Genomic DNA, 115,343 nt, shown 5'->3' on the forward strand with positions numbered 1-115,343 from the left:
GGCCGGGATAGCTTTTTTCGCGATTGGACTCAGTTGCTTTATGCGCGCTGACTTCACCAGTCAGGTGGATTTCTATCACATCGCCATGGTGCAGCTGTTCATGGGGGCGGGCATTGCGCTGTTCTTCATGCCGACCTTGACCATTCTGCTGTCTGACCTGCCGCCCAACCAGATTGCCGACGGCTCTGGGCTGGCGACCTTCCTGCGCAACCTAGGCGGTAGTTTTGCGGCTTCCCTGACGACATGGATCTGGATTCGTCGGGCTAACCAGCACCATGCGTACCTGAGCGAAAGCATCAACGCCTACGAACCGGCAACTCGCGATGCAATCACCACGCTGGGCGGGGCGGGGAGTAAGGCCTATGCGCAACTTGAATCAGTGGTCAATGCTCAGGCCTACATGATGTCCACCGTGGACTACTTCTACATGCTGGGTTGGTGCTTCTTTGCGTTGATCATCTTGGTGTGGATGGCCAAACCACCGTTCACCGCGAAAGCCGGGCCTCCGGCAGGGCATTGATGCAGGACCTCCTACAGAAAATTTTCGCTGTGAAAATGAGGACAACGGTGGGAGTTGGCTTGCCAACGAAGGCGGTGGGTCAGGCGCTACCGAGTCAATCCGTTCGCAGGCAAGCCTGTCTCGCACAGACTCTCGCCGTGGCGCAGAGCGCGTTGGGCCCCAACAGAGCTAATGCCGCCGGTTACGGCGAAAGCTGGGGGGTCGGGTTATCTGGCACAAAATCAAACGCCGCTAACTGAAAGCCCTGTTCATCCACCTGCAATGCCCAGCCCTGACGATCCCAATCCCCTAACACAATCCGCTTAGCCGCCTCATCACCGAGCTGCAGTTTATGAATCGCGGGGCGGTGAGTGTGGCCATGAATCAACGTGTGCACGCCATATAGCGCCATGATGCGAGGCACTTCTTCCGGGGTGACGTCGACGATGTCGTTGGCTTTCATTCGGGTCTGCGCCTGGCTTTCATTGCGCAGTTTGCGCGCCAGCGTGTGCCGGGTGCTTAGCGGGAGATGACGCAGCACAAACAGCGTCAGTGGGTTGCGCAAGTAACGGCGCATGCGCATGTAGGCTTCGTCTCGGGTACACAGGCTGTCGCCGTGCATCAACAGCACCGGTTCGCCGTTAATTTGCACCACGCTGGGGTCATTCAATAACGTGCAGCCCGCGGCTTTACAGAAGGCGCGCCCGAGCATGAAGTCGCGATTACCGTGCATCAGGAAGATTTTAGTGCCGCTGTCGCTGAGTCGGCTCAGGGCTTGGCAGATCGAAAGCTGAAACGGCGACATCGCGTCGTCGCCGATCCAGGCCTCGAAGAAGTCTCCGAGGATGTACAGCGCTTGGGCTGCCTTTGCTCGCCCTTCAAGCAGACCAAGAAACGTCCGGGTAATGTCCGGGCGTTGTTCTTCCAGGTGCAAATCAGAAATCAGTAAGATCACTCAACGATCTCGGCGTTAGTGATGATCACATCTTCAGCCGGCACGTCTTGATGACCGGCTTTCATCGTGGTGGCGACGCCTTTGATCTTGTCCACCACGTCGGTGCCTTCGACCACGTGACCGAACACGGTGTAGCCCCAACCTTGAACGGTGGGTGCCGTGTGATTAAGGAATTCGTTGTCACCCACGTTAATGAAAAACTGGGAAGAGGCTGAGTGCGGCTCCATGGTGCGGGCCATGGCAACCGTGTATTTCTCGTTGGAAAGGCCATTGCTGGCTTCGTTCTTGATGGTGGCGCGGGTTTTCTTTTGCGCCATGCCGGGCTCAAAACCACCGCCCTGGATCATGAAGTTGCTGATGACCCGATGGAAAACAGTGTTGGCGTAATGGCCTTCTTTGACGTACTGCACAAAGTTGGCAACCGTTTCTGGCGCTTTCTCGGCGTTCAGTTCCAGGACGATGTCGCCGTGGTTAGTGCTCAATTTGACTTTGGACATTGAAAAATCGCTCGTTTTGATTTTTTGGAAGCGGCGCGCCGGTCGCAACACCTTGACAGCTTCGGCTATGATAAGCGCTTTGATTTAGTCGGCCTACCCAGGCCGCGCACTTGTACGCCCAAGGATCCTATGAGCAAGCCCACTGACTCCGCTGCGAATTCCAAGGCAGGACCTGCCGTTCCGACCAATTTCCTGCGCACAATCGTGCAGGCGGACCTGGATTCGGGCAAGCACACCAAGATCGTGACTCGCTTTCCGCCTGAGCCCAACGGTTACCTGCACATCGGCCACGCCAAGGCGATTTGTGTGAACTTCGGTCTGGCCCAGGAGTTCGGCGGTGAAACGCACTTGCGCTTCGATGACACCAACCCGGCCAAGGAAGACCAGGAATACATCGACGCCATCGAAAGCGACGTCAAGTGGCTGGGTTTCCAATGGTCCGGCGCAGTGCGCTATGCCTCGCAGTATTTCGACCAATTGCACGATTGGGCGGTCGAGCTGATCAAGGCCGGCAAAGCCTACGTCGATGACCTGACCCCAGAGCAAGCGCGCGAATACCGTGGCAGTTTGACCGAGCCGGGCAAGAACAGCCCCTTCCGTGAGCGCAGTGTCGAGGAAAACCTGGACCTGTTCGCCCGCATGAAGGCCGGCGAGTTCATCGACGGCGCTCGCGTGCTGCGGGCCAAGATCGACATGGCTTCACCGAACATGAACCTGCGCGACCCGATCCTGTATCGCATTCGTCATGCACATCACCATCAGACCGGTGATAAATGGTGCATTTACCCGATCTACGACTTCACTCACGGTCAGTCGGACGCCATTGAAGGCATCACCCATTCGATTTGCACCTTGGAATTCGAAAGCCACCGTCCGCTGTACGACTGGTTTCTCGACAACCTGCCGGTGCCGAGCAAGCCGCGCCAGTACGAGTTCTCGCGCCTGAACCTGAACTACACCATCACCAGCAAGCGCAAGCTCAAGCAGTTGGTCGATGAAAAACACGTGTTCGGTTGGGATGACCCACGGATGTCGACCTTGTCCGGCTTCCGTCGTCGCGGTTACACCCCGGCCTCGATTCGCAACTTCTGCGAAATGATCGGCACCAACCGTTCCGACGGCGTAGTGGATTTCGGCATGCTGGAATTCAGCATTCGTGACGACCTCGATCACAGTGCACCACGTGCCATGTGCGTGCTGCGTCCGCTGAAAGTCGTGATCACCAATTACCCGGAAGGTCAGGTCGAGAATCTGCAATTGGCCCGTCACCCGAAAGAAGACATGGGCGTGCGTGAACTGCCGTTTGCCCGTGAAATCTACATCGACCGTGATGACTTCATGGAAGAGCCGCCCAAGGGCTACAAGCGCCTGGAGCCAAACGGCGAAGTGCGGCTGCGTGGCAGCTACGTGATCCGCGCTGACGAGGCAATCAAGGATGCCGATGGCAACATCGTCGAGTTGCGTTGCTCGTACGACCCGCAAACCCTGGGCAAAAACCCAGAAGGCCGCAAGGTCAAAGGCGTTGTGCATTGGGTGCCGGCAGCGGCCAGCGTTGAATGTGAAGTGCGTTTGTACGATCGCCTGTTCCGTTCGCCAAATCCGGAAAAAGCCGACGACAGCGACAGTTTCCTGGACAACATCAACCCTGATTCCCTGCAAGTGCTGACGGGCTGTCGTGCAGAACCTTCACTGGCTCACGCGCAGCCGGAAGACCGTTTCCAGTTTGAACGCGAAGGTTATTTCTGCGCGGACATCAAGGACTCGAAACCCGGTCAGCCGGTCTTCAACCGTACGGTAACTCTGCGAGATTCGTGGAGTTAAGCCACGGCACTTGTGGTGGGAGCAGGCTTGCCTGCGAATGCTTGACGCGGTGTGGCTGAACAACTGCATCCGCTTTTCGCAGGCAAGCCGGCTCCCACAGGTATCAGCAAAACCGGGTTAGGGATTCAACGTGCTATCGATTTACAACACGCTCAGCAAGAGCAAAGAAGTGTTCACGCCGCTGGACGGCAACAAGGTGCGGATGTACGTGTGCGGGATGACCGTGTACGACTTCTGCCACATTGGTCACGGCCGCAGCATGGTGGCGTTCGACCTGGTCACCCGCTGGCTACGCTTTAGCGGCTATGACCTGACGTATGTTCGCAACGTCACGGACATCGACGACAAGATCATCAACCGTGCCCGTGACAACGGCGAGTCGTTCGACGCCCTCACCGCGCGCATGATTGAAGCGATGCACGAGGATGAGGCGCGCCTGAACATCTTGCCGCCTGACCTGGAGCCGCATGCCACCGATCATATCCCCGGCATGCACGCTATGATCCAGACCTTGATCGACAAGGGTTACGCCTACGCGCCGGGGAATGGCGACGTGTACTACCGCGTCGGAAAATTCCTAGGTTACGGCAAGCTCTCGCGCAAGAAAATCGAAGACCTGCGCATCGGCGCACGGATCGAGGTGGACGAATCGAAAGACGATCCGCTGGACTTCGTGCTCTGGAAAGCCGTTAAACCGGGTGAGCCAAGTTGGGAGTCGCCTTGGGGGGCAGGGCGTCCGGGCTGGCATATAGAGTGCTCGGTGATGTCGACCTGCTGCCTGGGCGAAACCTTCGATATTCATGGCGGCGGTAACGATCTTGAGTTCCCGCACCACGAAAACGAAATCGCCCAGAGCGAGGCCGCTACGGGTAAGCCGTATGCCACTACCTGGATGCATTGCGGAATGATTCGCATCAATGGCGAGAAGATGTCCAAGTCGTTGAACAACTTTTTCACCATCCGCGACGTGCTGGAAAAGTATCAGCCGGAAGTGGTGCGCTACCTGTTAGTGTCCAGCCATTACCGCAGCTCCATCAACTACTCCGAAGATAGCCTGAAAGAATCCAAAGGCGCGCTGGAGCGGTTTTATCACGCGCTTAAAGGTTTGCCAGCTGTGGCGCCCGCTGGCGGCGAAGCGTTTGTTGAACGTTTCTCTGCGGCCATGAACGACGACTTCGGGACGCCGGAAGCCTGTGCGGTCTTGTTCGAGATGGTGCGTGAGATTAACCGCTTGCGTGACACCGACCTAAACGCCGCCGCCGGTTTGGCCGCACGGTTGAAAGAATTGGCCAGTGTGCTGGGTGTCTTGCAGCTCGAAGCCGATGATTTCCTGCGTGCTGGGGCGCAAGGTCGGGTTGATGCGGCAGAAATCGAAGCGCTGATTCAGGCCCGACTAACGGCCCGTGCCGACAAAGACTGGGCCGCTTCCGACCGCATCCGCGACCAACTCACCGCCATGGGCGTGGTGCTGGAAGACGGAAAGGGCGGGACGACCTGGCGTTTGGCTGATTGATAAAAGTCTTTGTAGCAGCCTACGGGTTGGCGAGGCGATCGATGGAGTGTGTCTGCCAAATCGCCAACACGTAGGCTCTACAGGGAGTGTGGGTGTTACGTGATTCGTTGCTCGCGCAATCGCTTGTACAGCGTGTTGCGGCTCAGCCCCAGTTGCTTGGCCAGTTGCGAGATATTGCCGCCGGCGGCGCGCAATAACTGCTGCAAGTCATCCGAGGTTTCCGCTTCGGTCGGGGCCGTGGCATCCTCCAGATCGGCAAAAAAATCGTCCGGCAAATACTCGGTGGTGATGAGTTTTTCATCTGCTAACGCCAGGGCGACCTGAATCACGCTACTGAGCTGGCGTAAGTTGCCCGGCCACGGGTGCCGATGAAACAGCCGTTGCACCTCGAGCGCAAAACCCGCGTGCTGATGGGGTTCACGGTGTTGTTCCCATAACTGCTGAAACAGCGCGCCTTTGTCGGTGCGGTGACGCAGGGGTGGAAGTTCCAGCGTCAAGCCACTAATGCGGTAATACAGGTCCTGACGAAACTCCCCACCCTGAACCCTTTCGCGCAGGGGCGAATGGGTCGCGGATATCAACCGAATATCCACCGGGTGCAACTCGCTACTGCCCAGTGGCTGAACCACCCGTTCCTGCAGCACCCTTAACAAGCGGGCCTGCACCGCCAGCGGCATGTCGCCGATCTCATCCAGAAACAGCGTGCCCCTATCCGCTTTGCGAATCAGACCAACGCTGCCCCGCGAGTTGGCGCCGGTGAATGCACCCTTTTCATAACCGAACAGCTCTGCCTCGACCAATTCCGACGGAATCGCCGCGCAGTTGATGGCAATCAACGGCTGATGCGCTCTGGAGCTGGCGTGATGCAGCGCCTTAACGAACACCTCTTTGCCTACCCCGGTTTCGCCGTGGATCAACAAGGGGATATTTTTTTCCAGCAGGCGCTCTGCCTGACGTACGGCCTTCTCGACATAGGGATCACCCAAGGCGATGGCTGACAGGGTCAGCGGCTCATCAGGTCGTCGAATGACCGCAGCTGGTGCTACTCGTATCGGCGTCGATAAAGCCCTTGGGTGGCGCATCAAACAATGGAACCGGTTGTTTCGTGCGTCCAACAACGAAAATGACTGCCCCTCTTTTTGCTCCAGCAGTTGCCGCAACGAGTTCTTGAACAGGTATTCGATGTCGAGCTGCGGTGGGTTGACCCCTAGCAAACTTTCGGCGCGGCGATTGGCGCATACAACCCGACCACGCTCGTTAAAAATCAACAACCCGGCCCATTGGCTGTCGAGGTTGTTGACGCCGGTATTGAACGTCAGTTGGAAATGAACGTCTTGGAACTGGTTAAGAATCAGCCGGTTTTCCACCGTCTGACTCATCATTTTCACCATTCCCAAGGTGTGAGAGGGTGGCAGAAAGCTGTCACTGGACACATCGAGGACGGCGATCATCTGCCTGGCGGGATCAAAGATCGGCGCTGCCGAGCCGGTCATGAATCGGTTAGCGGTGAGGAAGTGTTCATCGTGTTCAATATGAACCGCTTGTTCACAGGCCAAGGCAGTGCCGATGGCGTTGGTGCCGGTGCCGCTTTCAATCCAGCAGGCCCCGGCCATAAAACCCTGGTTTTCGTTTGATTCTACGAAACGCTGCTTACCCCATGACTTCAATAATCGGCCTTGATTGTCGGCAAGCAGAATCAGGCAATTTGAGTTGCTGAGGATGTTTTCATAAAACGGTAGCACTTCCTGATGCGTCGTTTGCGCCAGTGCGTGGTGACGCTCCAGTAACTGGGAGATCTGGTCGGCAGGCAGTTGGCCAAACGTAGGCTTGGACTGATGATTCAGGCCAAATTCGCGGCAGCGCGTCCATGAGTCCCTAATGATTGTCTCGTGCGCAAGCGATCGGCTAGAACGGGTCATAAAGGAAGTCCCTGTGGGTTCTTATTGTTCTTGTGGTCAGTGCTTGCGGCAAATTTCTTAGCGTAGTCGCCATGCGTGTCACGCCCATCAGTGTTGTTCAAGGTTGTTCAAAGTCAATGTTGATTCTGTTCAATTGTTCAATCTTAGATGAGCGGTGCTGAAGTAGTTAGTTTCCTATGTTAGTTAAAAATGACTACTAATCAGCACGATACATAAATTGATATGGTGACTAATCGAGTTGGCATGATTGTCGCTATGCAACAACGTCACACCGCTGTCCGGGACCTCCAATAATAAAATAGGGCACGCCATGTCGTTAACGTTAGAGCGCGTTAGTCGCTCCGTCGAAGGCCAGATTTGGATCGACGACGCCAACCTGAACTTCGAGGCTGGGTCGTTCAATGTGCTGCTGGGCCGCACCTTGTCTGGCAAAACCAGCTTGATGCGCCTGATGGCCGGGTTGGACAAACCGGACAGTGGAAGGGTCTTGATGAACGGCGTCGATGTCACCCAGACTTCGGTGCGCCATCGCAACGTCTCGATGGTCTATCAGCAATTCATCAACTACCCGACCATGACGGTCTTTGACAATATTGCGTCGCCGCTACGTCAAGCCGGGGTGTCGAAAGAACTGATTCAGAGCAAAGTCCTGGAAACAGCACGCATGTTGCGGATCGAGAAGTTTCTGCCGCGTTATCCTTTAGAGTTGTCAGGCGGCCAACAGCAACGTACCGCCATGGCCCGAGCCTTAGTTAAAGATGCCCAACTGATTCTGTTCGATGAGCCTTTGGTGAATCTTGACTATAAGTTGCGTGAAGAGCTGCGCCAAGAGATGCGCGAGCTGTTTGAAGCGCGCCACACCATCGCGATTTATGCCACCACCGAACCCAACGAAGCGCTGGCATTGGGCGGTACCACCACGGTGTTGCACGAGGGGCGAGTGATACAAAGCGGCAGGACGCCGGAGGTGTACCACCAACCGAAAACGGTATTGGCCGCTGAGTTGTTTTCCGAACCGCCGATCAACTTGATGCCGGGACGAATTGAGGGCAACGAAGTCAGTTTTGCCAATTTCGTGCATTTTCCACTGAACGTTGATCTGCGCTCGATTGGCGAGGGTGAATACCGATTCGGCGTACGTCCCAGCCACCTCAGCCTGGTGCCGTCCAACGACGATGACTTGGAGTTGGCGGTGACGGTGGAAGTCGCGGAAATCAGCGGCTCAGAGACCTTTCTGCATGTGCGTAACGAACACTTCCTACTGGTTCTGCACTTGCCGGGGGTGCACGAGTACGACGTCGATGCGCCGATCAGTATTTACATCCCGACGCATAAATTATTCGTCTTCGATCAGCAAGGTCAGTTGATCCAGGCGCCCAGCCGCCGAATTGCGAGGGTTGCCTGATGGCCGAAATTCGCTTGCAGAAACTGGCCCACAGCTACAGCCGCCAGCCCAGCAGCCCTGACGATTACGCGATTCGTGAGATGAATCACATTTGGGAGCAGGGCGGTGCCTACGCCTTGCTCGGGCCGTCTGGCTGCGGCAAATCGACGTTGTTGAATATTATTTCCGGGTTGCTGAGTCCGTCAGAGGGGCAGGTGTTGTTTGACTCGAAGGTGGTTAATGACCTGACGCCCGAGAAGCGCAACATTGCTCAGGTTTTTCAGTTCCCGGTGGTCTACGACACCATGACGGTGTACGACAACTTGGCATTTCCCCTGCGTAATCAAGGCATGGCGGAGAATAAAATTCGGATCAAAGTCCAGGAAATCGCCGACATTCTGGACCTGCAAGCGCTGCTAAAAAAGAAGGCCCGCAACCTCACTGCTGACGAGAAACAGAAAGTCTCCATGGGCCGTGGGCTGGTGCGGGACGACGTCTCAGCGATTCTGTTTGATGAGCCGCTGACGGTCATCGACCCGCACTTAAAGTGGAAGCTGCGGCGCAAGCTCAAGCAGATTCATGAGCAGTTCAACATCACCATGGTCTACGTCACCCATGACCAATTGGAGGCGTCGACCTTTGCCGACAAGATTGCGGTGATGTACGGCGGGCAGATCGTTCAGTTCGGAACACCTCGCGAGCTGTTCGAGCGACCTCGCCACACCTTCGTGGGCTACTTCATTGGCAGTCCGGGCATGAACCTGATCGAGGTTCAGCCTCAGGCCGGTGGCGTCGGCTTCGGTGATGTTCATCTGCCGCTGCCCGAGGCGTTGCTGCGGCAGATTGCCGACACCCAATGGACCCACTTGAAAGTCGGGATTCGGCCGGAGTTCGTACATGTCTGGGAAGGCCCCTTCGATGATGCATTGCGCGCGGATGTCTCCCATATCGAGGACCTCGGGACCTACAAAATCCTGACGCTGACCTTGGCCGGGCAAATGCTCAAGGTGCGGATTCAGGAAGACAAGCCGATACCTGAGAGCCACGCCTGGATCAGCTTCCCGGCCCAATGGTTGATGGTCTATGCCGACGACTACCTGCTGGAGGTCAGCCCGTGAACAAGGTCCAGAACAACAAGGCTTGGTGGCTGGTCCTCCCGGTGTTCCTGTTGGTGGCCTTCAGCGCGATTATTCCGATGATGACCGTGGTCAATTATTCGGTGCAGGACATTTTTGACTTGTCGAGTCGGTATTTCGTCGGGGCCGACTGGTTCAGGCAGGTGCTACAAGACCCGCGACTGCATGACTCGTTGCTGCGCCAGTTCATCTACTCGTTCTGCGTCCTGCTGATCGAAATCCCGCTGGGCATCGGCATCGCCCTGACCATGCCAACCAAGGGGCGCTGGTCATCGGTGTGCCTGATTGTGATGACCATTCCTTTGCTGATTCCGTGGAACGTGGTGGGGACGATCTGGCAGATTTTCGGCCGTAGCGATATCGGCCTGCTGGGCTGGGCCCTGAACAAGATCGGCATGAATTACAACTACGCGGCCAACGCCTCGGACGCCTGGGCGACGGTGCTGCTCATCGACGTCTGGCATTGGACCTCGCTGGTGGCGCTGTTGTGCTACTCCGGTCTGCGCGCCATTCCGGACGTGTACTACCAGGCCGCGCGTATCGATCGTGCGTCGAGTTGGGCGGTTTTCCGACATATCCAGTTGCCAAAGATGAAGAGCGTGCTGTTGATCGCCGTGATGCTGCGTTTCATGGACAGCTTCATGATCTACACCGAGCCGTTCGTGCTCACGGGCGGCGGTCCGGGCAACTCCACGACGTTCCTCAGCCAGACCCTGACTACCATGGCGCTGGGGCAGTTCGACCTGGGCCCGGCGGCTGCGTTCTCGCTGGTGTATTTCCTGATCATCCTGTTGGTGTCGTGGGTGTTTTATACCGCCATGACCCACGGCGAAATGAACTGAGGTTCGGCCATGAGACTGGGGAAAATGAAGCTGCAAAAAGTCGTGCCGTTGTGGATCTACATCCTGTTCTTGCTGGTACCGATCTATTGGCTGGTGAATATGTCATTCAAGACCAACACCGAGATTCTCGGTGGTCTGACCTTGTGGCCGCAGGACTTCACGATGGCCAACTACCACATGATTTTTACCGATCCCGTTTGGTACAACGGCTATCTCAACTCGTTGTATTACGTGTGCCTCAATACTGTCATTTCCCTTAGCGTGGCACTGCCGGCAGCCTATGCCTTTTCCCGCTATCGCTTCCTCGGTGACAAACATTTGTTTTTCTGGCTGCTGACCAATCGCATGGCACCACCGGCGGTGTTCCTGCTGCCGTTCTTCCAGTTGTATTCATCCATCGGCCTGTTCGACACCACTCTGGCGGTCGCCTTGGCCCACTGCCTGTTCAACGTGCCGTTGGCGGTCTGGATTCTGGAAGGCTTCATGTCCGGCGTGCCCAAGGAAATCGATGAAACGGCATACATCGACGGCTACAGCTTTCCCAAATTCTTCGTGAAGATATTCATCCCCTTGATTGGCTCCGGTATCGGCGTAACAGCGTTCTTTTGCTTCATGTTTTCTTGGGTCGAGCTGCTGCTGGCGAGAACCCTGACCTCGGTCAACGCCAAGCCGATTGCGGCGGTCATGACGCGCACGGTATCGGCGTCGGGGATCGATTGGGGGGTGCTGGCAGCGGCGGGGGTGTTGACCATTCTGCCCGGCATGCTGGTGATCTGGTTTGTTCGTAATCATGTGGCCAAGGGCTTTGCCTTGGGTCGGGTTTGAGGAGCTGAGACATGGGGTGGATGGCCTGGACGTCCCTGACCGCTACGTTTTTCTGCTGCATCGGTGTGCTGCTAGCCAGCATGACGGTGTGGGAGTTGCGCTCGCCGAGTATTGCGCGCCGTGGGTTTTTGCCGATTGCCACCAGTCGTGGTGATCGTTTGTTTATCGGTCTTCTCGGAAGCGCCTTCCTGCATTTGCTGGTCATTGGCGCAACCGACTGGAGCATCTGGGTCGCGTCGCTGATGTCCCTGGTGTGGTTGTTAGTGTTGATGCGTTGGGGTTGAAAGATGGATGTTCGCGGGCAGTGGAGGCGACGTGATCAGTAGGTCCCGTAAGAATCTGGCGACGTTGGAATCAAACATTTGGAGGTGTCTATGTTCAACAAAAACAACAAACTTCGACATAGCGTGGCGCTCGCTTCGCTGCTGGCCCTCAGCGGATTGAGCGTGTCGGCCTGGGCGGATGCTTATGAAGATGCGGCCAAGAAATGGATCGGTGATGAATTCAAGCCATCGACCCTGACCCCGGAGCAACAGTTTGCCGAAATGCAGTGGTTCATCAAGACCGCCGAACCCTTTCGCGGCATGAGCATCAAGGTGGTGTCGGAATCGTTGACGACTCACAAATATGAGTCTGAGACGCTGGCGAAAGCATTCACCGAAATCACCGGGATCAAGGTTACGCATGACGTGATGCAAGAGGGCGATGTGATTGAGAAACTGCAAACCTCCCTGCAATCGGAGGGCAGGAGTATCTACGATGGCTGGGTAAACGATTCCGATTTGATTGGTACCCATTTTCGTTACAACAAGACGGAATCTCTGACTGATCTGATGGCCAACGAGGGCAAGAATTACACGTCGCCCACCTTGGACGTCAAAGACTTCATCGGAACGTCGTTCACCACTGCGCCGGATGGCAAGCTGTATCAACTGCCCGACCAACAATTTGCCAATCTGTACTGGTTCCGTGCTGACTGGTTTGAGCGCCCGGACCTGAAAGCCAAGTTCAAGGCTAAATACGGTTACGAACTGGGAGTGCCCGTTAACTGGTCAGCCTATGAAGACATCGCCGAGTTCTTCAGCAACGACGTCAAGGAAATCGACGGCAAGAAGGTCTATGGGCACATGGACTACGGCAAAAAAGACCCGTCTCTGGGTTGGCGCTTCACCGACGCCTGGTTCTCCATGGCAGGGGGTGGCGACAAAGGCCTGCCTAACGGCAAGCCGGTGGATGAGTGGGGGATTCGGGTTGAGGGTTGCCACCCGGCGGGTTCAAGCATTACCCGTGGTGGCGACACCAATGGTCCGGCGGCGGTGTATGCCACGCAGAAATACATCGACTGGCTCAAGGCCTATGCACCACCGGCTGCAGCGGGCATGACCTTTTCCGAAGCAGGGCCGGTACCGGCGCAGGGCAACATTGCGCAACAGATCTTTTGGTACTCGGCCTTTACCGCTGACATGACCAAACCAGGGCCGGTGATGAACGCCGACGGCACGCCGAAATGGCGCATGGCGCCGTCGCCTAAAGGCCCATATTGGAAAGACGGCATGAAGCTCGGTTACCAGGACGTAGGGTCTTGGACCTTTCTGAAGACCACGCCCGAGAAGGAAAAACTCGCAGCCTGGTTGTACGCGCAGTTCGTGACCTCGAAAACCGTGTCTCTGAAGAAAACTATCGTCGGCCTGACGCCGATTCGTGAGTCTGACATCAACTCCCAAGCCATGACCGATCTGGCGCCAAAGCTTGGCGGACTGGTGGAGTTCTACCGCAGCCCGGCCCGAGTGCAGTGGACGCCGACCGGTACCAACGTGCCGGATTATCCGAAGCTGGCACAACTCTGGTGGCCGCATGTGGCTGAAGCAGTGACCGGTGAAAAAACCGCGCAGCAGGCATTGGATGGTCTGGCCAAGGATCAGGATGACCTGATGACTCGTATCGAGCGTTCCAAGGTGCAGGATGCCAGCGGTTGTGGGCCGAAGATGAACCCAATCACGACAGCGGAGGAGTGGTACAAAAAAGGCGAGGAAGCTGGCGGCACAGCTCCGCAACGCAAGCTGGCCAACGAGAAGCCAAAAGGCGAAACCATCGGCTACAACGAGTTGCTGAAGTCTTGGAAAGACGCCAGTACCTTGAAATCTGCCGCTAAATAGGCAGTGTTGAAACTAAAAAACGGCACCCCGGAGGTGCCGTTTTTTTCTACCTACAGTCGCAATTTCCTGTAGGAGCCAACGTGTTGGCGAACGGTTGGCTGCGTTGCCTGTAGGACCGAATTTATTCGGGAAGCGTGCGACACGGTGTGTCTGATCAAACGCTTCGCCAACACGTTGGCTCTACAGAGTTTCATTTCAGACGTGAAGTGTTTCTGCCGCGTACAGGGTGTTTTCCAGTAAGCAAGCACGGGTCATCGGGCCGACGCCGCCAGGAACGGGAGTGATCCATCCTGCGCGGGGAAAAGCAGTTTCGTACACCACGTCGCCCACCAGCTTGCCGTCTTCCTGGCGGTTGATACCGACGTCAATGACGATTGCGCCTTCTTTGATCCACTCGCCCTTGACCAGACCCGGTTTGCCAGCAGCAACCACCACCAAATCGGCACGGCCCACATGGCCCGCTAAATCGCGAGTGAAGCGGTGGGTGACGGTGACGGTGCAACCGGCCAGCAACAGCTCCATTGCCATCGGGCGGCCAACGATGTTCGATGCGCCGACAACTACGGCGTCCAACCCATAAAGGTCAACACCGGTGCTTTCCAGCAGGATGATGATGCCTTTGGGGGTACAAGGGCGTAGCAGGGGAATGCGCTGGGCCAATCGACCGACGTTATACGGATGGAAACCATCGACGTCTTTGTCCGGGCGAATGCGCTCCAACAGTTTGGAGGCATCAAGATGTTCCGGCAGGGGTAACTGCAAGAGCACGCCATCAATATTGTCGTCGTTGTTGAGCCGATCAATCAGATTGGTCAGTTCATCCTGGGTGGTATAGGTGGGCAGGTCGTAGGCTTGCGAGAGAAAACCCACCTCTTCGCAGTCTTTGCGTTTGTGTGAGACATAAACCTGAGAGGCGGGATCGTTGCCCACCAGAATCACCGCCAAACCCGGCGTGCGCAGGCCCTGCTGGTGACGCTCGGCGACCCGTTTGGCGATCTGCTGGCGCAGGTTGGCTGCGATCGCTTTGCCGTCTATTAGTTTTGCAGTCATTACGCGTGATTAACCATCGAAAGGGATTGAAAAAGAGCGCGCATTCTCGCATGCCGTGACGCAAGGGCAAAGGCGCTTGGTTTGCATATTCTGCTAACCCCTTTATCTAGCTGAATTTTTTTCGAAAAAGAGTTGACGACTATCGGGGCCGTCTATAAGATTCGTCGCACTTGTCGGGCAGAGCCTAGCACTGGTCAAGAAAGTCAGGCAGAGTAGTTGGTTCGCTTGACGTGACTGAAAGCTCTTAATTTGTAGTCGTTAAAGATGCAGATTAAATAAGTGCCCGTAGCTCAGTTGGATAGAGCATCCGCCTTCTAAGCGGATGGTCGCAGGTTCGAGTCCTGCCGGGTGCGCCATTCAGGCAACTTTGGCACAAGTAACGTTGCATGTAGGCACCAGTCACACGCTATTTGGTGGGCGTAGCTCAGTTGGTAGAGCACGGGATTGTGACTCCCGTTGTCGAGGGTTCGATCCCCTTCGTCCACCCCATATTAGAAAAGGCGCCAGATCTAAACGTCTGGCGTCGTTGCTTCAAAAGCTTGACGCGCGGATGTGGTGGAATTGGTAGACACACTGGATTTAGGTTCCAGCGCCGCAAGGTGTGAGAGTTCGAGTCTCTCCGTCCGCACCAAATACAACTTTGCGAATGATGTATTCGCAGAGAGAAAAGAAGCCGCCTAGTGCGGCTTTTTTTTGTTTCTATATATTGGGTTTTTAGGTTTGGCGTCGACGGCTCATGCCGGTTTTTTCGACGTCAGGCGTGTTTTTGATAGGCGGTTTTTGGTTGGAAGGTTGGCTGTTGTAAGCCGGTGCGTCCTGCTTCCTTATATAGGGTAGGACTGCGCCAGACACTTCGCCTGCCCACTGGCATCAACTGTTCACAAGGATCGTCGTCGATCCCTCGCGCCGGTTGGATTCCACGCCGTTTATTTACCCTTTTTCAGTAGGGTGACTTCTTGAGTTTGACCCACTAGAATGCATGCCCTTGATTCTGGGGTCGGAAACGGCCGGCTAACGTTTGTGCAACGAGGAATATCCATGCAAGTTTCTGTTGAAAATACTACTGCTCTTGAGCGCCGCATGACCATTGGCGTGCCTTCCGAGCGCATCGAGACTGAAGTCAACAAGCGTCTGCAGCAAGCTGCCCGTAGTGCCAAAATCCCAGGCTTCCGTCCGGGTAAAGTGCCTATGAGCGTTATCCGTCAGCGTTATGAAGACGGTGCCCGTCAGGAAGCCTTGAGCGAACTGATCCAGGCAACTTTTTACGAAGCAGTGGTTGAGCAGAAGCTGAACCCGGCTGGCGCTCCGTCCGTAGAGCCAAAAACCTTTGAAAAAGGTAAAGACCTGGAATACATCGCTACGTTTGAAGTATTCCCGGAATTTACCGTTGCAGGCTTTGAGTCCATCGCTGTAGAACGTCTGAGTGCAGACGTGGCTGATACTGATCTGGACAAAATGCTCGAAATCCTGCGCAAGCAGAACGTTCGTTATGAAGCCGCCGAGCGCGTTGCTCAGAACGACGATCAATTGAATATTGATTTCGTTGGCAAGGTTGACGGCGAAGTATTCGCTGGCGGTTCGGCCACTGGCACTCAATTGGTATTGGGCTCCGGTCGCATGATTCCTGGTTTCGAAGAAGCCCTGGTCGGTGCTAAAGCTGGCGAAGAGCGGGTTCTGAACCTGACCTTCCCGGAAAACTACCAGAACCTTGACCTGGCTAACAAAGCCGTCGAGTTCACCGTGACCGTCAACACCGTCTCCGAGCCTAAATTGCCTGAGCTGAACGAAGAGTTCTTCACTCAGTTCGGTATCAAGGAATCGGGTGTTGAAGGTTTCCGCGTCGAAGTTCGCAAGAACATGGAGCGTGAGCTGCGTCAGGCGATCAAATCCAAGGTCAAAAATCAGGTAATGGACGGTCTGCTGGCTTCCAACCCGATCGACGTGCCTAAAGCGTTGCTCGACAACGAAGTCAACCGTCTGCGTGTTCAGGCCGTTCAGCAGTTCGGTGGCAACATCAAGCCTGACCAGCTGCCGGCAGAGCTGTTCACCGAACAAGCCAAGCGCCGAGTGGAGCTGGGCCTGATCGTTGCTGAAGTGGTCAAGCAGTTCGACCTCAAGCCAGACGACGCTCGCGTTCGTACCATGATTCAGGAAATGGCATCGGCTTACCAAGAGCCTGAGCAGGTTGTGTCCTGGTACTACAAGAACGATGAGCAACTGAACGAGGTTCGTTCGGTTGTGCTGGAAGAACAAGTTGTGGATACTGTTTTGCAGAAAGCTAGCGTGACCGATAAATCGGTCTCTTACGAAGAAGCTGTCAAGCCGGTTGAAGCTCCACAAGCCGACTGATTTTTTCTCTCGTTCGAAAACACCCATAAGCCAGCCTTCGTGCTGGCTTATGTGTATTCAAGAAATGACTATTTGGGAGTGAATGCAGGACATGTCCCGCAATTCTTATATTCAGCAGAACTCTGACATCCAGGCCGCTGGCGGCTTGGTCCCGATGGTTATCGAGCAGTCCGCCCGTGGCGAACGCGCCTATGACATCTACTCGCGCCTCCTTAAGGAGCGGGTGATCTTTCTGGTAGGTCCGGTAGAAGACTACATGGCCAACCTGATCGCGGCGCAACTGCTGTTCCTTGAAGCCGAAAATCCGGACAAGGACATCCATCTTTACATCAACTCACCAGGCGGTTCGGTGACTGCAGGGATGTCGATCTACGACACCATGCAATTCATCAAACCAGACGTGTCGACCATTTGCATCGGTCAGGCCTGCAGCATGGGTGCCTTGCTGTTAGCTGGCGGCGCCGCTAAAAAGCGTTATTGCCTGCCGAACTCGCGAATGATGATTCACCAGCCGTTGGGCGGCTTCCAGGGTCAAGCGTCGGATATCGACATTCATGCCAAGGAAATACTGTCCATTCGTGCTCGCCTGAATGAAATTCTGGCTCACCATACCGGGCAATCGATTGAGACGATCGAGCAAGACACCAATCGCGACAACTTCATGAGCGCCGAACGCGCTGCTGAATACGGTCTGATCGATCAGGTACTCACTCAGCGTCAAATGGCTAAGTAAGCAGCTCAATCGTGGGTGGTTGGAATTACTGACCACCTGCGGACTTGAAAAAGCCCGCAATAGCCTTCATCTTGTGTTGCAAGCCTACCGGATTGGATCGATCGAATGACTGACACTCGCAACGGCGAGGACAACGGCAAACTGCTCTATTGCTCCTTCTGTGGCAAAAGCCAGCATGAAGTGCGCAAATTGATTGCCGGCCCCTCGGTTTTTATCTGTGACGAATGCGTCGACCTGTGCAATGACATCATCCGAGAGGAGGTGCAAGAAGCTCAGGCTGAAAGCAGCGCGCACAAATTGCCATCGCCAAAGGAAATCAGCGGCATCCTTGATCAGTATGTGATTGGTCAAGAGCGTGCAAAAAAGGTTTTGGCCGTAGCGGTGTATAACCACTACAAGCGTCTGAACCAGCGTGACAAGAAAAATGATGATGTTGAACTGGGCAAAAGTAACATCCTGCTGATCGGCCCTACGGGTTCGGGCAAGACGTTGCTGGCTGAAACATTGGCCCGTTTGCTTAATGTTCCTTTCACCATCGCTGACGCCACCACCCTGACCGAAGCTGGTTATGTGGGTGAGGACGTTGAAAATATCATTCAGAAGCTGTTGCAGAAATGCGACTACGACGTAGAAAAAGCCCAAATGGGTATTGTCTACATCGATGAAATCGACAAGATTTCGCGCAAATCCGACAATCCTTCGATTACTCGCGACGTTTCTGGCGAAGGCGTGCAACAAGCTTTGCTGAAGCTGATCGAAGGCACCGTGGCTTCTGTTCCTCCTCAAGGGGGTCGCAAGCATCCACAGCAGGAATTCCTGCAAGTGGACACGCGTAACATCCTGTTTATCTGCGGCGGTGCATTCTCAGGCCTCGAAAAGGTTATTCAGAGCCGTTCCACTCGCGGCGGCATAGGCTTCAACGCCGAAGTTCGCAGCAAGGAAGAAGGCAAGAAGGTTGGCGAGTCGCTGCGTGAAGTCGAGCCTGACGATTTGGTCAAGTTCGGTCTGATCCCGGAATTCGTAGGCCGTCTGCCGGTTCTGGCGACGTTGGACGAATTGGATGAGGCTGCGTTGATGCAGATTCTTACCGAGCCGAAAAACGCGCTGACCAAGCAATATGCAAAATTGTTCGAAATGGAAGGTGTGGACCTTGAGTTCCGTGCTGATGCGTTGAAGTCCATCGCCAAACGTGCGCTTGAGCGCAAAACTGGCGCTCGGGGTCTTCGCTCCATTCTTGAGGGCGTTTTGCTCGACACCATGTACGAGATCCCTTCGCAGTCTGAAGTGAGCAAGGTGGTGATCGACGAGAGCGTCATCGAGGGCACGTCCAAGCCGCTGTTGATCTACGAAAACAGCGAGCCGCCTGCCAAGGCTGCTCCGGACGCGTAAGCAACAATTTGTAATGAAAAGGGGGCCTTCGGGTCCCCTTTTTCTTTATCTGCGCCAGCGCTTGTTTTTTTGGGGATCTACCCCCATCTTGGTTTCAAGCTTAATTCTATCTGTCCGCGGCTGTACGGCCGCCGTAGAGGCGAAAACATGAAAACAACCATCGAATTGCCTCTCTTGCCATTGCGTGATGTTGTGGTTTATCCGCACATGGTTATCCCGCTGTTCGTGGGGCGTGAGAAATCTATCGAGGCCCTTGAGGCCGCGATGACCGGCGACAAGCAAATCCTCTTGCTTGCCCAGAGAAATCCCGCAGACGACGATCCAGGTGAAGATGCTCTTTATAGCGTCGGCACCGTTGCAACGGTATTGCAGTTGCTCAAGCTGCCTGATGGCACCGTCAAGGTGTTGGTCGAAGGCGAGCAGCGTGGCACTGTCGAGCGCTTCATTGAAGTCGAGGGTCATTGTCGCGCTGAAGTAGCGCTGATCGAAGAGGTGGATGCACCCGATCGCGAATCCGAAGTGTTTGTGCGCAGCCTGTTGGCTCAGTTCGAACAATATGTACAGCTGGGCAAAAAAGTGCCCGCTGAAGTCCTGTCTTCCCTCAACAGCATTGATGAGCCGGGTCGCCTGGTCGATACCATGTCCGCGCACATGGCGTTGAAAATCGAGCAGAAGCAGGAAATTCTCGAAATTGTTGACCTGTCTGCACGGGTAGAGCACGTGTTGGCATTGCTGGACGCTGAAATTGACCTGCTGCAGGTTGAGAAGCGTATCCGCGGCCGTGTCAAAAAGCAGATGGAGCGCAGCCAGCGCGAGTACTACCTGAATGAGCAGATGAAGGCCATTCAGAAAGAGCTGGGCGACAGCGATGAAAGCCACAACGAAATCGAAGACCTCAAAAAGCGCATCGATGCAGCTGGTTTGCCTAAAGATGCCCTGACCAAAGCGCTGGCGGAGCTGAACAAGCTCAAGCAAATGTCGCCGATGTCGGCTGAAGCCACGGTGGTTCGCTCTTACATCGATTGGCTGGTACAGGTGCCTTGGAAGGCTCAGAGCAAAGTCCGTCTGGACTTGACCCGCGCTGAAGATATTCTCGACGCCGACCATTACGGCCTGGATGAAGTCAAAGAACGCATTCTCGAATACCTCGCCGTGCAAAAACGCGTGAAGAAAATTCGTGGTCCTGTGTTGTGTCTGGTCGGTCCGCCGGGTGTGGGTAAAACCTCCCTCGCCGAGTCAATTGCCCATGCAACCAACCGTAAATTTGTGCGCATGGCCTTGGGTGGCGTGCGTGATGAAGCGGAAATTCGTGGTCATCGCCGGACGTATATCGGTTCGATGCCCGGACGATTGATACAAAAGATGACGAAAGTGGGCGTTCGCAACCCGCTGTTCCTGCTCGACGAAATCGACAAAATGGGCAGCGACATGCGTGGCGATCCGGCCTCGGCATTGCTTGAAGTACTTGATCCAGAGCAGAACCACGCCTTCAACGATCACTATCTGGAAGTCGATTACGACCTTTCCGATGTGATGTTCCTGTGCACGGCTAACTCGATGAATATTCCTGCGGCGCTGCTGGACCGAATGGAAGTCATCCGCCTGCCTGGCTATACCGAAGATGAAAAAATCAACATTGCAGTCAAGTACTTATCGCCTAAACAGATTCAGGCTAATGGCTTGAAGAAAGGCGAAATCGAGTTTGACGAAGAAGCGATCCGCGACATCGTGCGTTATTACACCCGTGAAGCGGGCGTGCGGAGTCTGGAAAGGCAAATTGCGAAAATCTGCCGCAAGGCCGTTAAAGAGCACGCGCTTGAAAAGCGCTTCTCGATCCGCGTAACGGCGCAAATGCTGGAGGATTTCCTCGGTGTTCGTAAATTCCGCTACGGTTTGGCCGAAGTCCAAGACCAAATTGGACAAGTAACCGGTTTGGCATGGACTCAGGTGGGCGGTGAATTACTAACCATTGAAGCGGCCGTGGTCCCGGGTAAAGGTCAGTTGATCAAGACCGGTTCATTGGGTGATGTAATGGTTGAATCCATCACCGCTGCGCTGACGGTTGTGCGCAGTCGGGCCAAAAGCTTGGGAATCCCTCTGGACTTCCATGAGAAGCGCGACACCCATATCCATATGCCGGAAGGCGCGACGCCTAAAGACGGTCCTAGCGCGGGCGTAGGTATGTGCACGGCCCTTGTTTCAGCGCTGACACAGATACCGGTGCGTGCTGACGTGGCAATGACCGGTGAAATCACCCTGCGGGGGCAGGTTTTGGCGATCGGCGGCTTGAAGGAAAAACTGCTCGCGGCGCACCGTGGCGGGATCAAAACCGTGATCATTCCTGAAGAGAACGTACGGGATTTGAAGGAAATTCCGGACAATATCAAACGGGACTTGCAGATTAAACCGGTTAAATGGATTGACGAGGTCCTGCAAATTGCGCTGCAATACGCGCCGCAGCCCTTACCGGATGTGGCTCCTGAACTGGTAGCCAAGGACGAAAAGCGCGAGTCTGACGCTAAGGGAAGAATTAGCACGCATTAGTCTGCATGGCCTTCCTTGACAGCTTTTTAGAGCCCTTGTTATAAAGCGGCTCTAAAAGAGTCTGTAGGCCATTCAGCGCTCGTTTTGCTTAACACCAAAAAACTTAGAAACGTACTCAATAGATATAAGGGGACTTAGAGTGAACAAGTCGGAACTGATTGATGCTATCGCTGCATCTGCTGATATCCCGAAAGCTGCTGCTGGCCGTGCGCTGGACGCAGTAATCGAATCCGTCACTGGCGCTCTTAAGGCTGGCGACTCTGTTGTACTGGTAGGTTTCGGTACGTTCTCCGTTACTGATCGTCCTGCTCGTATCGGTCGCAACCCTCAAACCGGTAAGACGCTGGAAATAGCTGCCGCAAAAAAACCAGGTTTCAAAGCCGGTAAAGCACTGAAAGAAGCTGTTAACTAAGCTACTTTCACGCCTTTGCCTATCCAGGCCAGAGTCATTTCTGTCTTGGCAGCGGAGCGGTAGGTCAGCCGGTACAAAAGCCGTGCTGGTCCACCGAGGTCGCGGATTCGAGCCTCGACCGCTCCGCCAGTTACGAGAAGGCGCATCCTCGGATGCGCCTTTCTTCTTTCCGGATTCTACCCACGCTCCGCGGTTGGTTTAATTCAGTACAACCGTTTCTGGGGGACGCATGCTGCAGAATATCAGGGACAATTCCCAAGGCTGGATTGCCAAGACAATCATTGGCGTGATCATGGCGCTGATGGCCTTGACCGGCTTCGATGCCCTATTCAGGGCCACCAGCACCAGTCAGGATGCTGCCAAGGTCAATGGTGAAGAAATCACCCAAACCGAGCTGAGTCAGGCGATTGAGATACAACGCCGGCAGCTCGCGCAACAGCTGGGCAAGGATTTCGATCCCGCGCTGCTGGACGAAAAAATGCTGCACGACTCGGCCCTTAAAGGCTTGGTCGATCGCAAATTGTTGCTCGAAGGTGCCGCTGACTCCAAATTCGGTTTCTCCGAGGCTGCGTTGGATCAGCAGATTTTGCAGACACCTGAGTTTCAGGTAGACGGCAAATTCAATCCTGATCGTTTTGATCAGGTCATCCGCCAGTTGGGCTTCAGCCGTTTGCAATTCCGCCAGATGATGGGTCAGGAAATGTTGATCGGTCAGGTGCGCGCCGGTTTGGCGGGCAGCAGTTTTGTCACCGACGCTCAGGTTGACGCGTTTGCCCGTCTGGAAAAACAGACGCGTGATTTCGCCACGCTGACGTTTATTCCCGACATCGCGGCCGCAAAAGTGACCGACGCTGAAATCAAGACGCATTACGACGAACACGCCAAAGAGTTCATGAGCCCCGAGCAGGTCGTGCTGGATTTCATTGAATTGAAGAAATCCGCCTTTTTTGATCAGGTTCAAGTCAAGGACGCTGATTTGCAGGCGGCGTATCAGAAAGAAATCGGCAACCTTGCCGAGCAGCGTCGTGCTGCACACATTCTGATCGAAGTGAACGACAAAATGACCGATGCCCAGGCCAAAGCGAAGATTGAAGATATTCAAAAGCGCTTGGCCAAAGGTGAGGATTTTGCGGCGTTGGCCAAAGAATTTTCACAGGATCCGGGTTCTGCCAGCAGAGGCGGTGACTTGGGTTATGCAGGTCAGGGCGTCTACGATCCGGCTTTCGAAAAGGCGTTGTATGACCTGAAGAAAGACCAGGTATCGGTACCGGTGCGCAGCAGTTTCGGCTGGCACTTGATCAAGCTGTTGGGTATTGAAGCGCCGTCTGTTCCAACCTTCGCCAGTTTGAAAGACAAGCTAACCCACGAGCTGAAATCTCAGCAGGTTGAGCAGCGTTATGTCGATGCCACCAAGAAGCTTGAAGACTCGGCGTTCGAAGCGTCCGATCTGGCGCAGCCTGCCCAAGAGCTTGGCCTGAAAGTGCAAACCTCCGCGCCGTTCGGCCGTGAGGGAGGGGAAGGTATTACCGCCAACCGTGCCGTGATACAGGCCGCGTTTAGCCGGGAAGTGCTTGAGGATGGTTCTAATAGTGCCGCCCTCGAACTCGATCCGGAAACATCTGTGGTGGTGCGGGTCAAGGAACACCGTCAGCCAGAGCAGTTGCCACTTGAAAGCGTTGCCAGCAGCATTCGGGCGCAGTTGATGAAGAATCACGCCAGCGATGCGGTCAAGGCCAAAGGTGAGGCGTTATTGGCGGGTCTGCGCGACGGTAAAATACCGCTGACAGCCAAACAAGACGGTCAAAGCTGGAAAGTGCTGGAAGCGGTTAGCCGCAGTCAGGAAGGTGTTGACCCGGCAGTGCTGCAAACGCTATTCCGCATGCCCAAGCCAGAAGGCAAAGGCAAGCCGGTCTACAAGAGTCTGAAAGCAGCTGACGGTAGCTTCGTGATCGTGCGCCTTAATGGCGTCAATCAAGCCGCAGCGCCGACAGCTGATGAAAAGACTCAGTACCGCCGCTTCCTCGCCTCGCGGGCAGGTCAGCAGGACTTTGCTGCTTACCGTGCACAGCTGGAAAGCAAAGCGAAGATCGAACGTTACTAACGTTTAGCCTCGCTACAAAAAAAGGCCGCTCAACTGAGCGGCCTTTTTTTTCAAGCTCCGCGAATGCTAACCGCCTGTAGATACCAACTTGTTGGCGAGGCGCTATAACTGACACGCCGCATCAAGCCCATCGCCAACAAGTTGGCTCAGAACGTTTGCGGTGTACCCCAGCCAACAAAAAGCCCGCAACTCGTGCGAGCGGCGGGCTTTTGATCAAGCGGTGAAATCAGTCTTCGAGGTTGCCCATCGCGGTGGTGTTGAAGCCGCCGTCGACGTACATGATCTCGCCGCTGATGCCGGACGCCAGGTCGGAGCACAGGAAGGCGCCGGCGTTGCCGACCTCATCGATGGTCACATTGCGACGCAGCGGAGTTTGCGCTTCGTTGACGGCGAGCATTTTTCGGAAATTTTTGATGCCAGAAGCCGCCAAGGTACGGATCGGACCAGCCGATACGGCGTTGACGCGGGTGCCTTCTGGGCCAAGGCTGCCGGCCAGGTAACGTACACCCGCTTCCAGGCTGGCTTTGGCCATGCCCATCACGTTGTAGTTAGGCATGGTGCGCTCTGCGCCCAAGTACGACAGGGTCAGCAGGCTGCCGTTACGGCCTTTCATCATTTCGCGACCGGCTTTGGCCAAGGCCACAAAGCTGTAAGCGCTGATGTCGTGAGCGATACGGAAGCCTTCGCGGGTGGTTGCTTTGGTGAAGTCACCGTCAAGCTGGTCACCGGGTGCGAAGCCTACTGAGTGGACGATCACGTCCAGGCCATCCCACTTCTTGCTCAGCTCTTCGAAGACCTTGGCGATCTCTTCGTCGCTGGCCACGTCGCAAGGGAAGCACAGTTCAGGATTTGAACCCCAGCCTGCAGCGAACTCTTCGACACGACCTTTCAATTTTTCGTTCTGATACGTGAAGGCCAGCTCTGCGCCCTCGCGATGCATGGCGGCAGCAATGCCGGATGCGATGGACAGTTTGCTAGCGACACCGACGATCAGGACGCGCTTACCGGCGAGAAAACCCATGTGTTGTTCCTCTTCAGGTTAATCGACAGCTACCGGCGCCAAAAAGGCGGCCTCCAGCAGCTGCTGTGTATAGGGATGTTGCGGCGCGGCAAAAATGCTGCGCGCCGAACCTTGCTCAACGACTTGTCCTTGCTTGATCACCATCAACTGGTGGCTCAACGCTTTGACTACCGCCAGGTCATGGCTGATAAACAAATAGGTCAGGTTGTACTTTTTTTGCAGTGACCGCAGCAGCTCCACTACTTGGCGCTGAACGGTCCGGTCGAGCGCCGACGTGGGCTCGTCCAACAAAATCAGCGCCGGTTTTAACACTAATGCCCGGGCAATGGCGATTCTCTGCCGTTGCCCGCCGGAAAATTCATGGGGGTAGCGGTGCCGAGTCTCCGGATCCAGACCTACCTCCTTAAGCGCCTCAATGATCGCGCTTTCTTGCTCGGCCGGGGAGCCCATGCGATGAATGCGCAGGCCCTCACCGACAATTTCACTCACCGTCATGCGTGGGCTCAGGCTGCCAAACGGGTCCTGGAACACCACCTGCATTTGCCGACGCAGGGGACGTATCTGCTGCTGCGTCAGGCAGTCTAGCGTTTTGCCCTGAAAGCGTATGGCGCCTTGGCTCCCGATCAACCGAAGAATGGCCAGGCCCATGGTCGATTTGCCCGAGCCGCTTTCGCCCACTATCCCCAGTGTCTGCCCTTGGAGCAGGCTGAAATTAACCCCGTCCACTGCCTTGACGTGATCGACAGTGTGTTTGAACAGCCCTTTCTTGATCGGAAACCAGACGCGCAGGTCTTCTACTTCAAGCAGCGGGGCACCTGCCACCGTGGTCGCCGGGCCGCCGCTAGGCTCCGCGCCCAGCAACTCTTGGGTGTACGGATGCTGCGGTGAACGGAACAGCTGTTCACAGGACGCTTGTTCGACGATGCAACCGCGCTGCATGACACATACTCGGTGCGCAATTTGCCGTACCAGGTTCAAATCGTGGCTGATCAACAGCAGCGCCATGCCCAACCGGGCCTGTAATTCCTTGAGCAGTTCGAGGATTTTCAGTTGCACCGTGACGTCCAGCGCGGTGGTCGGTTCGTCGGCAATCAACAGTTCGGGTTCGTTAGCGAGGGCCATGGCAATCATTACGCGCTGCCGCTGACCGCCTGAGAGCTCGTGTGGCAGGGCTTTGAGTCTTTTGTGTGGCTCATTGATACCAACCAACTCAAGCAGCTCCAGTGTCCGCACAGTGGCCGCCTTGCCTTGCAAGCCCTTGTGCAGGCTAAGCACTTCGTTGACCTGTTTCTCGATGGATTGCAGCGGGTTGAGCGAGGTCATGGGTTCTTGAAAAACCATCGCGATCCGGTTGCCACGAATCGCACGCAAGCGTTTCTCACTGAGCTTGAGCAAGTCATGCCCTGCGTAATGAATTGTGCCGCTGGGATGGCGCGCCAGCGGGTAGGGCAGCAGACGCAGTATTGAATGCGCGATGACAGACTTGCCCGACCCGCTTTCGCCGACCAACGCCAGGGTTTCGCCGCGACGGACATCGAAACTGATGCCCTCGACCACCCGATGGATGTTCCCGTCGGCAACGAACTCCACGGCGAGATCGCGGACTTCGATCAAATTGTCCTTGTTCATCTCATTTCCTTGGGTCGAAAGCGTCGCGGGCGGATTCGCCGATGAACACCAGCAAGCTGAGCATCAGGGCCAATACGGCAAACGCGCTGATCCCGAGCCATGGTGCCTGCAAATTGGATTTGCCTTGGGCCACCAGTTCACCCAGCGATGGCGAGCCAGCGGGCAGGCCAAAGCCGAGAAAATCCAGCGCGGTCAGTGTACCGATGGCGCCGGTCAGAATGAACGGCATGAAAGTCATGGTCGAGACCATGGCATTGGGCAGAATATGCCGAAACATAATCGCCATGTTCTGCATGCCCAACGCCCGTGCAGCGCGCACGTATTCCAGGTTGCGCCCACGCAGGAACTCGGCCCGCACCACGTCCACCAGGCTCATCCAGGAAAACAGCAGCATGATGCCTAGCAGCCACCAGAAATTGGGCTGGACGAAACTTGCCAGAATGATTAGCAAGTAGAGCACCGGCAACCCTGACCATATCTCCAGAAAGCGCTGCCCGACCAAATCTACCCAGCCGCCATAAAAACCCTGAAGCGCACCGGCAATCACCCCGACGATTGAGCTGAGGATCGTCAATGTCAGGGCAAACAATACCGAGATGCGAAACCCGTAGATGACCCGCGCCAACACATCGCGACCTTGATCATCGGTGCCGAAGTAATTTTCTAACGAGGGCGGTCCGGGCGCCGGGACTTTCAGGTCGTAATTAATGCTTTGGTAGCTGAATGGGATCGGCGCCCACAGGGTCCAGGCGTCTTTGGCCTTCATCAGCTCCTTGATGTACGGGCTTTTGTAGTTAGCTTCCAGCGGGAATTCGCCGCCGAAGGTGGTTTCCGGGTAGCGCTTGAACACCGGGAAATACCATTGGCCGTCGTAATGCACGGCCAGCGGTTTATCGTTGGCGATCAATTCGGCGCCAAGGCTCAGGCCGAACAAGACCAGAAACAACCACAGCGACCACCAGCCCCGCTTATTGGCTTTGAAGCGGGCGAAGCGACGACGATTGAGCGGTGAGAGCGTCATATCAATGCTCCCTGCTTTCGAAGTCGATACGCGGATCGACCAGCGTATAGGTGATGTCGCCAATCAATTTCACCACCAGTCCCAGCAGGGTAAAAATAAACAAGGTGCCGAACACTACGGGGTAGTCGCGGTTGATCGCCGCTTCGAAACTCATCAATCCCAGCCCGTCCAGGGAGAAAATGACTTCCACCAGCAGCGAGCCGGTAAAGAAGATGCCAATAAACGCAGACGGGAAACCGGCGATGACCAACAGCATGGCGTTGCGGAATACGTGGCCGTACAAGACGGCCCGCTGACTCAAGCCTTTGGCTTTGGCCGTGATCACGTACTGCTTGCCGATCTCGTCGAGAAAGCTGTTCTTGGTCAGCAACGTCATGGTCGCGAAGTTGCCGATCACCAATGCAGTGACGGGCAACGCCAAGTGCCAGAAGTAATCGAGAATTTTGCCGCCCCAGCTCAGCTCATCAAAGTTGTTCGAGGTCAGGCCACGCAATGGAAACCAGTCGAAATAGCTGCCACCGGCAAAGACCACGATCAGCAGAATCGCAAACAGGAAGGCCGGTATCGCGTAACCGATGATGATTGCGGTGCTGGTCCAGACGTCGAAGTGGCTGCCGTGTCGTGTGGCCTTAGCAATCCCCAATGGAATCGACACCAGGTACATGATCAACGTGCTCCACAGCCCGAGGGAAATGGAGACCGGCATCTTCTCTTTAATCAGGTCGATGACTTTGGCGTCGCGAAAAAAACTGTTGCCGAAATCCAGCGTGGCGTAGTTCTTGATCATGATCCACAGGCGTTCGGGGGCAGACTTGTCAAAGCCGTACATGTGCTCGATTTCTTTCACCAGCGCCGGGTCCAGCCCTTGAGCGCCACGATAGCTGGAACCGGCCACCGACACTTCCGCACCACCGCCAGCGATGCGACTGGTGGCGCCGTCGAAGCCTTCGATCTTGGCGATCATTTGCTCCACGGGGCCACCGGGAGCTGCCTGAATGATCACGAAATTGATCAGCAAGATGCCGAACAGGGTGGGAACTATCAGCAGCAAGCGCCGAAAAATGTAGGCCAGCATCTTATTGCTCCACGCTCGCCGGCTTGGCTTGCTCAGGGGTTGGGCCGGGCATAGGCACGGGAATAGCCCGTGTGGCGTCGGGTTTGACCCACCAGGTCGAAGGCGCCACATCGTACAGTGCCGTGGTTTTCGGGTGGCCAATAGGGTCCCAATACGCCACGCGCCAGGTTTTAATGTGCCAATTGGGGATGACGTAATAACCCCAAAGCAGCGCCCGGTCCAGTGCTCGCGCGTGGGTGATCAGGCTTTGCCGTGAATCGGCGTTGATCAGGCCCTCGACCAAGGTGTCGATGGCCGGGTCTTTAAGTCCCATGAAATTGCGGCTGCCCGGTTTATCGGCGCTGGAGGAGTCCCAGTATTCCCGCTGTTCGTTGCCCGGCGAATTGGACTGCGGGAAACCACTGACGATCATGTCGAAATCCCGCGAGCGCAAGCGATTGACGTATTGCGAGACATCGACTCGGCGCAGCACGAAATCGATGCCAAGGTCGCTGAGGTTGCGCTTGAACGGCAGCAACACCCGTTCGAATTCGGTCTGTGCCAGTAAGAATTCGATCTGCACCGGCTTGCCTTGGGCATCGACCATCTTGTCGCCGACGATGCGCCAACCGGCCTCTTGCAGCAGTTGAAAGGCCTGGCGTTGTTGTGGACGAATCATCCCGCTGCCGTCAGTCACTGGCAGCTTGAATTCATCGGTGAACACTTTGCCCGGCAACGTGCTGCGCAGGGGCTCAAGAATCGCCAGTTCATCGGCGGATGGCAGGCCGCGTGAGGCCATTTCGGAATTATCGAAGTAACTGTTGGTGCGGGTGTAGGCGCCATTGAACAGCTGCTTGTTGGTCCATTCAAAATCCAGCAGCAGGCTAAGTGCTTCACGCACACGGGGGTCCTGAAAAATCGGACGCCGCAGGTTGAAGACAAACCCCTGCATGCCGGTGGGGTTGCCATTGGGGATTTCTTCCTTGATCAAGCGTCCGGCGTTGACTGCTGGGGTGTTGTAGGCGGTGGCCCAGTTCTTCGCGCTGATCTCCAGCCAATAATCGAATTGCCCGGCCTTTAGCGCTTCGAGGGCTACGGTGTTGTCCCGGTAGTAGTCGAAGGTCATGGTGTCGAAATTGTAAAAGCCGCGGTTGACCGGCAGGTCCTTGCCCCAGTAGTCCTTGACCCGCTCGTAGCGAATCGAACGCCCGGCCTTGACCTCGGCGACCTTGTACGGTCCGCTGCCCAACGGAATTTCCAGATTGCCCTTGCTGAAATCTCGGTGTTCCCACCAGTGCTTGGGCAGGACCGGTATCTGGCCGAGGATCAACGGCAGCTCGCGGTTGTTGGTGTGCTTGAAGGTGAACAGCACGCGTAACGGGTCTTCGGCAATCACCTGATCGACATCGGCGTAGTAGCCGCGAAACATCGGCGCACCACTTTTGATCAGGGTCTGAAAACTAAACACGACGTCTTCAGCGCGTATCGGGTGGCCGTCGTGAAAATGCGCTTCCGGGCGCAGATAGAAGCGCACCCAGCTGTTGTCCGGGGCCTTTTCAATTTTGCCGGCGATCAACCCGTATTCAGTGAACGGTTCGTCCAGGCCTTGGCGGGCCAGGGTGTCGTAGATCATGCCGATGTCGTCGGCCGCGACGCCCTTGTTGATAAAGGGGTTGAGACTGTCGAAACCACCGAAGCCCGCCTGACGAAACGTGCCGCCCTTTGGCGCATCCGGGTTGACGTAGTCGAAGTGCTTGTAGTCAGCGGGGTATTTCGGCGCCTCGTTATAAAGGGTCACGGCGTGTTCGGGGGCGGCTTGCGTGACGCAGGCCAGGCCCATCATTACGATGCCGCTAGCCTGCAACAGCAGGGAGCGCATGACAGTCATTGAATCTTCTCCGAAGGCTTGAGCCACCACGCGCGCAAACCCAGGGTATAGGGCGGGGTGGTGACCATGACGAACCGGTTACGGTATGCCAGGCGATGATAGTCGAGGTACCAATTGGGAATGCTGTAATGCTGCCAGAGCAACACCCGATCCAGTGCGCGGGCGGCGGCGAGTTGATCTTCGTGGGTTTGTGCGGCCAGCAACTGTTTGAGCAGGCTGTCAACCACCGGGCTGGAAACCCCCGCGTAGTTCTTGCTGCCCTTGGTCGTCGCCTGACTGGAATGGAAATACTGCCATTGTTCAAGCCCTGGGCTCAGGCTCTGGTTGAGGGTCATCGAAATCATGTCGAAGTCGAATGGGTCCAGGCGCTGTTTGTATTGGGCGGGATCTACCGTGCGCAGGTGGGCTTCGATGCCGATCCGCGATAAATCCTCGACGTAGGGTTGCAAGATGCGTTCGAGGTTCGGATTGACCAGCAGTATCTCGAAGCGCAGCGGTTGCCCGTTGCGGTTCAGCAGGCGTTGGTCGGACAGCGTCCAGCCTGCTTCGGTCAATAGACCGAGGACCCGGCGCAAGGTTTCCCGAGGAACCCCGCCGCCGTCAGTCTTTGACAGGCTAAATGGCTCAGTGAACAGCTTCGGTGGCAACTGATTGCGCCAAGGCGTCAACATTAACCATTCACGCCCCATAGGCAGGCCGCTGGCGGCGAATTCACTGTTGGGGTAATAGCTCAACGAGCGGGTGTAGGCGTCGCTAAACAGCGTGCGGTTGGTCCACTCAAAATTGAACATCAGGCTGAGTGCTTCGCGAACCTTGACGTCGGCAAACATGTTGCGCCGGGTGTTCATGAACAGCCCTTGGCTTTGAGTCGGAATCTTGTGCGGAATCTGCGCCTTGATCACATCGCCACGGGCGACCGCCGGGAAGTTGTAGCCGGTGGCCCAGTTCTTGGCCTGATGCTCGATGTAGATGTCGAACTCATTGGCTTTGAATGCTTCGAACGCTACATCGCTGTCGCGGTAAAACTCGACTTCAACCCGATTGAAGTTGTACTTGCCCCGATTGACGGGTAAGTCCTTGCCCCACCAGTCCTTGACCCGCTCGAAGACCAGACGCCTGCCGGGCTGCACGTGGGTAATCCGATACGGACCGCTGCCCACCGGAGGTTCGAACGTGGTGGCTTTGAAATCGCGGTTTTTCCAATAGTGCTGGGGCAACACAGGCAACTCGCCCAGACGCAGAATCAGCAGTGGATTACCGCCGCGCTTGAATACGAAGCGAATCCGGTGCCGGCCCAGAATATCGACCCGTGCGACCTCCTGCAGGCTGGTGCGGTATTGCGGGTGACCTTCTCTGAGCAACAACCGATAGGAAAACGCGACGTCGTAGGCGGTGATTGGTTTGCCATCGTTGAAGCGGGCCTGCGGGCGGAGGTTGAACACCACCCAACTGCGGTCGTCGCTATATTCGACGCTCTGCGCAATCAAGCCATAACTGGACGTGGGTTCGTCGCCGGAAGGGTCGTATTGGCCGGTGCCAACCATCAGTGGCTCGTTGAGCTCATTGACGCCGTATTGCAGGAAATTGGGCGTCGAAATCGGGCTGCTGCCCTTGAAGGTGTAAGGATTAAGCGTATCGAATGTGCCAAACGCCATGATGCGCAAGGTGCCACCTTTCGGCGCCTCGGGATTGACCCAGTCGAAGTGAGTGAAGCTGGCTGGGTACTTGAGTACACCGAACTGCGCATAGCCATGGCTTTCGCTGATGGTAGCGGCTGCGGGAAAGCTCAAGGCCAGGCTGATGAATAGCAGGAGAAAACGTATCACGTCTGACATCCGACTCAGGCGGCTTGGGCTACTGGGGCGGTACAGTAACAGCTTGTATCGGCTGGAAAAAGACGGCGGGCAGGCGGTGTCAGATACGTGACTCCTACAGGTTTTGTGCTCGCCCAAAAAACCGGTGGGACCGAATTCATTCGGGAAAGCGTCAGCGCTCCTTGGCGCAGCCTAACTCAGTCGTTCCGATACACCGTTAACGTCTCACCCGGCTTCAACGCCATGCCGCTGCGCGGATTCCAGCGTTTGAGATGCTGCATTTCAACGTTGAACCGCTTGGCCACCAAGTACATCGAGTCGCCTTTGCGAATCGTGTATTGAGTGGTCGCCTTTTCGCTGGCTTTTGATTTGGTACTGGCGACAGCGGTTGATTTCGAGCGGGATTTTTTGTTGGCGTCTTGCATGACCAGCGTTTGACCGATTTTCAAATGCTGGCCCGAGAGGCCATTCCAATGCTGCAGTTCTTTGACTTCGACCTTATGGGCTTTGGCGATAGTCGCCAAGCTGTCGCCTTTTTTTACCTGGTAGCTGCGGCTCGCCGAGGGAATGTCTCGGCTGGCCATTTCCTCGAACGCAGGCCCGGCAGGGGTCATGCCGGGTATGGTTGGAATGCTTAACGTCTGGCCCGCGTGAACGCCTTTGGCGGACAGCTTGTTCACGTCCTTGAGGGTATTGACTGACACCCGATAACGGCTGGCCAGGCTTACTAATGTATCGCCACGGCGTACTTTGTATTGCTGCCAGTCCACCAGTTCTTCGGGTTTCATGTTCGACAGGTTGGCGGTCAATAGCTGCGCCTTGGCCGTCGGCACCAGCAGATGCTGAGGACCGTCGATGGTCATGCGCTTTTTGAAGGCCGGGTTGAGCTGAAACAGCTCGTCTTCGTCGATATCGGCCATGGCGGCCACTTTTGACAGGTCCATCGTGTGGTTAAGCTCGACGACCTTGAAGTACGGCTCATTGGCAATCGGGCTCAGGTTGACGCCATAAGCTTCTGGCGCCATGACCACTTGCGAAAGTGCCAGGAACTTGGGCACGTAATCCTGGGTTTCCTGTGGCAATGACAGGTTCCAGTAATCGGTCGGCAAGCCAAGTTTCTGATTGCGCTCAATGGCGCGACTGACCGTGCCTTCACCGGCGTTGTACGCCGCCAATGCCAGTAGCCAGTCACCGTTGAACATGTCATGCAGCCGCGTCAGGTAGTCCAGTGCCGCAATCGTCGACGCCGTAATGTCACGGCGACCGTCATAGAAGCTGGTTTGACGCAAATTGAAGTAGCGCCCAGTGGAGGGGATGAATTGCCACAAGCCCACGGCATCGCTGCGCGAATACGCCATTGGGTTGTAGGCACTTTCGATCACCGGCAGCAGGGCCAGTTCAAGTGGCATGTTGCGTTCTTCGAGGCGCTCTACGATGTAATGCATGTAGAGGCTGCCGCGTTCGCCAGCCGCTTCGATGAACGCGGGGTTGTTAGCAAACCAGAGGCGTTGCTGATCGATGCGTGGATTTTGGCCGTTGCCTTCTTGCAACTGAAAACCCTGACGCATCCGCTCCCAGACATCCTGTGGTGCTAACGGCGTCGGTTTGCCGGTGAGGAAAATCGGCTTCTGTTTGAATTCACCGGCCAGATTGGGTGCCCGATGACTGCTCACAGGCTCAATGTGGCTCGTGGTCTGACAGCCAGCCAGCGTGGCGCTCAGGACTACAGCAATAGCCTGGGCTAACCGCGTCAATGCGTCTGAATTGATGGCTATACGTATGGATGACGACATTGGCTGGGGGGGGTTCCAAGCGAAAATGTCGGGCGATTCTAGGAACCGCTCGCCCAATGGTCAACCTTTCAGAATTTTTGTACCGATAAAGGTCGTAATTAGAACGTGTCTTTCCACGCGCGCAGGCTAGCAAAAATCGCCGTAGGCGACCGATTGTCGGTACCTGTCCGTTCGTCTGCTTTTTCCTTGACGGCGCTTTCGTGGGTCCTAATAAACGGGTTGGTGAGTCGTTCCAGCGCTAAATTTGAAGGCAGGCTAATGCGATTTTTACTGCGCCAGTGGCTGACTTGCGCAAAACGTTCCGCGATGTCGAGGTTGGCCGGTTCTACCGCTTGCGCGAAGCGCAGGTTACTCAGCGTATATTCGTGGGTGCAGTAAATGAGGGTGCTGTCGGGCAGGGCGGCGAGCCGACTGAGGGATTCATGCATTTGTGCCGGCGTGCCTTCGAACAGACGACCGCACCCCGCAGCGAACAGCGTATCGCCGCAGAACAACAGCGGGGCTTGCGGGTCTTCATGGTAGAAGGCGATATGGCCCAAGGTATGACCTGGGACTGAAAAGACAGCGAAATCCAAGCCGAGAACGGTGATCGAATCGTTGTCCTTGAGCGCGACGTCCCGCGCAGGGATTGTTTCAGCCGCAGGACCGAGCACCCGAGCGCCGGTGACGGCTTTGAGTTCGGTGACGCCACCCACATGGTCGTGATGGTGATGGGTGACCAGAATGTCGCTGAGCTGCCAGTCGGGATGCTGTTTCAACCATGCCAGTACCGGTTCGGCATCGCCGGGATCGACCACGGCGCAGCGTTTGCTGGAAGCGTCTTGTAACAACCAAATATAGTTGTCAGTAAAAGCGGGCAGGGCATCAATCTGTATCATGGCTCAGTTCGCTAAGCAGGAAACAATGGTGCATCTTAGGGTTTGTTGCGGCTCTAAGCGAGCGCCCACATGGAGATCCCAAATGACCGATGAAGCTTTCGCCCAAGCTGATCCTGAATGGCTTGCGCTGATCAGCTCGGCCCGAGAGTGGTTGTCCGAGCCCTTGGGGCAGCTGTTGCTAGAAGAGGAGCGACGCGTTCTTGAAGACGAGTTGGGCCGTTACTTTGGCGGTTATCTGGTGCATTACGGCCCTTCTGCCGACGCGCCACCTGAGGCCAAGCAGGTTCAGCGCAACGTGCGCCTCGGTGCGCCGTTGCCCGGTGTAGAAATCGTTTGTGAGGAGCAGGCTTGGCCGCTCAGCGAGCATGCGGCTGACGTTGTGGTCATGCAGCACGGCCTGGATTTTTGCTTGTCGCCCCACGGTTTGTTGCGGGAAGCAGCGGCCAGCGTACGGCCGGGCGGCCATTTATTGATCATTGGAATTAACCCTTGGAGTGCGTGGGGGTTGCGTCATTTCTTTGCCCACGACGCGCTGCGCAAGGCCCGTTGTATTTCCCCTTCCCGGGTCGCGGACTGGTTGAACCTGCTGGGCTTCGCGCTGGAGAAACGACGCTTCGGGTGCTATCGTCCTCCGCTTGCTTCTGCGGCCTGGCAAGCGCGACTGGCGGGGCTCGAACGTCTCGGCGACAGTTGGCAAAGTCCTGGCGGCGGCTTCTATTTATTAGTGGCACGCAAGATTGTGGTCGGCTTGCGTCCCGTGCGTCAGGTCCAGCGCCAGCCCATGGGCAAGCTGCTGCCGTTGCCGATGGCCAAGGTCAATCGGCGCAACCCGCAACCCTAAAAGCCTGATGGCCATATTTTTAAGATGGGAAGTTTGATGGAACCGGTTGTCGCGAACGAAAGCGTTGAAATTTTTACTGATGGCGCCTGCAAGGGCAACCCCGGCCCAGGCGGCTGGGGTGCGCTGCTGGTGTGCAAAGGCGTGGAAAAAGAGCTCTGGGGGGGCGAAGCCAATACCACCAACAATCGCATGGAGCTGACGGCGGCCATTCGTGGGTTGGAAGAGCTCAAGCGCCATTGCAACGTGCTGGTGGTGACAGACTCGGAATACGTCATGAAGGGCATGAAGGAATGGCTGGTTAACTGGAAAAAGCGCGGCTGGAAAACAGCGGCCAAACAGCCAGTGAAAAATGCTGATTTGTGGCAATTGTTGGATGAGCAAGTGAATCGCCATACCGTGACTTGGAAATGGGTACGCGGGCACACCGGGCATGATGGCAACGAACGTGCTGACCAATTGGCGAATCGCGGGGTTGATGAAGTCAGAGGTATGAAGCACGGCTGAACAAATTTCAGCAGAAACGCAATTCTCTGTAGGAGGGGCCGCCACGTCTTCGACGCCGCGCTGTCGCGCAGCAAACTGGGTGGCACTTTGTGTGGTTTTGGTTGCAGGGTGTCAGGACTGAAGCCTTCCCGAATAAATTCGGTCCCACAGTTCTGGCGCTGCACAGATTTCTGTAGGAGGTGCCGTGGCTGCGATAAGTCCCAAGGACCTTCGCCAACACGTTGGCTCCTACAGATGTTTCGCGCATTAATCCCCCGCTTTTAAAACCGAAAGTTCCCTCTTTTCCCATCAACTGTAGGCATTGCGACTATTGATACGCGTCGATGGCTGCGGTTACCGGGGCTAGATAGAGTCATCACCCATAGCTCACGCCATGAGGTGTCAAATGCAACGCTCGATTCGTCCCGAATCCAAAGACACCGCCGCAACAGTCGAATCCAAAGACCGTTTCGTCGGTCAACCTGCTACCCATCACGTATTGATACGGATTGAGTCCATCGGTATCAGCCCTTACGACGCCTTGTGGCGCCTGAATCCGACTACTGCTGAGGCCCGGCTGCTTGAAGGGCTGGGCAAAGAAATTGCGGGCGTCGTGCTCGCGGTTGGCGACGCAGTTACCGACGTGTCTCCCGGTGATAAGGTCGCGACCTATTCGTGCGAAGGTGCTTGTACATGCACCTTGAACGGCGAGTTTCTGGAATTGCCACGTTCGGCAGTGACGGTGTATCCCGATGTGCTGACTGCGGCCCAGGCCAGCGTGCATTACACATCGCTGCTGCTGGCGTATTTCGCGTACGTTGATTTGTCCAAGGTCAAACCGGGGCAGACGGTGCTTGTTACCGACGCGAGCCAATGTGCCGGTCCTGCTTTTCTGCAGTTGGGCAAAGCGCTTGGCCTGAATGTCATTGCCGCCGCCAAGAACACCCACGATAAGCAACGTTTACTCGACCTCGGCGCGCAGACAGTGGTGCTCACAGAAGAGCACGACCTGATTCATCGGGTAAACAAACTGACCGGCGGTAAAGGCGTTGATGCCATATTCGACGGTTTGGGCGGTTCACAGATGAACCTATTGGTGGATGCCCTTGCACCACGGGGCAGTGTGGTGCTTTACGGCCTGAAAAATGGCAATCAAACGCCGTTTCCGGCCCAAGAGGCGTTTCAGAAGAACATCAAGTTTTTCGTGCACTGCCTGAGTAACTTCACCGGCAAAGCTGAGTCGGGCGTCGAGCCCAACTACGAAGCGGTGCACAAAGCGTTAAGCGTCATCAACCAACTCACGGCGGACGGCCTGTTGACGTCGCGAGTGGACAAAGTGTTTCCGCTGGAGAAGGCGACATCAGCACAGCGCTATATGGCCGAGGTTCCCGTCATCGGCAGGGTGGTGTTGCAGCCGTCATGATTGCGCGCTGAATTCTGCGTCACCCGTGCGATGCCGTGGGGCGGCATTTTGCGCGGCGGGGTGTGCTAAAATTCCGCTCTTGTACGGTGTTGAAGCGTTGAGAATTCACAATTTATGGTGCTTAGATCTGTTGTACTCGATACCGAAACCACTGGTATGCCCGTTGCCGACGGGCATCGGGTGATCGAGATCGGCTGTGTTGAATTGATCGGCCGACGCCTGACCGGGCGACATTTTCACGTGTATTTGCAGCCGGATCGCGAAAGCGATGAAGGCGCTATTGGCGTTCACGGCATCACCACCGAATTCCTGGTCGGTAAGCCGCGCTTTAATGAGGTCGCTGAAGAGTTCTTTGAATTCATCAAGGGCGCTCAACTGATCATCCACAACGCCGCGTTCGACGTTGGTTTCATCAATAATGAATTTGCGCTGCTGGGACAGCGGGACAAGGCTGATCTCACTCAGCATTGCACCATTCTTGACACCCTGGCCATGGCCCGTGAGCGCCACCCCGGTCAGCGCAATAGCCTCGACGCACTCTGCAAACGTTATGGTGTAGACAACTCCGGTCGAGAACTGCACGGCGCTTTGCTTGATGCCGAGATTCTTGCCGACGTTTATCTGACGATGACCGGCGGTCAGACCAGCTTGTCCCTGGCGGGCAATGCAACGGACGGGAATGGTTCGGGCGAAGGGTCGGGCAATACCGCCACGGAAATTCGTCGCCTGCCCAGTGATCGGCAGCCAGCCCGTGTGATTCTGGCCAGCGACAGCGAGATGGCAGAGCACGATGTGCGTATGGCGGCCATCGCTAAATCCGCCGGAGCACCTGCGTTGTGGGTTCAGTTGCTTGAGGCTCAGACGCAAGCGGCCGTTCAATAGCGCGGTTTCATCAACCTCACTCAGTGGTGCCATGACCCAAGCTAACCCTGAACTGTCCATTCGCGTTGCGGATGAGCGCTTTGAGGATTACATCCTCAACAGTGAGTTCACCTTTACCGTCAGCGGCTACGCGCTTGCGCAGGTCGGGCAGCGCGTCGAGCGCTGGGAGGTTGAACCGGTCAAGCCTTACCGCAAGAATTACGGGATCGACGCTCAAGAGTTCGATCATTACCGGCACGGGCCTGATAACACTGTTCTCGTAGCGTGGCTCGGGGAGCGGCCAGTAGGTCATATGGTGCTCAGCACCCACTGGAACGGTTTTGCCCATGTCGATGAATTGGCAGTTGATGCGTCGGCCCGGCGCACAGGGGTTGCCCGGTCGTTGCTTGAGGTGGCGCAATTCTGGAGCCGCAAGCGTCACTTGCCTGGGATCATGCTCGAAACCCAAAACAGCAACTTGGCGGCGTGCAAGCTTTATGAGCGTTGCGGGTACATAGTCGGCGGAATAGACCACTTGCTGTACCGCGCAATTGATCCCGACACCCGAGAAACGGCCATTTTCTGGTATTTGATTTTTGAATAACCGAAAGAGACAGGCTGGTATCGCGCAAATCATTTGAACTGCCGCTTGGACTCGCTCTTTATCGCTCTTTGTAGAGTCGAGAAAGGGAGCAGAGCATCCAAGCGGCAGGCAGGTAATCACATGACAACGTAACCAATAGCCCGAATCAGGTGCGGGTCATTTTTACTTTGGACTGGAGCAACTCAAAGTCGTCCCCGCCCAGGTGGGTGACTCGATCACCGATGGCCAAACGATAGGTTGTGACAGGCTCCTTGCCGCTCGCCGCATCCGGCTGTGATTCCTGGAATTCATGCACTGAATAGACACGGCCTTCCGCGTCCCTTGCATGGAATTGTCCAACGAGAACTGAAGCCATTTGCTTTGTAACCTCTGAAGATAACCGCTCAATTGCGCTGACATGCTAACACTGCGCGACGACAGTCTACGCCCGCTTGTAAGGTAAGTCTGAAAGAACAGGTTCAGTGACTGCTTACTGGTGGATCAGACCGTATTTTGACTGATGAGTTTTCGTCCGCAGAAAAAAAAGTCTGGGGGCTAAGCACCGTGCCATGGGCTGCATCCGTTTGAGTTATTCTGCGCGGTGTTGCAACGCTCGGCATTGAAAACCAGACGAAGTGTGCTGCATCATCTATAACTGAATCTCCCCATATCATAAGCGGAAACTCTTCATGAGCCAGGTCTACAAGATTGCAGTCCTCGTGGGCAGCCTGAGAAAAGACTCGATCAACCGTAAGGTCGCACTTGCGCTGGCCGCGTTGGCGCCTGAAACCCTTGAACTAAAGATTATCGAGATCGGTGATCTACCTCTTTATAACGAAGACATCGACGCAGGTAATCCGCCGGCTGCTTATGTGGCATTTCGCCAGCAACTAATGGCGGCAGATGCTTTCTTGTTTGTAACTCCAGAATACAATCGCTCAGTGCCAGGCGTGTTGAAGAATGCCATCGACGTTGGTTCTCGTCCGTACGGCCAAAGCGCTTGGGGTGGCGGTAAACCCGGCGCTGTCGTCAGCGCGTCGCCAGGCGCCGTGGGGGGCTTTGGCGCTAACCATCATTTGCGCCAATCTTTGGTGTTCCTCAACGTACCGTGTATGCAGCAACCGGAAGCCTACTTGGGCAACGCCGGGGTCCTTTTTGACGAGTCGGGCACGCTTTCTGAAAAAACCAAACCTTTCCTGCAGGCTTTTGTTGACGCGTTTGCGGTATGGGTAGCGCTGAACAAAAAAGTTTGATTTCGCTGAGATCAATAAAGCGATAAGCGTTATGTAACGCAGGCAGCAACGGCGGCCAAGGTAAGTTTCCTCTTCATATCTAGCCACTTCCGGGACCCGTTCCCGAGAAGTGGCGTCGACGAAGGAAGCTTGCCATGTTGCTCGATTCAATCTCCACTGCCGCCCCCTCCGTATCACTCCCCTATTTTCATGCCGAATCACTCAAGCAGCGATTCACTCAAAATGTCGAGAATGCGCTTCTTGCCGAGCACATTGATGAAGCCGAGGCGCTATGGTTGCGAACCTTAGTGACACCTCCTTCCGACACCCAGGACTGGAATCCGCCGCGATTGGACGGTTTGAAAAAAAACGGAGGCTTGCCCGCTAACGTTGAGCTGGCTGCTGCGCTACAGATCAGTTATCGGTCGAGCGATACCACGATTTTTCTCGATACCTTGCTGTATGGCTTGGAGCGCTTTGATGATCGAGAGCAACTGCTAGGTACGTTATTGCAACGTTTCGGTTCAAGAACCGAAGAAGTCCCCACGTTTGAAGATGTGCTAATCGAAACGCCGGTGTTCGAAAACAGAATGTTCAACATCATCGATCACCATGTGGAGAAAATCGAAGCGCTTGCCCAGCATTTAGAGCAGATCCCCTCTTTGCAAATGGTATTTCAATGTGGGCTGCAGCAGACACTCGCTGGCTCATTACCCGGTTTAGCGGGGGATCCTTCATCCCATCTTTTACAGATTCTGGAGTCACCTGAGTCGCCAAAAGTGGACGGATTGGTTTCCGGCACACAAAGCCTTCTGGATGCAGCGCTGGATGATTACAGTGGTATTGCATTACCGCTTGGCCGTGAGCGGCGTTTTATCGATTCGTTCGGTAAGACCCTCGATCAAGTCGGGGTGAAGTCGGTTCAGCTTGCCCTGTCCAATACCATCAAGGCAGTGCCAGCAACCTTTGAGACGCAACTCGGCAAATTCTGGTGGTCACCTGTTGGTCAGGGCCAGACGCGTCGCGAATATGTCGCTAACGCTTTCGCAGAAGCTTTTCGTCAGCACCTGTATGCACGACGGCATGATGGTTTTCTAGTTGCTCATGAATCCCGGCGAATTAGCACGCTCCTTGACCCACAACTAAAACAGTGGGGCGATGGTGGTCCAATAACTGTCATGACGCTTGCGCTGTCGGACAATGCTCGACAACGGCCAAGGCTTGTCGGAGTTTTTGTGATTGCGTCAGTGGTGCCGTCACTCCCGGAACTGATTGTGTACACGGCTGGAAAAGGACTGCGCAGGTTCCGTAACCGGCTGGAATTAAGCGACCATTTCTCTACTCCCGAAGGCACCCTTGAGCTGCTTTGCCATCTGCCATTGAGCGATCATGCCTGGGTAACTTCAACGCCGTGGACGTTGCAATTTGACGATATGGAGGGCAATGACCCGTTTCTGAATGCGGTTGATTCAATCATGGCCCTGCAAAACAGTAATGTGCAGTTCGCGCTACAGCAGCCTCGACCAGAACGTAGCCGGATCGCTGTGATGATCGACGATGCATTGGACGTTCGCTATCTGGTCGATCAACGCCTGATCTGTCTGGGAGCTCGTCATCGGTGGCGCGAAGGAATAGCTACGTTCGATGAAACCTGGCTGAAATCGGCCGCTACTGGAATCCCCGCCACCGCTGCCTCCGGTAAAGGCAAAGGTGAGACCGTTCCACGTTCGCCCACCTGGACCGAGTTAACCCAGATTCTTGAAGACAACGCGCAGCGTATGTGGGAGGCGCAGCCTGATGTCGAGCGCTGTTCATTGGATGCGTTAAACCGGCAGTTGGCAGTGATCGGCGAAGGTCATCTGACGGCTAAAGAGGTCCGGGTACAGATTCCAGAGCAGTTGCCCGCCAAGACACAGGGCACCCTTGACCCAGCCCCGCAGTCGGTGGACTTAGTGACGCTGTTGCTCGAACGGGCCAGCGGATATCGCCAAATCGAGGTTCCGGCCGACAGTCAGATTTCAATCTTGACCGCGCCACAGCAGGTCAATGTCCTGCGGTTGACACCCCAATTACTCAATCATGTGCTCAATAGCGCCCGCGCACAGTTGTCGGCCGCGTTGATGAACCAGACCCAACAATTCTATACACGCCCCTTGCGTCGGAACGACAGTCAACTGTTTCCGGGTGCAATCTCCCGCGGTATTCGCAACGCCTTATTACGTATTGAACTGGACCTTGCCAGTCGCCTGAGCACCTTTAATGTTCAAGCCCGTGAAGCCTTCGAGCAGGTGCTGAACTATCCGACACGCAATTTGCGCCGTGTGTTCGGCGACAAGGCGGTCGAGGTTTACAGCCTGTGGTTAACCTATGACCCATCCAGCTCTGCCGTGCAAATGACCAACGTTTTTGCGCTACAGCAGCCCGGGCGCACGGACAGCACACTGTTGTTCTGGACACCATTTGAGGGGCTGAAAGTGGTCGAAAGCCTCGACATACTCCAGCAAGCGATCATTGCCCGCCTGAGAAATGGTGAACGGCGTGAGCATTGGCTGGCACTTTTTGCCGAGCCAGACAAAGCGCGCATCCGCAAATGCCTGGAGCGTACCGAAGCGATATCACTGTCAATCCAAACGCGCCAAATCGACGGTAATTTCATCGAGTACTTGCAAACCGTTGACTTGAACCGCCGAACACAGGGTGTAGTTCAGGCCTTTGAGTGGGCTTCTCGATGCCGGGTCGAGGCAAAACTCTTCGGTAACCTGGTCGCCGCCGCTCAAGCGGATGACTCTACTGCCTTGGCGCTGGACGTCATCTCAAGCAAGATTCAAAACGTCTTGTTTGAAGCTCGGATACCGGCTTGGATGAAAGCCGCTTCTGCGGAGTCGGTGGAGGAGTACGCCGACGTCCTCAGGCGTTACGCTCAGATCACCCTGTGGGAAAAGGACTTCTTGTTCGGTATTCCAGGCTTAAAAGGCTTCGCCCGCGAACAAGTCATCAAGCAATTACACCTCGACTTCCCGGATCACCCATTCGATCCAGACGATTTACAGATTACCCTCACGCGGTATGTGGGCTCGCCAACGGGTCTAGGACAGACACCCTCTTTTTTTCCCGCTGCGACCGATATCAAAACCCAAACACTGACCGAATTTGCCCTGAATCATTCTGCGGCCATTCAAGGGGCAACCTTGACCGTGGCCTCTGGAAAAGGCCGTACGGTCCCTGCGCAATTGACCCCCGCTTACCTTAAAGGATTGATCCGCACGTTAGACGTAGGCGCTCATTTTCAGAAGTTGCTGACGCAAAAACTCGACACTAAGGGACCGGAATACGCCATTCGCAAAGGTCTTTTTGTCAAACAGTGGCCCGCGATGATGATTGAATTGGCCATGCAGAAAAAGCTCGAGGGCCCGCTCACGTCCAACGCTTACCAGTACATCGAAGGCCTGATGGAAATGCCTGACACGCTTGCGCGGCAGGCGGTGCATGGTGAGGAAATTGTTTTGTGCCCGCTGCGCCTGATTGCCCAGGACGGTGCAATAGCAGACACGGTGCCCGGTTTTTATGTGATCTGCTCGAAAGACGCGGCTAAAGGTCCGGTGATTCTCTATTCGATTTTCAACCGGAATTTTTGCTTCAAGGAATACGTGACCCGCGAGAGCCTATTGCAGGACATTCGCCGCTCAAGCGCGTTGCAATCCCAGCTGATGCAGCGTGTTTCGGATGAGGTGAGAACGCGTTATGGGCATCACAGCTTTCATCTGCCGCCCCTATGGAGTGTCGATTTCTACGTGGACTACCCGATGTTTTCGCTGGGTCCGGTCACCCTGAGCTACGAACCCATACCCGGCAACCTTCTAACGTATCTGTTTGAAGACACCTTGAATGTGCTCAAGCAGATGGCCCAACAACAAACGGTAACCACCGCCCAGGCCGACTGGGAATCGTTCACCTATCTGATGACGCTCGGCGCCGAACAGATGCTGATTTTCATGCCCGGCGAACTGGGTGTGCTAATAGCTGCCTGGCAAGGTGTGTTGATGTTGCAGTCATCCGCTGAGTCAGCCGTGGGCAGTAATTGGGGTCGGGCGTTGGGGGAGTTCACTGTCGCCTTGTCGATTTTTGCCATGGCGAAACAGTCCGCCGCAGAGACGTCGAACTTTGAACCTGTCGTTCCCATTCGGTTAAGCAAGCTAATGTCTCGTCCCGAGTATTCATGGCAAAACACCCAACTGCCTTCGGAAGTAAAACGGCGGTTACAGACGTTCGAGGTGTCAGATATCACCCTGGGTAATCTGCTGAAGGATGAGCTTTACAACCTCTATCAGGCGCCACTGACTCAAAAAAATTACGCCGCTGTGGCAGGCAAGGTTTATGAAGTCCGGCGGGAAAATGAACGCTGGAACATTATCAGTGGTGACAAAGTCGGTCCAAATCTTCGGCTCAATCAGCACCAGCAATGGGAGCTCAATGTCCATTGGGGGCTGAAGGGTGGAGGAGGCGCTGTTACCCGCTTATCCTCTGCAGCGGAACTCGCGGTTGGCGACGTCGAACATGCGATCAATCTAGAGTTTTCCGTTTTGGCCACCGGGATGCCTCAAATACGGCAGTTGTATCGGGCGCGCGCACGACAGATCGGGCGCGCTCATTTGCAAGCTAAACGCTACATTGAGACGTGTATGGATAACCTGAACGCGCTTGAATCCGGTGGTCTGCTGCATCCGAAGGTCAATCAAATCATTACTGCTTTTTTTGGTATTCAGAACACCAGTGCAGAACTGTTAGGTTCAATCAGGCAATCAGTGACCGGGTTGTTTAATTCAGTAATGGACCCATCGTTGGCCTCTTACTCATCCCCCCGATATGTTATCGGGTTAAACCGGGCCGGGTATGAAACCACGGTGGCATTTACGCTCAAGGAAGACCCTCTTCTGCGTATTTTCCTGACTGAGCGCTTTTTTCAGTCGTCGTTTTACCATCTCAAGGTCCCGCTCGCCGGGAGTGCCAGCTTCAACGCAACCGCTCATGCCCGATCCGCGTCGGTGATCCATGAGGTCTCTCACTTGAGCAACAATACGTTCGATATTGCCTATGTAGAGTCATCCGCGCCTTTTCTTGACCTGATGGCCGACGATTCGCCTGGCATGGTTCAGCTCAAGTCCGATGTGGAAGAAATGCAGCTCCGTTTCCTGTCCCATCGCACGCCCATTGAGCAACTGTTCAAGCGGTTTAAAAACGGCCGATGGGAAGACCTCAGTGATGACCCTGCGGAAGGCAAGTCTTTCGTTTTAGGCGTGACGGGTAAGTCAACGCTGGCAGAGGCTCGTCTTGAGTTTCTGGCCAACGCCGAAATGCGAGGGGAGATTTTGCTCAATAATGCTGACTCGTTAACCCTGCTGGTCATGTTGCTGGGTCGACACAATTTTGTTCCCTGAAGTGCGTGCCTGGCAACGAATGAACCGCCCCTGAAACAAGAGCCGCCTTGAAGCGGCTCGACTGGCTAGCGTTCAGAGCGCGTAGTGACGCAACTCACGGGCAATCACCAGGCGCTGGATTTCGCTGGAGCCCTCGTAGATCTGCGTGATCCGTGCGTCCCGGTAATAGCGCTCCACCGGGTAGTCTTCCAGATAGCCATAACCGCCATGGATCTGCACAGCGTTGGAACAGACTTTTTCGGCCATTTCCGAGGCAAACAGCTTGGCCTGGGAGGCTTCTGACAAACAGGGTTTCCCCGCGCTGCGCAGGCGTGCTGCATGCAAAATCAGCAAGCGTGAAGCGTTTAATTGGGTGTGCATGTCGGCAAGCATATTAGCGATGCTTTGATGCTCGATGATCGGCTTGTCGAACTGCACTCGTTCGCGGGCATAGGCCAGCGCGGCTTCAAACGCGGCACGGGCGATACCCAATGCTTGGGCAGCGATGCCAATGCGCCCGCCTTCAAGGTTGGACAGAGCGATGTTCAGTCCTTTACCACGCTCGCCGAGCAAATTGGCGGCGGGAATACGGCAATCATTCAACGTGACGGCGCAGGTGTCGGACGCGCGAATGCCCATTTTATGTTCGGTACGATCAACGATAAATCCGGCGGTGTCGGTGGGCACCAAAAACGCTGACAGGCCTTTCTTGCCCAGCTCGGGGTCCGTCACCGCAAAGACAATGGCCAGTTTGGCGCGTTTGCCGTTGCTGACGAACTGTTTGGCGCCGTTGATGATCCACTGACCGTCATGCAGCTCGGCGCGGGTGCGCAGGTTATGCGCTTCAGAGCCGGCTTGCGGTTCGGTCAGGCAAAAACAACCAATCGCCTGACCGCTGGCCAATGCGGGCAGCCATGTTTGTTTTTGAGCGTCGGTGCCGTAGTTGAGCACCGGGCCACAGCCCACGGAATTGTGGATACTCATCAGCGCACCGGTGGCGCCATCGCCTGCGGAGATTTCCTCTACCGCCAGCGCATAGGCCACGTAACCGACATAGGTGCCGCCCCATGCTTCGGGGACTACCATACCGAGCAAACCCAATTCACCCAGGGTGGCGACCAATTTATCGTCGATCCAGCCGGCTTTCTCCCACGCCTGGGCGTGGGGCGCGATTTCATTGCGGGCAAAGTCGCGCGCCATGTCGCGGATCATTACTTGCTCATCGGTCAGTTCAAGATCGTGCATGGCATCAGTCCTCTTGGCCGATGAAGAAACGTTCGACGTGCTTGGCAGTGAGTGCCCGCAAGGTGGGCGGGTTCCACTTCGGTTGGTTGTCTTTGTCGATGATCATTGCGCGCACACCCTCAATCAGATCGCCATGTTCGAACCACAGGCGGTCCACGTGCAGTTCCATCTCAAAACACGCTTCAAGCGGCAAGCGACGACCGCGCCTGAGCATTGCCAGCGTCACCGACATCGCCAAGGGCGAACGGCTTTCCATCACATTGGCGGTACGCAGGGCCCATTCGTGACTGTCGGCGACCGTGACTGCGCGCAATTGCTCAATGATGCTTGGAACATCGGGCAGACCAAAAAAGTGATCAATGACCGGGCGCAGCTTTTGCAATGGCGCATCGGGTAACTGCTGCACGCCGATTTTTGTCAGCAGGTTTTGCAGGTCTTTAAGCGCGTTGTCATTCCACGACAGGCTGTCCAATGCCTTGTCCAACTGCGCCAATGAGTCGCTGTTTACGTGCCAGTCGGCCAGGCCGCAATACAGCGCATCTGCTGCGCTGATTTGCACGCCGGTGACGCCGAGGTAAATGCCCAACTCACCGAGTAAGCGGGGGAGAAAATAACTGCCGCCCACGTCCGGGAAATATCCGATCGCCACTTCCGGCATCGCCAATCGGCTGCGCTCGGTGACCACGCGCAGATCGGCGCCCTGGGCCAGGCCCATGCCGCCGCCCAGAACATAACCGTCCATCAGCGCAAGCACCGGTTTGCGGTAATGATGAAGCGTCAGGTCGAGGGCGTACTCTTCGAAGAAGAAGTCCAGATGAACCGTCAGGCCGTTTTTAAAACTGTCGTACAGCGAACGAATATCGCCGCCTGCGCAAAATGCTTTGTCGCCGCTGCCACGCAATACCACGGCGACTATCTCGTCGTCGTGTGCCCATAGATCAAGCTGCACTTGCAGCGTACGCACCATGTCCAGGTTGATGGCATTCAAGCCTGCGGGGCGATTGAGGGTTAAATGACCGATATGATTGCGCACGCTGATCAATACCGCGTCGGGGTCGCGGCCAGCGTCTGCATCTTGAATTCGAGGAAATAAAATCTCACTGCTCATTCACTGTTTCCCTGCATCTTTATTGTTCTGGTTCTCGTTTGGCGCGAGAAATACCTGCCGGATCCTACCAGTGCAAATTTGCAAAATACAATCGGGAATGATGCAGCGTGGGTGCGCGTTTTTGCTTGGGCGGCCTTTCACACGGTTTGCATTTAATGTGCGAGCAGACCGTTTTCGAGCCGCAGATCAGCTCAACGCAACAGGTTATCAAACAGAATATGGATGAGGTTCTTCAGGGGGTCGGTGCTGCGTTGGGCCTTGCCTAGCAGCACGGCTCCCTGCAACGAAGACACGATAAATAACGCGGTTTTTTCGCACTCGAACCCCTCATGCAACTCCCCCGCAGCCACTGCTTGCTTGAGGCAGTCAGCGATGTTGTCCTGCAACGACGAGAATATTTCCACCAGTCGATTACGGATGATGTCGCTGTGTTCACTGGCTTCGGCGGCAAGGTTGCCGTACAGGCAGCCAATGTTAAGGCAGCCGTTTTCCAGGGTTTGCTGATGAAAATCGAAATAACTGCGTAACCGTGCCAATGGCGATAGCGAGGCGTTATGCAAGGTTTCATCAAGCACCGAGTTTGTGTTCACGGCGTAGAGGTCGAGAATTTCCAGACCAAACAGTTCCTTGGAAATGAAGTGATTGGTAAATGAACCCTGAGGCACGCCTGCCGCTTGCACAATGTCTCGCACGCTGGCGCCTGCGAACCCACGTTCATGCACGACCTTAAGGCCTTCGGTCAGTATTTTGTCGCGGTGTGATGGTTTAGCCATGGCTCGATAATCTGCTCATACACAGTTGAAATCTATTTATCCGCTGAGGCGGCCAACAGGTTGTCTTTCAAGAAGTCGATCAACGCCCTTAGTTTAGGCGAAGCGTGGCGACTTGACGGCCATAACATCCAAAGCGCTCCGCTGTGAACAACGAAATCTTCCAGTACCAGTTGCAGTTCACCCCGACTTAACGAGTCGCGGACTACCAAATCTGCAATGCAGGCGATTCCCATGCCTTGCAACGCCAAATAGTGTTGGGATTCGGTGGTCGAGCAGATGGCTGTTTTCGTCAAACGTGGTATCGGCGACGCATCGGGTGTCTGGAGCGGCCAGTGCTCGATCTTACCCGTCGCCGGAAATTTGTGCAGCAGACAGGCGTGATTCGCCAAGTCGCGGGGATGTTGCGGGACGCCGCGTTGGTTGAGGTACCCAGGGGAGGCAACCAACACCAGGCGAAACGTGCCCACCTGGTGCGATATCAGCCGGTCGCGCGACACTTTTACCTACGGCTGAAGCGGAAGTATCGAGTAACTTGGCGGCTTCGGTAAAACTGGGTGTTTCCGCGACCTGCACGAAAATACTGATGCCGCTCAGACTGTCCATTCCGTTCCTGATCTAGGGGTGGGCGACCCTCTGTAGGAGCCAACTTGTTGGCTCCTACAGAGGGTTGAGCGTTCACGCTTTCAAACTGAACAACGCCACCTGCGGCTCGTCACTCACCCAGTAATCGCTCACCGACCAACCGGCGCTGGCAGCAAGGGCGGTAAAAGACTCGACGGTGAATTTGTGGGAGTTCTCAGTGTGAAGGCGCTCTCCCGCAGCAAAATGGAACGTATGCCCAGCCACTTTAACCACTTGCTCAGTCTGACTGACGAGATGCATTTCCATGCGTTCGTCGATTTCGTTCCACAGCGCCAGGTGCTCAAATGCCTCGATATTGAAATTGCCGTCGAGTTCGCGGTTAATGCGGGTCAACAGGTTCTTGTTGAAATGCCCCGTCACGCCCTCGGCATCGTCGTACGCGGCAACCAAAATATCAGCGTTTTTGACCAAGTCCACGCCAACAATAAAGTGCGCGCCTTCACCCAGTAACCCATGAGCCAAGCGCAGAAATTTCGTCGCTTGCGCAGGGGTAAAGTTGCCGATGGTCGAGCCGGGGAAAAACCCCACGCAGGTGTGCCCGGCTACTTCGGTTGGCAGTTTCAACGCGCGGCTGAAGTCATCGATTTGCGGCGCTACCTTCAGCGTCGGGTAACTTTTTTTCAACAGCGCGGCCGCTTTTTTAAGTGCATTGGCGCTGATGTCGATGGGCACGTAAACGGCGATTTGCGGTGCAGCGTCAAGCAGCAGGCGGGTTTTGTCACTGGCCCCGCTGCCGAATTCCACCAAGGCCGCGCCTTCTGGAATCAGCGCGGCGATCTGTTGGGCGACGTCAGTCAGCAGGCCGGTTTCAGCACGGGTCGGATAATATTCGGGGGTCCGGCAAATGGCTTCAAACAGCTCTGAGCCAGCTGCGTCATAGAAATATTTGGGCGATAGATTTTTCACCGGCGCAGATAACCCGGTGACGACGTCGCGGGCAAACTCGCTGTCGTGGCTGTTGACCACCCCCGGTTGGCGCGTATCCCGGGCCAAGCGCAGGCCGGAAAACATCCAGCGCTTGTCCGGGCCGAAAAAATTTCGGTAGGTCGTGCGGGAATGACCCGGCGCAGTGATGCTGGCGCCGCCACGCAAGACCATCACGTTGATCATGAACTTGCCGTTGTATTCACCCACTGCACTGTCGGCCGGACGAAATCCTGGGTAGGCGTTGTAGGCACTTTGTGTCCACTGCCACGCCACGTCGTCGACTTGCTCCAGCAGGCCGGCTTCGGCGGCGGCTTCCCATTCTGCTTCGGTGGGCAGACGCGCATCCGCCCAGTGGGCAAACGCCGCTGCCTCGTAATAACTGATGCTGATCACTGGGGCCGCTGGGTCAATCGCTTCCAGCCCGCGCAACGTCATGTGTTGCCAGCCGTGTTCATCGTGTTGCCAGTACACCGGCGAGTTCCAGCCCTCGGCCTGAACCGTGGCCCAACCGTCTGCTAGCCACAGCCCGACCTTGCTGTAGCCGCCGTCGGCCATGAAAGCCAGCCATTCGCCGTTGGTCACCAACCGGTCACTGATTTCAAACGACTGGAGGAACGTCGTGTGCCGAGGGCCTTCATTGTCGAACGCGAAACCTTGGCCCTTGTGGCCGATGTCAGTGAGGCCGCCTTTGAGCGGTTTGAACTGACCACGACGCCCCGAGATATCTTTAGCCCAGCGCGGGTCATAAGCGGGTTTGAGCGAAGAAATACTAAACAGATGCAGGATGTCCATCAGCAACAGTTCCTGATGCTGCTCTTCGTGGGACAAGCCCAGTTCGATCAAGTCCGACATCTCTTTATTCATCGGCAACAGCAACAAGGTGCGCATGTGTTCGTCGACGTACTTGCGGTAGTCCACTACCTGATCCACGGTCGGACGCGTCATCAACCCGCGCTGGGGGCGAGGCTGACGCGGGCCAATGGCTTCGTAGTAAGAGTTGAACAGGTAGGCGAACGCTGGATCGAACGGGCGGTAGTCAGCCAGGTTTTCACGCAGTAAGAAGGTTTCAAAAAACCAGCTGGTATGAGCAATGTGCCATTTGGCAGGGCTGGCGTCCGGCATCGACTGAACGACCATGTCCTCAGCGCTGAGCGGTGCGATCAGGCTCTCGGTCCGGCTTCGAGTGGTCAGATAGCGCTTGAGTAATGCGTTACCGGCGGGGGCGTCGCGTAGCTCGCTGGAGGTGTTGGTCATCAGGTTTTTCTCTCCGGTGAATCCGTCTTTCAGCGGGTCTGCTGATCCTTTGCTGTTTCCAAAGAAAGAATGCAGGGCCTAGTACGTTCTTTTCATGACCGGGCCGGGGCGAAATGCTCATGCACCCCGTCCCGGCCCGAAAAGCGATAAAGCGTTACGGCTCAAAAGCGCTTGGTTCTGCCCTACGCGGCGTCTACCTCAAAGGTCACCTTGTTAGGGTAAAACGCCACGTGTTCCTTTATTTCAGCCACCGATGGATAGGCTTCATCGTAGGTCCACACCGCATTCTCAGCCGTTTTTCCATCAGCATTCAGGCTGTAATAGTTGGCGTCACCTTTGTATGGGCAATGAGTTTGATGTTCGGTGCGCGTGTAACGTTCAGCCCGAATATCGGATCGAGGAATATAAAAAACCGCTGGGTACTTGGCTTCTTCGAGTTTCAGAGCCTTGTCAGTCTGTGCAACGACAACGCCTTGGAACTTGACCGTGACGCGTCCTTGAACCGGAGAGAGGGTAATAGGATGATCGGGGCCGGGAATTTTCATGATGGTCAGACCTTATTCAGTGGATTGGCTCGGGAGAGCGTAGACGATCACTGCACCAGAATATGGATGACCGTATTATTTATTTTGCCGAATATGTACGATCGTATTTTTGATGTCAATCGGCCGACGGACTGGCCCTGTTCATACGTTTTCAGGCCAGCAGGGCCATTAACCCACCCTGGCGATCCAGCAAAGCGAGATCGTCGAAACCGCCGACGTGATGATCACCGATGAAAATCTGCGGCACGCTACGGCGACCGCTCAGGGCCATCATTTCCTTGCGCCGGGCGGAATCGAATTCGATATTGAATTCTTGTACCTCGACGCCTTTGTTGGCGAGCAAGGATTTGGCGTTACGGCAGTAAGGACAGGTACTCGTGGTGTACAGGGTAACGGTGGTCATGACAAAAAATCCTCTTGGGATCGGAAAATTCAGGCGCTATGGGCACCAGGATCGCTGCATGGTAGCGAGGTCGAATCTCTTTTCGGGTGCAAAGGCTCGCTGGTTTGCGACAGATCGTCAAAATTTCGATCCCTTCAGACGTGTTTGGCGATCACTGTCAAAACGGAAGCAGGGGCAGGAATTTCCCGTCAAGGGTGATCACTGCACGAGAGCCGCCTTGCGGGTCATCAACTTTTTTAATGTCCAGTTTGAAGTTGATCGCGCTGATGATTCCGTCGCCAAATTGCTCGTGCACCAGCGCCTTCAGGGTTGTGCCGTAGATCTGGATCATTTCATAGAAGCGGTAGATGGTCGGGTCGGTGGGGACACCGCCAGCGATGCTGCCGCGCAATGGGATGATCTGCAGACGAGCAATGGCGTCGTCGTCCAGCTCCAGGCGCTCGCCGACAATTTTTGCCGCACTTTCTGGCAGCGGGTGTTGGCCAAGGATCGCAGCAGTGACGTACGCCAGGCTCAGGCCGGTGCCGTCGGTGAGGTCCTGCCATGACAGATTTTTGCGGGCTTTTATCGCCAGAATGTCAGTGGTCAGGGCCAGGGTTGGGTCTTGATACGCGTGAGACTGATGCATGGGATGACTCCGTTAACTGTAAAGAGACGGGGCAGGTTTGAATCCGATCATGAGCGGATGCAACTATTAGTTCCAAGACGCATATACAATCCGAACCATAAGTTTTGCCTATAAGAGGCTTGCCGTGCTACTTCGACATCTGCGTTACCTGCTGGCAGTGGCCGATCATGGCAATTTCACCCGCGCGGCCCAGGCGCTGCATGTGTCTCAGCCAACCTTGTCGCAGCAGATCAAACAGCTGGAAGCGTCGCTGGGGGCTGAGTTACTCGACCGAAGCGCACGCTCAGTACAGCCTACGGATGCCGGTGCTGCTTACATTGAATACGCCCGTCGGGTCCTTCGGGAACTGGAGGCGGGCAAGCGCGCGATTCACGACGTGAAGGATTTGTCGCGGGGCACCCTGCGGCTGGGGATGACCCCGACGTTCATGGCCTACCTGGTCGGCCCGTTGCTGAGGGATTTTCTGGCGCTGTACCCGAAGGTTCAGTTCGAGGTATTCGAGTTGTCGATGATCGACATTGAAGCCAGGCTTGCGGATGACACCTTGGATATCGCCATTGCCTTCGCCGAAGGAGGCAATCCGGATATCCAGCATGTGCCGCTGTACGTGGAAAAACTCGGGTTGGCGGTTGGGCGTGATCACCGTTTATTCAATCGCACTGAACCTTTGTCACTGGCCGAACTGGAGCGCGTGCCCCTCGCGTTGCTGACGCCAGAGTTTGTTACCCGAACCTGCATCGACGATTACTACACCTCGCACGGAATTATCCCCCTGGTGATCGTGGAGGCAAATTCGGTCAATGCCATTCTGGAGATCGTCCGGCACACCGGCATTGCTACGATTCTTCCTGAAGCAACTGCCCTTCAAGATCCCACGCTGAGGAAAATCGAATGGGTGCAAGCACCTCCCCAGCGAACAGCCGCGCTGCTTCGGCGCAAGAACGGCTACCAAAGCACCATGTCGATGGAGTTTGAGAAACTGGTGAAGGCGAAGCTTTCTGACACCCGCTCGAAACCACTGTAGGCGCCAACGTGTTGGCGAGAGTCCTTCGGACCTGATCGCAGCCTTCGGTGCTCCTACAGAATTTTGTGCATCGCCCGAGTCTGTGGGACCGAGTTTATTCGGGAAGGGTTCAGTCCTGACACGCTGCAAATCTTAAACAGCACAAAGTACCACCCAGTTTACTGCGCGACAGCGCGACCCCTCCTACAAATGTTGTTTATTTGCCTGACGGCTTCCAGGTTTTTAACAGCAGCGCATTGCTGACCACCGAGACGCTGGACAAGGCCATGGCTGCGCCGGCGATGACCGGATTTAGAAAGCCAAACGCTGCCAGTGGAATGCCGACCATGTTGAAGACGAATGCCCAGAACAGGTTTTGCCGAATTTTCGCGTAGGTCTTGCGGCTGATGTCCAGTGCGGCAGGGATCAGCAGGGGGTCGCCGCGCATCAAGGTGATGCCAGCGGTGTGCATCGCGACGTCGGTGCCGCCGCCCATGGCGATGCCGATGTCCGCAGCGGCCAGGGCCGGGGCGTCGTTGATGCCGTCGCCGACCATTGCCACCACTCTGGTTTTCTTCAGCTCAACCACCATGGCCGCTTTGTCCGCCGGCAGCACTTGCGCATGCACATCGGCGATGCCCAGCGCTTGGGCCGCCCAGTGGGCGCTGCCTTGGTTGTCGCCCGTCAGCAAGTGGCTGCTGATGTGCCGCGCGGTCAGTTCCTTGATGGCCTGCTCGGCGCCAGGCTTAAGGGTGTCACCAAAGGCGAATAGCCCGAGTACTGCGGGCGTAGGACCCACCTCAATCAGCCAGGACAACGTTTGACCCTCGGACTCCCACGCCTGTGCGTCGGCGGTCATCCCCGCCATGTCGAGTCGGTTTTCTTGCAAAATCCGCTGGCTGCCCAAGGCCAATGACCGACCGTCTACTGTTCCGGTGATGCCCCGACCGGTCAACGACTGGCTCGCGGTCACTGAAGCGACCGGCAAATGACGCTCTTTGCAGGCGTCCAAAACGGCTTTGGCCAAGGGATGCTCACTGCCCAGTTGCAGCGCGCCGGCCCATTGCAGCAGCTGCTCTTGATTGCCATCCACTGCAGACACGTGGCTGATACGCGGTTTGCCTGAGGTTAAGGTCCCGGTCTTGTCGAGGACCACGGCCGTTACTTCGTGGGCACGCTCCAAGGCTTCGGCGTCTTTGATCAGAATGCCAAAACGCGCGGCCACACCGGTCCCGGCCATGATCGCGGTGGGGGTCGCCAACCCCAAGGCACAAGGGCAAGCTATCACCAACACCGCCACAGCATTGATCAGCGCGACTTCCATAGGGACGCCCACCCATAACCAACCCAGCAGGGTCACAATGGCAATCAGCAGTACCACTGGAACGAAGATTTCGCTGACTTTGTCCACCAGCTTTTGGATCGGCGCCTTGGCGGCTTGAGCGTCTTCGACCAGACGAATAATGCGCGACAGCACCGATTCGGCGCCGATGGCCGTGGTTTTAACCCGCAGCCGACCTTCGCCATTAATCGCGCCGCCGGTGACTTTATCCCCAGGCTGTTTGAACACTGGCAGGCTCTCGCCACTGATCAACGCTTCGTCGGCGTGGCTTTGGCCTTCGATCACCTCACCGTCAACTGGAAAGCGCTCACCGGGTTTGACTGACACCACATCGTTCAAGCGCAGAGCGCTGATAGCCACGTCTCGTTCCTGACCGTCGACGATTTGAATGGCGCGTTCGGGACGCAGCGCTTCAAGGGCGCGGATGGCCCCGGCGGTTTGCCGTTTCGCGCGGCTTTCCAAGTATTTGCCCAGCAGTACCAAGGCGATCACCACCGCCGACGCTTCGAAATACAGGTGCGGCATCTCGCCCGCTGCGGTTTTGGCCCATTCGTACACACTAAGCCCGTAACCGGCGCTGGTACCCAATGCGACCAGCAGGTCCATGTTCCCGGACTTGGCCCGGACGGCTTTCCACGCGGCGATGTAGAAGCGCGCGCCGAAGATGAATTGCACCGGCGTGGCCAAAGCAAACTGCACCCAGGGCGCCAACATCCAATGCACGCCGAACGGCTGCAACAGCATCGGAATCACCAGTGGCAATGCCAGGATAATCGCCAGCAGTAACGTCACGCGTTCAGTGTGCAGGTGTTTTTGTTGTTGTTTCAGGGTGGTTTGTCGGTCTTCGATCGGGCGCGCGCCGTAGCCGGCGTCATCGACCGCAGCAATCAATGCCGCCAGATCAGTAGCGCCGACAAACTCAATCCGGGCGCGCTCAGTGGCGAGGTTGACGCTGGCACTCTTGACCCCGGCGACTCGGTTCAGCGCCCGCTCGACACGGCCGGAACACGAGGCACAGGTCATGCCTGAGATAGAGAGGTTGGCGGTGGTGGACGCGATCATCACTGGGGCTCCATGAGTGATTTGACCCACGCAGCATCAACCTTCCCCTTAGGTTAAGGTCAAGGGTCTTTTTTAGTGTTTTATCGGAGAATGGTCGCCACTAGAGTGCGACGGAACCGGGTCATCGGCAGCACGCTACGGTCGGCCTTGGCCAGAATCGTTGCGCCTTGCAACGAAGCAACGATGAATGACGCCATATCCGTAAGGTCGATGTCCTTGGAGAGTTCGCCGGCTTGTGCGGCATCGCTGAGGCACAAAGCGATTTGTCGTTGCACTTCATTGAAAATCTCGACCACACGCAGACGGATGATCTCGCTGTGCATGCCGATCTCGACCCCGAAATTGCCGATCAAACAGCCATTTTCAACGCCATGGGCTTCCAGGCTGCTGATGTTGGCGTCGATATAGGCCAACAGCCGCGCAGTCGGCGTAAGGGCCGGGTTACTCAAGGTCTGATCGATGATCTTTGCCGTTTCCTCAAACGACAGGTCAAGAATCTCCAACCCGAATGCTTCTTTAGACGCAAAGTGGTTCGTGAACGAGCCGTTGGGCACGTTAGCGGCGGTGGTGATGTCACGCACGCTGGCGTTGGAAAACCCACGCTCGTGGACGACGCGCAGCCCTTCAGTCAGTATTTTTTCGCGATTCGATAGTCTGCTCATGGCGAATAATATGATCGTCCACATAAAAACCGTCAAGGCGGGGTTAGGGGCCAAAAGCCCCGTTCTGTAGGAGGCGCCGCGACGTCTTCGGCGCCGCGCTGTCACGCAGCAAACTGGGCGGTACTTTGTATGGCTTGAGGTTGCAGCGTGTCAGGACTGGCGCCTTCCCGAATAAATTCGGTCCCACAGTTTTTCGCGCAATGCACACATTTGTAGACGCTGCCGAAGGCTGCGACAAGGGCCGAAGGACCTTCGCCAACAAGTTGGCTCAGATGGCCGCCTCCCTGTAGATCGCCAGTGAATTGAATATCGAATTGCGGGAAGAGGCCCCGTGAAACCATGCGGCCGAACGCAGGCGTTGCGCAGGGGGTAACGAGGCAAGGATGCCGAGAAAGCCGTGCGCGGCCAGGGACGGCCGCTCACGGCGACCCCCGGAGCAACGCCGGAGTGAGGGAAGACCGAGCCTAAGCGAGGGCCCGCATGGTGGGGCAAGCGTTTTGGGGGACCTTTTGGGCGTTCCCGCGTTTGAAAAAGGTGCCTCGCTGTAAAAGCGAAACCATAAGATCAGCACCCACAAAGGCCGGATATACACACGGAATACAGCGCCAACCTGTTTGAGGTTGATGAGAGCCAACTTTTGCGAGGCTTTATCAGCTAAGCCGCATCGCCAACACGTAGGCTCTACAGATTGAACCACTCGCTGACAATTTAGCTCCCACACACTACGCTTAGGCCCACGCTTCACTGATCTGGATTTACTCAGTTCATTGCTATTTGAGCAGGGCATCCATCAGGCGCATTTGATGAACGAATACACCCCCCATAATTGGGCGCCGCACGAGCGTCCGGCCATTCCCGGCTCGCCCTCGACGCCGTTGCATCCAACGGGCAAGCGCGTGGCGTTCGCGCTTGTCGGGGTGATTGTGGCGTTGACCGGTGGCTTGGGAAACGCCTTGGTCGTGGCCAACTTGCCCTACCTGCAAGGCTCGCTTGGGGCGACTACGGAAGAAATTGCCTGGCTACCCGCCGCTTACGTCATGACCAACGTCTCGATGAACCTGCTGTTGGTGAAGTTTCGCCAGCAGTTCGGTTTGCGTGCGTTTACTGAAGTGTTTCTGGTGCTCTACGCCTTGGTCACGTTCGGCCATCTGTTCGTCAACGACTGGAGTTCGGCCATCGCCGTGCGTGCAGCCCACGGCATGGTCGGTGCAGCGCTCAGTTCATTGGGCCTTTATTACATGATTCAGGCGTTCCCGCAGCGGTGGCGAACCAAGGCCTTAGTGCTGGGTTTGGGTATGTCCCAATTGGCGATTCCGCTGGCGCGATTGGTGTCTGAAGATTTGCTATTGATCGCCGAGTGGCGAGGGCTGTACCTGTTTGAACTGGGCATGGCCTTGCTGTCGTTGGGCTGTGTGCTGCTGCTCAAATTGCCGCCGGGTGACCGCTTCAAAGCCTTTGAACCGCTGGATTTTCTAACCTTCGGCTTACTCGCTCCAGGCTTCGCGTTGCTCTGCGCGGTGTTGTCGTTAGGCCGGATTGACTGGTGGCTGGAAGCACCCTGGATCGGTATTGCCTCGGCGGCCTCAATCGTGCTGATTGTTGCCGGACTGGCCATCGAACATAACCGGGCCAGACCGTTGCTGATTACCCGTTGGTTGGGCAGCGGGCGGATTATTCGTCTGGCGCTGGGAGTGATCCTGAGTCGTATCGTGTTGTCCGAACAAGCGACCGGCGCTGTGGGTTTTTTGCAGGCGCTGAACATGAGCAGCCAGCAAATGCACACGCTGTACCTGATGATGTTGTTTGGCAGCGTCGCAGGTCTGGTGGTGAGTGCGTTAACCATCGATCCGTTGCACTTGTTCAAGCCACTGATCATCGCCTTGGCGATCATGGCCGTGGGCAGTGGCATGGACAGTTTTTCCAACAGCCTTACCCGGCCATCGAACATGTACTTGAGTCAGTTTTTACTGGCCTTTGGCGGCACGTTTTTTCTCGGACCCACGCTGGTATTGGGCCTGAGCGGGGTGATTGCCAACCCGCGCAATATCGTCAGTTTTTCAGTGTTGTTCGGCATCACCCAAAACATCGGCGGCTTGATTGGCGCTGCCGCCTTGGGCACGCTGCAAATCGTCCGGGAAAAGTTTCACTCCAGCAATATCGTCGAGCACCTGACCCTGATTGATCCACAAGTGCAGGCCCGGTTGCTCAGTTCCACCAACAGCTATGCGTCGTCTATTGCGGACCCCTCGTTGCGAAATCTTCAGGGCATTCGTGCGATTGCTGCTACCGCTACCCGGGAAGCTAATGTGCTGGCGTATAACGATGTGTTCATGACCATTGCGCTGGTGGCGGTACTGACCATGATCTGGGTTTTCGCCCGCAGTATTTGGCTGATGTTTACCACCCAGCCGCTTGATGCGCCTGCACCGCCACAACCGTCTTCCGTTCACTCTAATGGCGCCGAACTTTCATGACCGAGCCTAATACCCCTGTATACGCGCCGCCCGCAGCCGCCACAGGTCCGGCGCCTGCACCGATCATTGCGTCGCCGACCAGCCAGCCACGCTCGTTGCGGGTGCGAATTGTCTCGTCGGTGATCTTCGGTTCGGTGGCCCTGGCCGGGGTGTTGATCGTGCTGTATGCCTGGCGATTGCCGCCCTTCACCAGCGCCATTCAGCGTACTGAAAATGCCTTGGTTCGGGGCCAGGTCACGATCATTGGGCCGCAACTGAGCGGGTATGTGTACGAGGTCCCGGTACAGGACTTCCAATTTGTGAAGTCCGGGGATTTGCTGGTGCGGCTGGACGACCGTATCTACAAACAACACCTGGATCAGGCGTTAGCGCAACTGGGCGTACAAAAAGCGGCACTCGCCAACAACCTGCAACAGCGGCGCAGCGCCGACGCAACCATTCTGCAACGCCAGGCCGCGCTGTCCAATACCATGGCCCAGGTCGACAAAAGCGCTGCGGATTTACGCCGCAACGAAGCGTTGATCTCGGATGGCTCCGTGTCCAAGCGCGATTTGGACGTGACCCGTGCGGATAACGCACAGGCGGTCGCCGCCGTGGCTCAGGCAAAGGCAGCGCTGGAAATATCCCGTCAGGATTTACAAACCGTGATCGTCAATCGCGGTTCACTGGAGGCGTCAGTGGCCAACGCCGAGGCCGCCATTGAGCTGGCGCGGATTGACCTGTCCAATACTCGGGTAATCGCGCCACGGGACGGGCAGTTGGGGCAAATTGGTGTGCGTCTGGGAGCCTACGTCAACTCTGGCGCGCAGTTGATGGCGCTGGTGCCGGATCGTCTGTGGATCATCGCCAACATGAAAGAAACGCAGATGGCAGGCGTTCGCTTGGGTCAACCGGTGACCTTCAGCGTCGACGCGTTGGATGATCAGAAGATGCAGGGCAGGGTGCAGCGTATTTCACCGGCCACCGGCTCGGAATTCAGCCTGCTGCCAGCGGACAACGCCACCGGCAACTTCGTCAAGATCGCCCAGCGGATCCCGGTGCGGATCACCGTCGAACCCAACCAACCATTGGCGAAACGCTTGCGGCCGGGGATGTCAGTGGTGGTGAGTATCGACACCAGCCAGAGCGGCGACGTACCGCCGGACCCAGCTGATGACGATCAAGCGCAAGGCGACCCACTCAAAAAATCTGAGTAAATAACCAGTACAGTGAACCGGAAAGCACCATCGCCGCTGGCAGCGTTAATACCCACGCCATGGCCAGGTTGCGCAGGGTGCGCATTTGCAGCCCGGAACCGTTGGCGACCATGGCCCCGGCAACGCCTGATGACAACACGTGGGTGGTGGAAACCGGTAACCCATACATGTCCGCTGCGCCGATGGTGACCATCGCCACCAATTCAGCCGACGCGCCTTGGGCGTAGGTCAGATGGGTTTTGCCGATCTTCTCGCCAACGGTCACGACGATCCGTTTCCAGCCCACCATGGTCCCCAGGCCCAGCGCCACCGCCACCGCGATTTTCACCCACAGCGGGATGAAGCGCGTGGCAGTGTCGATCTGCGCCTTGAACTGCTGCAACTTGGCTTGGGTGTCAGCGTCGAAATTTCCGACCTTGTTCGCGGTGATCAAGCGAATCGTTTCTGAAACCAGGTACATGTCATTTCGTACGTTGGCCGTGGCCTCGGCGGGTACTTTCGACAGCGAACCGTAATCGCCCACTTGAATTCCGATCTTACCGGTCAATACGGCCAAGGCCGGGACCAACGTTGGCGTCACCTGTTTGGTGCGCACATAAGTCGTCAGCTCTTGGCGAGGATCGGCGGGCGCTGGCTGGGTGACACTTTTGCTCAATGCCAGCTGCGTAACCTGCGCCACGGCTGCGAATTGCACCGATTGGTCAGCCGGCATGGCGCGGTTCAACGCGTAGGCCATGGGCAAGGTACCCACCAGAATCAGCATGATCAGGCCCATGCCTTTTTGGCCGTCATTCGAGCCGTGGGCAAATGACACGCCGGTGCAGGTCAGAATCAGCAGGCCACGAATCCACAGCGGAGGCGGCGCATTGCCTTCTGGTGCCTTGTACAGCGCACGGTTCTTGATAAACACGCGCATCGCCACCAACAGCAATGCCGCAAATGCAAAGCCGACCAAAGGCGACAACAGCAGCGAATAGCCAATCTTGATTGCTTGGCTCCAATCGACACCGCTGGTGCCGTCGCGGCCATGCATCAGGGCGTTAGCCACGCCGACGCCGATGATCGAGCCGATCAACGTGTGGGAAGAAGACGCCGGAAGTCCTAAAAACCACGTGCCCAGGTTCCACATAATCGCCGCGATCAGCAGAGCGAAAATCATCGCAAAACCGGCCGATGAGCCGACCTGCAATATCAACTCGACGGGCAATAACGCAATGATGCCGAACGCCACTGCGCCGCTTGACGTCAGCACGCCGAGGAAGTTGAAACAACCTGACCACGCCACCGCAAAGTTGGGCGGCAGCGAATGGGTGTAGATCACCGTCGCCACGGCGTTGGCGGTGTCATGGAAACCGTTGACGAATTCAAACCCCAGCGCGATCAATAGCGCCACGCCCAACAACAAAAACGGCGTCCAGGTGGTTACCACCGTGCCCATGTCATCGACGTCGTGCATCAGGCTGTAGGCGGTAAACAACAAACCGCTGCCAAGCACAGCGAAAAACACGATCCAAGTGAGCAAGCTCGGTTTACGGTCTATACGCGGTCTGGAGCCAGAGGCCTGGACCAGCGAGTCCGGCGCCAAGGAGTTGCTGGGCATGATGTGAAGTCCTATTCATTGGAGTTCACTCAATGATCATTACAAAATGTGACAAATTTGCGATGCCATGGACGCCTACCCGCCGCCGGTCTGAAATGCGTTGTTCAAAAAACATCTCGCTTGCGAAATGCCCAACGCCCGGCGAGCAACGTAAAGGTCGCGACCAATGCCACCAGCACCCAGAAGCCCTCTGGATCAGTGGCCAGTGGAATGCCGCCGACGTTCATACCGAAGAAACCGGCAATGATGTTGATGGGTAGCGCAAGGACAGTGACCACGGTGAGAGTGAACAAAGTGCGATTGCTTTGTTCATTGAGCTTGGCGGCGATTTCTTCCTGCAACAATTTGATTCGCTCGCCCAGTGCGATGAGGTCGCTGATCACCAGCGCAGATTCATCGGTGGATTGGCGCAGCTCTTGAACATCAGCATCCAGCAACCAGGCGGGTGGTCGATTGAGCACGCGCATGAGTGAGCTCGGCTCGAGCGCCAATAGCCGTTGCAAGCGGACCAGCACCCGACGCATGGCGCCAAGGTCCGCCCGGTTTTCGCTCAGCCTTGACGACAATAATTGGTCTTCGATCTTGTCGACACTGAGCGTGGTCTTGCGCACGATCTGCTCAAGCACTTCGCCCTGATCACGCAGCAAGTGCGTGAGTAATTCCAGTGGTGAGCGAAAGCATTCCCCGCGTTTGACCGAATGCCGCAAGCGATCCACCGAATGCAACGGCTGCTGGCGGGCGCTGATCATTAGATGACTGCGGGTACATACCCACAACGTCGAGATGTCCGAAGAGACCATGCCGAAGTCGAACACAACGTCATTGACCACCGCCAGCAACGAGGCGTCAACGTGTTCGATGCGGGTCGAGCGCGAACCTTCGTGCAGCGCTTGGAAAAACTCCTCCGGCAATTCCAGATTGGATTTCATCCAGCGTTGGCATGCCGCGTGGGCCAGGTTCAGGTGCAGCCAAATGAACGCCTCAGGGTCTTGAGGGGTGTGCAAACAGTCCAGCGCGGTTGCCGAATCAATTTCCTGGCCGCGCTCGCCCGGTCGAAAGCGAAATCCGTAAATCAGGCCAAACAGATCTGAATCCTGACGGGTGTGCGCAATGCGTTGATTCATGGGGGCTCGCTGACCGTGAAGCGCCTGTCAGGGGCACAGGCTCGCCAAGGTCGCATCATCGCAAGCGCTTATTACGGTTTTGTTACCTTTCAAGTCAGGCGCTCAAGCGAGCCGTCACTTCATTTAGCTGACCCGACAAACCGTGCAAGTTTCGGCTGGCTGTTTCTGTGCGTTTTACGTTGTCCTGGTTCGCGTTGGCGATTTGGGTGATTTCGCTCAAGTTGCGTGAGATGTCTTCGGCGACGGATGTTTGTTCTTCTGCGGCCGTGGCGATCTGACGGTTCATGTCGCGGATAGCTTCCACCGCTTCGGTGATGCGGTGCAGCATGACACCGGCTTCGGTGACTTGCTGGACGCTTTCTTCGCTTCGGGATTGACCGTTTTCGATGGCCTTCACCGCTTCGACGGCACCGGTTTGCACGGTGCTGATGATTTGATTGATCTCGGCGGTGGACGCGGCGGTGCGTTGCGCCAGGCTGCGAACTTCGTCGGCGACCACTGCAAAACCACGGCCTGCGTCGCCGGCACGCGCCGCTTCGATGGCGGCATTCAGCGCCAGCAGGTTGGTTTGCTCGGCGATGCCGCGAATCACTTCGAGCACCTTGCTGATACGGCCGCTGTCGGTTTCCAATTGGCGGATGACTACCGCGGTATTGGAAATTTCCCCGCGCATATGGGTGATCGCAGTAATGGTGCTGCGCATCACCTGTTCGCCTTGTTGGGCGCTATGGTCCGCGTGGTCGGCGGCGGTGGCGGCTTGAGCTGCGTGGCGGGAGACTTCCTGAGCGGTAGCAGACATTTCATTCATCGCGGTGGCGACTTGATCGGTACGGTCGAATTGCTCGGTGGTGCCCTGGGATATCAACTGCGCAATCGCGCTTAGCTCGCCACTGGCGCCGTCCAAGTCCGATGCGCTGCGTTTCAGGCTGCTAAAAGTTTCAGCCAGAAAATCGCGCAGGGTGTTGGCGGCAATCGCCAGACGGCCCAGCTCGTCCTGGCGCTCAGCATTGACGCGTTGGCCAAATCTGCCCTCGCTCAGTTGGGCGACGTACTCGATCAAGCGTCGAATCGGATCGATCAAGTTCCGGTTGAGCAGCCATAAGCTCAGCAGTCCGATGATTAACCCAGATCCGAGCATCACCCCGATACCCAATAAAATGGTCCGGTTCGCGTCAGCACTGATCAGTTCGGATTGTTGATTGCCTTGTGTTCGTAACTGCTCCACCAGCGTGCTCATTTCTTCGCTGGTAGCTCGGTCCATGCCTTTGACGGCGGTATCACCTACCGTCGGGTCGCCGTTGGCAGCCACAAAGGCATCTCGGCCTTTCAAATAATTGGTCCCCAGCACGCGATGGCTTTCCCGCAGTTTTTCAATGCTGGATTTCAACTCAGGATTGGCGCTGGTCTGCGTGATGAGCTGACCCAGAATAGCTTGTACTTGAACTTGGCGTTCGTCGAACTGGCCCCAGTATTTGGTCAGTTCGACAGGCTGCTTGCCGCGCAACAGGACGTTCTTCCACTCCTGAACCTGAATCTTGAACTGAAGGTTGGCTTCATCCAGCAATTGCGAGGTGTGCAGCGGCCCATCGACCAACGCTTTGTAGTCCTGCACGCCGCTGGACAGGAAATGAAAGCATGCCAACGCAATCAACAACATCGCTAACAGGCTGCCGCCGAGCAACGCCAAAATCTGAGCTCTGAGGGATTTTTGCAAGAACATGGGCGGTATCTCGTGGCCAGGGACGAAAGCATTCCACGCCTGGAACGGCGCGCGACGATGACATCCCTGTCCCTTCGAACTCGGGATATCCCGCTGCTCGGAGGCTTATTACCAAGAGAGTCGGCTGACACCGGGGATTCTTGAATCCATTTGAATAGATAACATTCCCTCCCGCGGCAGGCCTAACGGGCACTCATATCATCGCCAACTGTTGTTTGCGCAGGGGCGTCGGCCAGGCACTCTCGATAGCACTCAGATCGGCGTCGCTCAACACCCACTGCGCCGCTGCTGCATTCAGGCGCAAGTGTTCGGGATCGACTGCTTTGGGGATGGCGATCACCCCCGGATGGCGCAGGACCCAAGCCAGGCAGATTTGCGCGGGCGTGGCGTTATAGCGGGCAGCGATGTCCCGTAGCACCGGACTTTTCAACAAACGTCCGCCTTGGGCAATCGGCGAATAAGCCATCAGTGGCATGCCGTTGGCCTCGCTCCATGGCAACAAATCGAACTCGATACCGCGCTGCTCAATGTTGTACAACACTTGGTTGGTGGCGCAGGCCGGGTCGTTGAGTTCCAGCAGGTCTGAGACGTCGAAATTGGACACACCCCAACGGCCGATCTTGCCCACCTCCCGTAACCGTTCGAAGGCTTCGGCGGTTTCTTCGAGTGGGTACTGTCCAGGCCAGTGCAGTAAGTACAGATCGATGTAGTCGGTGCCCAGCCGCTGCAGGCTTCGTTCGCACGCCGCCGGAAGTCCTTTGCGGCTGGAGTTATGCGGGTAGACCTTGCTGACCAAGTACACCAGATCGCGTCGCCCGACGATGGCTTCGCCGACCACTCGTTCAGCGTCGCCTTCGGCGTACATCTCGGCGGTATCAATCAACGTCATGCCCAGTTCAATCCCCAGCTGTAGCGCGGCGACTTCGTCTTTTCGCTGGGAAGCGTCTTCGCCAATGTGCCAGGTGCCTTGGCCGATGACTGGAACGGATGAACCAGCCAGATCGAGGGTTCGCATAAAAACCTCCTGCTGATGAGTGATATTGAATCGGGCAGCGGGATCGGGGAGTGGTTCAAAGTTTAAGCGCAAAGCGTTTTCTTGAATGTGACTGGCGCGGGGTTTTTGGGTGTCTATCCGGCTTTTGCGCAATCCGGCATTCAACTCACGATCTGCAGGAACCCACGTGTTGGCGAAGGTCTTACTGAAGTTCTATGTTTGCCGCGCGACAGCGCGGCGTCGAAGACGTGGCGGACCTTCCTACAAAAAACTGTGCATCACCGATATCTGTGGGACCGAATTTATTCGGGAAGGCTTGCGTCCTGACACGCTGCACGCAACGACCCGTTCACTTGTTACGCGCACTCTCCCAACCACCCCCCAACGCCAGGAACAAATCGATCTGGCCCATGGCGACTTGGGTATTGGCTGACGCCAGTTGCGCCCGTACATCGGTGTAGGTGCGGGTGGCTTGTAGGTCGGCGAGGAATGAAGCGCGTCCGGCGCGGAAGAAGCGGTGTGTTTGTTCCGCTGCCTGTTGCGCCGATTGTTGGGCATCTGCCAAGGCGTCGCGGCGTTCCAGCAGGGCGGTGTATTGCGCCAGGCTGGTTTGGGTTTCGCGGATCGCATTCAACACGGTCCCGTCAAAACGCGCCAAGGCGGCCTGGGTCGAGGCTTCGGCTTCGTGAATGCGTGCGCGTGAACCGTTCGAGGGGACGGTCCAGCTCAGTAACGGACCAAAACCCCAACGGTTGGTTGCCTGCTTGCCCAGGTCGTCGAGGATACCCACGGTGCCGATCGTCGCGCCGATGCTGATGTCCGGGTACAACTCCCCCGTGGCCACGCCGATATCGGCCGTCGCAACCGCGAGTCGACGTTCTGCCTGGCGCACGTCGGGCCGACGTTTGAGCAGCGCGGCGCCATCACCCACCGGCATGACCTGCGCGATGTGTGGCAGTTGGGCGCAGGTCGCAACACCAGCCGGCAACTGGTCGAGGGGTTTGGCCAACAACATCGACAACCGAAATAACCCGGCTTGGCGAGTGGCAGTGTAGCGGGGCAGCTCGGCGCCCAAGGACTTGAACTGCGTTTGCGAACGCGTGACCTGGGTCTCATCACCACGGCCGGCATCGCGAAGACGCTGGGTCAGCTTCAAACTTTCCCGCTGTAGATCCAATGATTGCTGGGCGATTCCCTGTTCTTCATTGGCCGCGCAGACTTGAGCGTAGGCCCGCACCACATCGGCGACCAAGGTAATTCGCGCGGTGTCGGACGCAGCCTGGGTCGCATCGGCATTGGCCTCAGCGGCCTCGATACCGCGTTGCAGCGTGCCAAACAGGTCGAACTGATACGAGGTACTGATGCCAACGTCACCGACATTGGACACCGGGACTTTTTCAGTCAACAGATAGGCTTCGCCTGACTCCTGCAAACGCTGCGCGCCGAGTTTCACGCTGCTGTGGAAGCCGCCGGCCGCCTGGGCTTCTTGAACCTGCATGCGGGCGCGTGAAAGATTAGCTGCCGCGACCCGCAGGTCGGTGTTGGTGGCCATGGCTTGCTGAATCAACTGATTAAGGCGCTGATCCTGATACAGCCGCCACCAGTCTTGCTCCACCGGTGCGGAGATCACATCGGCGCCTTTGCCCGCCAACTCGCCCTGTAAATCCGGGCGATTGAGGGCGGCGTCTTTGGGCAGGTGGTAATCCGGACCGACGAATTGGCAGGCCGACAACATCACGCTCAGCGCGAGGATCGTGAGACGGACGCCGGGCTTCATTTAGCGGCGTCCTTGTCTTTGGCGTCGTAGGCGGCGAGGTCGGCGTCGTTGATCATCGACACGGTTGCGGTGCGCCCGGCAATCATGCGGAAGTCTTCGGGCACGCTGTCAAAGGCGATTCGTACCGGAATCCGTTGCGCCAAACGCACCCAACTGAATGCCGGATTGATGTTTGGCAACAGGTTGGTACCGCTGCTGCGATCACGGTCTTCGATGGCGGCGACGATGCTTTGCACATGACCGCGCAAGCGGGTGTGGTCGCCAATCACGCGTATATCCACAGACTGGCCGATATGAATGCCGGCCAGTTTGGTTTCTTCAAAATAGCCGTCGATGTGAAACGACGAACCGTCCACCACCGACAACACTGCACGGCCGGCACTGACGAATTCTTGCGCACGCGGCGCACGGTCGTTGAGGTAGCCGTCTACCGGGCTGCGAATCACCGAGCGATCCAGGTTTAGTTGCGCCGCGTCCACTGCCACTTGGGATTCGCCCAGCGCTGCCAGGCCTCGGGCCTCGCGGGACTGACTTTCTTCCAGTTGTTCTTGGGCGACCAGATTACCCAGGCCCCGGTTACGTTTGTTTTCGCGACGGGCCTGTTCGTAGGCCTCCTGGCGTTCCGCGACCGTGGCTTGCGCCTGGCGCAGGGCCAGACGAAAACGGTCCTGATCGATGACGAACAGCACCTGGCCTTTGCTCACCACCTGGTTATCCACAACGTCCACGCGTTGGATCAGCCCGGAAACGTCCGGGGCGATCTGAACGATATCGGCGCGGATGTGCCCGTCCCGGGTCCAGGGCGCGAACATGTAGTACATCACCATGCGCCAGACAACAACGGAGGCAAAAATCACAATCAGCAGGGTCAGGACCACGCGGCCCAATGTCAGTAGAGGTTTTTTCATTTCATCAGGTATCGACTGAGAGTATCCACAGCGCCGAGCAGCAGAGCGTATAGACCTACGTTGAACAAAGCCCGGTGCCAGACCAGACGATAAAAGTGGGCGCGATTGAGCAGCGCATGCACCCCCAGGTAGAGTGCGTAGGTGATCGCCATTACGACCAACAGCGTGGGAAGAAAGATCCCACTGATGTCCACATCACCGATCATAACGGCGCTCCATCGAGCCCATAGGGCGGTTGTTCTTCAAATTCGCCCGCCGTCACGATCTCGACGCCAGGCAGCAATGCCAGGCGCAGACCGCTCAGAGCGTGCAGTAAGTGGATACGGGTCGGGTCATCGCCCATCCAGTCAAATGTCATTGAGCGCCTGGCCCGGTCCATGGTTATCAACAGGCCTTTGGGCGCAGGCAAGCGTTCTCGGGCATCAAGGCACGCCTGGAAATAAGCGCTGACGTCATCGATGACCTGCCGCAGCAATGTCTGTGGCACGGGATGAACCCGGGGCAGGTACGCCAGCAAATCCAACAGGTTGAGCGTGACGCGCAGCTCGCGCAGGGCGATGCCGGTGTCTTGCGCGGTGATGGTCAGGCGCGGCAAATGCTGCATCAAGCGGTCGAGCATTTTCACCGCCATTAGCCTGTGCTCATTCAGCGTCCCCGGCTGACTGAGGCTGGAGATGTCACGCCAACCGAAACGCGTCAGGCGCTTGGCGGCAAATTCAACCCCGAACGGCCGCACCACCAAGGTCCAGACAAACGCAAACAACAGGCCGACCGGGCCGGCCATGTTGTTATTGATGAAGACCAGAAAGTCGGTGTCGTAGGCGCCCTGGATGCTGATGAAGGTTGCCGTATTGACCAACGTCAGCAGGGTGCCGAGGTAGAAACGCGGTTGCACGGTCAGCGTGGCGATCCAGATAAAAGGAACCGCGAACGCGAGGACTAGCATCGGGAAGTCGTTGAGGTTTGGCAGCACTAAGAACAGGTACAAACTGGCCAGGATTACCGCCACGGTGGTCCAGAAAAAGAACCGGTAAATCTGCGGTGCCGGATCGTCCATGGCCGCAAAAAAACTACAGGCCACGGCCGCGAGAATCACCGCACTGCCGCCTTCGGGCCAGCCCAGCAGAATCCATAACACCGAAGCGACGATGATCGCCGCGACCCCGGAAAGCACCGAATACAGCATCAAACCGCGATCCAGAAAGGGCGTCAGTCGACCCAGGCGCCAGTGCCGATACACGGCGCGCCATGGGGATTGATCGTCCGTGCGCAGGGCATGTTGCAGGCTGCGGCAGTCTTGCCATAAGTCCACCCATTCACTCAACCGGTACAAGGCGTTGGACAACAATAAATGGTGTCGATCATCGAGTTGTTCCGGGCTGGGTTGCAGTTGCTCAAGCTTGGCGTGTAACGCCTCCCACTTCTCCAGAGAGGCGCTTTTTGGGGTGCCTTTCAACCAGGCGCGGACGTCTTCCAGCGCCGATTGCAGGGGCCCAAGCAGTTCAGGGGTGCGCCGTTCCACTGCCCAAAGGGCGTCGTCCAGCGCATCAATGACCGGCAGCAAATGAATCATCCGACCGCGCAATTCTTTGCTGTTGCGCAGGCTTTGAGGGCGCACGCCTTCGTGGGACAACTGGCCGATCATCAGCTCCAGGGAATTGAAACTGCCCACCATGGCCGCGCGCAGTGAGCCAATCTCTTCGGACTGCTGAGTACGGCTCAGAAAGCGATCGCTATACGCAGAAGCGTCGGCGAACCATTTGTTGGCGGTGTCCATGACCACTGGGGCCAAGTGCCGAGGCCAGAACATGGCGCCAATCACGGCAGCACAGACGATGCCGAGAAAAATCTCTTCGGTGCGCGCTATGGCAATGTCAAACACGGCCATCGGGTTGTCCACCACCGGAAACGCAATCAGCGGCAGGGTATAACCGGCGAGCATAAAGGCGTAGCTATTTGCCGTGCGCAAGTGCAACGAAAGGAACAGCAGTGTTCCGGTCCATAAGGCAATTACAATCGCCAACAGAATGGGGGTTTGCACAAACAGCGGCACGAAAAACACTGCCGCCGCTGCGCCGGCAAAGGTGCCGATAGCGCGGTACAGCGCTTTGGAACTGGTCGGGCCAACAAACGGGCTGGACACGATATACACGGTGGCCATGGCCCAATAAGGCCGAGGCATTTCCATGATCAAGGCGATGTACAACGCTACCATCGACGCGGCGAACGTCCGCACGCCGAAGAACCAGTCACGTGCGGGCGGTACGCTGGCAAAAAAGCCCTTCACGACAACCATTCCGCGTCGTGGTGGTCAGGGTCTTCATGGCCAGCGTCTTCGAACGCGTGCAACACCCGCAGGGTTGCTTCCAAGTCGCTGACTTCAACATTTTTCAGCACCTTGTGGCGCAGGCTTTTCAGTTCGTCTTCGATGGACAGCGCCAGCGTTCGGCCGCTGTCGGTCAGGCTCAAGGATTTGGCGCGGCGGTCAGTCGGGTCTTCGGTGCGCAGGACAATATCGGCGGCACACAACTGATCGAGCAAACGTACCAAGGATGGGCTTTCGAGTCCCGCAGCGTGGGCGACGGTCACTTGGCGCACGCCATCACCCAGACGCAGGATCATCAGCAACGGCATCGCGCAGGCTTCGGAGATGCCGTAATTGACTAGCGTGTTCTGGCAAATCCTACGCCAGTGGCGAGAGGCCGCGACGATGCTCCGGCTGATGCTCATTTGCAGTAAATCTAGGGTCATGGCGTTGCCGGCAGAAATAGTTGAAGGTGATATTATTAGGACGCTAACTAATATCTTGTAACAGTGTTGCTGTGACGTCAACCGGCATTTTTGCGGACTGACGAGATGAATTTGCACAGGGGTCAACAGTCCAACTGTCCATCAGCGGTGCGTGATGTTCCGAATACGTTCAATCGACAGGTGACCTGCATGAGTCGTTCATTGCGAAACCTTCTTACCCGATCTTTGTTAACCGCCGGGAGCATGGCGCTGTGTTTGCAATTCACCGCGCAGGCCGCACAACCGCGCTTCACCCTGGGCATGCCGGACGCTGAAGACAATGCGTTCTTCTCGGCGGATAACGCCGCTCTCGCCAATGGCTGCGGGGGCGAAAACATTTCGCCCGCGCTGTACTGGAGCAACCCGCCCCAAGGCACGCAAAGTTTCGCCTTGGTGATGCACGACCCGGATGGGCAAAAAGGTTTGGGCGTTGATCACTGGCTGCGTTATGGCCTGCCGTTCAGCCTTGGGCAGATCGTGTTGGGGGTCGGCGCCGAATCGAAATTTGAAGGCATGGGCGGCACCAACACCCGCGGCACCACCGATTACATGGGCCCCTGCCCGCCACCGGGAGACAGCCCCCATCACTTCGTGATTCAACTGTATGCCTTGGATTTGGCCCACGATGCGCTGAAGCCCGGCTTGAGCGGTGATGAATTACGCGCTGCCATAAAGGGCCATATCTTAGGGGTGAGCAGCGTGGTGCGGCGGTATCAGCGGTAAGCAGCGAAACCTGTAGATACCGTCTTGTTGGCGAAGGTCCTTCGGCCCTTGTCGCAGCCTTTGGCAGCGTCTATAAATGTGTGCATTGCGCGAAAAACTGTGGGACCGAATTTATTCGGGAAGGCGCCAGTCCTGACACGCTGCAACCTCAAGCCATACAAAGTACCGCCCAGTTTGCTGCGAGACAGCGCCGCGTCGAAGACGTGGCGGACCCTCCTACAGCCCTTCAAGCCGGAAACCCCAACGCAAACCGAATCCGCCCGTTCGCCGGCTGGGTCACTTCAACCCTTCCGCCGTGCAGGTGCATGATTGCCGCGACAATGGCCAGGCCAAGGCCGTTGGAGTCGGAGCTTTGGTGGCGGGAGGCGTCGCCGCGGTAGAAGCGGTCGAAGAGTTTGGTCAGGGACGCTGCGGCCAAGACCGGGCCTTGGTTTTCAACCTGGATTAGCCATTCACGGTGACGTTGTTCGACCACCACCACGATCTCGCTGCCTTCGTCGGCATAGCGGATCGCGTTGGCGACCAGGTTACTCAGCGCCCGCCGCAATAGGATCGGGTCCGCGTGGAGCATGCCGCCGCCCGTGGTGTGGATTGTCAGTTGGCGCTCGTCGGCCAAGCCTTCGAAATAACCGGCCACCCGCTGCATTTCGTTTTCCAGGTTCAACGGTTGCCGCTCAAGCACGGCTTGGGCTTCATCGGCGCGGGCGAGGAACAGGATGCTTTCTACCAGCCGCGAGATACGCTCCAGCTCTTCCAGGTTCGACGCCAACAGCGCCTGGTATTCATCAACGCTGCGGGTCTGCCTTAACGCCACTTGGCAATGGCCCATTAACGAACCTACCGGGGTGCGAATTTCATGGGCCAGGTCGGCGGAGAACTGGGTCAAGCGTTGGTAGCCGTCGGACAGCCGATCAAGCATGGCGTTGAACGCTTCGCTGAGTTGGTGCAACTCAATGGGCGTGTCGCGCCCATCAAGACGGCTATCTAGCCGCGCCGGGGTGATGTCGGCTGCGTGGGCGGCCATCCGTCGTAACGGCCGTAAACCACGGCGCAGCAACAGATAACCGAGCAGGGCGGTGATAACAAACGCCAAGGTCACGGCGGCATAAATGCGTTGGCGGAAACTGGCGAGCATGGCCATTTCTTTGACCATCACATGGGCTGCCACCAACTGCACTGGCGTTCCTTCCGACAGCACTTGGGTCGATGCCGCACGTAACGGCACACCTTCCCGGCTCATGCCACTGCGCAGGTCGCTGTCATTCAAAGGGCGGTCTTGGCCTGCCACGGGTAAATCCGGCAGCGGGGCGTGCAACGGGTTCACGGAAATCACCGGTGGTTTGCCGGGCTCGCCAATAATGAAAATGTCTTCTTCACTGTCGAGCATGTTCTCGAACAGTTGCGGGCTGCTCTTGAACTTGGCCAAGGTCAGGTCGTAACGCAGCAGTTTGCGAAAGTGATCGAGCCGCGCCAGCACTGCGTGGTCGCTGCGCCGCATCACGGTTTCTTTCATCGACTCGTATAAATACAACCCTGCGCCCGCCACGGTAAGCATGGCCACCAGCGCGAACGCCAGCGAGGCGCGCAGGGTCAGGGATGGCTGGCGTCGGGCGCGCACGGTCGTACCTCGCAGACGTAACCGATGCCACGCACGGTATGGATGAGTTTCACCGGATAAGGCAAGTCGATTTTGCTGCGCAGACGTTTGATTGCTACATCCACCACGTTGGTGTCGCTGTCGAAATTCATGTCCCAGACCTCGGAGGCTATTTGCGCTCGGGACAATACATCGCCCTCGCGCCGCAACAGAAGATGCAACAGCGCGAACTCTTTATTGGTCAGGACGATGACCTGTTGCTGACGGGTGACGCGACGGCGCAGTAGGTCCAGTTCCAGATCGGCAATATGGAAATGGTCCGGCTCGCGGACCACGCCCCGGCGCAGCACCGTGCGAATCCGCAACAGTAATTCGGTAAAGGAAAACGGCTTGATCAAGTAGTCGTCGGCGCCCAGTTCCAGGCCGCGAATACGGTCTTGCAGTTGATCGCGGGCAGTGAGAAACAGCACCGGCACATCCTGTTTCGCGCGCAGCACTTCAATGATCTGCCAGCCGTCGATGCCGGGCAGCATGACGTCGAGCACGATCAAGTCGTAACGCTGTTCGAGGGCCATGTGCAGGCCGTCGGTGCCATGTTGGGTCCAATCGACTTTATAGCCGGACTCGCCAAGGCCCTTCTTCAGGTACTCGCCGGTTTTGGTGTCGTCTTCGATCAGCAGAATGCGCAGGGTGTGGCTCCTTCCAACGAGGCGCGTTGGGCATGACTGACGGCGTTGGCTGGGTTCAAGTGCGCGGCGGAACCTGGAGTTTAACCAAGTGTCGGACGAGTGTCGGTGACATTTTTGTCATCCGTTTCGGTACAGGTGGAAATGACAAAAATGTCATTTCCCGGTCATCCTACGCACCGGGTTCAAGGGGGATGATGATTGCCAATTCAACCCAACCAGGTAATGACATGAAGAATGCACTGTCCACCACGTTCGGCCTTCTTTTGCTCAGCGCGGCCGTCATGGCTCAAGCAGCAGACATGCCGGTCGTTAAGCCTATGCGCGGCACCATCGACAGCGTGCAGGCCAACACCTTGAATTTCACTGATCGGGCCGGTAAGCACGAAACCATCGCGCTGACGGACAAAACCGCGATTCGGGTGATTTCAAAAACCGGCCTGGACTCGATCAAGCCTGACAGTTTCGTCGGTTCAGCGGCCACCGCTCAGCCAGACGGTACCTTGAAAGCGCTGGAAGTGACCGTATTCGAAGCTAGCCTTAAGGGCAGCGGCGAAGGTCACTACGGTTGGGAAAATGCCGATGGCAGCACCGGCACCATGACCAACGGCACCGTAGGTAAACTGTCCACCACCAACGGCCGCACCATGACCGTGATGTACAGAGGCGGCGAGAAGCAACTGGTCGTACCGGATGACGTTCCTATCGCCTATGTTCAGCCAGGTGAACGTGCGCAATTGGTCGCCGGTGCGAAAATCGTAGTGTTCCCTGCCGACGACGGTAAAACTGCTCGGGGTGTAGCAGTCGGCAAAAACGGGTTTGCACCACCGATGTAATTCGGATGACGGCGGCGCATAGTCAATACCGCGCCGCACTCTTCGCGAATGAATTTGCTCCCACAGGGAAATCCGTGGGAGCGAATTCATTCGTGAAGGCGTTGTATCAGTTCCCGCGAAGGAGACCGCCATGGGCACTCGACGTATCCACCCCTGGCCGGTGCGACTCACGCATTGGCTGAACGCATTAGGCATGGTTGGCATGTTCATGAGCGGCTGGGGGATCTATAACGCTTCACCGCTTTTCCCCTTCAGCTTCCCCCGTGGAATAACCTTGGGCGGTTGGCTCGGTGGTTCCATTGGCTGGCATTTGGCAGTGATGTGGCTGCTGGTGATCAACGGCCTCATCTACGTGTTGTATGGCGTGTTTAGCCGCCATTTCAAACGCGATCTATTACCTGTCACCCCCAGCGCGGTAAAGCGCGACTTCATCGACGCTCTGCGTTTTCGTCTGGCGCACCAACACGGGCGTTATAACGCAGTGCAGCGCTTGTCCTATTGGCTGGTGCTGGCGCTGGGTGTGTTGGTGGTCTTGTCCGGGTTATCCATTTGGAAACCGATACAGTTTCAGGTGCTGGTCAATGTGTTCGGCGGATATGACTTCGCTCGCTATGTACACTTTGGCGCCATGGCCGGGATCGGCGCGTTTGTCGTCGTTCACCTCGTGTTGGTGCTGTTGGTTCCGCGGACCTTTTTGCCGATGATTACCGGCGGTACTCGGGAGAACTCCAATGACTGACCCCAAGCAGCGTCCGCCCCGGATCATTCTGGAGCCGGCCCAGCAAACGCAATTGTTCAAACTTCAACGCCGCTCGTTCTTGCGCGCCGGCCTGACCCTCGGCGCTGTGTCGATGCTCACCGGCTGCAACTTCGAAGGCGACGACGCCGTGGATAAAACCCTGTGGGCCATGTCTCGCTGGAACGACCGGGTTCAAGCCTGGCTGTTCAGCGGGCAACGCCTGGCGCCGACTTACGATAAGTCGAAAGTCACCAATCCGTTCCCGTTCAATGCGTTCTATGCCGAATACAACGTCCCCGACATTGATCTATCGACCTACAGTTTGGCGGTGTCCGGGCTGGTGCGAGACAAACAAGCCTGGTCCATAGACGGTTTGCGCAAGCTACCGCAACGCACCGACATTACGCGCTTGATCTGTGTGGAAGGCTGGAGCGCCATTGGGCAGTGGGGCGGCGTGCCGTTGCGGACCTTTCTTGAGCACATCGGTGCAGACACCACGGCCAAGTTCGTCGGCTTCAAATGCGCGGACAAGTATTACTCAAGCCTGGACATGCCCACCGCGCTGCATCCACAAACCTTGCTGGCGCTGGATTTCGGCGAAGTGGCGCTGCCGCCGGATTATGGTTATCCGTTGCGGGTGCGAGTACCGACCAAACTGGGGTTCAAGAATCCCAAACATATCGTCGAGCTGTTCGTGACGAATGACTACCCGGGCGGGTATTGGGAAGATCAGGGTTACAACTGGTTTAGCGGGAGCTAACCCAGAACCTGCTGGATCTACACCCGTGGGACCGAATTTATTCGGGAAGCAGTCGGCGCGGTGTTACTGATGTACCGAGTCGCCTATCTTCCGAATAAATCCGGTCCTACAGAAAGTCTGGATCGGCTGCATCTCAAAACAGGATGCAGCCTGTCCGCACTTAGTTCAGACCTAACTTGCCACGCAATGTGGACAGGTCTTCAGCCAAGGTGTTAACCGGGCCAACCATTGCTTTACGGTCTTTGGCGCTGACTTTGTCATACGTCTCGTAGCCGCCGTCCTTGGTTTTGTACTTGACCAGGATTTTGTTGACCGCAGCGAAGTTCTTGTCGACTTTGGCAGCGAATGCCTTGTCTTGCTGTTCGATCTGCGGGTGGAACAGGTCTACGATTTTCTTCGCGCCGTTGATGTTGCCTTCGAAGTCATACAGGTCAGTGTGGCTGTAACGATCTTCTTCACCGGACAACTTGGTCTTGGCCACTTCTTCCATCAACGCAGCAGCACCGCCAACCACTTTTTCGGGTGGGAAGGTCAGGCCAGCAACGCGGGTTTGCAGCTCTTTCACGTCGTTGTTCAGTTTTTCAGCCAGATCGCCGAGGCCATCGGTGGTGTTCTTGGCGAACAGGGTGTACTCGAGGCGGTGGAAGCCGGTGAAGTCAGGGGCATCTACGTTGTCAGCGTGGTCATCGACACGGGAGTCGATGGACTTGTCGAGGTCGTCAAACAGCTCGGCGATGGGCTCGATCGACTCGTAGGAAACGCGAGTGGTTGGGTACAGCTTCTTGGCCGTGGCCAGATCGCCTTTCTTGATTGCGTCGGTGAACTTCTGGGTGTCAGTGCCCAGGGTGTCCAGCTGTTCGGTGACATAAATCTTGTAGTCAGAGACAGGACCTACCAGATCCAACGGCGCCGTTGCCGCGAAAACGAACGGAGTCTGGAGCAAGCCAAGGGTGAGCATCAATGCAAGAGGCGACTTTGTCATGGGACGATTCCGGGTAGGGTTGTTATGAGTCATGCGTTTTTCGTTGAGCTTGAAGCGGCGAGCAGCGAGCGGCCGATGTAATCCTTGTCGCTGACGACACCAGGCAGGGTGAAGAAGTAACCGCCGCCAATCGGCTTGAGGTACTCCTCCAGCGGCTCGCCATTGAGACGGGTCTGTACGGTGATAAACCCTTTTTCCAGATCAGACTGGTAACAGATGAACAACAGGCCCATGTCCAGCTGGCCGTTTTTGCTCACGCCGTTGGAGTAGTTGAACGGGCGACGCAGAATCCGGTTGCGCTCAGTGGCGGCGGTGCGCGGGTTAGCCAAACGGATGTGAGAGTCCATCGGCGTGACTTTGCCTTCCGGGTCGGCGGCGTATTTAGGCTCGTCGCTTTCCCGTTTGCCATCCATCGGCGCACCGGTCACCTTGTGGCGGCCAAAAATGGTTTGTTGTTCTTGCAGCGGCGTCCGGTCCCAGCGCTCAACGAAGTTACGGATGATGCGTACTGCCTGGTAACTGCCGTTCGCGGCCCAGGTCGGCTCGTCGGAGTCGGGTTGGACCCACACCAGCAAATCCATGGCCTTTTGGTCGTTGGAGTCCGGGTTGGCCGAGCCGTCGCGAAAACCCAGAAAGTTACGTGCGCTTTCGGCCGGTTGACCCGGTTTCAGCGGTGCCTGTGGCGGTACGGTGCCTTCCTGCTTCCAGCGCACCAAGAGTAAATCCGGCAAGTTCTTCACGATGTCGCGCAGGGCGTGGATGTTGCTGTCCGGCGTGTTGGAGCAGAACTGAATGCTCAAGTCGCCGTGGCAGCAATCAGGCTCAAGGGCGTCGTTGGGAAAACCGACCATCTCAATCAGGTGCTTGGGTTTTACCGAAGCAAGACCGAAACGCTCATCGAACAACGAGGCGCCTACCGACACTGTGACGGTCAGGTTGTCTGGGGTGACCACCGGGCCAAGAATGCCCGAATCCGTGGGTGGAAACTTAGCGTCGACTTGCGGCACAGTGCCGCCAGTCATGAGAAACGCGATGCGCTCGTTCAACGTACGAAACAGGCGTTCCAGGTCCTCACGGTCAGTCGCCAACACGTCAAACGACACCAGCATGCCGGCAGCCGGGCGCGGGGTGATGATCCCGGTCTGATGACGACCGAAAAAATCGTGGTGATCGTGGGTCTGTTCGCTGTGAGGCGCTTCGGTCACTTTGGCCGCAGTGGCTGCCAAAACGTTGCCGCTCAGGCTCCCGCCGGCCAATGCTGCGCCTGCCGCGCCAAGGCCCATGAGCACTCGGCGGCGTTGAACTGACTCTGGAGCATCTTTGTTCTTTGACTCTTTCATGAGGGTACGTCTTCGCTTTAATTCAAAAATCGAGAGGCCGCTGTTCAGAGATTCGATAGGCCTAAAGCCGGGTCGATTCCATCGAGTGCATCGGCCAATGCCTTGGCCTTGTCTGAAATCTGCTGGCGCTGTTCAGCCGTTACCTGGTCGTACGGACGGTAAACACCGTCGGTGCTCAACCCCTTGAGCTGTTCGTTCAGCGCGGCGGTGGCGCTGTCGATGCGCTTGAGCAGGTCGGCGTTAGACATGACCAACAGCGGCCGCATCAGCTCGATAACCTTGCGGGTACCGTCCAGGTTGGCGGCAAAGCCATTCAGGTCGCTGTGGCTGTAACGTTCTTCTTCGCCTTTGCTGCGAATGTCCGCGAGGCTGTGCAGGGCGTGAATGACGCCGCCCACCAGTTGCTCAGGCTGCATCGATTGCGCCAGCAATTGTTGCTTGAGGCGGATGACGTCGGCTTGCAGCTTCTGCACCACCGGGCTCAGGCCTTCAACAGTATGTTGGTCGAACAGGCTGTACTCGATGCGGTGGAAGCCACTAAAACCGGGGTCTTGCTCGCGTTGTTCGTAATAGTCGGCGCGGGCATTGATCGCATTGTCGATTTCGGAAAAACGCTGGGCGGCAGGGGCGATGCGCTGATAGGCCGCACGGGCTGGCAGGTAGGCCGCTTGCGCCTGGCTCAGGTCGCCGGCATCGACAGCGGCTTGCAACGCAGTTATCGCCTTGAGCAGCGCCGAGCTTTGCAGGCTCATGTACACCCGGTATTCCGACAACGGGCCGAGGAATGCACCCAGAGTGGGTTTGGCCTTGGCGAACGCATCGGAAGCGGCGGTCGGGGTTACCTTCATGGTGCCGTGGGGATTGCTCAGCAAACCGCAGGTAATCGTGTAGTCGCCTGGCTTGAGGTTGGCGTTGATCACCGCACTCAAACCGGGGGCAATGTTCTCGCGCTCTTCGAGCACCATAACGCCGTCGAGGATTTCCCACTCAACTGCCCGTTCCGAGCGGTTGACGATTCGAAATGCAGTACGTCCTGCAGGCACAGTCAACGCGTCGGGTTCACAGTTGTGGGCGTGAATGGTGACCGTCACCTCTGCGCTGTTATTGGCCTCACGCTTGTGCATCGCGGCCTGAGACGCAAAGTAAAACAGCCCGCCAGCCGCAATCATCACGACCACAGAGCCAGCAACCGCCAAGCGCAAGACACGAGGAGGCTTGGCTTTCTCAGGAAGCCCGGAGGGAAGATTCGACATGGGTGCCCTTATTTATTCGTAACAGAAGAGGAGTGGTGGTGATGATGATCCGGCTTGGTGGGCAGGCTCACCACTCTGGGGTGCGGCAGGAAAAACAGCACCAGCGCGCCGATCAGGTAGATCAGATACACGCTAAGCGTGCTGACCGTTGGCGCGTCCTGATAACCGAACATCCCGGCCAGCACTGAGCCTAACGGCCCATCCATTGGCAACGTAGCGCTGATGTCAAAGACCACAGACTGCAAGTGATTCCACCGCCCTGCCTCATGCATGGCTTGGACCGAGGTGGACAGAATCCCCGCAGCGACCACCAGAATGAACAGCCCGGTCCAGCGGAAAAACAGGCTCAGGTTCAAACGCATGCTGCCGCTGTAGATGGCGAAACCCACGCCAATCGCGAGGATCAATCCCAGCAGGGCGCCTATGGGAGCGCCAGGCCCTTCGCTCTGTTGGAACACTGCCAACAGGAAAAATACGGTTTCCAATCCTTCGCGGGCCACGGCAAAAAACACCATGGCGATCAGCGCATAGACCTGGTTTTTCGAATTGGACAGTGCCGCGTCAAGGGACGCATGCAGCGCGTGTTTGATTGAACGTGCCACCTTGCGCATCCAGAACACCATGGAGCTGAGGATGGCGACCGCAATCAGGCCGACAATGCCCTCGAACAGTTCCTGCTGACGCTGCGGGAATTCTGCACTCATCATTTCCAGACCGCCGCCGACCAACAGTGCCAGCGCCAAGGCGAGAAAAACGCCAATCCAGACGGCGGGCATCCACTCGCCACGCCCGGTCTGCTTCAGGTAGCTGGCAATGATGCCAACGATAAGCGCGGCTTCAATCCCCTCGCGCAGCATGATTAGAAAAGGAACAAGCATTTTTCACCACGTAATTCAGTAGGATGTTTTTCAATGCACAGCGAAGAAACATGCGCATGGCAATGCGTAACATAATGATACTCATTATTGACTGGGGCTACCTGTTTTTTTCAAGGCGGTGAAAACTGTGCGCCGCGCCAGGTCAAATTCAGGTTTCACAGCAATAAGGGGTACCCACAGACGGACACCCCACAGGGTCGGTCTCAGGTTCTGAGTCGGCCAAACAGCGGTGTCGGCGCCGCCCAGATCATGGGAGTAATCAGGGTGACGCTGATCGATGGATTGGGCCTTGAAACCCGCGGCTAAACACTGACCGGGATCAAGAATGGTGTGTCTAGGTAAGAAATATTCGTATTCGCTGTTACACCATTCGTTTAACGGTGTCGTCCCGGCGCACGAAGTGGTGCCAAATTGCGGCGACGACGTGCAGGCCGATCACGTAATAGAAAATCGTCCCTAGCAACACATGCAGGTTTTCGAGTAACTCTGCGGTGGGTTTCGATACATCGAACGGTGAGGGGATCGCCAGGGAGGTTAGCGGGACCGGTACCTTGCCGTTGCCCAGCAATACGGCAAACAGACCCAGCAGCGGCTGAGCGAAAAGAAACGCATACAGCGCGTAATGCGACAAGGTTGCTAAGGTCTGCAGCGCGCCCTCAAGCGGCGGGGTGATTCCAGGAGGCGCATGGCGGTGACGCTCGGCGATGCGAAAAAACGCCAAAAGAAAGACCAGAATGCCGACCCAGAAATGGGTCTGGATCACAAACATCCGTGGGTCCGATCCCTTGGCAAACTGACTTCGACTGAGAATCAGGGTGTAAGCCAGCACGATCAGCACCGCCATTACCCAGTGCAGCCAACGGGCTTTTGCGCTGTAACGTGGATTCAGCGAACTTATACTCACGGTGATTTTTCCTTGGACAATTATTTAAGCAGAGCATTTTTGATGCACGCGCACTGCGCATACCATCAAGAACACCTTAGAAGGAGACTTACAACGAACGCAACGCGTCAGTACCTTTGTGTATAACCAGTAGGTGGTAATTCCACTCAATTGAACGATATTCCAAAAAAATTCCCACTGCATTGAGTTATTTCATTTTGCTCTAACCACGCGCGAATCCTCGTCATTCGAGCTGTTTTATAGCGATTAATGTTTAAAAAGTGTTCAAGCCGCTTTGACATCAGCACTTTCTGGATCCAACCTCATAACGTGGCGTTGGTTAGGGAGCGAAACGAAATAGATTGAAAAAATAAAAGGCTGTTTTCCGGTTGGACCCACTCGAAATAATCTTCGCGCATTGGGTGAATGCGACGACCTGATCGCCATTGCCAGATCTATGACGGACGTTTCCAAGGATGTTTACTTTGTTCCGCAGGGGTCAGAGGAAACCATGGACAGAAAGAAGATTTTAATTTTTGGTGCTGGAAACCTGTGTTTTCAACTGCTTCAGATGTTAGCGCTTCGCAACAATTTTCACCTGTTTGTCGCCAGTCGTAAATTGGAAAAAACCACCCGTCTTTGCAATTTGGTGCAGTTGTCGACCTTGCAGTTAGAGGTGATGAGCTCAATCACCGCTGTTGAGGCGAACCTCAACGATATCTACAAGGTGGCCGACGTTCTGGCGCGGATAAGGCCCGACGTTATCGTGAACTGCGCCTCATTGCATTCACGGCAGACCATTGACGAGCTGCCAAAATCCTATAGCGATGAGCTGGGGCTGGCGCAGCTAGGGCCTTGGCTGCCGATGCACCTTGCGCCGGCTTACGACTTGATGCGTGCGGTCAGGTTGGCAGGCTCTAGGGCAATAACCGTCAACGCCGCGTTCCCCGATGCTGTCAATGCGGTATTGGACAAAGCGGGTCTGGCCTCGGTTATCGGCGTAGGAACCGTGGCTAATCTGGTTCCAGCAGTTCGCATGGCCATTGCGAAGCTCGCTTCGACTACCGTCGATCAGGTCCAAGTTAAACTCGTCGGCAAACACTATTTCAGTCATTACCTTTCGCAGACCACGTTGCCAAGGCAAAGCGTCTGCAAGCTCTCTTACCGAATCAGCGGGATGGAGTGCACCGGAAGGTTCTCTGATTCGGACGTGTTCCGTTGTGCCCGTGAAGATTTCCGCCACACCGGTGGGGTATTCGGACAGTCGTTGACGGCCGCGTCGGCCGTGACGGTTATTAACAGTATTCTTGCCTTTGACGAAGTCGAAGCTCATGCCCCTGGCCCCAATGGCCTCCCAGGGAGTTATCCGGTTCGGATCGGCATGGGCAAAGTGTTGCTTTCACTGCCCCATGGCGTCTCGCGCAACGACGCCATTGGCATTAATCAGAACTGCCAGATTCAGGATGGTATTCACTCGATTAACCCAGATGCCAGCGTCCACTTCGAACGTGCGCCGATGTCGATCATGGAGACTCTGCTCGGCTTTTCCATGCTTCATATGAAGTTGCATGACGTTCATCAATGGTCGGATGAGCTAGGCCGGAAATACACTGCTTTTGCCGACCATGCCAGGCGAACAGTCCGCAGTTGAAAAAGACACCAACAGCGCCAAACGACGCTTGAAATGCAAAGGCCCCTCATCGGTGTGAGGGGCCTTTTAGCAACATGATTCGAACGTGACTACAGGTTGCACTTCTATTTGTCGTATTTCGCCTGTAACTGCTTCGCCATCATCAAATGGTCTTGCAGCTTTGGCAGCGTCTCTTTAGCAAAAGCGGTAAGTTCCGGGGTTTGCGAGGTCTTGATTTCATCCTGGAACAACTTGATCGTCTGCTGGTGAGCCTTCACCTGGTTGGCGGCATAGGCTTTGTCGAACGACCCGTCGCGGTATTGAAGAATCATCTTCTTGGCCTTGTCCATCATCTCGGCATCGCTGGCTGTTTTGAGGTTCAACCCGGTCGCGATAGCACCAAGTTTCTGATTGGCGTCGGTGTGGTCGGTAATCATCATCTGAGCGAAGCTTTTAATGTCGTCGGATTGGGATTTATCCATTGCCAACTGGCTGGTCTGGATTTCCGCCATGCCCTTGGCTGACGCGTTTTCAACGAAGGACGCCGGAGAGGCCGCATAGGCAGAAACAGTCGCCATACTCAGCAGCAGAGCGAGGCCGGTGACGCGAAGGGAGTGAGTATGGAGTTTCATGGGTGTAATACCTCAAGCAGATAGAAAGACAGCCGTGTTAAAAGGCGGGAGGGTGAACCCCGCCTCTTATAGGTAGCGGGTTTATTTACGCCCACCCGAACTGTGCGCACCGCCTTTCTTGCCGGCCTCGGATGCCTTTTCACGGTCGTTGGCAAAGTTGCCGCCTGAGCCGGTGCCTTTTTTGCTGGTATCGGACTGCTTAGTATCGCCAGCTGGTTTTTTGCTATTTGGCATGATCAATCAACCTCGAACGTAGGGAGTCGGTAACGAGGATTAGCCCTCGTAAACGTGTGAAGTCGTTCAATCAGAATGGTTTAAACAATTAGCTGAACAGCCGATGGATGGTATACAGCCCGTTTGCTGAATCGATTTCAGTTGCTACTTCCACGTGCCGCCGCCGTGTTCGCAATCAATCCGCGCTTGCGTTGGGTCTTGAAGTTCGTAGTAGTAAGTCACCGCTTGGGCACCCTCAGGGATATGGGCTGAGGTCTTACCGGGTTCCTTGTTAGTTGATCGCTCATTGGCCAATGATTCCTGAGTCAAGGTTGCACTGCAGGTGGCTTTGGCTTGCGTGGGGCAACTGTCGACTTTGTGTTTTTCGCTGGTTAACGCGTCTTTGCTTTGATTGCTGCATGACCAATCAATCGAACCAGCGGGCATGCCGGTGTACTCGTAGCAGGTCTGGGCATTGACCACCGCCAGACCTTGGCTGGCGGGGCGTATCGACACCTGACAAGCCTCGGCCCAAACGCCACTGCTTATCAGGCAGCCCATCATCCCCGCGATTGTTTTTAGAGTGACCTTGGTGGTTCGCATAGCGGCAGCTCCCTTGACCTATGAAGCTAGGAAATACCCGCCAAAGGAAAGTTCAGAACAGTGAACCGGCCGGCGATATCCATTGAACCTGCACGTACCGCAAGCTTCATATGAGGTGATATCTGACAGGGAGCATCGACAGATGAGCGAGATTCGCATCGGCATTTCAGGATGGCGCTACGTGCCTTGGAGGGGAGATTTTTATCCTGAAAAGCTGACTCAGAAAAATGAGCTCAAGTTTGCTTCCCGCGCCGTGAACAGTATCGAAATCAACGGCTCGTTCTATTCGCTGCAATCGCCTGACCTTTACTCCCGTTGGGGGGCCGACACCCCGGATAACTTTGTATTCAGCATCAAAGGCCCACGGTTTATTACCCACGTTCGACGCCTGAATGAAGTGGAAACTCCGGTCGCTAACTTCTTCGCCTCCGGCATCTTTCAACTCAAACAGAAACTGGGTCCGATTCTTTGGCAATTTCCGCCTTCGTTTAAGTTCGACGCAGAACAATTCGAACACTTTTTGTCGTTGTTGCCGCACACCCTGAAGCAAGCCAAAGCCTGCGCGAAACAGTGTGATGAACGTATGAAGAAACCCGGTTACCTGGACATGCCCAGCACAGGGCGGGTTCGCCACGCCGTGGAAATACGCAATGCAAGTTTCGCCACCGATGAGTTTGTCGCGTTGCTACGCAAGTACAAAGTGGCGTTAGTGGTGGCGGATGCGGCCGGCAAATGGCCCTACGTCGAAGACCTGACCAGCGACTTCATCTACCTGCGTCTGCACGGCGAAAAAGCCCTGTACGAAAGCGGTTACACAAGCGCCGCGATCAAGCATTGGGGAGATCGGATCGACGCCTGGCGTCAGGGCGCGCAACCCAAAGACGCGCATTTGATCACCGCCAAGAGCGCACCCAAACGCAAATCCCGGGATGTGTATTGCTATTTCGATAACGACATCAAGGTCCGTGCGCCGTATGACGCTCGAAAATTGCTTGAGCGTTTCGGCTTGGCGGACGACCTGGAAGTGGCGCCCGGCGATCTGCAAGGCGTCACTTTTTGAGTCGTTTCACTGGCGAGTTGGGGCCGGGCGACCCTGTGTCGTCTACGGTCGCGCTCAGGGTGCTGACCATCAATATGCACATGGGCTTTGGTGTCTTCAATCGGCGCTTTATCTTGCCGGAACTGCGCGACGCGGTGCGCTCTGTCTCTGCCGACGTGGTGTTTTTACAGGAAGTCCACGGCACTCAGCAGACCTACGCCAGCCGCGTGGCAAAGTGGCCGACCACCTCGCAGTACGAAGTTCTCGCCGAGAGCCTGTGGCCCGATTTTGCATATGGGCGTAACGCGGTTTACCCGAAGGGTGATCATGGTAATGCGCTGCTGTCGAAATACCCCATCGTTCAGCATGAAAATCTTGATGCCTCGGTCCACGGCACTGAGCAGCGTGGCTTGCTGCATTGCGTGTTGGCGGTGCCGGGTCATGGTCAGGTACATACCGTTTGTGTGCATTTGGGCCTGAGAGAAAAACATCGGCGTCAGCAATTGGACCTGCTCATGGCATTGCTGGGACGAATACCCGCCGGGGCTCCGGTGATCGTGGCTGGAGATTTCAATGAGTGGCGTCTTCGGGCAGACGAGTTGCTTTCAGGGTCTGGCCTGCATGAAGTGTTCGTCCAGGCGGGCGGCGTACCCGCGAAAAGCTTTCTAGCGCGCCGGCCGCTGCTGCGTCTGGATCGGATTTATGTGCGCAATGCCACGACCCATTTCCCCAGGGTGCTGACTGATGGAGCTTGGTCCCATCTCTCTGACCATGCGCCCTTGGCGGTGGAGGTGCGCCTGTGAAACTGCCTTACGCCCAGAGCCATTGGCGTGACGGTAATTCTTTTAATCTTTTTTTAAACATTAGGCTGCGCTGGGTTTCATGCGTATCTCCGGCTTTCGGCCGCATGGTTTCACGGCGCCTCTTTCCGAAATTTGATATTCGATTCCCATGCGATTAGCGGGCGCCTCTGAGGCAACTTGTTAGCGAAGGTCCTAGGGACCTATCGCAGCCGTCGACAGCTCCTACAGTCATGTGTTGTTTAAATTCAATCACTCAGCGCTGCTCTAGCCCCGCAAACATTTTCACCGCTGCCACGGCTTCACTGGCCCCGGCGCTGATCTGCACGATGACCGAACCCGCCTGGTCAGCCAGTTCAACGCCTCGGCTAGCGGTGGAGCGGGTGTTGTCCATGCTGCTGATGGCCAGCTGGGTTTCGGTCTGGATGACCTGGATCATCTCCGAAATTTCGGCGGTGGAGCGGCTGGTGCGTCCGGCCAGTTGCCGCACTTCGTCGGCGACCACCGCGAAACCGCGACCTTGGTCCCCGGCGCGTGCGGCTTCGATGGCGGCGTTGAGGGCCAGCAGGTTGGTCTGGTCCGCGATGCTACGAATGGTGTTAACGATGGCGGTGATTTGATCCGAACGCTCACCCAGCTGGGTCACGATCCGTGAAGAGTCTTCAATGTTCAGCGAGATTTGGCGCATTTCGCTCGCCGCTTGTTGAATCACCCGAGTGCCTTCCTCGGCGACTTTCTGAGTCTCGATCGAGATGTGATAAGCCTGAGCGGCGCTGTGTGCATCTTGTTCGTGTTTTACGACGCGGTCAGTGATGTCAGAGGCGAACTTGATCACTTTGCTCAGTTTGCCACTGGCGTCATACACCGGGTTATAGCTGGCTTCCAGCCACACGGTTTGTCCATTTTTAGTCATGCGTTTGAACTGTCCGTTGAAAAACTCACCCTTATTAAGCCGACGCCAGAATTCTTCATATTCGGTTGAATTAACGATCTCCGGCGGGCAGAACAAACGGTGGTGCTTGCCTTTCAACTCGCCGAGGCTGTAACCCATGCGCTTCAGGAAGTTTTCATTAGCGGTGAGGATTTGCCCATTGGGCTCAAACTCGATCACGACCATGGCGCGGTCGATGGCTTGAAGTCTGTTTTTTGCTTCGTTTTCGAGCTGAACTTTCTCAGTCACGTCCATGGCGTACTTGACGATTTTCACCACCTTGCCGGACGCATCCTTGACCGGGCTATAGCTGGCTTCGAGCCACACCGGCTCACCGTCACCCGCAACCCGGCGGAAGGTCGATGTCACGAAATCACCGGCCCGTAAGCGCGCCCACAATTGGGCGTATTCCGCGCTACGCACATACTCGGGTGTGCAGAAATGCCGATGCTCTTTACCGATCAAGTCTTCTTTGCGATAACGCATGGCACTCAAGAAGTTATTATTGGCGCTCAGCACAACACCGGTTATGTCGAACTCAATGATTGCCATGGAGCGGTCGATGGCTTCTAGCAAACTGGCCTGTTGCGCAATGACATGCTGCAGGTCCTGTACAACTTTTTTGTGCCCGTTAAATAGCATGCTGAACTCGGCTCAGGAAAACGATAGGGAGGTAACTTGTTCCTGTTTCATGGCCAACAAGGCTGAATACGGCCGAGTGCGCTGCCTTTCGCAAGAGTGCCATCATACGTGCGGCTATTCAGAAATCACCATCGTTAGTTGTACAAAAAATAACTTTGTACAACTAACTATGCGTTTGAATGGCCTTCTAGTGTTTTGAATAGGTCCAATAGCAGCATACCGGTGGTGTCAGTCGTCGAACCCGACTTGCTCATGGATTTGATCGACCTTTAATTCCAGTCGATACGCCACTGCGATGAACAACGCCTGACACAAACACAGGGTGGCGCTGAGCGAGCGGAAGGCGAACGAGCTGCCTTCGTTGACCAGCAGCACTGCGTTGGCGCGTTTGGCCAGTGGCGAGAGATTGCTGTCAGTAATAATCAGGGTTTTGGCCTGATTGTGCTGAGCGATGCGCAAGCAGTGCTGCGTCTCTTTGCCGTATGGGGTAAAGCTGATGGCGATCACCAGATCGTTGGCACGAACGCTGCGCATCTGCTCGCGGTAGCTGCCGCCGAGCCCAGAAATCAAATGGATGCGCTTATTGGTGTGCTGCAGGTTGTACACCAGGTAATCGGCCACCGCGAAAGAGCGCCGCACCCCGACCACGTAAATATTGTCGGCATTGATCACCAAGTCCACCGCCTTGTCGAACACCACGTCGTCCAGTTCGTCTCCCAGCCGTTCCAGGCCGGACAAGGTCGCGTTTACGCATTCCCGCGCCAAATCGCCGCCACTGGCTTTTTGCGACTTGTTGGCGATCATGCTGCGAATGCGCTGCTGGTAGTTCTGTGCGGGGGTGGTTTTGTGGGTGTAGGCCTCGCGGAACAACGCCTGCATTTCGCTAAAACCACTGAAGCCAAAGCGCTGGGAGAATCGCACGATGGCCGAGGGATGAACCTCGCACTCCCGGGCAATGTCGCTGATCCGGTCGACCATGATCCGGTCGCTTTGCTGGGTCATATAGGTCGCGATACGTTTGAGCTGACGCGGAAGGCTCTCGTATTCAGTGGTGATCAGCTTGAGCAGGCTCTCGGCGTTAAGAGGAGGCGTATCGGCACTGCTCGCTGGCTGCTGATCGATGCTGGTCATACGATGGTTCCCTCTCGGACTTGTTCTTATAAGGCACGGCCTGACGGGCAAGGCGCCTATTGCCCCTGACAATGGGCAGCCCAGTTTACAGGGCTGGGCATTTATATCCTCGCCTGTTTAGGACGAAGTGCCATTACATCACATGTGAATGGAAAAAATATTCCACATGAAAAATTTATAGAATAAATATTGATTGACGCCCCAAGACGTTCTAGTCTGCATTTACCAACAGTGGTGTGCGCATCCTCGGCGCGCATCGCAGGCTGATAAAAATAATAGGAGCCAGCATGGTTCAGACACGTTTTTCCACTGGGCGTCCATTGGATCTGATCTGCCTCGGACGTCTCGGCGTGGATCTGTATGCGCAGCAGGTCGGTGCGCGCCTCGAAGACGTCAGCAGCTTCGCCAAATACCTTGGTGGCTCTTCCGCGAATATCGCCTTTGGCACCGCTCGGCTGGGCCTCAAGTCGGCGATGCTCAGCCGGGTCGGTGATGACCACATGGGGCGCTTTCTGGTCGAGACCCTCGATCGGGAAGGCTGCGACGTCAGCGGGATAAAAATTGACCCGGAACGCCTCACCGCCCTGGTATTGCTGGGGCTCAAGGACCGCGAAACCTTCCCGTTGGTGTTCTACCGTGAAAATTGCGCCGACATGGCGTTGCGCGGTGAAGACATCAACGAAGACTACATCGCTTCCAGCAAAGCCCTGTTGATCACCGGCACGCATTTCTCGACCGAGCCGGTGTTCAAGGCCAGCAGCCAAGCGCTGGACTACGCCGAAAAACACAACGTCAAACGCATCCTCGATATCGACTACCGGCCCGTGTTATGGGGGCTGGCGAGCAAGGCCGATGGCGCTACCCGCTTTGTCGCCGATCAAAAAGTCAGCCAACACGTGCAGCGTATCTTGCCGCGCTTCGACCTGATTGTAGGCACCGAAGAAGAGTTTCTGATCGCGGGCGGCGGCACAGACCTGCTCGCTGCACTGCGTACGGTGCGCGAGCTGACCGCCGCCACCCTGGTGGTCAAACTGGGTCCGCAAGGGTGCACGGTGATTCACGGCGCCATTCCTGATCATTTGGAAGACGGCGACATTTATCCCGGTGTTCGGGTTGAAGTATTGAACGTACTGGGCGCGGGCGATGCCTTTATGTCAGGCTTCCTCAGTGGCTGGCTGAACGAGGCCAGCGACGAACGCTGTTGCCAATTGGCCAACGCGTGCGGTGGGTTGGTGGTGTCGCGCCACGCCTGTGCGCCGGCCATGCCGACCCCGGCGGAATTGAATTATCTATTCGACAGCCCGGTGCCGATTACGCGGCCGGACCAAGACAGCGTGCTGCAACGACTGCATCAGGTCAGCGTGCCGCGCAAACAATGGAAGCAGCTGTTTATATTCGCCTTCGACCACCGGGGCCAACTGGTGGAGCTGGCGCAGAAAGCGGGTCGCGATTTGGAGAGCATTGGTCAGCTCAAGCAGTTATTTATTCAGGCGGTGGAGCGGGTCGAAGTGGATTTGCAACAGCGCGGGATTGAAGCCAGCGTCGGGCTGCTGGCCGATCAGCGCTTTGGTCAGGATGCGCTGAACAGCGCCACCGGTCGCGGCTGGTGGATCGCCCGCCCAGTAGAAGTGCAAGGCTCGCGACCGTTGGCGTTTGAACACGGCCGTTCCATCGGCAGCAATTTGCTGGCTTGGCCCAAGGAGCAGATCATCAAATGCCTGGTGCAATTTCACCCCGACGACGAGCCGTTGCTGCGCCTGGAACAGGAAGCCCAACTCATGGGCCTGTACCGCGCCGCGCAAACCAGCGGCCATGAATTGCTGCTGGAAGTCATCCCGCCAAAGGATCACCCCTCGACTCATCCCGATGTGCTCTATCGCGCCCTCAAGCGTTTATACAACCTTGGGATCTTCCCGGATTGGTGGAAAATCGAGTCTCAGACCGCCGAGGTGTGGCAGCAGTTGGATGAATTGATCAGCGAGCGCGACCCGTATTGCCGAGGCGTGGTGTTGCTGGGCCTCAACGCTCCTGCTGAAGCCCTGGCCGAAGGGTTCAAGCAAGCCAGCCGTAGCAGCAGTTGCCGAGGGTTTGCCGTTGGCCGGACGATTTTTCAGGAGCCAAGCCGCGCCTGGATGGCCAATGAAATTGATGACGCGACGCTGATCAGCCAGGTGCAACGGACGTTCACGTTCTTGATCGAATCCTGGCGCGAGGCGCGAGCCTGACGGTATAGCGATGGACTGAACTCAGCCGGTCAAAACAAAAATAGCGGTCAGTTGATAACACATACAGGTGCATCCATGCCCACTTCGAACACCCCTTCAGCGATCCGGATCGGCATCAATCCGATTTCCTGGAGCAACGACGACCTGCCAGCCCTCGGCGGTGAAACCCCCCTCAGTACCGCCTTGAGCGAAGGCGCGGAAATTGGCTACGAAGGTTTTGAACTCAACGGCAAGTTTCCCAAAGACGCAAAAGGCGTCGGCGATGTGTTGCGTCCTTACGGCTTGGCGCTGGTCTCGGGCTGGTATTCCAGCCGTCTGGCCCGGCGCTCGGTGGCTGAGGAAATCGCGGCCATTACGCCCCATGTGCAATTGCTCGCGGAAAACGGCGCCACGGTGTTGGTGTACGGCGAAGTGGCTGATTCGATTCAAGGGCAGCGTATTCCACTGGTGGAGCGGCCACGGTTTTACAGTGATCAGGCGTGGCAGGAATACGCCGACAAACTCACCGAATTGGCGCGCTTCACCTTGTCTCGTGGCGTGCGTTTGGCCTACCACCATCACATGGGCGCCTACGTTGAATCGCCTCAGGACATCGATACGTTAATGGCCCTAACCGGCAGCGAAGTCGGCCTGTTATTCGATTCGGGCCATTGCTACATGGGCGGCGGCGAGCCGTTGCAGGTACTGAAAAAACACATCGAGCGGATCTGCCACGTGCATTTCAAAGACGTGCGCAAGCCGGTGGTGCAACTGGCGCGCAATAACCTCTGGAGTTTCCCGGACTGCATCATCAACGGCACGTTTACCGTGCCCGGCGACGGTGATATTGATTTCGCCGCCTTGCTCGACGTTTTGTTGGCCGCCCACTACAGCGGCTGGCTGGTGGTGGAAGCCGAACAAGACCCTGCGGTCGCGCCGAGTTATGCCTACGCCAAAAAAGGCTACGAGACCCTGCGCGATTTGCTCGCCGATGCCCAACACAGGAGCGCTTGACCATGAACCTGTTAGTTAAAAGTAACGCTGAAGGTCGTGACGTTGTCGCCCTGGCAGATGGGGCATTGGAATACGTCGGTTTCGCTGCCTACCGCTTGAGCGTCGGTGAGCGTTTGCCGATCAGTTCCGGTGAAAAAGAACTGTGCCTGGTGCTGCTCAGCGGCCGGGTTGATGTGACGGGTGAGGCGCCGGGGCAGGCTGGCTTTAAATGGCAAAACATCGGCGACCGGCACTCGGTGTTCGAAGACAAATCACCCTTTGCCGTGTACTTGCCACCCCACAGTCAGGCGCAGGTCACCGCCCTGAGCGCAGTGCAAATTGCCGTGTGCGCCGCCCCCGGTGATGTTGCCAAGCAATTGCCGGCACGCTTGATCCGCCCTGAAAGCATGAAACGCAGCAGCCGGGGCAAGGCCGCCAATACCCGTTATGTGTGCGACATCCTCCCTGACACTGAGCCTGCCCATTCGCTGTTGGTGGTGGAAGTGCGCACGCCCTCCGGGCATTCGTCCAGCTACCCGCCCCACAAGCATGACCAGGATGACCTGCCCCACGAGAGCTTTCTTGAAGAAACCTATTACCATCAGGTCAACCCGCCGCAAGGCTACGTGTTTCAGCGGGTGTACACCGACGACCGCAGCATTGATCAAGCCATGGCTGTGGAAAACAACGACTTGGTCACGGTGCCCAAGGGTTATCACCCGGTCAGTGTGCCCTATGGCTACGAGTCGTATTATTTGAACGTGATGGCCGGTCCGAAACGTGCCTGGCAATTTCACAACGATCCTCAGCACAGCTGGCTATTGGATCTTTAACCCCTATTCGATGAGGAACAGTGGCATGAGCAACACTCCGATTATTGGTCACTACATCAACGGCCACGTGCTCACCGGCTCGGGTCAAAACGACGCCAGCGAGCGTTTCAGCAATGTGTTCAACCCCGCCACTGGCAAGGTGCAGGCGAAAGTCGCGCTGGCCGGTGTGAAAACCGTGGATGAGGCCGTGGCTTCTGCATTGGCGGCGTTTCCGGCCTGGGCTGATCAGTCTTCGCTGCGCCGCGCCCGGGTGATGTTCAAATTCAAAGAGCTGCTGGATCAACACCATGATGAGCTGGCAGCGATCATCAGCCGCGAACACGGCAAAGTGTTTTCCGACGCCAAAGGTGAAGTCACACGCGGAATCGAAATCGTCGAATTTGCCTGTGGTGCGCCGAGCCTGTTGAAAACCGATTACAGCGATAACATCGGTGGCGGCATCGACAATTGGAACCTGCGCCAACCGTTGGGTGTTTGTGCCGGGGTCACGCCGTTCAACTTCCCGGTTATGGTGCCGCTGTGGATGATTCCCATGGCCTTGGTCACGGGTAATACCTTCATTCTCAAACCCTCTGAACGCGACCCTTCGGCCAGCTTGTTGATGGCGCGTCTGCTCAGCGATGCCGGGTTGCCAGACGGTGTGTTCAACGTGGTTCAGGGCGATAAGACTGCCGTTGATGCCTTGCTGCAACACCCGGACATCGAAGCTATCTCGTTTGTCGGTTCGACGCCGATTGCCGAATACATCTACCAGCAGGGCACGTCGCGGGGCAAGCGTGTGCAAGCCTTGGGCGGTGCCAAAAACCACATGATCGTCATGCCTGACGCCGACCTCGATCAGGCCGCCGATGCTTTGATCGGTGCGGCCTACGGTTCCGCCGGCGAGCGCTGCATGGCGATTTCCATCGCGGTGGCGGTCGGTGACGTCGGCGACCAACTGATCGAAAAACTGCTGCCGCGCATCGACCAACTCAAGGTTGGCAATGGCATGCAACGCGACATTGACATGGGGCCGCTGGTGACTGGCGAGCACAAAGCCAAAGTCTTGGGGTTTATCGATCAAGGGGTAGAGCAGGGTGCCCAGCTGATTGTCGATGGCCGTGACTTCAGCGTGCCGGGTTCAGAAGAAGGTTTCTTCGTCGGCGCCACGCTGTTCGATAACGTCACCCCTGACATGACTATTTATAAGCAGGAAATTTTCGGTCCGGTGCTGGGCATTGTTCGGGTGCCGGATTTCGCCAGCGCCGTGGCGTTGATCAACGCTCATGAGTTCGGTAACGGCGTGTCGTGCTTCACCAGTGATGGCGGCATTGCCCGTGCCTTTGCTCGCACGATCAAGGTCGGCATGGTCGGGATCAACGTTCCGATCCCGGTGCCGATGGCCTGGCATTCGTTCGGCGGTTGGAAGCGCTCGTTGTTCGGCGATCACCATGCGTATGGCGAAGAAGGCATGCGCTTTTACAGCCGCTACAAAAGTGTGATGCAGCGCTGGCCAGACAGCATCGTCAAAGGCCCGGAGTTCGGTATGCCCACTGCTAAATAACCTCTCACCCGTGTACGTTTAGGAGAATAAAAATAATGAGTCATCCCCTGCGTTTCGCCCTGAATCGTATGGTTGCCCCACGTCTGTCGCTGCCAGATTTTATTGATCTGGCAGTGACGCTGAACGCCGACGCGATTGAAATCCGCAACGACCTCAAGGGCGTTGAAATCGAGAACGGTATGGCGCCTCAGGCCGTGCGTGAACAGTGCGCGGCCCACGGCATTCGGGTGTTGTCGATCAACGCGTTGTACCCGTTCGATGTCTGGGACGACGAGCGCCGGGCGCAGGCGCTGAAGTTGGCGGCTTATGCCCGGGACTGCGGCGCTGAGGCGTTGGTATTGTGCCCATTCAATGGCCCCACCGATCCGCGGACTGTCGGTGAGCGGGCGTCGGGATTACGGACTGCATTGAGTGAGCTGGCGCCTATTTTACTCGAGTACGGGATCCTCGGTTTCGTCGAGCCGCTGGGTTTTCAGCAATGCTCGCTACGGTTTAAGCGCCAGGCGGTGGACGCCATAACCGCCACTGGTGGGCTGGATGTGTTTCGGGTCGTGCATGACACCTTTCACCACCATCTGGCGAATGAAAAAGAGTTTTTCGCGGACCTCACCGGGTTGGTGCACATCTCCGGTGTCGAAGACGGCGACGTACCGCTGCCAGATATTCGCGACGGGCACCGGGTGCTGGTGGGTGAGGGCGATATTCTCGGCAATTCGATGCAGATTGATCGGTTGCTTAGCGATGGCTACACGGGGCACCTGTCCTTCGAGCCCTTCGCTGACAGCGTGCATGAGTTGGATGATATTCAGCAGGCCGTCTCGGCGAGCATGGCTTATTTAAAGCGTTGAATGTGCGGGCCTCTTCGCAGGCAAGCCTGCTCCCACAGAGGTGTGTGCAGGCTTGCCTGCGAAGAGGCCCATGGGACAAAGGGAATCAAACATGAAAACAACACGATTAACCATGGCCCAAGCGCTGGTGAAGTTTCTTGATAACCAGTACGTGGAAGTCGATGGGGTGGAGAGCAAATTCGTCGCCGGTGTGTTCACGATTTTCGGCCACGGCAATGTGTTGGGCATCGGCCAGGCCCTGGAGCAAGACAGCGGGCAATTGATCGTCCATCAAGGCCGCAACGAACAGGGCATGTGCCACGCCGCCATTGGTTTTGCCAAACAACACCTGCGGCGCAAGATTTACGCCTGTTCTTCATCGGTGGGGCCGGGCGCTGCGAACATGCTCACTGCGGCGGCGACCGCGACGGCCAACCGTATTCCGTTGTTGCTGCTGCCCGGCGATGTCTACGCCAGCCGCCAACCGGACCCAGTGTTGCAACAGATTGAGCAGTTTCACGACTTGAGCATCAGCACCAACGATGCGTTCAAAGCCGTGAGCAAATACTGGGACCGCATCAACCGTCCTGAGCAGTTGATGAGTGCCGCCATCAATGCGATGCGCGTGTTGACTGACCCGGCCGAGACCGGCGCCGTGACCTTGGCCTTGCCGCAAGACGTGCAGGCCCAAGCCTACGATTACCCGGACAGCTTCCTGCAAAAACGCGTACACCGCATCGACCGTCGCCCCGCCAGCGACGCCATGCTTGGCGATGCCTTGACGTTGCTCAAAGGCAAGCGTAAGCCGTTGCTGGTGTGTGGCGGCGGGGTGCGGTATTCCGGCGCGGCGGATGCTTTGCAGGCATTCGCCGAGCGCTTTGATATTCCGTTCGCCGAAACCCAGGCCGGTAAAAGCGCAATAGTTTCAGCCCACCCGTTAAACATGGGCGGCTTGGGCGAAACCGGTTCGCTGGCCGCCAACCTGTTGGCCAAGCAAGCAGACCTGATCATCGGCATAGGCACCCGCTACAGCGACTTCACCACCGCCTCGAAATGGCTGTTCCAAAACCCCGACGTGCAATTCCTCAACCTCAACGTCAGTGCTTTTGATGCGCAGAAACTGGACGGTGTGCAACTGGTGGCGGATGCCAAGTTTGCGCTGTTGGCCTTGACCGATGCGCTGAACGACAGCGGTTATCGCTCGGCATGGGGCGATCAGCCGCACCAGGCACGGGCGAGACTGGATGCCGAAGTGGATCGCATCTACGCGGTGGAATACCAAAGCGACGACTTCGTTCCAGAAATCAACGACCACCTTGATCCGGCCGTGCTGCGGGAATTTATCGAGATGACCGGTTCTTGCCTGACCCAAAGCCGGGTACTGGGCGTACTCAATGCAAGCCTGCCCCGTGACGCCGTGATTGTTGCCGCCGCTGGCAGTTTGCCGGGTGATTTACAGCGCGCCTGGCGCACCACCGCGGTCAACAGCTACCACGTGGAATACGGTTTTTCCTGCATGGGTTACGAGGTCAATGCCGCACTGGGGGTCAAGCTCGCCGAACCGCAGCGTGAGGTCTATGCGCTGGTGGGCGACGGCTCTTACATGATGCTGCACTCGGAGCTGGCAACCTCGATTCAAGAGCGCTGCAAGATCAACGTGATCCTCCTCGACAACATGACCTTCGGTTGCATCAACAACCTGCAGATGGAACACGGGATGGACAGCTTCGGCACCGAGTTTCGCTTCCGTAATCCGGAAACCGGCAAGCTCGACGGCGATTTTGTCCCGGTGGATTTCGCCATGAGCGCAGCGGCCTACGGTTGCAAGACCTACAAGGTGACCACAATTGCCGAACTTGAAGCGGCATTGCTTGATGCGCAGAAACAGACCGTCTCTACCCTGATCGATATCAAGGTTCTGCCCAAGACCATGATCCACAAATACCTGTCGTGGTGGCGCGTGGGCGTGGCCGAAGTCTCGACCAACGGCACCACCGCGCAGGTGTTTGAAAAGCTCAGCAACGAATTGGCGAAAGCCCGCAAATACTGACAACTCACTCCACAACAACCACAACGGGAGCAGTGAAATGGCGTTGAAAATAGGCGTAATCGGCACCGGCGCAATTGGCCAGGAACACATCCGGCGATTGAGCCAGACCTTGTTGGGCAGCCAGGTTGTGGCGCTGAACGACATCAATCTCGAACAGGCCGCCAACGTGACCCGCGACCTGGACCTGACCGCTGAGATTTACCCCGACGGCCATGCGTTGATCAATGCTCCAGAGGTGGAAGCGGTGCTAGTGACGTCCTGGGGCCCGAGCCACGAAGCGTTCGTGCTGGCCGCGATTGCGGCCGGTAAGCCTGTGTTCTGTGAGAAACCATTGGCCGTTACTGCCGAGGGCTGCCGCCGAATCGTTGATGCTGAAATCGCTTACGGCAAGCGTCTGGTGCAGGTCGGTTTCATGCGCCCCTATGACGAGGGTTATCGGGCGCTCAAAGCAGTGATCGATAGCGGGCAGATCGGCGAGCCGCTGATGCTGCACTGCGCCCATCGCAACCCGACCGTGGGTGAGAATTACAAAACTGACATGGCGATTACCGACACGCTGATCCATGAGATCGACTTGCTGCGTTGGTTGCTCGACGATGATTATGTTTCGGTTCAAGTGGTGTTCCCGCGCAAAACCGGCAAAGCTTTCGCGCACCTCAAGGACCCGCAAATTATCTTGCTGGAAACCGCCAAAGGCACGCGCATCGATGTCGAAGTGTTCGTCAATTGCCAATACGGTTACGACATTCAGTGTGAAGTCGTCGGCGAAACCGGGATTGCGCGCTTGCCGGAGCCCTCACAAGTCCAGTTGCGCAGCGGCGCCAAACTGTCTAGCGCGATCCTTATGGACTGGAAAGACCGCTTCATCGCCGCTTACGACGTCGAGTTGCAAGCCTTCATCGACAGCGTACGCATCGGTCAGATCGGCGGCCCCTCCGCGTGGGATGGCTATGCCGCCGCAGTCACCGCCGACGCGTGTATCGAAGCCCAAAAAAGCGGAGCAATCGTCCCCGTGGGCTTGCCGGAGCGGCCAGCGTTTTATGATTGACACATTTTCAAGGAGCCAACTTGTTGGCGAAGCGATTCATCAGCCAATCGCCAACAAGACGGTATCTACAGGGATTTCACGTGAGTTGAGCAATGGTTTCATGAAGGAGAACAATAATGCGCATTGCACTGGACCCTTACATGTACCGCCATCTGTCACTCGGGCAGATGGTCGATAAAGTCGCCGCGCTGGGCTACGAACACATTGAGCTGTCGCCCCGCGAAGACTTTCTGCCCTTCTATAAATACCCCCGCGTTGATCGGGCGCGGATCAAAGAGTTTCGCAAAGCCTTGAGCGACGCCGGGGTCAATCTCTCGTCATTGTTACCGCTCTATCACTGGGCCGATGCCGACGAAGAGCTGCGCAACGCCGCTGTGCGCAATTGGAAGCGTGCGATCCAAGTCGCCGTGGAAATGGACTGCCCGCTAATCAACACTGAGTTCAGCGGCCAGTCCAATAATGCATTGGTCTGTGAAAACCAGTTTATGAAATCCATGGACGAACTGATGCCGATCTTCGAGCGCGAAGGCGTGAAGCTGGACATCCAGGCGCACCCCTACGATTTTTGCGAGCGCAACAACGAATCCGTAGACATCCTCCGTGGCCTGGATTGTGACTGGATCAACTACCTGTATGCCGCGCCGCACACCTTCTTCTATGACGACGGCAAAGGTGACATCGCCTCAATGCTCCGCTACGCAGGCGAAAAGCTCACTCATGTGATCATCGCCGACACCTACAACCACCGCGCCTCTTCGGGTCTACGCTATATCGTCAACCCGCCGGGCGTTACGGCCACGGTGCATCAACATTTGGACATAGGGCAGGGCGATGTGGATTGGCCGGCGTTCTTTTCAACCCTGCGCGACATCAAGTTCGACGGCATCGCCACCGTCTCGGTGTTTGCCTGGGAAGAGCGTGCCGACGAATCCAGCCGCTTCATGCTGGAACGGGTGAGAAGCGAGTTGATCAGATAAGCACACTGAAACTGCCTTGAGGCTGTGGGAGCGAATTCATTCGCGAATGCCAAGACTCGGTGGCGACGGGTACACCGCTTTCGTCGGCAAGCCCACAGGACACATTGAACACTCAAACTGTGGAAGCAGGCTTGCCTGCGAAGATTACGGCGTAAATATTTTGAATCAGAGGACCTTTAAATGCGTATTGGATTAGTCGGATATGGCAAAGGTGGGCGCTATTTTCACGCGCCGTTGATCGCCAGCTTGCCGGGTGCCAGTTTTGTCGGCGTCGTTACCCGTTCCCCGGAGCGGCGCCTGGAGTTGGCGCAGGACTACCCCAACGTCCTGGCGTTCGACACGCTGGCGGCGCTGGTCGGCAACGGCGTGGATGCAGTGGTGATTTCCACGCCATTGGCCTCGCGACGGGCACTGATTCTCGAAGCCATCGAACTGGGCGTGGCCGTGGTCAGCGATAAGCCGTTCGCCAACGACGCGGCTCAGGCCCGGGAGTTGGTCGAGGCCGCTGAGCGATGCGGTGTGCTGCTGAGCGTGTATCAAAACCGTCGCTGGGATTCGGATTTCCTGACCGTCCGCAAACTGATCAATAACGGCGTGCTGGGCGACATCACGCGTTTTGAATCCCGAGTGGAACGTTATTCACCTAAATCCGTGGGCAAGGTCAGCGGCGGTGGAATGCTTCGCGATTTAGGCAGTCACTTGGTAGATCAGGCCCTCTTGTTGTTCGGTCCTGTGTCACGGGTGTACGCCGAACTGGACTTTTCAACCTCAGACAAAGAACTCGATCACGGGTTTTTTGTGTCGCTGACCCACGCCAGTGGCGTGGTTTCGCACCTCTGGGGCAGCTGTTTGCAAAACTGTCCGGGGCCGCGTTTCAGGGTCAGCGGCTCAGCAGGTTGCTACAGCGTGGAAGGGTTAGACGGGCAGGAAGCTTCAACCTTAGCTGGGCTGTCACCGAAAAGCGAAGGTGATAACTGGGGCGTTGAAGAACATCGCCGCTGGGGCTGGTTCGAACAGGGCGAACAGCGCGAACGTATTCCTTCCGAACGTGGCTGCTGGAACGAGTTTTATCGGCAGTTGCAGGACGCGGTTGCAGGTAAAGGCAATAACCCGGTGGACGCGCGCGATGCAGTGGCGTCAGCCGTGGTGCTGGACGCGGCGCGAGCGAGTGCCGAGTCAGGCACGGTAATTAAGCTGTAGGCGAACCCTGTAGGAGCGAACGTGTTCGCGAGGCGATGAACCTGATGCGCCACATCAGCCTTCGCGCCAACACGTTGGCGCCTAAAGAGGTGCAAGTCAGTAGCGTAAAAATAGAAAAGAATTCTAAAAGCAGTTGATATAGAAATTATTTTCTAATAGAGTCGTTCCAAGTTATCCATACAACTACAAAAACGTGGAGACAGACCGATCATGAACACCCCTATCCGTTTCACTTCTCTTGCCTTGTCACTTATGTTCGTCAGCGGCGTTGCCTTGGCCGATATGAAAATCGGCGTGAGCATGTCGCAGTTCGATGACACCTGGCTGACCTACCTGCGCGAAGACATGGCCACCAAAGCCAAGTCCATGCCTGACGGTGTGTCGCTGCAGTTTGTGGATGGTCGTGCTGACGTGAACAAGCAGTTGAGTGATGTACAAGCCCTGATAAACCAGAAAGTGGATGCACTGATCGTCAACCCGGTCGATACCGCCGGTACCGCGAAGATTACTCAGGCTGCCGTCGCGGCAGGTATTCCGTTGGTGTACGTCAATCGCCGTCCAGATGATCTCCACCTGCCTAAGGGCGTGATTACTGTGGCCTCCAATGACGAAGAGGCCGGCAAGTTGCAGATGCAGTACTTGGCCGACAAGATGGGTGGCAAGGGCAGTATCGTGATTCTGTTGGGCGACTTATCAAATAACTCCACGAAAGGTCGCACCGATGGAGTCAAAGAAATTCTGAAAAAATACCCAAATATCAAGATAGACCAAGAACAAAGTGGCACGTGGTCACGGCAAAAAGGGATGGACCTGACCAACGACTGGATCACCCAGGGCAAAAAATTCGACGCGGTGGTCGCCAACAATGACGAAATGGCCATCGGTGCGTCCATGGCGTTGAAGCAGGCGGGCGTTGCCAAGGGTAGCGTGATGATTGCCGGTGTCGACGGCACGCCGGATGGCTTGAATGCGATTACCAAGGGTGACCTTACGGTATCTGTATTCCAGGATGCCAAAGGTCAGGCCGATGGTGCCCTGGATGCCGCTGTGAAGATGGCCAAGAAAGAACCGGTCGAACAGTCGGTCTGGGTGCCCTATCGCCTGATCACCCCGGAAAACGTTGCTTCGTTCAAATAACAGAATCATCTCTTTCTATAACAAGAATGTCGCGAGAGGATTTGTCACATGTTCACTTCTGGTACGACTCCAAGTAACGCCACGCCCGATGTGTTGGCGGGCGCTGCCGCGATGGACACTGTCGACACGCCGTATCTGCTGGAAATAGTCAATGTCAGCAAAGGCTTTCCCGGCGTGGTGGCCTTGTCCAATGTGCAGCTTCGCGTGCGCCCCGGTTCAGTGCTGGCGTTAATGGGCGAAAACGGCGCGGGCAAGTCCACGCTGATGAAAATCATTGCCGGCATCTACCAGCCCGATGAAGGCGAGATACGTTTGCGTGGCAAGCCGATCAGCTTTGAAACTCCGCTGGCGGCGTTGCAAGCGGGGATCGCGATGATCCATCAAGAACTTAACTTGATGCCACACATGAGCATCGCCGAAAACATCTGGATCGGCCGCGAACAGCTCAATGGTCTGCACATGGTCGACCATAAAGAAATGTACCGCTGCACGGCAGACTTGCTCCAACGCCTGCGGATCAAACTTGAACCGCAGGATTTGGTAGGCACGCTAAGCATCGCCGAGCGGCAGATGGTCGAAATCGCCAAAGCGGTGTCGTATGACTCAGACGTGTTGATCATGGACGAACCGACCTCTGCCATCACTGAAACAGAAGTCGCCCACTTGTTCTCGATCATTGCTGACTTGAAGGCTCAGGGTAAGGGCATCATCTACATCACCCATAAAATGAACGAAGTGTTCAGCATCGCCGATGAAGTCGCTGTGTTCCGCGACGGTGCCTACATCGGCTTGCAACGCGCCGACAGCATGGACGGTGACAGTCTGGTGTCGATGATGGTGGGTCGAGAACTGAGCCAGTTGTTTCCTGAACGTGAAAAACCTTCCGGCAACTTGCTGCTCTCAGTGCGCGATCTGCGTCTGAATGGCGTTTTTGAGGGCGTTTCATTTGACCTGCACGCCGGGGAAATTCTCGGCATCGCCGGTTTGATGGGCTCAGGACGTACCAATATTGCCGAAACCCTTTTTGGCATTACGCCCAGCGATGGTGGCGAGATTCAGCTCGACGGCGTCAGCGTACGCATCACCGACCCTAATCTGGCGATCAAAAAAGGCTTCGCCCTGCTGACCGAAGACCGCAAATTGACTGGCCTGTTTCCGTGCCTGTCGGTGCTGGAAAACATGGAAATGGCCGTCATCCCGCATTACGCAGGTGGTGGTTTTATCAAGCAAAAAGCCTTGCGTACCTTGTGCGAAGACATGTGTCAGAAGCTCCGGGTAAAAACCCCTTCGCTGGAGCAGTGCATCGATAACCTGTCCGGTGGTAATCAACAGAAGGCCTTACTCGCCCGTTGGCTGATGACCAATCCGAGGATATTGATTCTCGACGAACCCACCCGCGGCATCGACGTTGGCGCCAAGGTGGAGATCTATCGATTGATTACTTTCCTGGCCAGTGAAGGCATGGCGGTGATCATGATTTCTTCGGAGTTGCCCGAGGTCTTGGGCATGAGCGATCGGGTCATGGTCATGCACGAGGGCGAGATGATGGGCATGCTCGACCGTGGCGAGGCGACCCAAGAGCGAGTGATGCATCTGGCTTCCGGCAATTCGATTCACTAGCCGGTCGACGCCGCAGAGAGAGGAGTAACCGCTATGAACGCAATTATTGGCAACAAACCTGTCGCTGTCCCGGCAAGGTCTAAACGGCGTTTGCCTACCGAACTGAGCATTTTGTTGGTGCTGATCGGTATCGGCCTGGTCTTTGAAGTGTTTGGTTGGATCGTTCGTGATCAGAGCTTTTTGTTCAACTCGCAACGTTTGGTACTGATGATCCTGCAAGTCTCGATCATCGGTTTGATCGCCATTGGTGTGACCCAAGTCATTATCACCACCGGTATCGATTTGTCCTCCGGTTCGGTATTGGCGCTGTCAGCGATGATTGCCGCGAGCCTGGCGCAAAGCTCCGATTACACCCGTGCGGTGTTCCCATCGCTCACTGATTTGCCGGTCTGGATTCCGGTGGCGGTTGGCATGGGCGTGGGGCTGCTGGCCGGTGCCATTAACGGCAGTATTATCGCCATTACCGGCATTCCGCCCTTTATCGCCACTTTGGGCATGATGGTCTCGGCGCGTGGCTTGGCGCGCTTCTACACCGCAGGCCAGCCCGTGAGCATGTTGAACGACTCCTACACGGCTATCGGTCAGGGCGCGATGCCGGTCATTATTTTCCTGGCGACGGCGGTGGTGTTCCATATCGCCCTGCGCTACACCAAGTACGGCAAATACACCTACGCCATCGGTGGCAACATGCAGGCGGCGCGCACCTCCGGGATCAATGTCAAACGGCATTTGATCATTGTCTACAGCATTGCCGGTCTGCTGGCGGGGTTGGCAGGCGTCGTCGCTTCAGCGCGGGCAGCCACCGGGCAAGCCGGTATGGGCGTGTCCTACGAACTGGATGCGATTGCCGCAGCCGTCATTGGCGGCACCAGCCTGTCAGGGGGGGTAGGGCGTATTACCGGCACGGTCATCGGTGCTTTGATTCTGGGTGTCATGGCCAGCGGTTTTACGTTTGTTGGTGTCGATGCGTATATCCAGGACATCATCAAGGGCCTGATCATTGTCGTTGCCGTCGTCATCGACCAATACCGCAACAAACGCAAAATCAAACGTTGATCGCTGAACGTCTCCTGGGGCCAGCCCTGGCCCCTTATACCCGTCGTCCCTCCAGCCCGGAACTGATGCCTGTTTTCAGGGGTCAGACCGTCACTGATGCGCAAGTCATTGTCCGATCAGTGGTCACTCAAGCCGCTGGGTGACCGGCTTGAGTGACTTGTTGCGCAAAACTGCTTCAATTATGTTGCTGTGTCCCTACCACGGCCTTAGACTGCCGCCCCTCGTAAATTGAGTGCCAGGTGGCGCTTGGAGACTGTGGCGCTTTTTCGGCAACGCTGAGTCGCTCCCTAATTCGCCCTAATGCACGTATTTTTTATAGAGAAATCAATGACAAAGGACAAGTTGCTGGCGATGCCAGCCGATGACTACATGAATTCCGAGCAGCACGCCTTCTTCGTTGCGCTGCTGCAATCCATGAAAGTCGAGATCCATGAGCGTATCGATCAAAGCCGTATCGCTATCGAAAGCCTGGACACGCCCGCTGACCCTGCCGATGCGGCTTCGGTCGAAGAGGAACGTCACTGGCTGGTCAACATCATTGATCGTGACCAGCGCATGCTTCCACAACTGGAAATGGCGCTTTCGCGCATTTCCGATGACAGCTTTGGCTGGTGCGACGACAGCGGCGAGGCCATTGGCCTTAAACGCTTGCTGATCAGCCCGACCACCAAGTACTGCATCGAAGCTCAAGAGCGTCACGAGCAAATCGACAAGCACCAGCGTCAGGCCTGATCAGGCCACGGGTTGCTTTACGGGGGCATTCAATTGCCCCGGTATTTCCCCCCTCGTTATTTGCTTCACGCGCAGAATATTTATCACGCTGCGCGCTCGCGCCAACGTACAACTAACGACCCATAGCTAATGGCCAATGTCTGGCGTTTAATGCAGGCATAACAACCAAAAATGCAGATGGGTGACGAACATGGCTGGAGTTGGACCTCTCATGGGATCGCTGGCGTCGCAGGCGCAGGCCTCCAACGCATTGGCTGTAGAACCGCAACGTCCTCTTAGCCGCACCCGCTGGCTGACCCCATTGATACAAAGCATTTTGCTGTGTCTATTGCTGATGGCAATGGCCTTTCTCAGCGTGTCGGTCTACGCCTGTCTACCATTGGTGCTGGTGGTCATCTGGTTGCCTCGCCTGTTTGCCGCACCGACGATTTCAGCCCTCGCACCGAGCAGCGGCGAAGGTATCGAAAAATTGACTCGCGATTTGTCGTACGCCACCAGTCACAACGCACTGTCCGCCGCCAGCGTGGCATTTTCTGTGGGCCAGTTGGCAAGCAAGGTCCAGTCGCAGCTCGACGCAGCCGAGCAAATCGTCAGCAGCGCCGACGTGATGATCGCAACCGAACAGGTGACCTCTCTTCTGAGCCAACAGGCACTCAGCGCCGCCAGCGAGGCCCGCGTCAGCAGTGACGCCGGGCGTAGCGTATTGGCTGAGTCCATCATTCGGATGCACCAGTTGAGCAAGCGCGCGGTCAGCAGTCGCGAGCTGATCGAGGCCTTGAACCAACGCAGCTCAGACATTCAGCGTGTCACCCTGGTCATCCAGTCAATTGCCAGTCAGACCAATTTGTTGGCGCTCAACGCCGCCATTGAAGCCGCCCGCGCCGGTGAGCACGGGCGAGGCTTTGCCGTAGTTGCCGATGAAGTACGCGGTTTGGCGGGGCGCACCGCCAGCGCCACCGAGGAAGTCGGGCAAATGGTGACCGATATTCAGCAGCTTACGGGGCAAGTGGTCGAGCAGATCCGGCAGTTATCCAGCGACCTGGACACCGGCGTCGAACAGGTTGAGCGAACCGGTCAGCACTTGGAAAACATCGCGGGGTTAGCCGCCGGGGTTGAAGCGCAAGTCAGCGAAATCGCCGCAGGCGCGCAAACCAATCAGCAACAATTGAGCAGCCTGTTTACCGCCGTTGAGCAAATGCGCGGCGATTTGGCGATCAGCGACGAACAAACCAAGCAACTGGCGAAGGCTGCGGTGCAAATGGAGGGGCAGGCGGAAACCATCAGTGAGCGGCTGGCCCAAGTTGGCTTGGATGATTACCATCAGCGAATTTACGATCTGGCCCTTGAAGGGGCGCATCAAATCTCGACTCAATTTGAAGCGGACATCGGGCAACGTCGTGTCAGCCTGGAAGACTTGTTTGATCGCAGTTACCAACTGATACCTAAAACCTCTCCGCCCAAGTTTCAGACACGTTTTGACCGGTATACCGACCAGGTGCTGCCATCGATTCAAGAATCGTTGCTGCCGCGCCATGAGGGCTTGGTGTTCGCCATCGCCTGCACACCTCAAGGTTACGTGCCGACGCACAATACTGCGTTCTGTCAGCCGCTGACCGGCGATCCCCGACTCGACACCGTGCATAACCGAACCAAGCGCAAGTTCGATGACCGCACGGGCATCCGTTGCGGCAGCCATCAGCAGCCCGTGTTGCTGCAAACCTACACCCGTGACACCGGTGAACTGATGCACGACCTCTCGGTACCGATCATGGTTCAAGGTCGTCATTGGGGTGGACTGCGTCTGGGCTACAAACCCGAGGGTCTGCCACCGTCTACGCGTGGCTAAGAAGTTTCCTGCGAAATCAGCGATTCCCGGCATTTACTTGTGGGAATCGTCTGAAATCTAACCGCGGTGAGTCACCGAATACTGATAACGACTACTGCTTTCGAAAGCGTAAGTTCGTCCTTCATTTAGGCCGTTTTGCAGGGCGTTTAAGTTGTAAGCCCCTCAAAAGTCCTTAACGTTTGTGGGACTGTTCTGAAATATCGTGATGACCTTGACGTCGGTTCGCGGCTGAGCAAGCTGGTTTAAATCAACAGTCACTTTTTGATTTAAGCAGTCTGACTTTCAGCTGCATTCCACAGGCATTGAACATTATGGTTTCTATTTTTAAAACAGTGTGTGACGGGCGCTGCCCTGACCTTCACGTTCAAACGCGCGGTGTTACGGTGCGCATCGGCTTATTCTTCGATGGAACAGGCAATAACCGAATAAACAGCCAAATCGCGGCGGATTGCCGTGCTCAAGCGGTAATGAACAACAACGCTCATACCGGCGCTTGCGCTGGACGTCATGCGAACGCCGCTAGCAGTTATGCTAGCGACATTACGAACATTGCCCGGCTGTATGAATTGTATGTATTGCGGCCCAAGGCGCATGAGACACCGCAGGGGTTAAGTGTGTCTGTGCCCATTTACGTCAGCGGCGCTGGCACCACATCTGGCAAGCACGACTCTGTGTGGGCGGGCCAAGTGCTAGGGCGCGGTAACACGGGGGTTCTGGCCAAGGTCTCTGAGGGGGTGAAAAAGCTCCGAACGGTGCTCGAGACTTTTCAGACGAATAATTGCGGCTGCACGGTCGAGGGGTTGGAACTGGACCTGTTTGGATTCAGCCGAGGCGCTGCGGCGGCTCGGCATTTTGCCAACGAAGTGTTGAAACAAGAGAAGGGGGCACTTGGCCCCTTGCTCAAGCTGCAAAGTATTGCGTGGGGGTCCGACTTCGCGTGGGGTTCAGGCAGCGTCAGGCTGAAGGTGATCGGGTTATTCGACACGGTGGCCGCGATCGGTGGTTTTTCAGACTTCGGAAATACGAGGGATAACTGCAATCGCCGGGTCAATCTTTACCTACCTCCAGGCAGCGCTCAACAGGTGCTGCACTTGGTTGCAGGTGATGAGCAGCGGCGTAATTTTGCCTTGAACAGCGTGACGCCGGGTTGGCCCAAGGAGATCGTGTTGCCAGGGGCCCACTCTGATATCGGCGGCGGCTACCACCTGAATGTTCGCGAAAAAGTGCTGCTCTCCCGTCCTCGGCGCAGTGTTGTCAATCTGAATACGGCGTTTCATGAAACGGTTGCCTGGCGCGAAAGCCAGGCTGATCTTCAGACCATAGACGCCAGGGAGTGGCTAGACCCGCTGGACGCGGAGGCTTCGCTGTCGATCGAGAACGATGAACGTCTCCCCAATGCGGGCAGCAACACGGTTGGGGTAAAAGCGGTTGTGGCAGCGGTGAGTATGAATCGCCGGGTTTATGGACATCTCTCTCGGGTTTATTTGCGCGTGATGCATGAATTGGCAAGCGCCGAGGGCGTGCCGTTGGAACCAGTGCCAGACAGCCCGGCGCTGAGCCTGGTGCCGGAATTACAGGTCATCGCTCAAAAGCTGATTGCGTACGCCAAAGGTGGTCCGTACACGCTGGATGAGGGCGAGCAGCGTTTACTGCGTCGACGTTTCATCCATCGGTCCGCGCATTGGAGTGCGCTGGTCGGCAGCGGTGCCAGCCGAAGCCACGCGATTTTCGTGCACGCGCCGGAGCCTGGGGGACGAATTTGCCACCCCAATGTTGGCAAGCCCGGTTACCCCGAATGACCTTTTTCGCTAGACCATGGGATGGTTTGTTACCGGTTATGTAACGAAGCTATGCAAGGGATAGCTTTTTCCCCAGGCGTCTAACCCCTAAGATAGCGACATCGTTACCTTGCTAATGAAATCTCGGGAGTACGCTCATGCATAGCAAACTCGATGTCGCCGTCATGATCGGAAGCGGCGTTCCACCGTCAATGCGCGCGTTGGGCCAGCAGATGTGCTGGGTGGTTTTGCTTAACGGTGAGCGACGAGGCACTGCCTTTGCCAGCCGCCATGATGCCGAAGAGTGCCGATCAGCCTGGGCCGCCCAGTTGTCCATGACGGCCTGACGTCACTACGGTTGCCGGCAGCCTATTTGTTGGCTTCGTGCAACAGCGCATTGAGTTCATCCACAACCGGCGCCCAATCGGCGTCTACGCGTAATTCTTCTTTAAGAAATTTCGCCTGTTGCGGTGTCCAGAACTCAGCGTCGATCAGTTTGACGTCTTCGGGCAGCGGGCCATGGCTGTCGACGAATGCGTCAATGCTGGCCTGATCGGAATCAAGGCCCAGTTGATCGAATAAGGTCTGTAGGGTGGGTGTCGTCAAGTCCATGTCATCTCCGTCGCGGGCAAGTAACTTGTTGGATGGCAACGCCACACTTTAACCGTGGCACAGTATCTGAGGCTTTGGCTCGGCAAGAGTTCGGATGGAAATGCCCGAAGACGAAAATTCTGGACGACGGCGAACTAAGCGCTCAATGCGCCGGCGTCTACAGCCACTTTTAACGCCTTGGCCGATTCCTTTGCTGCCGCCGCAGCGACGTCGGCGGTTTTGAACCAACGGTCTTTTTCGACCTGGTGGTAGCTGATAGCGTTTTTCCCTTCCTTGGCACGCATTACAATTACAGCTTGGTACTCGCCTTCGACTTCTCTGGACTCACCCCAGATGAAGAATTCGCCGATATCAAATTCAGTCACTATTACCTTCCCATGGATGACGAGTTGCTACTCTATGGCGTGCTTGTGCTTCGCCGGTAGTCTTGAGGTGCGCGAGTATGGCAGTTGTTGACGTGCTCAGGCGGTGTTTAGCACTAACGATGACGAATGACAGGTTGTCGGATCGAGGGCTGATCGGCAGGGGCAAGCTTGGGGTATTGGGGTTAAACCGAACTATTGCTTGATAGCGGACGAAAGGTATATATCCGTAAGGCGCCGCTAGCCGGTAGAATTGCTTTTTTCCCCCCCCTCGGATTTACCATTCGATATTCCCCGGTCACTGGGGGTAGCGTCCTGAAAGGCTCGAGCGATATTGCTAGGCGCCGAACCCCATGGACCAAGACCCGTTTTCTGCGGCGCCCGACACAGTTGGGTACGCTCATTTTCAAGTTTGAGGATTCTTCATTGGCAGTCAGTAATCTGGACATGCACGCATTGTTCGTACTTGGCGATCTTCGCGCCAAGCTGGTCAAGCAATTTCAATCCCGTTTCGTTTATGTCACTGAGCAGAATGCCGAAGGCATTTACATTGCCGAAATCGACACTGAAACCGCGTTGGTGGTGGACGATAAACCCCGACTCGAACTCAAAGTAGGCGATCATTTTCGCGCGGCGGTATTGCCCAGCCGTGAAGGTGGGAAGTTCGAATTGAAATTCCGCGATATCAAATTGACGGTCTACGGGCTAGGCGAATATGCCTATGTCGATACCGCTGAGGGGCACGGGATAGTGTTCAAGGAAGGTCAGACTGTTGTCACAGTGTTCGCGGCTCACGAGCAGTTGCAAGGCACACTCAGCAAGACATTAAAAGCGGTGACCGGCAAAGCTGCCAAATGGCGCAAGGGTGAGCTGACCTTCAAGGCCAGTGAATAATCCCCTCAGTGTCCACCGGCATCCCGTTCGCCGCTGACCTCCGGTGGCACGTCATCGCCGGCCACGCGTTTGCGGAACAACCCGGTACGTGCCAACAACAATGTGGTGACCGGTACAGTGATCGCCAGCAGTATCGGGATTAACCAGGCGTGCAGCACCGGCCCGGAGTTCAGGGCCGAGAAATAAACGATAGAAGCCAAGGCCACTAGCCACGCACCCAGCGTAGAAGCCAGCGCTGGTGGGTGCATGCGTTGAAAGAAGTCCTGCATTCGCAGCAAGCCCAAGGCCCCGGTCAGGGCCAATAGGCTGCTGGATAGCAATAAGAGTGCGGTAACGACTTCGACCCAATACGGCAACACGCTGAGCGAACTCATTCGATCACCTCACCACGCAATAGAAATTTTGCCAGCGCAAATGACCCGACGAAACCAAATAAAGCGATCAGTAGCGCGGCCTCGAAATAGGTGTCGCTGGCGTAGCGAATGCCCAGCACCAGCATTATCAACATGGCGAGCACGTAGAGATAATCCAGCGCCAATACCCGGTCCTGCGCGGACGGGCCAATGAATAAACGAATTAACGTCAATACCATCGCCAAGGCAAAAATGCACAGGGTCAGCAGGATTGCGTTGGACAGCAGGTCACTCATTGGAAAATCTCCATCAGCGGGCGCTCATAACGGTGTTTGAAATGGGCAATGAATTGAGCCTCATCGTCCAGATCAAACACGTGCATCAATAGCACGCTGCGGTCCAGCGCTAGCTCTGACCACACAGTACCCGGCACCACTGTGGTAATCATCGACAGGGCCGCCAAGCCATTGGCGTCGCGTAAGTCCAACGGGACTTTGACGAATGCCGGGCGAGGCGGGCGCCGCTTGGCATTCCATACGCGCCAGCCCACGGCCAAGTTAGACGAGATGACATCGCACCCCACTTGCAAGACCAGTTTAAACAGGACGTTCGGTTTGCCGATGCGTACCGGCAGCGGACGCAACGGCGCCGTGAGCACCGGTGCGATAAACCCCAATAGCGCGCCCAGCAGCAGGTTGCCAAGGCTGAGTGACCCGTTCAGCAGCAGCCACAGCACCCAAAGTGCCAATGACAGCCATGGGGCAGGAAAGAACCGCTTCATGGTTGTGTCTCTCCAGCCGAAGTGGGTCCGAGCAGTGGCCGTGCGGCCATCACCGACAACACATAGTGCTGTGGATCATGTAACGCAGCAGCCGTGTCTTGTGTGTAGCGCAGCAAGGGTTCGGCTTTGAACGTCAGCGCGATGCATAACCCCAGCAGAATCACGATGGGCAGGCATTCGTAGCGACGCAGCAGCGGGGAAGGCCGGTTCGCAGGTGTCCAGAAACGCTGAATGCCGACTCTGGAGAAAGCCACCAGCGACGTGAATCCGGAAAAAATCAGCAAGCCGATCAACGTCCAACTGACACTGGAAATCGCTTCTTCCTTTGCCACATCCAGCCCCAGCGGATTGAGCAGCGCACTGAGCAGGGTCAGTTTGCCGATGAAACCCGACAGTGGGGGCATACCGATGATCAACAAGGCGCAGGCGATGAAGCTCAGGCCGAGGAAGGCTTTGGTCATGGGGATTACCTGACCCACCACTGCTTTCTGTTCGTCATCAAGATTGGTACCCGGGGGCGGATGCAGCGACTCCACGGTTTTGGGCAGTTGGTCGGGGTCCTCCTCCAGCGGTATTTCGTTAGCCGAGCGCGAGCGTTCAATCAGTTCTGCTAGTAGGAACAAAGCGCTGAGGGTCAGGGTCGAACTGACCAGGTAAAACAGCGCGCCCGACGTCAAGCTCGGCTGTGCAAAACCGATGGCTGACAACAGGATGCCCGCCGACACGAGGATGCTCAGACTGGCCATTCGCTCAAGACGTTGGGCCGCAAGAATGGCCACGGCTGAGGTCACTACCGTCGCCATGCCGCCGTAGATCAGCCAGTCCCCACCAAAAAACGCCGAGGCGCCTGCCTGCCCGGAAAACAGTAGCGTCCACAGCCGCAATACGGTGTAGACGCCGACTTTGGTCATGATCGCGAACATCGCCGCAACCGGTGCGCTGACGGCGGAATACGCCGGCACCAGCCAGAAATTCAGCGGCCACATCCCGGCTTTGGCCAGGAACGCGGTGGCCAGAATGGCCGCGCCGGCGTGCAATAGGCCGCGATCCGCTTCGGGAATCAATGGGATTTTCATCGCCAGATCGGCCATGTTCAAGGTGCCGGTGACGCCATAGATCATCGCCGCCCCGATCAGGAACAGCGACGACGCCACCAAGTTGATGGTGATGTAATGCAAGCCCGCCGAGACCCTGGCGCGGCCGGAGCCATGCAGCATCAAGCCGTACGATGCCGCCAACAGCACCTCGAAAAACACGAACAGATTGAACAGGTCAGCGGTCAAAAATGCCCCGTAAAGGCCCATCAACTGAATCTGAAACAGCGCATGAAAACTGGCGCCCGCCCGGTCCCAGCGCGCCAATGCGAAGAGCAGGGCACAGACGCCAATGATTCCGGTCAACACCAGCATCAGCGCAGAAAGATGGTCCACCACCAACACGATGCCGAACGGTGCTTCCCAATTGCCGGGCAGGTAGACACCGATGGAGCCCGTGGTGCCCTCCTGCTGGACCCATGCCAGCAGGCAGATCGAAATACCCAATCCAACCACGGTGGACAGCAGATTGATTTTGGCTTTTAGGGGCCGACGCTTTTCACTCAGCATTAACATCAGGGCGGCGGTCAACAGCGGCAGCAGAATCGGTACGACGATCAGCTGATTCATAAACGTCGCAGGATTCAGTTCGGTCATTGTGTCGGCTCCCGGCCATCCACATGGTCGGTGCCGGTCAGGCCCCGTGATGCCAACAGCAACACCAGAAACAGTGCGGTCATGGCGAAGCTGATGACAATCGCGGTCAGCACCAATGCTTGCGGCAATGGGTCGGTGTAATTGAGCAAGTCATGGGGCACACCGTCCTTGATGATCGGCTCCTTGCCGATGAACAGGCTGCCCATGCTGAAGATGAACAAATTGACCCCGTATGACAGCAGGCACAGGCCCATGACCACCTGGAACGTTC

Annotated in this window: 99 protein-coding genes, 3 tRNA genes and 4 pseudogenes (2 of these 106 cut by a window edge); 52 read left to right on the plus strand and 54 right to left on the minus strand. The window is 56.5% G+C overall.

What is annotated here, in order from left to right; translation table 11 throughout:
- Positions 1-520, plus strand: the final stretch of a protein-coding gene (locus tag RHM65_RS13845; protein WP_322165407.1) for a DHA2 family efflux MFS transporter permease subunit. It extends 1,013 nt beyond the left edge of the window; only the last 520 of its 1,533 coding nucleotides appear in the window; its start codon lies beyond the left edge, outside the window; the stop codon is at positions 518-520.
- Between the two features lie 181 nt (positions 521-701).
- Here the strand turns inward: RHM65_RS13845 and RHM65_RS13850 are convergent, their stop codons facing one another.
- Both RHM65_RS13850 and RHM65_RS13855 read right to left on the minus strand, forming a co-directional pair.
- The gene (locus RHM65_RS13850; protein WP_322183614.1) at positions 702-1,454 is read right to left on the minus strand and encodes a UDP-2,3-diacylglucosamine diphosphatase; all 753 of its coding nucleotides are present in this window, start codon (positions 1,452-1,454) and stop codon (positions 702-704) included.
- Positions 1,451-1,951, minus strand: a complete 501-nt coding sequence (locus tag RHM65_RS13855; RefSeq protein WP_322165405.1) for a peptidylprolyl isomerase — start codon at positions 1,949-1,951, stop codon at positions 1,451-1,453. Before RHM65_RS13855 ends, RHM65_RS13850 begins: the two co-directional genes overlap by 4 nt.
- Before the next feature lie 129 nt (positions 1,952-2,080).
- Between RHM65_RS13855 and RHM65_RS13860 the strand changes: the two genes are divergently transcribed.
- Positions 2,081-3,772 (plus strand): glutamine--tRNA ligase/YqeY domain fusion protein, encoded by a 1,692-nt coding sequence (locus RHM65_RS13860; RefSeq protein ID WP_322165404.1) that lies wholly within the window; start codon positions 2,081-2,083, stop codon positions 3,770-3,772.
- Positions 3,773-3,902: 130 nt separating this feature from the next.
- Positions 3,903-5,285 (plus strand): cysteine--tRNA ligase, encoded by a 1,383-nt coding sequence (gene cysS / locus RHM65_RS13865; RefSeq protein WP_322165403.1) that lies wholly within the window; start codon positions 3,903-3,905, stop codon positions 5,283-5,285.
- A 95-nt stretch (positions 5,286-5,380) separates the two neighbouring features.
- Here cysS and RHM65_RS13870 read toward each other — a convergent pair whose 3' ends face one another.
- Positions 5,381-7,204: a sigma-54-dependent Fis family transcriptional regulator gene (locus RHM65_RS13870; protein WP_322183616.1), complete on the minus strand. Its 1,824-nt coding sequence runs from the start codon at positions 7,202-7,204 to the stop codon at positions 5,381-5,383.
- A 310-nt stretch (positions 7,205-7,514) separates the two neighbouring features.
- On the opposite strand from RHM65_RS13870, the gene RHM65_RS13875 reads away from it, so the two are divergent.
- From RHM65_RS13875 to RHM65_RS13900, 6 genes are all read left to right on the plus strand, one after another.
- Positions 7,515-8,609: an ABC transporter ATP-binding protein gene (locus RHM65_RS13875; protein WP_322165401.1), complete on the plus strand. Its 1,095-nt coding sequence runs from the start codon at positions 7,515-7,517 to the stop codon at positions 8,607-8,609.
- Positions 8,609-9,706: an ABC transporter ATP-binding protein gene (locus RHM65_RS13880; protein ID WP_322183618.1), complete on the plus strand. Its 1,098-nt coding sequence runs from the start codon at positions 8,609-8,611 to the stop codon at positions 9,704-9,706. Before RHM65_RS13875 ends, RHM65_RS13880 begins: the two co-directional genes overlap by 1 nt.
- Positions 9,703-10,566: a sugar ABC transporter permease gene (locus RHM65_RS13885; protein ID WP_322165399.1), complete on the plus strand. Its 864-nt coding sequence runs from the start codon at positions 9,703-9,705 to the stop codon at positions 10,564-10,566. Before RHM65_RS13880 ends, RHM65_RS13885 begins: the two co-directional genes overlap by 4 nt.
- Positions 10,567-10,590: 24 nt before the next feature.
- Positions 10,591-11,391: a carbohydrate ABC transporter permease gene (locus RHM65_RS13890; RefSeq protein WP_322165398.1), complete on the plus strand. Its 801-nt coding sequence runs from the start codon at positions 10,591-10,593 to the stop codon at positions 11,389-11,391.
- Positions 11,392-11,402: 11 nt separating this feature from the next.
- Positions 11,403-11,675 (plus strand): DUF2160 domain-containing protein, encoded by a 273-nt coding sequence (locus RHM65_RS13895; protein WP_322165397.1) that lies wholly within the window; start codon positions 11,403-11,405, stop codon positions 11,673-11,675.
- A 90-nt stretch (positions 11,676-11,765) separates the two neighbouring features.
- Positions 11,766-13,547 (plus strand): ABC transporter substrate-binding protein, encoded by a 1,782-nt coding sequence (locus tag RHM65_RS13900; RefSeq protein ID WP_322183620.1) that lies wholly within the window; start codon positions 11,766-11,768, stop codon positions 13,545-13,547.
- Between the two features lie 195 nt (positions 13,548-13,742).
- On the opposite strand, the gene folD is transcribed toward RHM65_RS13900, so the two are convergent.
- A complete protein-coding gene (gene folD, locus RHM65_RS13905; protein WP_322165395.1) occupies positions 13,743-14,597 on the minus strand; it encodes a bifunctional methylenetetrahydrofolate dehydrogenase/methenyltetrahydrofolate cyclohydrolase FolD in 855 nt (284 codons plus the stop codon).
- Positions 14,598-14,876: 279 nt separating this feature from the next.
- On the opposite strand from folD, the gene RHM65_RS13910 reads away from it, so the two are divergent.
- From RHM65_RS13910 to RHM65_RS13950, 9 genes are all read left to right on the plus strand, one after another.
- Positions 14,877-14,953, plus strand: a tRNA-Arg gene (locus tag RHM65_RS13910).
- Between the two features lie 57 nt (positions 14,954-15,010).
- Positions 15,011-15,086, plus strand: a tRNA-His gene (locus RHM65_RS13915).
- Positions 15,087-15,143: 57 nt separating this feature from the next.
- A tRNA-Leu gene (locus RHM65_RS13920) sits at positions 15,144-15,228 on the plus strand.
- A 407-nt stretch (positions 15,229-15,635) separates the two neighbouring features.
- Positions 15,636-16,946, plus strand: a complete 1,311-nt coding sequence (gene tig, locus RHM65_RS13925; protein ID WP_322165394.1) for a trigger factor — start codon at positions 15,636-15,638, stop codon at positions 16,944-16,946.
- A gap of 91 nt (positions 16,947-17,037) precedes the next feature.
- A complete protein-coding gene (gene clpP, locus RHM65_RS13930; RefSeq protein ID WP_297835915.1) occupies positions 17,038-17,679 on the plus strand; it encodes an ATP-dependent Clp endopeptidase proteolytic subunit ClpP in 642 nt (213 codons plus the stop codon).
- Between the two features lie 105 nt (positions 17,680-17,784).
- A complete protein-coding gene (clpX, locus tag RHM65_RS13935; RefSeq protein WP_322165393.1) occupies positions 17,785-19,068 on the plus strand; it encodes an ATP-dependent Clp protease ATP-binding subunit ClpX in 1,284 nt (427 codons plus the stop codon).
- A 147-nt stretch (positions 19,069-19,215) separates the two neighbouring features.
- Positions 19,216-21,612, plus strand: coding sequence for an endopeptidase La (gene lon / locus RHM65_RS13940; RefSeq protein WP_322165392.1), 2,397 nt, complete (start codon positions 19,216-19,218; stop codon positions 21,610-21,612).
- A 139-nt stretch (positions 21,613-21,751) separates the two neighbouring features.
- Positions 21,752-22,024 carry an HU family DNA-binding protein gene (locus tag RHM65_RS13945; protein ID WP_002552737.1) on the plus strand — a complete coding sequence of 91 codons (273 nt, stop codon included), beginning with the start codon at positions 21,752-21,754 and terminating at the stop codon, positions 22,022-22,024.
- A 229-nt stretch (positions 22,025-22,253) separates the two neighbouring features.
- Entirely contained in the window at positions 22,254-24,125 is a 1,872-nt protein-coding gene (locus RHM65_RS13950; protein WP_322165386.1) for a SurA N-terminal domain-containing protein, read from the plus strand.
- 226 nt (positions 24,126-24,351) lie between these two features.
- Here the strand turns inward: RHM65_RS13950 and fabI are convergent, their stop codons facing one another.
- The 8 genes from fabI to gloB all read right to left on the minus strand — a co-directional run bounded on the left by fabI (position 24,352) and on the right by gloB (position 35,223).
- Positions 24,352-25,146, minus strand: coding sequence for an enoyl-ACP reductase FabI (fabI, locus tag RHM65_RS13955; protein WP_322165385.1), 795 nt, complete (start codon positions 25,144-25,146; stop codon positions 24,352-24,354).
- Between the two features lie 18 nt (positions 25,147-25,164).
- A complete protein-coding gene (locus RHM65_RS13960) occupies positions 25,165-26,775 on the minus strand; it encodes an ABC transporter ATP-binding protein (RefSeq protein WP_322183622.1) in 1,611 nt (536 codons plus the stop codon).
- Position 26,776: 1 nt separating this feature from the next.
- A complete protein-coding gene (locus RHM65_RS13965; protein ID WP_322165383.1) occupies positions 26,777-27,796 on the minus strand; it encodes an ABC transporter permease in 1,020 nt (339 codons plus the stop codon).
- A gap of 1 nt (position 27,797) precedes the next feature.
- Positions 27,798-28,871: a microcin C ABC transporter permease YejB gene (locus tag RHM65_RS13970; protein ID WP_322183624.1), complete on the minus strand. Its 1,074-nt coding sequence runs from the start codon at positions 28,869-28,871 to the stop codon at positions 27,798-27,800.
- A gap of 1 nt (position 28,872) precedes the next feature.
- Positions 28,873-30,738 (minus strand): extracellular solute-binding protein, encoded by a 1,866-nt coding sequence (locus RHM65_RS13975; RefSeq protein WP_322183626.1) that lies wholly within the window; start codon positions 30,736-30,738, stop codon positions 28,873-28,875.
- Positions 30,735-32,564 (minus strand): extracellular solute-binding protein, encoded by a 1,830-nt coding sequence (locus tag RHM65_RS13980; RefSeq protein WP_322183627.1) that lies wholly within the window; start codon positions 32,562-32,564, stop codon positions 30,735-30,737. Before RHM65_RS13980 ends, RHM65_RS13975 begins: the two co-directional genes overlap by 4 nt.
- A gap of 185 nt (positions 32,565-32,749) precedes the next feature.
- Positions 32,750-34,345 (minus strand): LysM peptidoglycan-binding domain-containing protein, encoded by a 1,596-nt coding sequence (locus tag RHM65_RS13985; protein WP_322165379.1) that lies wholly within the window; start codon positions 34,343-34,345, stop codon positions 32,750-32,752.
- A gap of 98 nt (positions 34,346-34,443) precedes the next feature.
- The gene (gloB, locus tag RHM65_RS13990; RefSeq protein ID WP_322165378.1) at positions 34,444-35,223 is read right to left on the minus strand and encodes a hydroxyacylglutathione hydrolase; all 780 of its coding nucleotides are present in this window, start codon (positions 35,221-35,223) and stop codon (positions 34,444-34,446) included.
- A gap of 82 nt (positions 35,224-35,305) precedes the next feature.
- Here gloB and RHM65_RS13995 point away from each other — a divergent pair, with 82 nt between their 5' ends.
- The 5 genes from RHM65_RS13995 (at position 35,306) to RHM65_RS14015 (ending at position 39,435) form a co-directional block, all read left to right on the plus strand.
- Positions 35,306-36,064, plus strand: a complete 759-nt coding sequence (locus tag RHM65_RS13995) for a class I SAM-dependent methyltransferase (protein WP_322165377.1) — start codon at positions 35,306-35,308, stop codon at positions 36,062-36,064.
- 36 nt (positions 36,065-36,100) lie between these two features.
- Positions 36,101-36,568 (plus strand): ribonuclease HI, encoded by a 468-nt coding sequence (rnhA, locus tag RHM65_RS14000; protein ID WP_322183629.1) that lies wholly within the window; start codon positions 36,101-36,103, stop codon positions 36,566-36,568.
- Between the two features lie 385 nt (positions 36,569-36,953).
- Entirely contained in the window at positions 36,954-37,970 is a 1,017-nt protein-coding gene (locus RHM65_RS14005) for a zinc-dependent alcohol dehydrogenase family protein (RefSeq protein WP_322165375.1), read from the plus strand.
- Positions 37,971-38,084: 114 nt separating this feature from the next.
- A complete protein-coding gene (gene dnaQ / locus RHM65_RS14010; protein WP_322183631.1) occupies positions 38,085-38,852 on the plus strand; it encodes a DNA polymerase III subunit epsilon in 768 nt (255 codons plus the stop codon).
- Between the two features lie 31 nt (positions 38,853-38,883).
- Positions 38,884-39,435, plus strand: a complete 552-nt coding sequence (locus tag RHM65_RS14015) for a GNAT family N-acetyltransferase (protein WP_322183633.1) — start codon at positions 38,884-38,886, stop codon at positions 39,433-39,435.
- Positions 39,436-39,580: 145 nt separating this feature from the next.
- On the opposite strand, the gene RHM65_RS14020 is transcribed toward RHM65_RS14015, so the two are convergent.
- A complete protein-coding gene (locus tag RHM65_RS14020; protein WP_322165372.1) occupies positions 39,581-39,790 on the minus strand; it encodes a hypothetical protein in 210 nt (69 codons plus the stop codon).
- A gap of 313 nt (positions 39,791-40,103) precedes the next feature.
- Here RHM65_RS14020 and RHM65_RS14025 point away from each other — a divergent pair, with 313 nt between their 5' ends.
- Both RHM65_RS14025 and RHM65_RS14030 read left to right on the plus strand, forming a co-directional pair.
- A complete protein-coding gene (locus RHM65_RS14025; RefSeq protein WP_322183634.1) occupies positions 40,104-40,667 on the plus strand; it encodes an NAD(P)H-dependent oxidoreductase in 564 nt (187 codons plus the stop codon).
- A gap of 134 nt (positions 40,668-40,801) precedes the next feature.
- Positions 40,802-46,081 (plus strand): dermonecrotic toxin domain-containing protein, encoded by a 5,280-nt coding sequence (locus tag RHM65_RS14030; RefSeq protein ID WP_322183636.1) that lies wholly within the window; start codon positions 40,802-40,804, stop codon positions 46,079-46,081.
- Between the two features lie 72 nt (positions 46,082-46,153).
- Here RHM65_RS14030 and RHM65_RS14035 read toward each other — a convergent pair whose 3' ends face one another.
- From RHM65_RS14035 to cynS, 9 genes and pseudogenes are all read right to left on the minus strand, one after another.
- Positions 46,154-47,305: an acyl-CoA dehydrogenase family protein gene (locus RHM65_RS14035; RefSeq protein WP_322183637.1), complete on the minus strand. Its 1,152-nt coding sequence runs from the start codon at positions 47,303-47,305 to the stop codon at positions 46,154-46,156.
- Between the two features lie 4 nt (positions 47,306-47,309).
- A complete protein-coding gene (locus RHM65_RS14040) occupies positions 47,310-48,413 on the minus strand; it encodes an enoyl-CoA hydratase/isomerase family protein (RefSeq protein WP_322165367.1) in 1,104 nt (367 codons plus the stop codon).
- 191 nt (positions 48,414-48,604) lie between these two features.
- Positions 48,605-49,186: a TetR family transcriptional regulator C-terminal domain-containing protein gene (locus RHM65_RS14045; protein ID WP_322165366.1), complete on the minus strand. Its 582-nt coding sequence runs from the start codon at positions 49,184-49,186 to the stop codon at positions 48,605-48,607.
- Positions 49,187-49,218: 32 nt separating this feature from the next.
- Positions 49,219-49,653, minus strand: a complete 435-nt coding sequence (locus RHM65_RS14050; protein WP_416195112.1) for a LysR substrate-binding domain-containing protein — start codon at positions 49,651-49,653, stop codon at positions 49,219-49,221.
- 64 nt (positions 49,654-49,717) lie between these two features.
- Positions 49,718-49,789: pseudogene (locus tag RHM65_RS25355) on the minus strand (hypothetical protein); the annotation flags it as partial.
- Between the two features lie 72 nt (positions 49,790-49,861).
- Positions 49,862-52,009: an ergothioneine biosynthesis protein EgtB gene (egtB, locus tag RHM65_RS14055; RefSeq protein ID WP_322165365.1), complete on the minus strand. Its 2,148-nt coding sequence runs from the start codon at positions 52,007-52,009 to the stop codon at positions 49,862-49,864.
- Positions 52,010-52,191: 182 nt separating this feature from the next.
- Positions 52,192-52,554, minus strand: a complete 363-nt coding sequence (locus tag RHM65_RS14060) for a DUF427 domain-containing protein (RefSeq protein WP_322183638.1) — start codon at positions 52,552-52,554, stop codon at positions 52,192-52,194.
- Between the two features lie 151 nt (positions 52,555-52,705).
- On the minus strand, positions 52,706-52,957 hold the full coding sequence (grxC, locus tag RHM65_RS14065; RefSeq protein ID WP_322165363.1) for a glutaredoxin 3: 252 nt from the start codon (positions 52,955-52,957) through the stop codon (positions 52,706-52,708).
- Between the two features lie 157 nt (positions 52,958-53,114).
- Positions 53,115-53,585: a cyanase gene (gene cynS / locus RHM65_RS14070; protein WP_322165362.1), complete on the minus strand. Its 471-nt coding sequence runs from the start codon at positions 53,583-53,585 to the stop codon at positions 53,115-53,117.
- A 124-nt stretch (positions 53,586-53,709) separates the two neighbouring features.
- On the opposite strand from cynS, the gene cynR reads away from it, so the two are divergent.
- Positions 53,710-54,609 (plus strand): transcriptional regulator CynR, encoded by a 900-nt coding sequence (cynR, locus tag RHM65_RS14075; protein WP_322183639.1) that lies wholly within the window; start codon positions 53,710-53,712, stop codon positions 54,607-54,609.
- A gap of 196 nt (positions 54,610-54,805) precedes the next feature.
- On the opposite strand, the gene RHM65_RS14080 is transcribed toward cynR, so the two are convergent.
- Positions 54,806-56,992, minus strand: coding sequence for a heavy metal translocating P-type ATPase (locus RHM65_RS14080; protein WP_322165360.1), 2,187 nt, complete (start codon positions 56,990-56,992; stop codon positions 54,806-54,808).
- 80 nt (positions 56,993-57,072) lie between these two features.
- Positions 57,073-57,654: a TetR family transcriptional regulator C-terminal domain-containing protein gene (locus RHM65_RS14085; RefSeq protein WP_322183640.1), complete on the minus strand. Its 582-nt coding sequence runs from the start codon at positions 57,652-57,654 to the stop codon at positions 57,073-57,075.
- Between the two features lie 803 nt (positions 57,655-58,457).
- Here RHM65_RS14085 and RHM65_RS14090 point away from each other — a divergent pair.
- Complete coding sequence (locus RHM65_RS14090) at positions 58,458-60,128, plus strand: MFS transporter (RefSeq protein ID WP_416194711.1); 1,671 nt, start codon at positions 58,458-58,460, stop codon at positions 60,126-60,128.
- Positions 60,125-61,324 (plus strand): HlyD family secretion protein, encoded by a 1,200-nt coding sequence (locus RHM65_RS14095; protein ID WP_322165357.1) that lies wholly within the window; start codon positions 60,125-60,127, stop codon positions 61,322-61,324. Before RHM65_RS14090 ends, RHM65_RS14095 begins: the two co-directional genes overlap by 4 nt.
- Here RHM65_RS14095 and RHM65_RS14100 read toward each other — a convergent pair.
- From RHM65_RS14100 to RHM65_RS14140, 10 genes and pseudogenes are all read right to left on the minus strand, one after another.
- Positions 61,308-62,924, minus strand: coding sequence for an inorganic phosphate transporter (locus RHM65_RS14100; RefSeq protein ID WP_322165356.1), 1,617 nt, complete (start codon positions 62,922-62,924; stop codon positions 61,308-61,310). The genes RHM65_RS14095 and RHM65_RS14100 overlap by 17 nt on opposite strands.
- Before the next feature lie 104 nt (positions 62,925-63,028).
- On the minus strand, positions 63,029-64,048 hold the full coding sequence (locus tag RHM65_RS14105) for a transporter (protein WP_322183642.1): 1,020 nt from the start codon (positions 64,046-64,048) through the stop codon (positions 63,029-63,031).
- A gap of 94 nt (positions 64,049-64,142) precedes the next feature.
- Positions 64,143-64,856, minus strand: a complete 714-nt coding sequence (locus RHM65_RS25360) for a methyl-accepting chemotaxis protein (protein ID WP_416195139.1) — start codon at positions 64,854-64,856, stop codon at positions 64,143-64,145.
- Between the two features lie 219 nt (positions 64,857-65,075).
- Positions 65,076-65,768, minus strand: a pseudogene (locus RHM65_RS25365) (methyl-accepting chemotaxis protein); the annotation flags it as partial.
- Between the two features lie 193 nt (positions 65,769-65,961).
- Positions 65,962-66,783, minus strand: coding sequence for an aldo/keto reductase (locus RHM65_RS14115; protein ID WP_322165353.1), 822 nt, complete (start codon positions 66,781-66,783; stop codon positions 65,962-65,964).
- A gap of 328 nt (positions 66,784-67,111) precedes the next feature.
- Entirely contained in the window at positions 67,112-68,539 is a 1,428-nt protein-coding gene (locus RHM65_RS14120; RefSeq protein WP_322183644.1) for an efflux transporter outer membrane subunit, read from the minus strand.
- Positions 68,536-69,447, minus strand: coding sequence for an efflux RND transporter periplasmic adaptor subunit (locus RHM65_RS14125; protein WP_322165351.1), 912 nt, complete (start codon positions 69,445-69,447; stop codon positions 68,536-68,538). Before RHM65_RS14125 ends, RHM65_RS14120 begins: the two co-directional genes overlap by 4 nt.
- Positions 69,444-69,653, minus strand: coding sequence for a DUF1656 domain-containing protein (locus RHM65_RS14130; protein WP_322165350.1), 210 nt, complete (start codon positions 69,651-69,653; stop codon positions 69,444-69,446). Before RHM65_RS14130 ends, RHM65_RS14125 begins: the two co-directional genes overlap by 4 nt.
- Positions 69,650-71,734: an FUSC family protein gene (locus RHM65_RS14135; protein WP_322165349.1), complete on the minus strand. Its 2,085-nt coding sequence runs from the start codon at positions 71,732-71,734 to the stop codon at positions 69,650-69,652. The genes RHM65_RS14130 and RHM65_RS14135 overlap by 4 nt, the downstream gene beginning before the upstream one ends.
- Positions 71,731-72,198 carry a MarR family winged helix-turn-helix transcriptional regulator gene (locus tag RHM65_RS14140; protein WP_322165348.1) on the minus strand — a complete coding sequence of 156 codons (468 nt, stop codon included), beginning with the start codon at positions 72,196-72,198 and terminating at the stop codon, positions 71,731-71,733. The genes RHM65_RS14135 and RHM65_RS14140 overlap by 4 nt, the downstream gene beginning before the upstream one ends.
- A gap of 189 nt (positions 72,199-72,387) precedes the next feature.
- On the opposite strand from RHM65_RS14140, the gene RHM65_RS14145 reads away from it, so the two are divergent.
- Complete coding sequence (locus RHM65_RS14145; protein WP_322183646.1) at positions 72,388-72,960, plus strand: YbhB/YbcL family Raf kinase inhibitor-like protein; 573 nt, start codon at positions 72,388-72,390, stop codon at positions 72,958-72,960.
- A 226-nt stretch (positions 72,961-73,186) separates the two neighbouring features.
- Here the strand turns inward: RHM65_RS14145 and RHM65_RS14150 are convergent, their stop codons facing one another.
- A complete protein-coding gene (locus tag RHM65_RS14150) occupies positions 73,187-74,515 on the minus strand; it encodes a heavy metal sensor histidine kinase (protein WP_322171042.1) in 1,329 nt (442 codons plus the stop codon).
- A 35-nt stretch (positions 74,516-74,550) separates the two neighbouring features.
- Positions 74,551-75,246 (minus strand): heavy metal response regulator transcription factor, encoded by a 696-nt coding sequence (locus tag RHM65_RS14155; protein ID WP_322171040.1) that lies wholly within the window; start codon positions 75,244-75,246, stop codon positions 74,551-74,553.
- 227 nt (positions 75,247-75,473) lie between these two features.
- Between RHM65_RS14155 and RHM65_RS14160 the strand changes: the two genes are divergently transcribed.
- From RHM65_RS14160 to RHM65_RS14170, 3 genes are all read left to right on the plus strand, one after another.
- Entirely contained in the window at positions 75,474-76,079 is a 606-nt protein-coding gene (locus RHM65_RS14160; protein ID WP_322165346.1) for a hypothetical protein, read from the plus strand.
- A 130-nt stretch (positions 76,080-76,209) separates the two neighbouring features.
- Entirely contained in the window at positions 76,210-76,818 is a 609-nt protein-coding gene (locus RHM65_RS14165) for a cytochrome b/b6 domain-containing protein (RefSeq protein ID WP_322165345.1), read from the plus strand.
- A complete protein-coding gene (locus tag RHM65_RS14170) occupies positions 76,811-77,578 on the plus strand; it encodes a molybdopterin-dependent oxidoreductase (RefSeq protein ID WP_322165344.1) in 768 nt (255 codons plus the stop codon). Before RHM65_RS14165 ends, RHM65_RS14170 begins: the two co-directional genes overlap by 8 nt.
- 160 nt (positions 77,579-77,738) lie before the next feature.
- On the opposite strand, the gene efeO (RHM65_RS14175) is transcribed toward RHM65_RS14170, so the two are convergent.
- From efeO (RHM65_RS14175) to RHM65_RS14195, 5 genes are all read right to left on the minus strand, one after another.
- Complete coding sequence (gene efeO, locus RHM65_RS14175; RefSeq protein WP_322183648.1) at positions 77,739-78,560, minus strand: iron uptake system protein EfeO; 822 nt, start codon at positions 78,558-78,560, stop codon at positions 77,739-77,741.
- A gap of 29 nt (positions 78,561-78,589) precedes the next feature.
- Complete coding sequence (gene efeB, locus RHM65_RS14180) at positions 78,590-79,900, minus strand: iron uptake transporter deferrochelatase/peroxidase subunit (RefSeq protein WP_322183650.1); 1,311 nt, start codon at positions 79,898-79,900, stop codon at positions 78,590-78,592.
- Positions 79,901-79,944: 44 nt separating this feature from the next.
- Positions 79,945-81,153 carry an iron uptake system protein EfeO gene (gene efeO / locus RHM65_RS14185; protein ID WP_322183652.1) on the minus strand — a complete coding sequence of 403 codons (1,209 nt, stop codon included), beginning with the start codon at positions 81,151-81,153 and terminating at the stop codon, positions 79,945-79,947.
- Between the two features lie 8 nt (positions 81,154-81,161).
- The gene (gene efeU, locus RHM65_RS14190) at positions 81,162-82,031 is read right to left on the minus strand and encodes an iron uptake transporter permease EfeU (RefSeq protein WP_322183654.1); all 870 of its coding nucleotides are present in this window, start codon (positions 82,029-82,031) and stop codon (positions 81,162-81,164) included.
- 361 nt (positions 82,032-82,392) lie between these two features.
- Positions 82,393-82,929: a cytochrome b gene (locus RHM65_RS14195; RefSeq protein WP_322185344.1), complete on the minus strand. Its 537-nt coding sequence runs from the start codon at positions 82,927-82,929 to the stop codon at positions 82,393-82,395.
- A gap of 496 nt (positions 82,930-83,425) precedes the next feature.
- Here RHM65_RS14195 and RHM65_RS14200 point away from each other — a divergent pair, with 496 nt between their 5' ends.
- Positions 83,426-84,565, plus strand: a complete 1,140-nt coding sequence (locus tag RHM65_RS14200; protein WP_322183657.1) for a hypothetical protein — start codon at positions 83,426-83,428, stop codon at positions 84,563-84,565.
- Between the two features lie 104 nt (positions 84,566-84,669).
- Here the strand turns inward: RHM65_RS14200 and RHM65_RS14205 are convergent, their stop codons facing one another.
- The 3 genes and pseudogenes from RHM65_RS14205 to RHM65_RS14215 form a co-directional block, all read right to left on the minus strand.
- Positions 84,670-85,176: a DUF4142 domain-containing protein gene (locus RHM65_RS14205; protein WP_322183659.1), complete on the minus strand. Its 507-nt coding sequence runs from the start codon at positions 85,174-85,176 to the stop codon at positions 84,670-84,672.
- A gap of 81 nt (positions 85,177-85,257) precedes the next feature.
- A pseudogene (locus tag RHM65_RS14210) lies at positions 85,258-85,359 on the minus strand (general stress protein); the annotation flags it as partial.
- Between the two features lie 195 nt (positions 85,360-85,554).
- Positions 85,555-85,992 carry a hypothetical protein gene (locus RHM65_RS14215; protein WP_322183661.1) on the minus strand — a complete coding sequence of 146 codons (438 nt, stop codon included), beginning with the start codon at positions 85,990-85,992 and terminating at the stop codon, positions 85,555-85,557.
- Between the two features lie 142 nt (positions 85,993-86,134).
- Here RHM65_RS14215 and RHM65_RS14220 point away from each other — a divergent pair, with 142 nt between their 5' ends.
- Positions 86,135-87,052 carry a DUF72 domain-containing protein gene (locus RHM65_RS14220; protein WP_322183663.1) on the plus strand — a complete coding sequence of 306 codons (918 nt, stop codon included), beginning with the start codon at positions 86,135-86,137 and terminating at the stop codon, positions 87,050-87,052.
- Between the two features lie 74 nt (positions 87,053-87,126).
- A complete protein-coding gene (locus RHM65_RS14225) occupies positions 87,127-87,834 on the plus strand; it encodes an endonuclease/exonuclease/phosphatase family protein (RefSeq protein WP_322185346.1) in 708 nt (235 codons plus the stop codon).
- A gap of 253 nt (positions 87,835-88,087) precedes the next feature.
- On the opposite strand, the gene RHM65_RS25370 is transcribed toward RHM65_RS14225, so the two are convergent.
- The 3 genes and pseudogenes from RHM65_RS25370 to RHM65_RS14235 all read right to left on the minus strand — a co-directional run bounded on the left by RHM65_RS25370 (position 88,088) and on the right by RHM65_RS14235 (position 90,535).
- The gene (locus RHM65_RS25370) at positions 88,088-88,519 is read right to left on the minus strand and encodes a methyl-accepting chemotaxis protein (protein WP_416195140.1); all 432 of its coding nucleotides are present in this window, start codon (positions 88,517-88,519) and stop codon (positions 88,088-88,090) included.
- Positions 88,520-88,642: 123 nt separating this feature from the next.
- A pseudogene (locus tag RHM65_RS25375) lies at positions 88,643-89,404 on the minus strand (PAS domain-containing protein); the annotation flags it as partial.
- 228 nt (positions 89,405-89,632) lie between these two features.
- Positions 89,633-90,535 carry a MurR/RpiR family transcriptional regulator gene (locus RHM65_RS14235; protein WP_322165332.1) on the minus strand — a complete coding sequence of 301 codons (903 nt, stop codon included), beginning with the start codon at positions 90,533-90,535 and terminating at the stop codon, positions 89,633-89,635.
- A gap of 287 nt (positions 90,536-90,822) precedes the next feature.
- Between RHM65_RS14235 and RHM65_RS14240 the strand changes: the two genes are divergently transcribed.
- The 16 genes from RHM65_RS14240 to RHM65_RS14315 all read left to right on the plus strand — a co-directional run bounded on the left by RHM65_RS14240 (position 90,823) and on the right by RHM65_RS14315 (position 110,726).
- Entirely contained in the window at positions 90,823-92,760 is a 1,938-nt protein-coding gene (locus RHM65_RS14240) for a bifunctional 5-dehydro-2-deoxygluconokinase/5-dehydro-2-deoxyphosphogluconate aldolase (RefSeq protein WP_322165331.1), read from the plus strand.
- A 75-nt stretch (positions 92,761-92,835) separates the two neighbouring features.
- Positions 92,836-93,753 carry a myo-inosose-2 dehydratase gene (gene iolE / locus RHM65_RS14245; protein ID WP_322165330.1) on the plus strand — a complete coding sequence of 306 codons (918 nt, stop codon included), beginning with the start codon at positions 92,836-92,838 and terminating at the stop codon, positions 93,751-93,753.
- Between the two features lie 2 nt (positions 93,754-93,755).
- Positions 93,756-94,565 (plus strand): 5-deoxy-glucuronate isomerase, encoded by an 810-nt coding sequence (gene iolB / locus RHM65_RS14250; RefSeq protein ID WP_322165329.1) that lies wholly within the window; start codon positions 93,756-93,758, stop codon positions 94,563-94,565.
- Positions 94,566-94,590: 25 nt separating this feature from the next.
- Complete coding sequence (locus tag RHM65_RS14255) at positions 94,591-96,108, plus strand: CoA-acylating methylmalonate-semialdehyde dehydrogenase (protein WP_322183667.1); 1,518 nt, start codon at positions 94,591-94,593, stop codon at positions 96,106-96,108.
- Between the two features lie 35 nt (positions 96,109-96,143).
- Entirely contained in the window at positions 96,144-96,956 is an 813-nt protein-coding gene (locus RHM65_RS14260) for a TIM barrel protein (RefSeq protein ID WP_322183669.1), read from the plus strand.
- Between the two features lie 91 nt (positions 96,957-97,047).
- Positions 97,048-98,985 carry a 3D-(3,5/4)-trihydroxycyclohexane-1,2-dione acylhydrolase (decyclizing) gene (gene iolD / locus RHM65_RS14265; RefSeq protein ID WP_322183670.1) on the plus strand — a complete coding sequence of 646 codons (1,938 nt, stop codon included), beginning with the start codon at positions 97,048-97,050 and terminating at the stop codon, positions 98,983-98,985.
- A gap of 37 nt (positions 98,986-99,022) precedes the next feature.
- Positions 99,023-100,033 carry a Gfo/Idh/MocA family oxidoreductase gene (locus tag RHM65_RS14270; protein ID WP_322183672.1) on the plus strand — a complete coding sequence of 337 codons (1,011 nt, stop codon included), beginning with the start codon at positions 99,023-99,025 and terminating at the stop codon, positions 100,031-100,033.
- A 116-nt stretch (positions 100,034-100,149) separates the two neighbouring features.
- Positions 100,150-101,010, plus strand: coding sequence for a sugar phosphate isomerase/epimerase (locus RHM65_RS14275; RefSeq protein ID WP_322183674.1), 861 nt, complete (start codon positions 100,150-100,152; stop codon positions 101,008-101,010).
- A gap of 180 nt (positions 101,011-101,190) precedes the next feature.
- Complete coding sequence (locus RHM65_RS14280; protein ID WP_322183676.1) at positions 101,191-102,210, plus strand: Gfo/Idh/MocA family oxidoreductase; 1,020 nt, start codon at positions 101,191-101,193, stop codon at positions 102,208-102,210.
- Positions 102,211-102,420: 210 nt separating this feature from the next.
- Complete coding sequence (locus tag RHM65_RS14285) at positions 102,421-103,347, plus strand: sugar ABC transporter substrate-binding protein (RefSeq protein WP_322165321.1); 927 nt, start codon at positions 102,421-102,423, stop codon at positions 103,345-103,347.
- A gap of 48 nt (positions 103,348-103,395) precedes the next feature.
- Positions 103,396-104,967, plus strand: coding sequence for a sugar ABC transporter ATP-binding protein (locus tag RHM65_RS14290; protein WP_322165320.1), 1,572 nt, complete (start codon positions 103,396-103,398; stop codon positions 104,965-104,967).
- Between the two features lie 33 nt (positions 104,968-105,000).
- Positions 105,001-106,023, plus strand: a complete 1,023-nt coding sequence (locus tag RHM65_RS14295) for an ABC transporter permease (protein ID WP_322183678.1) — start codon at positions 105,001-105,003, stop codon at positions 106,021-106,023.
- Between the two features lie 327 nt (positions 106,024-106,350).
- Positions 106,351-106,755: a TraR/DksA family transcriptional regulator gene (locus RHM65_RS14300; protein WP_322165318.1), complete on the plus strand. Its 405-nt coding sequence runs from the start codon at positions 106,351-106,353 to the stop codon at positions 106,753-106,755.
- Between the two features lie 607 nt (positions 106,756-107,362).
- Positions 107,363-108,601 (plus strand): methyl-accepting chemotaxis protein, encoded by a 1,239-nt coding sequence (locus RHM65_RS14305; RefSeq protein ID WP_416195141.1) that lies wholly within the window; start codon positions 107,363-107,365, stop codon positions 108,599-108,601.
- Positions 108,602-108,912: 311 nt separating this feature from the next.
- Entirely contained in the window at positions 108,913-110,400 is a 1,488-nt protein-coding gene (locus RHM65_RS14310) for a DUF2235 domain-containing protein (RefSeq protein ID WP_322183684.1), read from the plus strand.
- A 137-nt stretch (positions 110,401-110,537) separates the two neighbouring features.
- Positions 110,538-110,726 (plus strand): hypothetical protein, encoded by a 189-nt coding sequence (locus RHM65_RS14315; RefSeq protein WP_322165315.1) that lies wholly within the window; start codon positions 110,538-110,540, stop codon positions 110,724-110,726.
- A gap of 22 nt (positions 110,727-110,748) precedes the next feature.
- Here the strand turns inward: RHM65_RS14315 and RHM65_RS14320 are convergent, their stop codons facing one another.
- Both RHM65_RS14320 and RHM65_RS14325 read right to left on the minus strand, forming a co-directional pair.
- Positions 110,749-110,991 carry a DUF2789 domain-containing protein gene (locus RHM65_RS14320; RefSeq protein WP_322165314.1) on the minus strand — a complete coding sequence of 81 codons (243 nt, stop codon included), beginning with the start codon at positions 110,989-110,991 and terminating at the stop codon, positions 110,749-110,751.
- 134 nt (positions 110,992-111,125) lie between these two features.
- Positions 111,126-111,356 (minus strand): hypothetical protein, encoded by a 231-nt coding sequence (locus RHM65_RS14325; RefSeq protein WP_322165313.1) that lies wholly within the window; start codon positions 111,354-111,356, stop codon positions 111,126-111,128.
- Between the two features lie 423 nt (positions 111,357-111,779).
- Between RHM65_RS14325 and RHM65_RS14330 the strand changes: the two genes are divergently transcribed.
- Positions 111,780-112,247 carry a hypothetical protein gene (locus RHM65_RS14330; RefSeq protein WP_322165312.1) on the plus strand — a complete coding sequence of 156 codons (468 nt, stop codon included), beginning with the start codon at positions 111,780-111,782 and terminating at the stop codon, positions 112,245-112,247.
- 5 nt (positions 112,248-112,252) lie between these two features.
- Here RHM65_RS14330 and RHM65_RS14335 read toward each other — a convergent pair whose 3' ends face one another.
- The 5 genes in view from RHM65_RS14335 to RHM65_RS14355 are tightly spaced (each overlapping or abutting the next) and all read right to left on the minus strand, a layout consistent with a single transcriptional unit that may run on beyond the window.
- Positions 112,253-112,621, minus strand: coding sequence for a Na+/H+ antiporter subunit G (locus tag RHM65_RS14335; protein ID WP_322165311.1), 369 nt, complete (start codon positions 112,619-112,621; stop codon positions 112,253-112,255).
- Complete coding sequence (locus tag RHM65_RS14340) at positions 112,618-112,896, minus strand: K+/H+ antiporter subunit F (RefSeq protein ID WP_322165310.1); 279 nt, start codon at positions 112,894-112,896, stop codon at positions 112,618-112,620. The genes RHM65_RS14335 and RHM65_RS14340 overlap by 4 nt, the downstream gene beginning before the upstream one ends.
- On the minus strand, positions 112,893-113,381 hold the full coding sequence (locus RHM65_RS14345; protein ID WP_322165309.1) for a Na+/H+ antiporter subunit E: 489 nt from the start codon (positions 113,379-113,381) through the stop codon (positions 112,893-112,895). The genes RHM65_RS14340 and RHM65_RS14345 overlap by 4 nt, the downstream gene beginning before the upstream one ends.
- On the minus strand, positions 113,378-115,072 hold the full coding sequence (locus RHM65_RS14350) for a monovalent cation/H+ antiporter subunit D (RefSeq protein ID WP_322183686.1): 1,695 nt from the start codon (positions 115,070-115,072) through the stop codon (positions 113,378-113,380). Before RHM65_RS14350 ends, RHM65_RS14345 begins: the two co-directional genes overlap by 4 nt.
- Positions 115,069-115,343: the 3' portion of a Na+/H+ antiporter subunit C gene (locus tag RHM65_RS14355; RefSeq protein ID WP_322165307.1), read on the minus strand. 70 nt of this gene lie beyond the right edge of the window; only the last 275 of its 345 coding nucleotides appear in the window; its start codon lies beyond the right edge, outside the window; the stop codon is at positions 115,069-115,071. The genes RHM65_RS14350 and RHM65_RS14355 overlap by 4 nt, the downstream gene beginning before the upstream one ends.

The organism is Pseudomonas sp. CCI4.2 (assembly GCF_034350045.1).
GTDB lineage: Bacteria > Pseudomonadota > Gammaproteobacteria > Pseudomonadales > Pseudomonadaceae > Aquipseudomonas.

Coding starts and splice junctions, on each gene's coding strand:
- RHM65_RS13855 (WP_322165405.1), bottom strand. CDS start 1,951: ATGTCCAAAGTCAAATTGAGCACTAACCACGGCGACATCGTCCTGGAA.
- RHM65_RS13860 (WP_322165404.1), top strand. CDS start 2,081: ATGAGCAAGCCCACTGACTCCGCTGCGAATTCCAAGGCAGGACCTGCC.
- RHM65_RS13870 (WP_322183616.1), bottom strand. CDS start 7,204: ATGACCCGTTCTAGCCGATCGCTTGCGCACGAGACAATCATTAGGGAC.
- RHM65_RS13875 (WP_322165401.1), top strand. CDS start 7,515: ATGTCGTTAACGTTAGAGCGCGTTAGTCGCTCCGTCGAAGGCCAGATT.
- RHM65_RS13880 (WP_322183618.1), top strand. CDS start 8,609: ATGGCCGAAATTCGCTTGCAGAAACTGGCCCACAGCTACAGCCGCCAG.
- RHM65_RS13890 (WP_322165398.1), top strand. CDS start 10,591: ATGAAGCTGCAAAAAGTCGTGCCGTTGTGGATCTACATCCTGTTCTTG.
- RHM65_RS13895 (WP_322165397.1), top strand. CDS start 11,403: ATGGGGTGGATGGCCTGGACGTCCCTGACCGCTACGTTTTTCTGCTGC.
- RHM65_RS13900 (WP_322183620.1), top strand. CDS start 11,766: ATGTTCAACAAAAACAACAAACTTCGACATAGCGTGGCGCTCGCTTCG.
- folD (WP_322165395.1), bottom strand. CDS start 14,597: ATGACTGCAAAACTAATAGACGGCAAAGCGATCGCAGCCAACCTGCGC.
- tig (WP_322165394.1), top strand. CDS start 15,636: ATGCAAGTTTCTGTTGAAAATACTACTGCTCTTGAGCGCCGCATGACC.
- clpP (WP_297835915.1), top strand. CDS start 17,038: ATGTCCCGCAATTCTTATATTCAGCAGAACTCTGACATCCAGGCCGCT.
- clpX (WP_322165393.1), top strand. CDS start 17,785: ATGACTGACACTCGCAACGGCGAGGACAACGGCAAACTGCTCTATTGC.
- lon (WP_322165392.1), top strand. CDS start 19,216: ATGAAAACAACCATCGAATTGCCTCTCTTGCCATTGCGTGATGTTGTG.
- RHM65_RS13950 (WP_322165386.1), top strand. CDS start 22,254: ATGCTGCAGAATATCAGGGACAATTCCCAAGGCTGGATTGCCAAGACA.
- fabI (WP_322165385.1), bottom strand. CDS start 25,146: ATGGGTTTTCTCGCCGGTAAGCGCGTCCTGATCGTCGGTGTCGCTAGC.
- RHM65_RS13960 (WP_322183622.1), bottom strand. CDS start 26,775: ATGAACAAGGACAATTTGATCGAAGTCCGCGATCTCGCCGTGGAGTTC.
- RHM65_RS13965 (WP_322165383.1), bottom strand. CDS start 27,796: ATGACGCTCTCACCGCTCAATCGTCGTCGCTTCGCCCGCTTCAAAGCC.
- RHM65_RS13970 (WP_322183624.1), bottom strand. CDS start 28,871: ATGCTGGCCTACATTTTTCGGCGCTTGCTGCTGATAGTTCCCACCCTG.
- RHM65_RS13975 (WP_322183626.1), bottom strand. CDS start 30,738: ATGACTGTCATGCGCTCCCTGCTGTTGCAGGCTAGCGGCATCGTAATG.
- RHM65_RS13985 (WP_322165379.1), bottom strand. CDS start 34,345: ATGTCGTCATCCATACGTATAGCCATCAATTCAGACGCATTGACGCGG.
- gloB (WP_322165378.1), bottom strand. CDS start 35,223: ATGATACAGATTGATGCCCTGCCCGCTTTTACTGACAACTATATTTGG.
- RHM65_RS13995 (WP_322165377.1), top strand. CDS start 35,306: ATGACCGATGAAGCTTTCGCCCAAGCTGATCCTGAATGGCTTGCGCTG.
- rnhA (WP_322183629.1), top strand. CDS start 36,101: ATGGAACCGGTTGTCGCGAACGAAAGCGTTGAAATTTTTACTGATGGC.
- RHM65_RS14005 (WP_322165375.1), top strand. CDS start 36,954: ATGCAACGCTCGATTCGTCCCGAATCCAAAGACACCGCCGCAACAGTC.
- dnaQ (WP_322183631.1), top strand. CDS start 38,085: ATGGTGCTTAGATCTGTTGTACTCGATACCGAAACCACTGGTATGCCC.
- RHM65_RS14015 (WP_322183633.1), top strand. CDS start 38,884: ATGACCCAAGCTAACCCTGAACTGTCCATTCGCGTTGCGGATGAGCGC.
- RHM65_RS14020 (WP_322165372.1), bottom strand. CDS start 39,790: ATGGCTTCAGTTCTCGTTGGACAATTCCATGCAAGGGACGCGGAAGGC.
- RHM65_RS14025 (WP_322183634.1), top strand. CDS start 40,104: ATGAGCCAGGTCTACAAGATTGCAGTCCTCGTGGGCAGCCTGAGAAAA.
- RHM65_RS14030 (WP_322183636.1), top strand. CDS start 40,802: ATGTTGCTCGATTCAATCTCCACTGCCGCCCCCTCCGTATCACTCCCC.
- RHM65_RS14035 (WP_322183637.1), bottom strand. CDS start 47,305: ATGCACGATCTTGAACTGACCGATGAGCAAGTAATGATCCGCGACATG.
- RHM65_RS14040 (WP_322165367.1), bottom strand. CDS start 48,413: ATGAGCAGTGAGATTTTATTTCCTCGAATTCAAGATGCAGACGCTGGC.
- RHM65_RS14045 (WP_322165366.1), bottom strand. CDS start 49,186: ATGGCTAAACCATCACACCGCGACAAAATACTGACCGAAGGCCTTAAG.
- egtB (WP_322165365.1), bottom strand. CDS start 52,009: ATGACCAACACCTCCAGCGAGCTACGCGACGCCCCCGCCGGTAACGCA.
- RHM65_RS14060 (WP_322183638.1), bottom strand. CDS start 52,554: ATGAAAATTCCCGGCCCCGATCATCCTATTACCCTCTCTCCGGTTCAA.
- grxC (WP_322165363.1), bottom strand. CDS start 52,957: ATGACCACCGTTACCCTGTACACCACGAGTACCTGTCCTTACTGCCGT.
- cynS (WP_322165362.1), bottom strand. CDS start 53,585: ATGCATCAGTCTCACGCGTATCAAGACCCAACCCTGGCCCTGACCACT.
- RHM65_RS14080 (WP_322165360.1), bottom strand. CDS start 56,992: ATGATCGCGTCCACCACCGCCAACCTCTCTATCTCAGGCATGACCTGT.
- RHM65_RS14085 (WP_322183640.1), bottom strand. CDS start 57,654: ATGAGCAGACTATCGAATCGCGAAAAAATACTGACTGAAGGGCTGCGC.
- RHM65_RS14090 (WP_416194711.1), top strand. CDS start 58,458: ATGAACGAATACACCCCCCATAATTGGGCGCCGCACGAGCGTCCGGCC.
- RHM65_RS14095 (WP_322165357.1), top strand. CDS start 60,125: ATGACCGAGCCTAATACCCCTGTATACGCGCCGCCCGCAGCCGCCACA.
- RHM65_RS14100 (WP_322165356.1), bottom strand. CDS start 62,924: ATGCCCAGCAACTCCTTGGCGCCGGACTCGCTGGTCCAGGCCTCTGGC.
- RHM65_RS14105 (WP_322183642.1), bottom strand. CDS start 64,048: ATGAATCAACGCATTGCGCACACCCGTCAGGATTCAGATCTGTTTGGC.
- RHM65_RS25360 (WP_416195139.1), bottom strand. CDS start 64,856: ATGAATGAAATGTCTGCTACCGCTCAGGAAGTCTCCCGCCACGCAGCT.
- RHM65_RS14115 (WP_322165353.1), bottom strand. CDS start 66,783: ATGCGAACCCTCGATCTGGCTGGTTCATCCGTTCCAGTCATCGGCCAA.
- RHM65_RS14120 (WP_322183644.1), bottom strand. CDS start 68,539: ATGAAGCCCGGCGTCCGTCTCACGATCCTCGCGCTGAGCGTGATGTTG.
- RHM65_RS14125 (WP_322165351.1), bottom strand. CDS start 69,447: ATGAAAAAACCTCTACTGACATTGGGCCGCGTGGTCCTGACCCTGCTG.
- RHM65_RS14130 (WP_322165350.1), bottom strand. CDS start 69,653: ATGATCGGTGATGTGGACATCAGTGGGATCTTTCTTCCCACGCTGTTG.
- RHM65_RS14140 (WP_322165348.1), bottom strand. CDS start 72,198: ATGACCCTAGATTTACTGCAAATGAGCATCAGCCGGAGCATCGTCGCG.
- RHM65_RS14145 (WP_322183646.1), top strand. CDS start 72,388: ATGAGTCGTTCATTGCGAAACCTTCTTACCCGATCTTTGTTAACCGCC.
- RHM65_RS14150 (WP_322171042.1), bottom strand. CDS start 74,515: ATGCTTACCGTGGCGGGCGCAGGGTTGTATTTATACGAGTCGATGAAA.
- RHM65_RS14160 (WP_322165346.1), top strand. CDS start 75,474: ATGAAGAATGCACTGTCCACCACGTTCGGCCTTCTTTTGCTCAGCGCG.
- RHM65_RS14165 (WP_322165345.1), top strand. CDS start 76,210: ATGGGCACTCGACGTATCCACCCCTGGCCGGTGCGACTCACGCATTGG.
- RHM65_RS14170 (WP_322165344.1), top strand. CDS start 76,811: ATGACTGACCCCAAGCAGCGTCCGCCCCGGATCATTCTGGAGCCGGCC.
- efeO (WP_322183648.1), bottom strand. CDS start 78,560: ATGACAAAGTCGCCTCTTGCATTGATGCTCACCCTTGGCTTGCTCCAG.
- efeB (WP_322183650.1), bottom strand. CDS start 79,900: ATGAAAGAGTCAAAGAACAAAGATGCTCCAGAGTCAGTTCAACGCCGC.
- efeO (WP_322183652.1), bottom strand. CDS start 81,153: ATGTCGAATCTTCCCTCCGGGCTTCCTGAGAAAGCCAAGCCTCCTCGT.
- efeU (WP_322183654.1), bottom strand. CDS start 82,031: ATGCTTGTTCCTTTTCTAATCATGCTGCGCGAGGGGATTGAAGCCGCG.
- RHM65_RS14200 (WP_322183657.1), top strand. CDS start 83,426: ATGGACAGAAAGAAGATTTTAATTTTTGGTGCTGGAAACCTGTGTTTT.
- RHM65_RS14205 (WP_322183659.1), bottom strand. CDS start 85,176: ATGAAACTCCATACTCACTCCCTTCGCGTCACCGGCCTCGCTCTGCTG.
- RHM65_RS14215 (WP_322183661.1), bottom strand. CDS start 85,992: ATGCGAACCACCAAGGTCACTCTAAAAACAATCGCGGGGATGATGGGC.
- RHM65_RS14220 (WP_322183663.1), top strand. CDS start 86,135: ATGAGCGAGATTCGCATCGGCATTTCAGGATGGCGCTACGTGCCTTGG.
- RHM65_RS14225 (WP_322185346.1), top strand. CDS start 87,127: ATGCACATGGGCTTTGGTGTCTTCAATCGGCGCTTTATCTTGCCGGAA.
- RHM65_RS25370 (WP_416195140.1), bottom strand. CDS start 88,519: ATGCGCCAAATCTCGCTGAACATTGAAGACTCTTCACGGATCGTGACC.
- RHM65_RS14235 (WP_322165332.1), bottom strand. CDS start 90,535: ATGACCAGCATCGATCAGCAGCCAGCGAGCAGTGCCGATACGCCTCCT.
- RHM65_RS14240 (WP_322165331.1), top strand. CDS start 90,823: ATGGTTCAGACACGTTTTTCCACTGGGCGTCCATTGGATCTGATCTGC.
- iolE (WP_322165330.1), top strand. CDS start 92,836: ATGCCCACTTCGAACACCCCTTCAGCGATCCGGATCGGCATCAATCCG.
- iolB (WP_322165329.1), top strand. CDS start 93,756: ATGAACCTGTTAGTTAAAAGTAACGCTGAAGGTCGTGACGTTGTCGCC.
- RHM65_RS14255 (WP_322183667.1), top strand. CDS start 94,591: ATGAGCAACACTCCGATTATTGGTCACTACATCAACGGCCACGTGCTC.
- RHM65_RS14260 (WP_322183669.1), top strand. CDS start 96,144: ATGAGTCATCCCCTGCGTTTCGCCCTGAATCGTATGGTTGCCCCACGT.
- iolD (WP_322183670.1), top strand. CDS start 97,048: ATGAAAACAACACGATTAACCATGGCCCAAGCGCTGGTGAAGTTTCTT.
- RHM65_RS14270 (WP_322183672.1), top strand. CDS start 99,023: ATGGCGTTGAAAATAGGCGTAATCGGCACCGGCGCAATTGGCCAGGAA.
- RHM65_RS14275 (WP_322183674.1), top strand. CDS start 100,150: ATGCGCATTGCACTGGACCCTTACATGTACCGCCATCTGTCACTCGGG.
- RHM65_RS14280 (WP_322183676.1), top strand. CDS start 101,191: ATGCGTATTGGATTAGTCGGATATGGCAAAGGTGGGCGCTATTTTCAC.
- RHM65_RS14285 (WP_322165321.1), top strand. CDS start 102,421: ATGAACACCCCTATCCGTTTCACTTCTCTTGCCTTGTCACTTATGTTC.
- RHM65_RS14290 (WP_322165320.1), top strand. CDS start 103,396: ATGTTCACTTCTGGTACGACTCCAAGTAACGCCACGCCCGATGTGTTG.
- RHM65_RS14295 (WP_322183678.1), top strand. CDS start 105,001: ATGAACGCAATTATTGGCAACAAACCTGTCGCTGTCCCGGCAAGGTCT.
- RHM65_RS14300 (WP_322165318.1), top strand. CDS start 106,351: ATGACAAAGGACAAGTTGCTGGCGATGCCAGCCGATGACTACATGAAT.
- RHM65_RS14305 (WP_416195141.1), top strand. CDS start 107,363: ATGATCGCAACCGAACAGGTGACCTCTCTTCTGAGCCAACAGGCACTC.
- RHM65_RS14310 (WP_322183684.1), top strand. CDS start 108,913: ATGGTTTCTATTTTTAAAACAGTGTGTGACGGGCGCTGCCCTGACCTT.
- RHM65_RS14315 (WP_322165315.1), top strand. CDS start 110,538: ATGCATAGCAAACTCGATGTCGCCGTCATGATCGGAAGCGGCGTTCCA.
- RHM65_RS14320 (WP_322165314.1), bottom strand. CDS start 110,991: ATGGACTTGACGACACCCACCCTACAGACCTTATTCGATCAACTGGGC.
- RHM65_RS14335 (WP_322165311.1), bottom strand. CDS start 112,621: ATGAGTTCGCTCAGCGTGTTGCCGTATTGGGTCGAAGTCGTTACCGCA.
- RHM65_RS14340 (WP_322165310.1), bottom strand. CDS start 112,896: ATGAGTGACCTGCTGTCCAACGCAATCCTGCTGACCCTGTGCATTTTT.
- RHM65_RS14345 (WP_322165309.1), bottom strand. CDS start 113,381: ATGAAGCGGTTCTTTCCTGCCCCATGGCTGTCATTGGCACTTTGGGTG.
- RHM65_RS14350 (WP_322183686.1), bottom strand. CDS start 115,072: ATGACCGAACTGAATCCTGCGACGTTTATGAATCAGCTGATCGTCGTA.